Below are 115,343 nucleotides of genomic sequence, written 5' to 3'. Positions count from 1 at the left end.
GGTCATGCCTCCCTGGGCCAGGTCCGTCATGAGCGCAAGGACACCCTTGACGAGTTCCGGGTCCAGCGCGGAGGTAGCTTCGTCAAAGAACATCACCTCAGGCTTCATGGCCAGCGCGCGGGCAATCGCCACACGCTGCTGCTGTCCGCCCGAGAGGTTTGCCGGACGGGAATCCGCCTTATGCTTCAAACCCACCAGGTCCAGCTGGGCCAATGCCTCGTCGCGCGCCTGTTCCTTGGACATGCCACGGAGTTTGCGCAGTGCCAGCGAGATGTTCTCAGCCACCGTCTTGTGCGGAAAAAGGTTGAACTGCTGGAAGACCATGCCGATGCGGCGACGCAGTTCGTCCGGGTTGTCCTTAAGGACCGAACGTCCATCCAGCAGGATGTCGCCCTGATCCGGCTCGATAAGCCGGTTCATTACTCGAAGCAGCGTTGACTTGCCTGAGCCGGACGGGCCGATAACGGAGGCCGTGGTGCCCTTCTCGACGTGCAGGTCGATGCCCCGCAACACATGGTTGCTGCCGAACGACAGGTGGATGTTCTTCGCCGTCAACGTGCCTGATGCGAATTCACTCATGCCTGCGCTCCTTTTCCTACGACGGCGGCTGCCTCGTCCGGTTCCTTCTTCTCCGGGCGTCCAGCGCGCATCCGGGCGTCAATAAAGTTCACGAAGTGCGTGAGCGGGATGGTCAACGCCAGATAGAAGATGGCTGCTGCCACGTAGGGGGACAGGTTGCCGCTGTTGGCAGCTGCATCCTTACCAATCTGGAAGATCTCACGCTCTGTTGCCAGGAGGCCAAGCATGAAGACCAGTGACGATTCCTTGATCAACGCGATGAACTGGTTGACCAACGCAGGAAGAACGCGGCGGATGCCTTGCGGCACTACCACCAGGCGCATGGACGAGCCGTAGCTGAACCCGAGGGCACGGGTCGCCTCCAGCTGGCCCTTGTCCACGCTTTGGATGCCTGAGCGGAAAATCTCGCCGATATACGCGCCGGACATCAAGGACAAGGCAGCGATCGCCATGGGGTATGGGCTGGTGGAGCCGGTTAGTTCACGAATGATCGGGCCAAAGCCGAATCCGATCACCAGGATGGTCAGCACCGGAGGGAGCCCGCGGAGAATGTCCGTGTAAATGCGGGCCACCCACCGTGCTGCGGCATTCCGGGAGATCCCCATCAGGGCGAGCAACATCCCGAGCGCGGTCCCGATGATGCCCGAGACGACAGCCAGGACGATGGTGTTGGGCAGACCGACGGCGAACATTTTGGGGATGACTTCGCCCATCGCCTCCCAGTCAAAGAAGGTGTCGGCTAATTGATTGAGGATATCCATGGAACGCCTTGGTTACTTGGCGGGGAGCTGGACGGCCTTGCTGCCCGGCTTCCAGCCCTGGGGGGTCTGCTCGGCGGCAGTCGGACGGTCCTTGTACCACTCGGCCGTGAGCTTGGCCCAGGTTCCATCAGCGATGACAGCGTCCAGACCGGAGTTCAGGGCATCAATCAGCGGTTGGTTGTCCTTGTTCACGGCATACGCGGTGAAGTTCTGGGTGTTGACAACCTTCTCTGCGATCTTGGTGTTGTCGCCTTCCTTGACCTGGCCTTCGGCCTGCTGGGACGGTGCAACCCAAGCATCGATCTGGCCGTTCTTTACGTTGCCGTAAACGGTGTTGTAATCAGGGAAACGGACCGGCTCGATCTTCAGCGTGTTGGTCATGTAGTCATCCTGGACGGTGCCCTGGACAACGCCGATGCGCAGGCCTTCTTTGACGTCCGCGAAGCCGGTGACCTTGGAGTCACTCTTGGTCACGATTGCCATGTAGCCGAAGTCGTAGCCATTGGTGAAACCAACAGTCTTGCGGCGGGCGTCCGTGGTGGAGATCGAGGAGGATCCGACGTCGAACTGCTTGTTGCCCACCTGGGACAGGAGCGCCGAGAAGTCGGTGGAGGCGAACTCCACCTTGAGGCCCAGCTTGTCACCAATGGCGCGCAGGAGTTCGTTGTCGTAGCCGGTGAACTTGCCGGAAGGATCAATAAAGATGTTCGGCGGGGCGTCGGAAAGGGTGCCCACGCGCAGGGTGCCGTCGGTGATAAGGCCCAGCTTGGACTTGTCGATCTTGTCCAGCGGAGTCACTTCAGCGGTAGTAAACGTGTCCAGCGACTTCTGGTCGCTGCCGGCCAAAGCGTCGGTCGGCGAGCCGCTGGGCTCGGAGGTTCCTCCGCCGCATGCTGCCAGGGAAATCACCAGGGCTGCGGCCACGGGGGCAACAGACAGCCACTTAGGGGCTTTGAATTTCATGAAGAAATCACTTTCATCGAGTCACGGGGACGTTTCGCGGTGGGCGGGGAATGCGGCAGCAATACGAAGGTTGGCTGCTCTAGCAGACTTCAACCCGCCAAACTTAATTATGTCACCAGCCCACTGGCGCGCGGTGAATCGAAGAAATGATTGCCTGCAGTCGATTTGGCCGAACAAAGTTCCCGTCAACAGACCTTCTGGCTCCGGACTATTCCGGCGGCGGAGGCTCGCGTGGAATCCGCGGGCGGACAACCCTGAAAAACGGGTTCCCGAAATTGCTGTGACTTGCGTCGCAAAAGGAGGCGGTCGCCTGCTCTCCGGGGCTAGAAGCCGCCCCGGCTTGCGTCTTCGGGCGGGAGGACCGGCCACTCGCCCTCGATGACTGCAGTGGGCTTACTGCGCCGCAAGTACTGCTGGAAATCAGCGGCCTGGGATGCCGCCCAGTCTACTTGCAGCTGATGCAACGCCGGCGCCGGCATCTGCAACTTGGGGAATTTGCCGGCCATTGCATCCAATACCCGGAGCGTAGCGAGAGCGTCCGCAGCTGAGGTGTGCGCGTTTGTCAGGTCCACACCGTACTCCTCGCACAAAGCGGTAAGCGTGCGCTTTCCCTTGCGGTAACGGTCCACCTGCTTGTTCATCACATAGGGATCCAGCACGGGGAAGCGGCTGAGTTGGGGGACCCCGTAGCGGGCGGACTCGGCCGCCAACACCGTGAAATCGTAGCTGGCGTTGAAAGCAATGACGGGAGTGCCGTCGTCGAACAGCCCTTGGAGTACACCGGCCACCTCGCGCGTGACCTCGGCCGCCGGGCGGCCCTCTGCACGGGCTTTCTCTGTAGTGACACCGTGCACCTCGCTGGCTTCGAGCGGGATTTCGACACCGGGATCTGCCAGCCACTCGTGCTCTGCGATGAGCTCCCCGTGGGCATCCACGACCGTGATGGAAGCTGTGACGATCCGCGCTGACCGTGAGTTTTTCCCGGTGGTCTCGAGGTCGAATGCGGCGCGGGAGAGGGTGTTCCAGGAGCTCATGTCTTCAAGCTACCGGCTGGGTCCGACACTATTCGGGCACGACACTCCTGCCGTTACGCTGAACACATGCGGATGGAGTATGTGACAGCGGTTCTGGCCGTTGTGGACCTTGTTCCGTCGGGTTCGGCGGTTTCCTACGGTGACGTCGCAGAGCTTTTGGGAGCCGGTGGGCCGCGGCAGGTCGGCGCAGTGATGAGCCATTATGGCAGCTCGGTCGCCTGGTGGCGCGTCCTTAGGGCCAGCGGGGAAGCGCCACCAGGTCACGAAGTCGCCGCCCTGCAGCATTACTTGGAGGAAGCCACCCCGCTGCATGGCGCATACGAGGCCTTCCTGAGGACGGGCGAAGGCCGTTGGCGCGTCGACCTGACAGCGGCCCGATGGACGCCTGCCGACTCCGATTTCGACCAACTGGATGTGATCTCGGACCAGTTGGAGCGTCAACTCCATAAATTGTCGGTGCCCGATGATGAAATGACTGTGTGACCGCAACTCCTGCCAAAACCCGCCAAGCACCGGCAGCCCTCCGGCTGCTCCCGCCGCGTGAGACCCACTATGCGGCTCCTGTTTTGTCTCCGGACCAAAGTGCGGTCGTTGCCCTCCCACAGGGGAGCGGCCCTGTCCTCGTGCCCGGGGGGCCGGGAACGGGTAAATCAACTGTGCTGGTGGAAGCCGCAGTCCGCCGCGTCCGCGAGGATGGCCTGGACCCGGAACAGATTCTCGTTCTTGCTCCCGGGCGCCACGCCGCAGCGGCTCTGCGCGATACCTTCACAGGGCGGTTGGACCGCAGCCTCAGTACGACGCCGGCACGAACCTGGGCGTCCTACGCTTTCGACGTTATCCGGCGGGCCAAGGCGGAAGGCATATTGCCGCTGACGCGGCCACCGAAGCTTCTGTCAGGCCCCGAACAGGACCTCATCATCAAGGAGTTGCTGGAAGGCCACTCCCGTCCGGGATTCCAGCTGCCTTGGCCGGAGGATCTGGCAGCGGCACTTCCCACCCGCGGCTTCCGTCACGAGATCCGGCAGTTGTTCGACCGCATCATCGAATCGGGGCGCACCGCAGAGGACCTGGTTGGGCTGGCCTACGAGTGCGGACGGCCTGATTGGATGGCGGCTGCCGAACTTTACAGCGAGTATCGGGATGTCTTGGACCTCCGTATGCCTGAGGCCTTTGACCCTGCTGGAATCATCACCACGGCGCGGCAGATTTTCCAAGACTCGCCGGCCTTCCTGGCTGCCGAGAGGGAAAGACTCCAACTCATCCTCGTGGACGACGCCCAGGAATCGAATCCTGCCGTGTTCGAGCTCCTTGCCGACATCGGCGAAGGCAAAGACGTCGTGGTGACCTACTCACCGGATACCGTCGTGCAAGGATTCCGCGGCGCACGCCCGGACCTGGTGTCAGAGCTGCCAACACTGCTGGGCGGCACACAGCAAAACGTTCTCGAACGCCCGCTGTCGGTTACCCACCGGCATGCGCCTGAGGTAGCTGAGGCGTGGACCCGGGTCGCGAGCCACATCTCGCAGCGCTCGGGTGGCCAGTTGGCCAGGCAAATGGAACAACCGCAACATCCGGAAGGCATGCATACTGCATCTGCGCGGAATGGTCGCGTGGAGGGTCATGTGCTGCCGTCAGCTGTCCACGAGTTGAGATACGTTGCACAGCGCATCCTCGAGGCTCAGCTGCGGGAATCGCGGGAGTTCAGCGACATCGCGGTGATCGTCCGGAACGGTGGGCAGATTTCCCAGTTGCAGCGTTACCTGAGCGGGCAGGGGATCCCGGTTCGTGTTCCAGTGGCAGACTCGGCCGTCCGTGACGAAGTCGCGGTGCGTCCGTTGTTGGAGGCCTTTGCCATTGTCCTGGACCCGGCAAAGCTGACTCCGGAAACTGCGGTTTCCCTCCTTACATCCCGCATCGGCGGAGCTACGGCCATCGAACTGCGCAGGCTCCGACAGTCCCTGCGCCGCGAGGAGCTTCTGGGCGGTGGCGGCCGGTCCAGCGACGCTTTGCTGGTTGAGGCACTGCTTCAGCCCGGTGCCCTGGCGTCGCTGGGTATTGAAGGCAGTTCTGCCCGTCGGCTCGCCCGCATGATCGCAGCCGGTTCCGCCGCCGCCGCGGAACCCGGTGCCAACGCGGAATCCGTGCTGTGGGCGTTGTGGCACGCCACCGGCTTGTCTTCCCGCTGGGCAGAAATGGCACTTGAGGGAGGCAATGCCGGTGCACGTGCCGATAGGGACCTTGACGCCATGATGGCGTTGTTCCATACAGCCGAACGGTTCGTGGACCAACTGCCCGGTTCGGGTCCTGAACAGTTCCTGGACTATTTGCTGAACCAGGAACTTCCCATGGACACCCTTGCCGCGCGGGCACAGCTGGAGGCCTGCGTGGAGATCATGACCCCCGCAAGCGCAGCCGGGCGGGAATGGCCGGTGGTGATCGTTGCGGGTCTCCAGGAAGGCGTATGGCCCAACACCCGTTTGCGTGGAGAGCTGCTGGGCAGCACTGTCTACGCCGATGCAGTGGAGCATGGAGTGGACTACGCCCTTCGGCGCGGGCCCCTGAGCAGGCTCCGGGATATTCGTTACGACGAACTCAGGAGTTTTTCGACCGCCGTTTCCCGAGCTCGAGAAGTATTGATCTGCACCGCGGTGTCTTCCGAGGACGAGCAACCCTCGGCTTTCCTGGACTACGTGGCGCCCCTGGAGGCCGGTGAGTACAAGCGTGATTACACCCCCGTTGACCGTCCCATGACCTTGCGGGCCCTGGTCGCAGAACTGCGGCAGCACGCCCAGTTGGAAGACTCCGGTAGCGGCGAAGCCCATACCTCGCACGAGGCCGCCCGGATATTGGCCAGGCTCGCCAGCACGGAACCACCCGTTCCGGGTGCACATCCGGACACGTGGTGGGGTTTGGCGGCGCTGAGTTCCCAGGAACCCGTGGTGCCACCCGGCGGTACCGTTTCCGTCTCGCCTTCCAAAGTGGAAGCTGTCCATAAGTCGCCGCTGGACTGGTTCGTCCAAGCCGCCGGAGGGGAAGCTGCCACCGACTTCGCACGCAGCCTGGGCACTTTGGTCCACAGCATTGCCCAAGAGCTTCCCGATGCTTCAGGAGCCGAGTACGTGGCTGAGCTCGTACGCCGGTGGCCCGCTTTGGGCATGAAGGACAACTGGGAAGGGAAGCTCGATTTCCAGCGGGCGGAACTGATGGTTCGGAAGTTGGCACAGTACGTGCTCATCATGCGCGGCGACGGAAGAAGCTTGCTGGCCGTGGAGCACGACTTTGAAGTTCAGCTACCTGATGTCACCCTGGACGACGGCGCTGTCGGTGGTTTCCCTGCTCCTGAAGGGGAGGCCACTCGCCACGCAGTACTCCGCGGCCAGGTGGACCGGCTTGAGATCGATCCGGAGGGCAGGCTCGTGATCGTTGACCTCAAGACCGGCAAACGGCAACCAGGCAAAGCGGAGGTTGCCAAGCACCCACAACTGGGTGCCTACCAGGCCGCCGTCCTCAAAGGTGCCTTCCGGGACGCCGGGGAAGGGGACGAAACACCCGGCGCCGGCTCTCTTGCGGCGTCCGCGGACGGCTTAGCCCCCGGCGGCGCCGTGCTGGCCCAACTTGGGACCAAGACCAAGAGCCCGGCGGTACAGCAGCAGGATCCGTTGGATCCCTCGGACAACTGGGCCGAGGGGCTGGTGAATGAGGCGGCTGCGCTGATGGCCGGTGCAACGTTCGAAGCACGGCACGACCCCGGCAAGGGCGGGTATGGCGGCCATGGATGCCGCCTACCGGACGTTTGCCCGTTGTGCGCCAGAGGAAAGCAGGTCACCGAATGACAACCGAACTCCTGGACGGCTTTGCCACCAGCAACCCGGGCGTCGAGGCAGTCCCGGAGCCAAGGTTCTCTCCTTCTGAGCTGGCCAACATCCTTGGCGAAAAGAACCACCCTACGCCTGAGCAGGCGGCCATCATTGCCTCCCCGCTTTCTCCGCGCCTGGTGATTGCCGGGGCAGGTTCGGGGAAGACGGCCACCATGGCGGACCGTGTGGTGTGGCTGGTGGCCAACGGCTGGGTGCGCCCTGAAGAAGTCCTCGGCGTGACATTTACCCGCAAGGCTGCCGGAGAGCTGGCGAGCCGGATACGGTCCAAGCTGGCCACGCTCCAGCGGATAGCGGTGGCGGACGATGGCAGCATAGGCTTCGCGGAGGGACTTCTCGGGGCAGACGACCTCGAACCCAAAGTGTCCACGTACCACTCTTATGCAAGCGGCATCGTGTCTGACTACGGCCTGCGGTTGGGCATCGAGCGGGACGTCGTCTTGCTGGGAGGCGCACAGTCCTGGCAGCTGGCCAGCGAAGTCGTGGAAGCATATGACGGCGACTACGAGCACTTCACTGCCGCCAAATCCACGCTCGTCAATGCAGTCATCCAGCTGGCCGGGGAGTGCGCAGAGCACCTTCAGAATCCGGGGGAAGTGCGGGAATGGGTCCTGGAGCGCGCTCACGCCTTTGAGCAGCTTCCCTACGTGGCCGGGGCCAAGAAGAATCCAACGCAGGCCGCAGGAGAACTTGCGGCCATGCTCAGGACACGCGCCAGCGTTGCCGACATGGTGGTCCGTTACCAGGAAGCGAAGCGCCATCGCGGTGTCCTTGATTTCGGCGACCTCGTGGCGCTCGCAGCCCGAATTGCGAGCGATATTCCGCTCGCCGCCTCCACTGAACGTGCCCGCTACAAAGTAGTGCTCCTGGATGAGTTCCAGGACACCTCCCACGCCCAGCTTGTTCTGTTCTCCCGTCTTTTCGGTCAGGGCCACGCAGTTACTGCGGTGGGCGACCCCAACCAATCGATATACGGCTTCCGAGGCGCTTCCGCCGGCCAGCTCTTCCACTTTGTGCAGGAGTTTCCCGTCCGGCATGGGGACCCCTCCGGCGGCCCTGAATCCTATTCCGTCGCCCCCACTTCGTATCTGACCACCGCTTGGCGGAACGGCAGGAACATCCTCCGGGCCGCCAACACCATCGCAGCGCCCCTCAACAGGTCGGCGGCACTGGATGGTCCGGCGGGGGAGAGGGAAACAGCGAGCAACGTCTCAGTCCCCGCGTTGGTTCCAAGCCCTGCTGCGGTGGATGGAAGCGTGGTGATCGGTCGCTTCGGCACGGATGAGGACGAAGCCGCAGTGATAGCCCGCGATGTCCGTCGGTACCAACGGACTGTCTTCGAAGAAGAGAAGGACGGCACTCCGGTCAAGCCCACCATGGCGGTCCTCTGCCGCCGACGGGCGCAGATGGAGTGCCTCCGCCGCGAGTTCGAACTCCAGGGGATTCCCTATGAGATCGTTGGACTTGGCGGCTTGCTGGACACACCGGAGATCGTGGATCTGGTGGCGACCTTGCGGGTCCTTGCCGATCCAGGACGTTCCGATGCCCTGATGAGGTTGTTGGCCGGGGCACGGTGGAGGATTGGTCCGGCAGACTTGATGGCCTTCAGTGACTGGTCCCGCTTCCTGGCCCGCCGACGGTCGGCTCCGGAAGCACAGCCTGAATCCTTTGACCAGGACGAAGAACCGTCAGGGACCGTGATTGAAAGCGACATCACCGATGCCGCAAGCCTCGTGGAGGCCCTTGACTTCCTTCCCCGTCCAGGCTGGACGTCCGGACATGGGAGGAGCCTGAGCGCTGCTGCCCTGGATCGGCTGACCCGCCTTGCTTCGGAACTGCGCTCCCTGAGGAGCTACATCGGCGACGACCTCACCACACTCCTTGGCGAAGTGGAACGTGCGATGCTCCTGGACATCGAAGTAGCGGCCAAGCCGGGAATCAGCATCCATCAGGCGCGCCGCAACTTGGATGCTTTCCAGGATGCGGCAGCCGGGTTCCTGCAGACGTCGCAACGCATTGACCTGCTGGCGTTCTTGTCGTGGCTGGAAGCTGCAGCCTCCGAGGAAGGCGGCTTGGATGTTGCCCCCGTTGAGGCCAATCGGGAAGCGGTGCAATTGCTGACCGTTCACGCTTCGAAAGGATTGGAATGGGACGTTGTTTTTGTCCCGGGACTCAATGCTGGTTCGTTCCCCAGCAACAGGGATTCGCGGTGGAGCACCGGCGCCGCGGCCTTGCCGTGGCCCTTGCGGGGCGATCGCGCCGACCTTCCCCAGTGGGATCTCGATCAGCCTGACCAAAAGGGATGGTTGGACGCAGAGAAGGACTTCAAATCCGAGGTCCAGCATCACGGTGAAGCCGAAGAGAGAAGACTCGCCTACGTCGCTTACACCCGGGCGAAGTTCGTCCTGTGGGCTTCCAGCGCCGCTTGGAATGGCTCGCGATCAGGAATGGCCGGCATGTCTGCCTTCCTCTCCGAACTGGCGCCTCTTGCCGGTGTTGCTGGAGAGGATAATGACGCCGGCCGGACGCAGTCGGTTGGCGGTTCGCGGCCGGTCGGAGGGGCGGTGGTCCATGCGGAATCGGTGGCCGAAGAGGCCTTGCCTGAGGAAAGCCCCTTGACCGCAGCGCTCGAGGTTGCCCACTTCCCCTATGATCCCTTGGAAGGACCGTCAGACCCACGGACCGGCGCCCGGCTGAGGCTGACTCCGGGCAGGCGGCTTGCGATGGACCGCGCCGCAGCCATGGTCCGGGGATACATCGAGGAACCCCGCACGGCCCCTTCAGATGAATTGACTGGTGCCGCCGGGAAATGGTCCCAGGAGGCCGAACTACTGCTGGATCGCCAACGGCAGCTCAAGACCGTTCAGGATGTCCACCTGCCAAGCCACATCTCTGCCTCACTTTTCGTTGACCTCGGTGCTGACCCCGCCGCCGTCCTGACCCAGCTGCGCAGGCCCGTTCCCCGCGAACCGGGCATCTCGGCTCGCAAAGGCACGGCATTCCATGCATGGGTGGAGGAGTACTTTGGCACAACCGGCATGCTGGACCTTGATGAAGCTCCGGGTTCGGACTCCCACATCGACGAGGCTTACGGCTTGGATGACATGGTGGCGGCGTTCAAACAGTCCGAGTGGTCCCAGCGCGCTCCGGCTTTCGTCGAAGTGCCTGTGGAAACGCGTATCGGCGACGTCGTAGTCCGTGGGCGTATCGACGCCGTGTTCCGCGATGCTGACGGCCGCTGGCAACTCATTGACTGGAAAACCGGGCGACGCCCCGCGGGTCAGCAGCTGGCGACCCGGGCGGTGCAGCTGGCCGTTTACAGGCTGGCTTGGGCACGGCTTAAGGATGTACCCCTCGAGGACGTCAGTGCCGCGTTCTACTATGTGGCTGACGACGCCGTTGTGCGTCCGCACGATCTTGGCAGCGCCGAGGAACTGGAGCTGATCGTGGCGAAGGCACTGAAGACCAGCGCTGATGGGTAGGAACGCCCTGGAACCCGGGAGGGCACTGGGATTCCAGGGTTCTGCCTACTAGGAACGTTCGGCTGCGTGAAGCGGCGTTACGCTGACAACACTGATAGCGGCAGTGGACGTGTCGTCGTGTGATGTCGTGCCGGGGCCGCTGTCTTCGGAGCCCCCTGACTCTTCGGCGTCGGGAATCGCCGCCACACTGACTGCAGGCTTGTGGGCCCGTGAATCCGCTGCTCCCAAGTGATTGGCCTCGTGCTGAGCAGCTTCGTTCTCGGCGGCTTCGTCCTCAGCTGCCTGTGCGGCGTCTTCGTCGCGACGCGCCTGCTCGTCGATGTCATCGGCCAGTGCCTGGAGCATGGACTCTGCTTCTGCCGTCATGCTCTGGTGCCCTGCCGCCATTGCCTTGACCAGATATTGGGCGAGGGCGAACTCGGCCAGCAGGGCGGACCGGCGGAGAAGGTGCGCGTCAGGGATCTCGCGGCGTGCTTGGGTGTAGTGGCTCAAAACGGACTCAACAAACGAGGCTTCGTTGGATGCAACCAGCCAAGCGAAGTCGTCTGCAGGATCACCGATCCGGAGATCGGTCCAACCCGTTAGGGCGGTCACCGCGTCATCCTGCACCATGAGGTTGTCTTCATGAAGGTCGCCGTGGACCACTGAGGGATTGAAACGCCAAAGGGCAACGTCTTCGAGGGCGTGCTCCCAACGACGCAGCAGGGTGGCCGGAATCTTCCCGGTGGTTGCTGCTTGGTCCAGTTCGTTGAGTTTGCGTTGCCGGAACTCATTGGCCGAGTAACTGGGAAGGTCCGCATTGGTGACCAGGGTCAGTGGCAAGTCATGAATGGCTGCCAGTGCTGCGCCGACTTCCTTGGCCAAGGCGGGGCTTCCGGCTGACAGTTCGTCGATGGAGAGCATGGAGCCTTGCAGATGGGCGTACACGAACGTCGTCAAAGCACCTTGCCTTACCGTGCCGGCGATGGTGGGCACATGAAAAGGCAGTTCAGCGCGGATGGCGGGCGCGAAGGCCCGCAGGACCATAAACTCGGTTTCCAGTCGCGTGCTGGCTTCCGGATGGCGCGGTGAACGGACTCGCCAGCGTTTGCCTTCCGCGTCCAACAGCAGCGCGGAGTCGAAGTCGGCGTCGTCGTCGGGGGAATAGGCTGCGGCCGTTGGCGAAAGGCCAGGCACCGCCGCTGTTGCTATGGCGGCCAGTTCGAGCGGTGTTCTTCTCACGTTCTCCACGGTAGATTGAGTGCGGCCTGTGGCCATGATGCAGTGCGGCGAGTCTTCAGATCCGCAGCAAATGCGCAGGAAATGTGGAGCAAAACATTGCTCAAGCGCCCAAGCGGGCAACCGTGCGGAGTGCTGTCCACAACAGTGGACCTTTCCAAATGTTTTTTGTCGGTACGAGTCAGTACGGTAGATACATGAGTCAAACGGAGTCGCCGGCGCTTGCCAATCACCTGATGGAGACTGTTCTTCCCGTCCGTCCTGCCATGGTGGATCGCGGCTCGGGCGTGCGGATGAAGCCGGGCATGGTTGAGGATCTCATCGCCTCCGGCACCGCCAAGGCCATGGTCATTTCACAGCGCAAAGCGTTGGTGACCGCTGACGGCCTGTGGTTCGGAGACGCTGCGCCGCTCTGGAACGCTCTAAATGGGTCCGAAGGCGGCGCTGTTGCTGCCATCTACTTGGGTGCCACCTTGACGTCGTCCTCCTTGCCGGAGGGTACGTCCGTTGTGCTGTTCACAGTTACTGAACCGCCGGCGCCCGGCATCGCCACGGTGCCGTTGGATGCTGAGTGGGCCGGTTTTCGGGATGTCGCGGCGCGTCTTGACGCCAAGGACACCGCTTTGTTCATCGAGGCCAGCGCAATCTCCAACTGGCATGCAACCCACACACATTGCCCGCAGTGCGGCACGCCCACGGACATCGAGGCCGGTGGCTGGGTCAGGCGTTGTCCCAAGGACAACTCAGAGCATTACCCGCGGACGGATCCCGCCATCATTGTCACGGTGATCGGCCCGGATGGCCGTCTCCTGCTCGGCGGCGGGGGGCCCGTCGACGCCAGGAATTACTCCACGCTGGCAGGATTCGTTGAGCCCGGGGAATCGCTGGAGCAGGCTGTCGTCCGGGAAATCGGCGAAGAAGTGGGTGTCCGTGTGACGGCCTGCCAGTATCTCGGTTCGCAGTCCTGGCCGTTCCCCGCTTCCCTCATGTTGGGATTCACCGCTAAAACAGACGACGCCGTTGCCCGGCCCGACGGCGTCGAGGTCACACGGGCGAGGTGGTTCAGCCGTGAGGAGCTGCAGGAAGCGGTGTTGAGCGGTGAAATCACCATCTCAACGCGCCTGTCCATCGCGCGTTCATTGATTGAGCATTGGTACGGCGGCGTCATCGAAGACCTGCAGCCGTGACCGAAGGGATTTTCGACGGCGGTGGCTCACTTGAGGAGCGCATCCTCGGCGGGCTGGACGAAGAACAGCGGGAAGTAGCCAGTACCTTGACAGGTCCCATGTGCGTCCTCGCAGGGGCAGGCACGGGAAAGACACGCGCCATCACTCATCGCATTGCTTACGGTGTTCACTCCGGGGTTTACAGTCCGCAGAGACTGCTGGCCGTGACCTTCACTGCCCGGGCCGCAGCTGAGATGCGCAGCAGGCTCCGCGATCTTGGGGTTGCCAACGTTCAAGCCCGCACATTCCACGCGGCCGCATTGAGGCAATTGCAGTTCTTTTGGCCGCAGGCAATCGGCGGCACTTTGCCCAATCTCCTGGACCACAAAGCCAACATGATCGCTGAGGCCTCCCGCAGGCTTCGACTGAGCACTGACCGTGCATCCATCAGGGACCTGGCAGCCGAGATTGAATGGGCCAAAGTGTCCATGCTGACGCCCGCCAATTACCTGGAGAACGCACAAGGCCGCGGAACTCCCGGAGGCTTCGACCTCACCGCGGTCTCCCGGGTGTTCCAGGCCTATGAGGACATCAAAACGGACCGCAACGTCATCGACTTCGAAGACGTCCTGCTCATAACAGTGGGTATCCTCCAGGAAGACCCGAAAGTAGCGGCAACAGTCCGGGAGCAATACCGCCATTTCGTGGTGGACGAGTACCAGGACGTTTCACCCCTGCAACAGCGGCTTTTGGATTTGTGGCTCGGTGGCCGGAACGAGTTGTGCGTGGTGGGCGATGCCAGCCAAACCATTTACTCCTTCACCGGCGCCTCACCCAAGCATCTCCTCGGGTTCAAAGGGCAGTTCCCCGGAGCGACCGTCGTCAAGCTCATTCGTGATTATAGGTCCACCCCGCAAGTGGTGAAGTTGGCCAACGACCTCCTGGGTTCCCGCCGAAGCGGTGGGCCGGTGGCGGATGCCGCGTGGGCTTCGCCCCTCAAGCTCGTCGCCCAGCGGCCCTCCGGTCCGGAACCGCGGTTCATGGAGTGCCCGGACGACGAAGCCGAGGCAGCTGTGGTGGCAGGCAGAATTCAGGAGCTGCTCAACAGCGGTGTCAAAGCCAGTGAGATAGCCATCCTGTTCCGCACCAACGGCCAGTCTGAAGCGTACGAGCAAGCCCTGGCCTCTGCCGGGATCGGCTACCAGCTCCGGGGAGGCGAGCGGTTCTTCGCGCGCAAGGAAGTCCGCGATGCGATCCTCCAGTTACGCGCGGCAACCCGGGCCGTGGCGGAGGGGCCCCAGGAACCCCTGGGCCAGATCGTGCGGGACATCGTTGCCTCACTTGGTTACACGGAGACCGCCCCCCACAACGGCGGAGCACTGCGTGAGCGTTGGGAATCCCTGGCAGCCCTGGTCGCCTTGGCCGATGAGCTTGCTGTCAGCCGCGGGGAGTCCTTCACCTTGTCTGAGTTCGTCAACGAGCTTCAAGAGCGTTCGGTCGCGCAACACGCACCCACCGTTCAAGGTGTCACTCTTGCTTCCCTCCACGCCGCCAAGGGCTTGGAATGGGATGCGGTGTTCCTGGTGGGCCTCAGCGAGGGCCTAATGCCTATTTCGTTCGCAGATACCCCGGAGGATGTGGACGAAGAACGCAGGCTGCTTTATGTCGGCATCACCCGGGCAAGGGAGCACCTGAATCTCTCATGGTCCACAGCCCGAACACCGGGTGGCCGGGCCAACCGCAAGCCGTCCCGGTTCCTCGACGGACTTCGTCCCAATTCCGTGGCTTCCGCCAACGCGCGCAGCAAAACAGGTCCCACACGGCGGAAAGCTGCCGCCCCGGCGTCGTGCAAGGTATGCGGAAGCATGCTCGCGAGTGGAGCCGAACGGAAGGTGGGACGTTGCAACCAGTGCCCGCCTACCTACGAGGAACAGACCTTCGATGCGTTAAGGCAGTGGCGCAGGGACGAGGCCCAATCGGCCGACGTCCCCGCGTACGTAGTCTTCACGGACGCTACGCTGACGGCCATCGCCGAGGCCAAGCCTTCAACGCTTGAGGAACTTGCCGGCCTGGCGGGGATCGGCCCGTCCAAGCTCGAACGCTACGGCGAGGCTGTCCTGGCAGTGCTCGCCGAGAGCAGTGAACTCTGATGACGGGCAGATCTTCCTCCGATACCGCCATCCCGCATCTCACCGACGACGGCGCTCCCGTTGTGGTGCGTAGATCAGCCAGACGGCGGCGAACCGTTGCCGCTTTCTGGGAAGACGGCAATGCCGTGGTCGCCATCCCTGCCAGCTTCACCAAGTCCCAGGAACAGGAGTGGGTCCGGCGGATGCTGGTCAAGCTGAAGAAGCAAGGGGAGCGCCAAACGGGTGCGGGCAGGCGTCGTCCTGCCACGGACCAAGCCCTCGCCAAGCATGCCGAGCACCTTTCAAAGACGTATCTCGGCGGGCGGGCGGTCCCGACGTCGGTGCGCTGGGTAGCCAACCAGAACGCCCGGTGGGGTTCGGCAACTCCTGTGGACGGCACCATCCGGCTGTCCAACAAGCTTCAGCCCATGCCGCAATGGGTTATTGACTACGTTCTGGTCCACGAGCTCGCGCACTTGCTGGTGGCGAGCCACAATGCCGAATTCTGGAGATTGGTTGAGGCCTACCCTGATACGCAACGGGCAAAGGCCTTTCTGGAGGGCGTTGCCTTCGCTACGTCCCGGGGACTCCCGGCAGAGTCTGGGTCCGGGGATCCCGGCGATTCGGCTGTGGAACTGACTGACTAAAGATCTCAGAGACTTAGCCGCACAGCTTCTCTCAGCAGCACCTGCCCTGCACCATTGCTCAACAGCAAAGCAGCCGCCATGATATGGCGGCCGCTTTGCTGCATTGTTTCTTCCGAGGACTGGCCTACTTGGTCGGCGCCTCGGGGTCGTTGTCGTCCGATGTTGTTTCATTGTCGGACTCGTTCTCCGCGGAATCAACGTTGGAAGCTTCCGTTCCAGCTTCATCGGTCTTGGTGGAGTCGTATCCGCCGCTCAGAAGCTTCTGCAGGGCGTCGTCAACCTCGCTGTCACTTGCCTCGGCAAGGCGTCGACGTTCGGAGAAGCCCTTGGGATCGTCGAGGTCCTCACCGGTGGGCAGTAGATCCGGGTGGTGCCAAATCGCGTCGCGGCCGGCGATGCCCCTTTCTTCCTTCAGGGTTGCCCACAATGTTGCTGCTTCCCGGAGCCTGCGGGGGCGAAGCTCCAGGCCGACGAGGGACGAGAACGCGTGCTCGGCCGGTCCGCCTGTGGCCCGACGACGACGCACGGTCTCGCGCAGCGCCGTCGCCGACGGCAGCACCTTGTCGGTGGCTTCGGCGGTGAGCTCGTCTACCCAGCCCTCCACCAAGGCAAGAGCTGTTTCGAGCTTCTCCAACGCGGCCGTCTGGACCGGCGTGCGTTCCGGTGTGAAGACTCCCTGGGACAGTGCTTCCTGAATACCTTCGGGGTTGCTCGGGTCGAGGTCGCGGGCGAGGTCTTCGATGCGGGACATGTCAATGTGAATGCCGCGGGCATATGCCTCGATGGCTCCGAGGAGGTGGCCACGCAACCATGGGACCTGGACAAACAGGCGCGCGTGAGCGGCTTCACGGACGGCAAGGAAGAGCCGAACGTCGTTCTCGGGGAGGCTGAGGCCTTCCCCGAATTTGGCTACGTTTGCCGGCAGCAGCGCCATTTCCAGGTCTGCCAGGGGGACACCGATATCGGTGGAGCTGACAACCTCGGCCGAGAGTGCGCCGATGGCCTGTCCCAGTTGCATGCCGAAGATCGCTCCGCCCATGTTCTGCAGCATGGACGAGGCACCGCCCATCATGGACTTCATTTCTTCGGGCATTTGCTGGGTGAGAGCGCTGGACAAGGCATTGGCGATGCTGTTGGCCACGGGCTCAGTCAGGCGCTTCCACGTGCCCAGGGTTGCTTCAACCCATTCGGCCCTTGACCATGCCCTACCAATCAAGCCGGTCGCCGAGAGATCAGTAACCGGGTCCAGCCAAAGTTCTGCAAGCCTGAGCGCTTCGTCGATCTCCCTGGCCTGTTGGGAATTGACCGAGGGATCGCTACCGGCAGCGGCGACGCGCCGTGCATTCTCGTGGGCGAGCTGCCAATTCACGGGACCTTCGGAGGTAGAACTCATCATCGCCTGTACCTGAGCGAACATCTGCTGAAGGAGCTGGGGATCGTTGGGCAGGCCTGCGGCCTTGGCCAGCTCAGCGGGATCGATGTTGCCCATGCCCTGGCCGCCCATCAGGTTCTGGAGCATTTCTGCCAGCGGATCCTTAGGGGTTTCGTCGTCGTTGGACGGAGTGTTGGGGTTGGAAGTCATGGTGCCGCCGATCGTCGAACTGGCTGGTGATCTCTTTCACCGTACCGCGCGGCCGGAAGGCTGTCTGCCCGGAGGCGGTGCCGTTCGCTGTAGGCAAAGCAGCCCTGCAACGTCAGACCGCGTAGTGTTGATGTTTGGTATGTGCCGCCGCCGCCTTCGGCGGCAGGAGCCATGGATCCGGTCACGCAAATGCCGGCATAGAGAGGCCTCAATGCTTACTTCGCCCAGCCCCGAGGGCTCATTGGACCCGCGTCAAACGCCCGACGCCGATTCCACCTCCACGCCGTCGGCACCGCCCCGTGACGGTCGCTACATGATCATGGTGATCTCCGGTCTCCTCGCACTCGGCCTCGGCATCGGGGCGGCAGCGTTGCCGGTTCCATATGTCATAGAGTCAGCTGGTCCTACCTTCAATACCCTGGGCAAGGACGGCGACAAGCCTGTCATCAACATTTCCGGGCGTGAGTCATTTCCAGCGAATGGCAACCTTGACCTGACCACCGTGGTCATGACCGGCGGTCCCAAGAGTCCGGCCTCCATCTTCGATGTCTTCCGCGCCTGGTTGGATCCCTCCAAGGCCATTTATCCCGAAGAACTTATCTATCCCAAGGGCACCACCGCCGAGCAGACCGTTCAACAAGGCGAAATAGCCATGGAAACCTCGCAGGAGAACGCGGTGGCCGCAGCCCTGCGTGAGCTCGAGATCCCCTTTGAACAGCGGCTCAATGTCGCAGGTCTATCAGACCCTTCGCCATCCGCCGGGAAGATCCAGGAAGGTGACCGGCTGGTCTCCATCAACGGCAAGGCGATCACGTCCATGAGCGTTGTCCAAGCCGAACTGGCCGCGGGCGCCGGCGCCCCGGTCGTCGTCGGCGTGGACAGGAACGGCACCTCGGTTTCCGAAACAATAACGCCAACCAAGAATCAGTCGGACCGTTACGTTCTGGGTGTGCTGCTGGCCAGCGATTTCACGTTTCCGTTCGACGTCAGCATTTCCTTGGACAATGTTGGCGGACCAAGCGCAGGCATGATGTTTGCCTTGGGGATCGTGGACAACCTCACGCCGGGGGACCTTACTGGCGGCAAACACGTGGCGGGCACCGGCACGATCACCGCCGATGGCGCCGTGGGCCCCATCGGGGGCATTGCCCAAAAGATGATAGGCGCCCGTCACCAGGGTGCCACCATGTTCCTCGCGCCGGCATCGAACTGTGCCGACGTCGTGGGCCACATTCCGGACGGGCTTCAGGTTGTCAAAGTGGAAACTCTGGCTGACGCCACCGCCGCCGTAGAGCGGCTAGGATCCGGCCAGGACACGGGGAGCCTTCCCACCTGCACAAACAACTAGACTGACGGTGGAACTTAGCTTCACCGCCACTCGTGGCATAGATGACGGCCCCTGCCACATCCCAGCGGCAGGGAAAGTCAACACTCGCACACCGACTGTTCACTGACACCAATGAGGTACAGAGTTTGTCCCGTCCCGCCAGCTCCAACCCGCCCGGAAGATCACCGCTGAGACGAGGTGCCCTGACGCCGACGCTCATTGTCGTGGCAGTGGCCGTCGTCGGGTTCATTTTCTTCGCCAATGTGTGGACTGACGTCCTGTGGTACCAGCAGCTTGGCTTCTTCGAAGTTTATATCCGCGAAAACCTCGCAAGGATCATTACGTTCCTCATCGGTTTCGCCATGATGTTTGCCGCTGTTTTCTTCGCCATCAGGATCGCCTACCGCTCCCGGCCCGTCTACGCTCCGGATGCTGAGGCCCGGGACAACCTCAACCGTTACCAGGCACAGCTTGAGCCTGTCCGTCGGGTTGTCATGATCGGCCTCCCCATCCTGTTCGGGCTCTTCGCTGGCAGTGCGGCAGCCAGCCAATGGCAGAAGGCCCTGTTGTTCTTCAACCAGGAGCCGTTCGGACAGACCGACCCGTTGTTCAACATGGATATCAGCTTCTATCTGATGACGCTGCCGTTCCTGGGTTTTGTCACGGGGTTCCTGATCAGCATCGCCGTTGTTGCCGGTATTGCAGGCATCCTGACGCATTACCTCTACGGCAGCATCCGCCTTATGGAACGCGGCATCTTTACAAGCAGGGCAGCGCAAATCCATATCGCCGTCACCGGCGCTCTTTTCCTGGTCCTGTTGGGCATCAACTTCTGGCTGGACAGGTACACAACTGTCCAGAGCAATTCCGGCCGCTGGGCCGGTGCCCTTTACACGGATGTTAATGCCGTTGTACCCACCAAGGCGATCCTTGCCGTAGCCGCGGGCCTTGTTGCCATCCTGTTCATTATTGCCGCGGTCATTGGTCGTTGGCGCCTTCCGGTGATCGGCACGGCAATGCTGGTCATCACGGCCATTCTGGCCGGCGGCGTCTACCCGTGGGTTATTCAGCAGTTCCAGGTTCGTCCGTCGGAGAACACCTTGGAAAAGGAGTTCATTGATCGAAATATCAAGATGACGCGGGCTGCTTACGGTCTGGACAAGATCGACGTATCTGCTTACAACGCCACAACTACGGCGACTACCGGTGCCTTGGCGGCGGACGCGCAGACTACCGCCAATATTCGCCTCCTTGACCCGAACCTCATTTCCTCGGCGTTCGCTCAGCTTGAGCAGTACCGCCCGTACTACCAGTTCCCGCAAACGCTGAATGTTGACCGCTACATGGTTGATGGCAAAGTCCAGGACACCGTTATTGCGGTTCGCGAACTGAACCCGGATGGCCTGAGCGCCAACCAGCAGACGTGGGTTAACAGGCACATCGTTTACACCCACGGTTATGGCGTGGTCGCAGCCAAGGGCAACAAGTTCACGGCGGACGGCAAGCCGGAATTCCTGCAGTCGGGCATTCCGTCCAACGGCGTCCTCGGCAACGACAATTCATACGAACCCCGCATCTACTTCGGCGAGAACTCTCCGGAATACTCCATCGTCGGCGCGCCGGATGGTGCCCCGAACCGCGAGCAGGACCGGCCAGCGGGCCGTGAAGGTGGCGGGGAGACGCAGTACACCTTCAGCGGTAATGGCGGACCAAACGTCGGTAACTGGCTCAACAGAATCCTCTATTCCATCAAGTTCCAGTCTTCGGATCTGTTGCTTTCGGACGGCGTCAATGCGGAGTCCCAGATTCTCTACGAACGCAATCCGCGCGAACGCGTAGAGAAGCTGGCCCCGTACCTGACTGTCGATGGCAATGCATACCCGGCGGTCGTTGACGGCCGGGTCAAGTGGATTGTTGACGGCTACACCACCAGCCAGTATTTCCCTTACTCCCAGCCTCAACAGTTGCAGAATGCCACTGTGGACTCGCAAACCAGTGCCGGACGTACCGTGGCTCTGCCGAACAGCTCGGTGAACTACATCCGCAACTCGGTCAAGGCCACTGTGGATGCTTACGACGGTTCCGTCAATCTCTACGCATGGGACGACCAGGACCCCATCCTAAAGGCATGGCAAAAGGTCTTCCCGACGGTCATCAAGCCCTATTCGGAAATGTCCGGCGACCTCATGAGCCACGTACGTTACCCCGAGGACCTGTTCAAGGTTCAGCGTGAACTGCTCGGGCGTTACCACGTGACCGACCCGGACAGCTTCTACCAGAACAACGATGCGTGGAGCGTTCCGAACGATCCCACCGTTTCGGAAGCCGTCAAACAGCCTCCGTTCTACATGTCACTGCAGATGCCTGACCAGGAGAAGCCGGCGTTCCAGTTGACCTCATCCTTCATTCCTCAAACGGTCAACGGCAGCGCCCGAAACATCCTGTACGGCTTCCTCGCGGCTGACTCCGACGCCGGGAACGTCAAGGGCGTCAAGGGGGAGAGTTACGGAAAGCTGCGGCTCCTGGAGCTCCCCACCGATACCCAGGTCCCTGGTCCCGGACAGGCGCAAAACAAGTTCAACTCTGACCCCACTGTGTCTCAGGCACTGAACCTTCTGCGACAGGGCGCATCAGATGTGCTGAACGGCAACCTGTTGACTCTTCCCGTGGGTGGTGGCCTGCTTTACGTACAGCCTGTCTACCTGAAGTCCACAGGTGAGACGTCGTACCCCACATTGCAGCGTGTGCTTGTGGCATTCGGTGACAAGATCGGCTTCGCGGCCACACTGGATGAAGCTCTTGACCAGTTGTTCGGCGGCGACTCCGGTGCTACTGCCGGTGACTCGGACAACAACGGCCAGACGCCCACCTCGCCTCCTGGCACCACGCCGCCGCCTGCTGGCCCCACTGACGCCAAGGCTGACCTCAAGGCAGCGCTGGATGAGGCCAACAAGGCCATCCAGGATGGCCAGGCGGCACTGGCCAAGGGCGACTTCGCCGGCTACGGTGCGCAGCAGACCAAATTGTCTGAGGCACTCAAGAAGGCGATCGACGCTCAGGCCCGTTTGGACGCCACTCCGGCTCCAACAGCGACGCCGGGAGCTACTCCCAGTGCGACGCCGTCGCCCTCACCAAGCAGCTAGTTCTGTAGGCGGTTGAAGGCCGGTGCCTGCTCCCTTCCGGGGGGCGGGCACCGGCCTTTTCCGTAGGCGAGACACACATCACGTCGCCTCGATTTGGTCTGCCATTCACCGGACGGTAATGTTGTTCTTGCGACGCGGGGTGGAGCAGTTCGGTAGCTCGCTGGGCTCATAACCCAGAGGTCACAGGTTCAAATCCTGTCCCCGCAACTGGAGAAAAGGTCCGGATCAGTAAACACTGATCCGGACCTTTTGTTTTCCCTGAAAGTCCCAAGCCGGCATCTTCCCTGGTCAGACGCCCTCTCACGTCCCTCGGGTTTGAGCCTCACCTTCTCTCACGTCCCTCGGGTTTGAGCCTCACCTTCTCTCACGTCCCTCGGGCTTAAGCCCGGCGCTCTCTCACGCCCCTCGGGTTTGAGCCTCACCTTCTCTCACGTCCCTCGGGTTTGAGCCCGGCGCTCGGAAGGCATTGGCCGGCCGACGGCGAAGCGCCTTTTGGCTGCCGGCCACGGTGACCGCGAAATGTTCAGGCTTGAGGGAGTGATCTGCGGCACCTTGGATGCCATATGGTCAGAAGCACCCTGGACGGTGGGGTAGAGTTGTTCTTGCGACGCGGGGTGGAGCAGTTCGGTAGCTCGCTGGGCTCATAACCCAGAGGTCACAGGTTCAAATCCTGTCCCCGCAACTGGAGAAAAGATCCGGATCAGTGACAACTGGTCCGGATCTTTTGTTTAAGGGGTAACCGGTACACCGGTGCTAGCATCAAACCCGGATTTGCTGAGGCAAGAAATGGATGGGAAGGCCCAATGGTCAACGACGACTACAAGTTTGGCCTAGAGCGTGAAGTCCTCCAGAGGGACAGCCCCGTTGCCGTGTATCAGCAGGTGGCGGACGTGCTCACGGATCAAGTCAGCCGACTGGAGCCGGGGTCGCGGATTCCCACGGAGGAGTCCCTGATGGATGCCTACGGCATTAGCCGGACCACCGTCCGGAAGGCGATCGAAACACTGGTTGTGAAGGGCCTGTTGGTCCGTAGGCAGGGCAAAGGGACATTCGTGATGGCTCAGCGCCCCGTCAAGATGCTGAATCGTCTGGCACCGTTCATGGAGACGTTCACGGCGGCCGGCATGAAGACTGTCAAGGGACTCATCGAATACAAGTGGATGGAGAAGGACAAATCGGTGCCAGCCAAGCTGGTTTCCGATGACAATCTAGTTCTGGTCATCCGCCGCTCCTACTCAAGCGCGGGTTGGCCTTATGCCATAGCCGAGATTTTCATCCCCTCGCACATTGGCCGCCACATCAGCCTCGCCGATGCCGAACGGAACTCCATCTATCAAGTCATCCAAGACAGGACACTGAAGCCCCTCCATCGGGCAGAAATCACTGTGACAATGCATGCACCGCCCGAGCACCTGGCAGACGCTCTGAACGTCCGCGGGTTTGCTATGGTGCCACGCTTGGAGCGGACTACTTTAGGCCCGCATGGAGAGGTTCTGGAGTGCACGGTGACCTACTTTCACCCCAAGGGATTCGAAATCCGCGCTGAAGTGGCAACCGACGTCAGCCCTGGCCAGGATTCGCCAGTTCCTTCGGCAGGTTAGGTGAAAAGCGAAAAATGGGCCGGATCCCTGCGAGAATCCGGCCCATTTCCTGGTACAGCGGTATGTTGTGGGCAGTCCGCCCGATGGACGGTTTAGTTCCTAGAGCTTGTCGAAGTCAGCTTCGTCGACAGTTGCGCCGGTTGCCGCCGGAGCTCCCGCGCCGATGGCAGGCTTGGAACCGCCCGACTTCAGGGCTGCAAGACGGGCTTCGATCTCGGTCTGCTCTCCGAGATCTTCGAGCTGGTTGAACTGCGCATCGAGGCTGGAGCTGGCGAGTTCCTGCTGGCCCAGGACCTTGGCCTCTTCGCGGCGGATCTTCTCTTCGAAGCGGCCCACCTCGCTGGTGGGATCCATGATGTCGATGCTCTTAAGGGCATCATGCACCTGGGACTGCGCGGCAGCGGTCTTGGAGCGTGCCACCAACTCGTTGCGCTTGGCGGTGAGTTGGTTCAGCTTGTTCTTCATCTGGTCAAGCCCGGTCTTGAGCTTGTCCACCACCTCGGTCTGGGACGCGATGCTCGGCTCTGCTCCCTTTGCCTCGGACTCCGCCGTCATCTGGCGCTGGATGGCTACCTTGGCAAGGTTGTCGAATTTTTGGGCATCAACGGAATCACCGGAAGCGCGGTACTCATCGGCTTTCCGGGATGCTGCCAGGGCCTTGTTGCCCCAATCCTGAGCGTTCTTGACGTCCTCGTTGTAGTCCGCCTGCAGCATCCGCAAGTTGCCGATGGTCTGGGCAACGGCTGATTCGGCCTCGGCAATGTTGTTCGTGTAGTCGCGGACCATCTGGTCCAGCATCTTCTGCGGGTCCTCAGCCTGGTCCAGCAAGGCGTTGATGTTTGCCTTGGCGAGCTGCGAGATCCGACCGAAAATGGACTGCTTAACCATGGTGTTGCCTTTCGTCCTGCTCAGTGGTGACACTGAAATCAGTGATCAGTTGTTGTACCGCTTCTATGCGGGGCATGGACCCCGCCTAGTCTGTCTGGCTAGAAGCTGCCGGAGTCTCCACCGCCAAAGTCGCCCCCGCCACCGCCAAAGTCGCCCCCGCCGCCGGAATCGCCGCCGAAGAAGCCACCGCCACCTCCGCCGTCATTGCCGCCGCCCCAGCCGCCTCCTCCACCGTTCAGGATGGAGTTGATGAGGATGCCGCCGAGTATTGCGCCGCCGAGGCCACCGCCTCCGCCACCCCCGCCGAACATTCCGCCGCGGCCGTAGCCTTGGTCGGCGTAACCGAACTGGTCGACGTCAGACTGCGCGAGTTGCGCCGCCTGGGCTGCCAGCGAATGCGCCTGCTGTGCATAAGTAAGAGCGGTCACGGGGTCGTTGCGCGAGATCGAAAGCGCGTAGTCGAGGTTGCGCTGCGCTTCCGCCAACCTTGTCCGGGCTTCTGTGCCCACGCCGCCGCGGCGGGCGGTGATGTAGTCCGATGTTGCGCTGATCTGCGCCTGGGCGGCCATGATTGTTTGCTGCAGGGAGGCCTGTGCCCGGCGGGCCTGTTCCTGCTGGTCGCGGATGCCGGACAACGACTGATCGAGCGCTTGGTGGGCTGACTCTACGCGGCTCAGCGTCGCGATGGGATCGATCTTTCCGCCTTGGATCTCGGTCTTCACCTGTGCCAAGGCGGCTTCCACGCCGGCCACGGGCCCCGCGAGTTCCGGGTGTTCGCCGGACTGGATCATCGCACGGGCCTGGGCAAGGTCTTGGCTGGTCTCCGCCACGGCGCCTTCCAAGGAGGAGCGCGCCTCATCAAGGCTGCCTGCCGTCTTGGAGATGGCATCGATCAGCACGTTTGTTTGGTGCAGGCTTTCTTCTGCTGCACGCACTGCCACAGCAGCCAGGCTGTTCTCACCGGTTGCCAACTTTTCCTGGGCGGCGGTGGCGGCGTTCTGCACGAATGCGAGTCGCTCCTTGGCCTGCAGAATGTTGTCTGAGACCTGGGCCAAGGCGGACTCGGCGTACTTGGCGCGCAATCCCTCGAGGGACTGCTCTGCGCTGGCGATCTTCGCATCGGCCTCCCTGGCTCCCGCGGTTACTGCTGCCAAAGCCTGAGGGGCGTTCTTCTCAAGCTCGCGCAAAGAGTCGAAGTCAGCCTTCTGATCACGCAGTGACGCCAGGGCGGCCTCTGAGCGGCGGATGATTTCGCCAAGCCAGCTCCGCTGCTGCTCTTCGGTATCAGGAATGTGGTCGTCCAGCTGCTGCTGCAGCTTGAACGACTCCGTCATGTGGCCCTTCGCCTCTTCCAAGGCTTTGGTGAAGTTGCCAATCGCGGAATCACCGTACTGCGCCTGCGCAAAACCGAGTTCCTGCTCGCTGGACTTGATGGCGTCGTCCGCCTCGATCAACAGCGAACCGCTCTTCTGGCGCAGTTCCGGAATACTGAGACCCGCAAGAGGGTCAAGTTCCTCACCCTGCGGTCCGTAGCTGGCGCTGACGGCCTTGGTGCTGCCCTTCTTGCGGCGGTTTCGGAGATAGAGGTACGTACCGGCGCCGCCTGCTGCGACCACGCCCACCCCGACAAGGACGCCAACGCCGGCGTTGCCGCTGGGCACTGTTCCGCTGCCTCCACCTGCGGCGTCGCCAATGGCAGCAGCAGTGTCAATGGCTGCCTGGGCGTAGTCCTTCTTGCCACCGGCCAGATTGGCAACGACGGCGTTCTGCGCGATGGCAGATTGTTTGGAATAGATGGAGCTGCCCGAGTCAAGGGTGAAGTTGTACTGGCCGGCCGTAGAGATCGCCAGAACGGCGTCGGCCTTGCCCATGCCCCTATTCTTGGCAACGGCCGCAACCCATGCAGCAGGATCGCTTGGATTCTCGAACTTGTCCACTGTGACCACGTACAGGTTGTACTTGTGGTCCTTGAGCGTCTTTTGGATGGCTTCCTGGACTTCGCCTTTTCGGCTACCTAGGACGTTTGCGTCGTCCACGATGTTTTGACCGGACGGAATGGTCACCGGATCGGCAGCCCAGGCTGCGCCGGCCGGCAGGGCCAACATTCCAGCCAGGCCGATAACGGCGAGTACGCGTTTAACTATTGACCGCATGTGCAACCCTTCAGCACGTCTGCGACTGGAACAAGGCGTACCAATCGTCACAGAATGCTCAGCGCCCCCACGCATGGTGTAAAGCCGCAGGTCGCTGTGGCAATTCCTCTTGATTCTATGGTGCACCCCATGGCCCGTCCACAGGGGTGAATATGCCACCAGCGAAATATAGGAGAGAGCTGGAATGTTGACCCGTTGAGGGTCTTTTTGAAAGGTTCCCCCGGCTGCGGGGACAGAGGCCGGGACCTTTCAGGAAGCTCCCAGCGAACGTCCGCTTTTGTTCCAGTTAATGGGTACATAGTTGTTGGAGACGAGGACGAAAGGAAGACCCATGACGGAGAACCCAGCGCAGGGCACCGCACCAGAGGACCGCGAGCCATCCGAGCCGCGGAGGACGACGGGGGAGCAGGGCGATGCAGCCGACACCCAGCAGCAGCCTGCCTGGACGTCAGGACAAGTGACCGGTGCGGAAGGCACTGCACAGCACACCACTCCGCTGCCTGCCTTCCAGCCTCCGGCAGCCCAGCAGCAGTCCCAGCAACCGCAGCAGCCGCAGTACTACGGCGCTCCGCAGCAGAATGATCCGGCTCACCGCCCCAGCTACCCACAGCACCAGCCGTTCTACGGTGGTTCAAACCCCGGAACAAATGGAAATGCCGGCAGCCAGTTCCACAACGCACAGGGATTCCAGAACGCCCAAGGCCAGAACGCCCAAGGCCAGAATGGCCCCGGAATGCAGCACACCCCAGGCCACTCTTCGGCGGTAGCCAACAAGCGTAAGCCGGCATTCGGTGTCGGCACCCTTGTGGCAAGCATGCTTGCGGCAGGTTTGGTCGGTGGCGGTGTGGTGGCCGGCAGTAACGCGCTGTGGGATAACCCCGCCCCGGCTGCTTCAACAGGCGGGCAGTCCAGCACGGTCATCGTGAACAACAAGGACGACGTCAACGTCATTACCGCTGCGGCGGCCAAGGCATCGCCCAGCGTGGTGACCATCAAAGCGACCAGCGGCAACGAGGGCGGCACGGGTTCCGGCATCATCCTCGACGACCAGGGCCACATCCTCACCAACACCCACGTCGTAACGCTGGACGGTGCTACCGCCAACGCTGCCATCGAGGTCCGGACGAGTGACGGAAGGGTCCTGAAGGCCACAGTGGTTGGCACGGACCCGTTGTCAGACCTCGCCGTGATCAAGGTGAGCGACGCATCGGGCCTTGTCCCGGCGACTCTGGGTGACTCGTCCAAGATCAACGTGGGGGACACCGCCGTCGCCATCGGTTCACCGCTGGGCCTCACCGGTACGGTGACGGACGGCATCGTCTCCACGCTCAACCGCACCATTAGTGTTGCGTCGTCTGCGGTGCCGGAAGGTACGCCGGATGAGAGCCAGGGTGACGACGAAGGCTTCCAGTTTGCGCCGCCGAACGGTGGCCAGAACCAGCGGACTGCCAATGAGGGTTCCATCGCCATTAACGTGATCCAGACTGATGCAGCGATCAATCCCGGCAACTCCGGCGGTGCCCTGGTGAACAGCAAGGGTGAAGTTATCGGCGTCAACGTAGCCATCGCTTCCGCGGGCAGCGGAACCTCCGAATCGTCCACCGGTAACATCGGCGTCGGCTTCAGTGTCCCGATCAACCACGCCAAGCGCGTTGCGCAGGAGATCATCGATACCGGCAAGGCCAGCCATGGTCAGTTTGGTGTGTCCGTTCGTTCGAAGTCCTCTTCGGGCAGCGATTCAGGCTTCTCCGTGGGTGCTGAGGTTGCCTCAGTGACTTCGGGTTCGGCAGCTGCCAAGGCTGGGCTCAAGGTCGGCGACGTCGTAACCAAGTTCGGCGACTACACCGTGAGCGATCCCAACCAGTTGACCGCCGCAGTCCGCGAGCAGCCGGCCGGTGCCAAGGTGAAGGTCACCATTCAGCGTGGTGGCCAGACACAAGAGGTAGAGGTCACCCTCGACGCCGCCCAGCAGTAGGCGGCCCATTAGCAGGCAAGAACAACGTACGACGGCGGACGGCACCTCCCTGGTGTCGCCCGCCGTTTTGCTGTGGCCACGCAGTCAACTGCAACGAAACGCATCGCGCGTAGCTGAAACAGGACTTAACGCAGGGAGTGGTTTTCTGCGGGCAATATGCTTAGCTAGGACGAGCCCACACGATGGGCAATTTACGGCCACGCTGCTGCGTTTGGCCGTCCACAAGCATGGAAGGCTGCTTCGAAGACAGTGGAAGAGACATTGAAGATTGTCGTTCTGGTCAAGCACGTCCCGGACGCCCAGTTCGACCGGCACATCACCGGACCTGGCAACACCACCGACCGTGAAGAGAGCATTTTGTCCGAACTGGACGAATACGCCCTCGAGGCAGCGCTCCAGCTGGCAGAGGAACGCGGCGGCCCGAAGGCCGGAAACGAGGTCATTGCCTTGAGCATGGGCCCGTCCGGTGCGGTCAATGCTGTGAAGAAGTCCCTCCAGATCGGCGCGTATTCCGGCGTCCACCTCAGCGATGACGCTTTGGCTGGTTCGGATGCTGCTGCTACATCTCTGGCACTTTCCGCAGCCATCCGCCACATCTCAGCCGACGGCCGACCCGTGGACCTGGTTCTGACGGGCATGGCCTCCACGGATGGCGAGACTTCGCTCATCCCTGCCCAGCTTGCCGAGCGTTTGTCGTTCCCGCAGGTCACCTTTGCCTCCAGCCTTGAGGTCACAGGCGGCCAGGTCACGGCCCGCCGCGATGCTGGCGCCTTCTCCGAAACGGTTGAAGCGCAACTCCCTGCAGTGGTCTCGGTGACCGATCAGATCAACGAACCGCGCTATCCCAATTTTAAGGGCATCCTGGCTGCCAAGAAGAAGAAGATTGCCTCCTTGTCGCTGGCCGACATCGGCGTGGACGCCTCGCAGGTCGGCTTGGCCGGCTCGTGGACAGTGGTTGAGTCTGCAGAGGCACGCCCACCGCGGACAGCAGGAACCATCATCACAGACGACGGCGACGCCGGCATCAAGCTGGTCGACTTCCTCGCCGCACAGAAGCTGCTCTAAAGGGGACTCCAACCATGGCAAATGCACTTGTTTTCATTGACAACCCGGGAGCAGCGCTCAAGAAGAGCAGCCTGGAGCTCCTGACCATCGCCCGTTCCCTGGGGGAGACCGCCGTCGCGTTCACCGGGCAGCTGCACGACGACGTCGCCGCCACCTTGGGCGCATACGGTGCCACCACGGTCTACCAGCCGTCGGTGGACAACCTCGACAACTACTTGGTGGGACCCAAGGCCGCTTACCTCGCCGCTGCCGTGGCAGCGTCCGGAGCTACGACGGTACTCCTGGACAACTCGCCTGAGGGCAAGGAAATCGCGGGGAGGCTCGGCATCAAGCTCAACGCCGGCGTCATCACCGACGTCGTGGGCGTTGAGGCTGACGGCACCGCGCACAAGTCGGTTTTGGCGGGCTCCTACAACACCACCGCTAAGGCCACCACTCCGGTGACGGTTCTTTCGGTCAAAGCCAACAACGTAGAGCCTGCACCGGCTGGTACTGCGGCAGCCCCGTCAACCTCCACGGTAGACGTTCCGGCAGACGCGATCGCGAACTCCGCACGCATCGCGGCGCGGACCGAGAAGCCCGTCAGCGGCCGGCCCGACCTCAGCGAAGCAAGGATCGTCGTTGCCGGTGGTCGTGGCGTGGACGGCGACTTCGGCCCGCTCGAAGAGCTTGCCGATGCCCTGGGCGCGGCGGTTGGTGCGTCCCGCGCCGCTACCGATGCAGGGTGGATCGGCCACGACGCACAGGTTGGCCAGACCGGCGTCACGGTGTCACCGCAGCTGTACATTTCTGCCGGCATCTCAGGGGCCATTCAGCAAAAGGCCGGGATGCAGACTTCCAAGGTCATTGTGGCCATCAATAAGGACGCAGAATCGCCGGTGTTCGAGATTGCCGACTACGGCATCATCGGTGACCTCTTCAAGGTTCTCCCGCAGGCCACTGCGGAGATCAAGAAGCGGAAAGGCTGATCCCTTTGTCCACTGACGCCACGTCAGCGAAGAGCCCGTTCGACGCCTCTACGGAGCGCGTTGAGCGGGTGCTTTGTTTTACTGCCCATCCTGACGACATCGACTTTGGCGCTGCCGGGACCATTGCGGCCTGGACGGCGGCCGGCGTCGAGGTCAGCTATTGCATCATGACCGACGGCGACGCCGGCGGCTTTGATCCGGTGGATAGGGAACGAATCACCGAACTCCGCGCAGAGGAGCAACAGCGGGCAGCAGCCCTGGTGGGAGTCAGCGACATCCATTACCTGCACGAGCATGACGGCTACCTTGAGCCGACACATGGCGTCATCAAGCAAGTAGTGAAGCTGATTCGCGAGATCCGTCCCGACATCGTGCTCACCATGCACCCGGAAAGGAACTGGGATCGCCTGCAGAAGAGCCACCCTGACCACCTCGCGGCAGGCGAAGCCGTTACCCGGGCGGTCTACCCGGCAGTGGAAAATCCCTTTGCCTACCCCGAGCTGGCCGCGGAAGGACTTACTGCCTACAAGCTGCCGTGGTTGTGGTTTATCTCCAGCCCGGATGCCAGGGAGAACTACTTTGTGGATGTCTCGGACCACGTGGAGGCAAAGCTTGACGCCATCCGCGTCCATGCGAGCCAGCACCCGGATATCGAAGGTATGGAGCGCGTGGTCCGGAGCATGATGTTGGCCAACGGGGAGCGTGCCGGCCTGCCCGCCGGGACCAGCGCGGAGGCTTTCCACGTAGTGTCCGTTAACGGGTCAAGCACCATCGCCGGCTTCTGACGTTGCTGTGGTGTAACCCGTGTCATATGCTTGATCTCGGTTAAATCATATTTATTCGAGGAAGGCAGACTTTGATGGCGAAGACTGCGCAGCAACCTGTACTGGTGATTATGGGAGTCTCCGGTTCGGGCAAATCGACTGTAGCCGGCGTATTGGCAGGGAAGCTTGGATGGGACCTTGCTGAAGGCGATGACCTCCATCCTGAAGCGAACGTGGCAAAGATGCACTCGGGACAGGCCCTCAGCGATGAGGACCGCTGGCCTTGGCTGGGTATCATCTCGGATTGGATCAGGGCGCACGTGGATTCCGGAACCCCGGCGATCATCACCTGCTCGGCACTGAAAAAGAAATACCGCGACGTACTCAGGGGGGAAGGCGTTGTCTTCGTCTTCCTACAGGGGAGCAAGGACAAGATCTCGGATCGCCTTGCCTCCAGACATGGGCATTTCATGCCGCCGTCGCTCCTGGAATCCCAGTTCGACGCACTTGAGGAACCCACGGAAGACGAACACCACATCTCCTTGTGCGTTTCCGCGTCGCCGGCCGAAGAAGCCGACGAAGTGATTGAGCGGCTCGGTCTCCGGCCCCTGGGCGCCGGTACCGAATTGACCGCCTCGTGAGGGTCCTGGAGACAGCGACCCAGGTGCAGGAATGGACAGCGCACGACACCCAACTCCTTGTGGTGGCAGCGCTGGGCATTGCACTGATCGTGGTGCTGATCGCGAAGCTGAAACTGCATCCGTTCCTGGCGCTGGTCCTGGGCTCGGCCTTCGTGGGACTGGCGTCAGGCGTGGAACTGGGCAAGGTGATCACCAACTTCGAGGACGGCGTCGGGGGTGTCCTCAAGGAAGTCGGCCTGCTCATTGCGCTCGGAGCCATGCTGGGGAAGCTGCTGGCTGATTCCGGCGGAGCCAACCGCGTGGTGGACACCCTGTTGGCTAAAGCCAGCGGCAACAAGCTCGTGTGGATGATCACGCTCGTGGCTGTGATCATCGGCTTGCCAATGTTCTTCGAAATCGGACTCGTTCTGCTGCTTCCGGTGATTGTCCTGGTAACCCAGCGGTCCAAGATGAAGCTGATGCGTATCGCTATTCCGGCGTTGGCAGGCCTGTCCGTGCTTCACGGACTGGTGCCACCGCACCCGGGTCCGTTGATTGCGATCAGTGCAGTCAAAGCGGAACTGGGAACAACGCTCGGCTTGGGCATCCTCGTGGCGATCCCCACGGTTATTATCTGTGGCCCGCTCTTCTCGCGGTTGGCTGCCCGTTGGGTACCTGTTGACGCTCCGGCCGTAGCCGGAGGCATCGACACCCAGCACGCAGCCGATCTGAGCGAAGTGAAGCGCCAGCCGTCGTTCCTTGTGACACTGCTGACCATTATCTTCCCCGTGGTCCTCATGTTGCTGAAGGCTTTGGGCGGCATCATCTGGCCAAACCCTGAAACGGCACCGGCAATCAGGATCTTCTTCGACTTCGTGGGCCAGCCTCTGGTGGCCATGACGTTGGCGGTCCTTTTGGCAATCGTGACGTTCGGATACGCCGTAGGCTTCACCGGCAGCAGGATCACAGCCAAATTGGGTGAAAGCCTGGGGCCCATCGCTGCCATCCTCCTCATTGTGGGCGCCGGTGGTGGTTTCAAGCAGACCTTGATCGGTGCCGGCGTAGGCGATGCCGTCAAGAAATGGGCAGAAGGCGCCAACATGTCGGTCCTGGTGCTCGGCTTCATCGTGGCGGTGGCTCTCCGCCTGGCCACGGGCTCGGCGACAGTGGCGACCGTGACTGCAGCGGGCATTGTGGCACCCCTCGCCAGCAGCCTTAGCCCGACGCACGCAGCCTTGCTGGCCTTGGCCATCGGAGCAGGGTCCCTGTTCCTGTCCCACGTCAATGACGCTGGATTCTGGCTGGTCAAGGAATTGTTCGGTCTTACCGTTGGGCAGACGTTCAAAACCTGGTCCGTGATGGAGACGCTGATCTCCGTGGTGGGCTTCGGCTTCGTGATGCTTCTATCGCTCGTGTTGTAGCTGCGAAAACGATCTTGTAGCTGCGAAAGCAGCCGACAAACGCACGACGCCGGCCGTCCCCTTAGGTGGGGCGGCCGGCGTCGTGCGCTGTTTCGTCATGTGTCAGGCGCTGAGCCCCACCACCAGGACCGGGTCCGTGGTGGGGGCGCTGGATCCGCCAGTGGGTTCCACGGTGATGGCTACGGACGAGGCTGAGGACAGGCCCTTTACGACGGCTGGCTTGGAGAGCGTCTCCGCGTCCATGGTTCCCTGCGGTACAGGGGCGGAGCCGTCCTTGGGCAAGGTCCACAACTGGTAGACCTTGCCTTCCGGTGCCGGTGCAACCCCGTCCATCAGAACCACGAAGGAATCTTTGGCCGATGATGCAGAGATGGTGGCCGTACCACCGCCGGGAACAGGCGCGGACTTCTTCTGGACATCCTGTGCCTGCAGAACCTGGTTGACCGGGTCATTCTGCGCAGAAACGTAGGCGCCCACTCCGATGCCGCCCAGTGCAATCACAGCTGCTGCGGCAGCTCCGACGATCCATCTGCGTGCGCCACCGGTGCGAGTGCGTTCTGCGCGCCTGGCCCTGGCAGCCGCAAGGTCGTCGACGGCGGGATTCGCTACAGGCGGGGCCGCCGGCTCAGCAGGGGGTTGGGTGACGGCATCCGTGGTGATGCGTTCCATGATGTTGTCGAAGAGCCCGACCGGGGGTGCCTCTTCCGGCGCGAAGCTGACTGACAGTGCCTCGCGGGCTTCGCGGACCCGATCCAGGAACTCAGGACGTTCAGGAGCGTCCTTGATGTAGTCATCGATCATGGCCCGTTCGTCGTCGTTCACGGCGTCCAGGGCATAGATTTCGGCCAGTTCCAGAACGCGGCCCTCGGCGAGGTCGGTGGCGATGTCGTTGGCAAACATTCTGCGGATAAAGCCTCCACTGGTGTTTTCACTCATATCAACCCACCCCCAGGCAGGTCTTCAGACGTAGTAGTCCATCACGGATGCGGGATTTGATGGTGGGGACAGCGGCACCGAGATGCTCGGCTACTTCCCGGTAGGTCAGTCCGCCATAGTATGCGAGGCGGACGGATTCGCGCTGCGTGTCCGTGAGCGTACCGAGGCAGCGGCTAACAGCTTCGGCCTCCAGGTTCGTGTCGGCTTCCTCCGCCACCAGGTCGCGGTCCGGATCGAGGCTCGCTGCGCCGTACTTGGCTTCGCGGTCGGTTGCCGCTTGCACGGCGCGGACACGGTCAATGGCCCGCCGGTGGGCGATGGTCATCAGCCAGGCCAGTGGAGTCCCGGCGGCACGGTCGAATTTGGCAGCACCCTGCCAAACCTGGATATAGACCTCTTGGGTGGCGTCCTCGCTGAGGTCAGGGTCTATCAGGACGCGCCTGGCCATACCGAACACACGCCGCGAGGTGAGGCTATAGAACTCGGCGAAAGCCTGCTGGTCGCGTGCTGCCACGAGTTCGAGCAAGCCAGCCAGCTGCGAGTTCAGATCAGTCGCAGAGCCGGTAGCTTCGGAGACCGGGGGGCCGGGGTTGTTGGGGATGTCCATCACCGTCCAGCATATGTCGTCCGGTTTGAAACCGGCAGCATAACGGGATTGCGTCGACGGCGCGGCGGTGCAGCGGCTTGCCGTCATCACCCTGGTCTGCAGCGCACTCACGTAGGCTCCCTCAACGAATGTCCAAGGCAGGAGTTGTCCTGCATAAGGTATTCGGTGCTGTGGGGCCGTTGGATGGGCTACACCTTGGCGCCGGCAAATCCGTTCTGCCGCCAAGCTTCAAAGACGGCGATCGAAGCAGCGTTGGCCAGGTTGAGCGAACGGAGCGAAGGCTTCATGGGAAGGCGAACACGCGCTGTAACGTGCGGATCCTGTTTGAGCCAATCCGGCAGGCCCACGGATTCCGGACCAAACATGAGGACGTCGCCCTCGCGGTAACTGATGTCCGTATAGGACGTCTCACCGTCAGAGGTGTAGGCGAAAACCCGTTCCGGCTTGAGCGCGGCCCACGCGGCATCGATGTCCTTGTGGACAGTAACTACGGCGAGATCGTGGTAGTCGAGGCCGGCGCGGCGCAGCTTGGCATCGGAAAAATCGAAGCCGAGGGGCTCCACCAAGTGAAGCTCGGCCCCCGTGATGGCGGCCAAACGGATGGCGTTGCCCGTATTGCCCGGGATTTCTGGAGTGTGGAAGAGGATGCGGAACACGGTCCCATCTTAGTCAGCCGCGTAGAAGTCGGCTGCGCCTAGTGCATCCCGCGAAGCAGACGTGCCAGGACTGGTATCACCACAGTGTTCGGCGCCGGCCCTGAACTGAGAAATTGCTTGAGCCCCCTCACCAGCCCTGCCGCGTTGACTACTTCCACAGCGTTGTGGCTGGACTGGCCCTTGCCGTATTGGTCGATAACTGGTTCGTGGAGGTTGCCGTCAGGACTGTGCAGAACCACCCAGCCGGTGACATTGAGTTCGGGAAAGAGGTCCTGCATATGGCGGACGATGTGCGCGAGCTGCGGTGGAGCTACCGAACGCCCGCCGTGCCGCAGCGAGTGGCCATCCCAGGCATAGGCACCTTTGGGCAGGAGCATGGAACCGATCAGCGCCAGCCGGTAGCCGGAAAGGACGGCGTGATCGATGTGATTGTTGTCCGATGGCGAGCGCAACCCGTTGATCAGCCTGGCGGCGGGTATGGCAGTCAGGACCTGCCGGCTGATGAGCTGCACAGTGCGCATCTCGCGTTGAATGCGGGCCTCGGCTCCAAATATGCCGCGTTTGCGGGGGAGCCCGTGGACCTGCTGGGCCGCTTCGGCCGCTGAAATGAGCGGAACCTCGGTGGGATCGTCAAACGCAGGGACATAGACCGGGGGGTCGCCCGCCGTATTGCGGTGGGCCTGGGGTCGCTTGACGTTTGTGGTGGCGGAGGGGCCCGGCGTGGCAGTGCCGGTGTAGTCCCCGGGCCGGGGCTGGCTGACGCTTGAGGCTCCACGGGCGTACCTTCGGTCGTATTCGGCCCGTCGTTTGGGATCAATCAGGGTTTCGTAAGCGAGGGTGACACGCCGGAACATTTCGGCTTCTCCACCGTGGTCAGGGTGTGCCTTCCTGGCAGCCTTTCGGTACGCCACTTTGATCTCCTTGTCCGTAGCTGTGACGGAAACGCGGAGAACCTGATAGTGCGAGCTGTTGCCCTCGGCCAAGCACGGGCCCTTCTCTGTGATGGTGGTGCGCTTCCGGGGAAGCGCGGTACTGGCAAGTTTATCCAGCCACTATGTGAACGTCGGTAACGGGCCCCGTGGTTCCCGCTGGCATAATTCACGCTGTGAACCCTTCGGCAACCGATAACACCTGAGCATGCCGAAGAAAATCGCTGTCGCCATCAATCCTGCTGCCTCATTCGGCCGCGGGCGCAATGCCGGGCACCAAGCCGTAGGTTTCCTCCGCGCCGCCGGCCTGGACGTCGTCGTACTTGAAGCGGACGACTACGACGCCCTGCGGAGGGCGGTGGATGTGACCTTGGCAGCTGGTGTGGAGGCGTTGGTAGTGGTGGGTGGCGACGGCATGGTCCATCTGGGTGTCAATGCGGTTGCCGGGATGGACATTCCCCTCGGCATTGTTCCTGCCGGAACAGGCAACGACGTCGCGCGGCTGTTGGCTTTGCCGCTGAACGACACTGGGGCCGCTTGCCGCAGGCTGCTGGCTGCCTTGGAAACGGGCGGGCGCAGGATCGACGTCGGACGGGTCGCCGCAGGCGGTGAGACCAGCTACTTCGCGGGCGTCCTGTCCGCCGGCTTTGATGCGGCCGTCAACGAGCGGGCCAATTCCTGGCGGTGGCCCCGCGGGAAGAGCCGGTACAACCTTGCGATGCTCAGGGAACTGGTTTCCTTCCGGCGAATCACCTACACCGTGACCGCCGATGACGTGGCCTGGCGTCAGCCTGCCTTGCTCATTTCAGTGGCCAATGGTCAGTTCATAGGCGGGGGCATGCAGATTACACCTGACGCGGTTCCCGATGACGGGTGGCTGGACATGTTTGTGGTGAAGCCCTTGTCGCGGCTCCGCTTCCTTGCCGTGTTTCCCAAGGTTTTCGCCGGAAAACACACCAGCCATCCTGCCGTGGAGATCAAGCGCGTCCGGAAAGTGCAGTTGGACGCCGAAAGCGTGGTGGCCTACGCCGACGGGGAGCGCATCGCCGAGTTGCCGGTCGTCGTCGACCTTGTTCCCGCAGGCCTATGGGTGCTTGCCTAGTGCGTGCGCGGTGCTGGCGGAGCCTCGTTGCAGCAGGCGGCTAGACTCGATCGCGGCGACAAGCCGCGGTTGCCGGATATCAGGCGGCATGGCCCGGACGGCAGGGCTCAGGGAGCAGACAGGGAGAAATAGTGGCGAACAACGTTCGACGACGACTGGCCGGCTTGGTTGCCGGCGGAGCCGCAGGCGTCCTGCTGGCTGGCTGCACCGTCAACGTTCCGGACCCGGCAGCCCCGAAGCCTTCGCCATCGGTATCCACGCTGGCTACTCCGACTATCACTCCTGGACACGATGCGGCCGCGGTGGCCGCCAAGGATTTGCCGCTGGCAGCAGGAGGAACCTTGGCACCGGGGGAGCCGGTGACTGTCTCCACGCGGTTGGAGGAAGTGCCAGGCTGGTCCGTGGTTCACTCCGCTCTGCAGGGTGAGACCAGATACAAGAAAACGGATGGATGCATTCTCGCGGTCCGGGTCAGCGTGAACCAGGGGCCGTTGGTGGTGGCTGGCGACGACATCGCGTCAACCAAGGCATTGTTCGATTATTTGAATGCCGGCGCTGCGGTGGACAGCTTGAAGCCGGCGTCGTTGCGTTGGGGGGAAGACTCTGACAAACCCCAACACAGCGTTGAGTTCCTCAGTTTGGAATCCTCTTCAGCATCCGGCGGCCAGTCAGCTGTTGTCCTGGCCAGGTTGTTCAGCGCCCCCGCGTCCTCGGTGTATGTCTCCCTGGCATGCCCGGATGACAAGACCTTGGCCCCGGCGCGTGCTGAGATCATGGCCCAGCTCGTCGTGGTACCGCCGTCTTGATCCGGGCAGCGCATAAAGCAGCAATTCTTGTTTTTAGAGTTAACGTAATGCATGGGCACTTTCGACCTCCCGTGGATCCGCAAAATCGCAGCTATCGCTGTGTTGGGCGATGAGAACCGCCGCAAGTTGTATGAATACGTTCTGAATGCCGGCAGCGCGGTGGGGCGGGATGAGGCGGCCTTGACTCTGGGCTTGCCCCGCAGTTCGGTGTCTTTCCATTTGGACCGCCTGGTTCGCGAAGGACTTTTTCAAGTCGAGTTCAGGAAGTCGCCCGACAGGACGGGTCCAGGCTCGGGGCGGCCATCCAAGCTCTACAGGCCAATGGTGGATGAGATTGGCGTCTCCATCCCGGAGCGGCACTATGACCTCGCCGGCCACCTCATGGCTGCAGCCATCCAGCGGGCTGAGTCCGATGGCGCTCCCGTTGAGGCTGCCCTGCGTGAGGTCGCTTCAGCCAGGGGAAGCGAGTTGGGAAGGCCTGGCGATTTCCTGGGTGCGATCTCGGATCTTGGGTACCATCCCACCCCCGATGCCTCCGGGGGATACCGCCTGCTGAACTGTCCCTTCCATCGCCTGTCGCTGGACCACAAGGAGGTAGTGTGCGCCATGAACGGCGCCTTCCTCAGCGGTGCTGCGACGGCCTCCGGACTCGGCGCCGACGTCGTCGTGCCGGATCCGGACCATGGACCGGGACACTGCTGTGCGCGCATCACCACCCTTGAGGGCGATTCCTGAGCAGGCGGCTCCTGAAGGCTCGTCGTCGGTAGAATTGCAGGGTGCCTGTTTACCTTGACCATGCTGCAACCACGCCCCTGTCGGCCCAAGCGCTGGCCGTCATGACGCGCGAACTCGCGCGGACGGGGAACCCTTCGTCTCTGCACGGCGCAGGGCGCCGCGCGAGGCGGGCGGTAGAGGACGCACGGGAGACGCTCGCCGCGGCTGCCGGGGCACATCCATCTGAGGTTATTTTCACCTCAGGCGGGACGGAAGCGGACAACCTGGCAGTCAAGGGGCTGTATTGGGCCAGGCGGGACGAGAACCCGCGCCGCACGCGCATCCTCTGCTCCGCCGTCGAGCATCATGCGGTCATGGATACCGTGGAGTGGCTTGAAAAGCATGAAGGCGCGCATGTTGTATGGCTTCCCGTGGACGCTGACGGGAAGGTCCGGATGGACGTCATCACGCACGAAATCGAACGGGAGCCCGAATCGGTAGCCTTGATCACCGTCATGTGGGCCAACAATGAAGTAGGCACCATCCAGCCGGTTACGGAGATCGTGGAACTGGCGAAGCCGCATGGCATTCCGGTCCACTCCGACGCTGTCCAGGCGTTCGGTTCCGTTCCTGTGGATTTTCGTGGTTCCGGGCTCTCCGCAATGTCCGTCTCAGGGCACAAGCTTGGTGGTCCCGTAGGGGTTGGCGCCCTTTTCCTGGGGAGGGCTGTGAAGTTGACGCCGGTGCAGCACGGGGGTGGCCAAGAGCGCGATGTACGGTCCGGGACGTTGGACACTCCCGCAATTGCTGCCTTTGCCGCAGCCGCCGAGGCTGTGGCGGCAAACCTGGAGCGTGAACGTGAACGCCTCAGCTCGTTGCGGGACCGCCTCATCCGCGGGGTACTCGAATTGATTCCCGACGCGGTGCTGAGGGGTGCTCCCGGGGACGGTCGGCTGCCGGGAAACGCCCACTTCACCTTCCCTGGTTGTGAAGGCGACTCACTGCTCTTTCTCCTGGACCTTGCAGGTGTTGAATCTTCTACGGGTTCGGCGTGCACCGCTGGTGTGCCCAGGCCATCACACGTCCTCCTGGCCATGGGCTTGGACGAGGATACTGCCCGCGGCGCCCAGCGATTTACCCTGGGCCACAGTTCCACCGAGGCGGATGTGGACGAGCTCCTGAAGGCACTTCCCGAGGCATGCCTCAGGGCCAGGCAAGCAGGAATGGCTGGTCATGAATCCAGCATTCAGACAGCGGCGACGGTAGCCCGGCAAGCCTCGGCAGAAACTTTGTAGAGACTCCTGCTAGCCAGGCACCAGTTCGTCCAGCGGTACTCCGGGATCCGTCAGTTTCGCTACATCTACCGGGACGCGGTTCGAAATCAAGGCCTTGATGGGTTTCTGGACGCGGCTCTGGTTGACGCTCATTCCGGCCACTACATTGCCCTCCCTCAACCAGAAAGCAATGAAGCTGCCCTCATCCAACGAGCCGCGAATCACCGGTGGGATTCCGAATGTCAATGAGGGAAAGCCCGAATACTCCATGCTCAGGCTGAACTGGTCCGTATAGAAGTAGGGCACCACATCCAATCTGGCGTCCTGGCCCATCATGGACTTTGCCGCGACTTTGCCGCCGTTGAGTGCGTTGGCCCAATGCTCGCTGCGATGGTGCTCGCCGGTAAAGGGATGCAGTGCGTTGGCGACATCTCCGGCGGCCAGCACATCCGGAGCGCTGGACCACAGTCCGGCATCCACCAGTATTCCATTGCGTATTTCAAGCCCGGCGGCTTCGGCAAGTGCTGTGTCCGGTACGACGCCGACGGCAACGATGACGACGTCGGCAGGCAGCATTTCGCCGGTATTGGTGCGAACCGCCGTCGCCTTGCCGTCCTGTCCATCAATCCCGACGGCGCTTGCCGGGAGACGGAAACTGACGCCTTGGTCTTCATGGAGACGTTGGAAGTATAGGCCGAGTTCAGGGCCGATAGCGGCACTCAAAGGTATGTCTTCGAGCCCCAGCAGCGTGACGTCGTTGCCGTACGTGCGGGCTGCAGCGGCCAGTTCCATGCCGATCCATCCGGACCCGATCATGACCACCCTCCGTCCTCCGCCTTTCAAGAGGGACCGAAGTCGCAGGCTGTCATCCAGTGTCCGGAACATCATGACTCCGTCAAGGTCTACGCCGGGAAGCGGGATAGTACGAGGCCGGGCACCCGTAGCCAGAAGCAGTTTGGAGTAGCCGAGGCGTCGGCCGTCGGCCAGAGTTACCAGATGTCCATCAGGGTCGATCCGGCTGACGGGGCTGCCAAGAAGAAGTTCGACGTCGTTCTCCCCGTACCAGTCCCCGGGTACTACGAGGGCAGAATCTGCGTCAGCCTTACCCAGGAGGAATTCCTTGGACAGGGGTGGGCGTATGTAGGGTGTCCGGTGCTCGGCGCCCACCACAGTGACGTCCCCTCCGTAGCCCTCGGCCCGGAGGGTTTTGGCCGCAGTAGCCCCGGCGAGCCCGCCGCCCGCAATAACGATGTGTTCGTTTGCCATGTCAGCTCGATTCTAAAACCACTAGTTTTGACTTTAGAAGCAGGGGTGTGGCCAGTCAAGGGGTTTTAGGGCGGGCGTGGCACTACGGGCTAGAATGGATGGGCACGCCGACTCTTCCCAGCCGGATCAGTTGCTCCAAATCCCACAGACACAGAAAGCCAGCATGCGAGTACTTGCAGCAATGAGCGGCGGAGTAGACTCCGCCGTGGCCGCAGCCCGGGCCGTGGAGGCCGGACACGACGTCGTCGGAGTCCACCTTGCGTTGTCGCGCATGCCCGGCACCCTGCGCACAGGAAGCAGGGGCTGCTGCACCATCGAAGACTCGCGCGATGCTTGGCGTGCCTGCGACGTCCTGGGCATTCCCTACTACGTGTGGGACTTCTCGGAGCGTTTCAAGGAAGATGTGGTCCAGGACTTCATTGATGAGTACGCTGCGGGCAGGACGCCCAACCCTTGTATGCGGTGTAACGAGCGGATCAAGTTCGCCGCCCTTCTGGAAAAGGCCATTGCCCTGGGCTTCGACGCCGTGTGCACCGGTCACTATGCCAAAGTCATCGAAGACGCCGACGGCAACCGTGAACTTCACCGCGCCGCCGATTGGGCCAAGGACCAGAGCTACGTTCTCGGTGTGCTGACCCACGAGCAACTCAAGCACTCCATGTTCCCGCTGGCCGACACCCCTTCCAAGGCTGAGGTGCGTGCCGAGGCCGAGCGTCGCGGGTTGTCCGTGGCCAACAAGCCGGACAGCCACGACATTTGCTTTATTTCTGACGGTGACACCCGCGGATGGTTGGCCGAGAAGATTGACATGACAACCGGCGACATCGTTGACGAAACCGGTGTCAAGGTTGGCGAACATCCTGGTGCCAACGCGTTCACGGTGGGGCAGCGGCGCGGCCTGAAGCTGGGCACCCCCGCGGCAGACGGTAAGCCCCGGTTCGTCCTGGAGATCCGCCCCAAGGAAAACAAGGTGGTCGTGGGACCGGAAGCCCTGCTGGCGATCGACGAGATTCGCGGTATCAAGGTTTCCTGGGCCGGCGTGCCCATTTCCGAAGTCGCCACCGGCGCTGAGTTCGACTGCCACGCCCAGGTCCGGGCGCACGGCGATCCTGTTCCGGCAATCGCCCGTGTGGAATCCGTTGCTGACGAATCCGGAGTGGAGCGTGCCCAGATTGTTGTCACGCTGACGGATCCCTTGAGAGGCGTGGCCCCGGGCCAGACCGTTGTTCTCTACCAAGGCAGCCGCGTACTGGGGCAGGCAACCATTGACGCCGCCCGCTCACTCCAGCGGGAAGTCCTCTAGGAGCCGGCACCTTCCCGGCAAAACCTACTGGAAAGTAAATTTTGTGTCTCGAATCACAAAATGAAGGGTTCGCGGCCTTCGAAGTCTGATTGAATCGTGGAATCAAGAGTGCGCGCCGTCACAAATATCCCACGGCGGCGCGCCGAATCCATCGAACAGAAGGTTCACCAGATGGCACTGAACAAGAAGGCCCTGCACGGCGTTATCGCGCTGGCGGGCATTTCCGCGCTCGCCCTGACGGCATGCACGGGTCCCTCCGGCGGCGGTTCATCATCCGCCCCGGCCGCCGCAGGCCCCATCGCCTACGGCACTACTGACAAAGTCACGTCGCTGGATCCCGCCGGGTCCTATGACAACGGTTCGTTTATGGTGATGAACCAGGTCTACTCATTTCTCCTGAATTCGAAGCCCGGCGGTGCGGAGCCCGTTCCCGACCTCGCCGAATCGTCGTCGTTCACGGCGCCGTCGGAATACACCGTCAAGCTCAAGTCGGGGCTCAAGTGGGCCAACGGGCACACTCTGGATTCCAAGGACGTCAAACACTCCTTCGATCGGCAGGTGGCAATCAACGATCCCGCCGGACCTGCCTCGCTGCTGACCAACATCGAAAGCGTAAGTACGCCCGATGCCACCACCGTGGTATTCAAGTTGAAGAACGCCAACGACCAAACGTTCAGCCAGATCCTCAGCAGCCCTGCCGCGCCGATCGTGGACGATGAAGTCTTCCCGGCCGACAAGATTCTTTCGGACGACGAGATCATCAAAGCGAACGCGTTCTACGGCCAGTACACGATTGACAGCTACAAGAAGAACGAGCTGGTCAGCTTTAAGGCCCTCGCTGACTACCAAGGCGTTCTTGGCAAGCCCGCCAATGATGCTGCCACCATTAAGTATTACGCCAGCCCCACCAACCTGAAGCTGGAAATCCAGCAAGGTGCCATTGACGTTGCCTTCCGCAGCCTGAGCGCCACGGATATCGACGACCTGCGCAAGGACTCCAAGGTCAAGGTCCTCACCGGACCGGGTGGCGAGATCCGCTACATCACCTTCAACTTCGACACCATGCCGTACGGAACCAAGGCAGCCGGCGCAGACCCTGCGAAGGCACTCGCAGTTCGCCAGGCCGTGGCCAACCTCATTGACCGCCAGGCTATCGCTGACCAGGTATACAAGGGCACCTACCTGCCCCTGTACTCCAACGTTCCGAGCGGATTCCTCGGCGCCAACGAGTCGTTCAAGGACGCCTATGGCGATGCCGGAAAGCCAAGCCTGGACAAGGCAAAGAAGGTCCTGACGGATGCCGGCATCACGGAACCCGTCGCACTGAACCTGCAGTACAACCCGGATCACTACGGCGGATCCTCCGGCGATGAATACGCCATGGTCAAGGAGCAGCTGGAGAAGTCCGGTCTCTTCACCGTGAACCTGCAGTCCACAGAATGGGTCACTTACAGCAAGGCCAGCCGTGCCGACGAGTACCCGTTGTTCCAGTTTGGCTGGTTCCCGGACTTCAGCGATTCCGATAACTACCTGACGCCGTTCTTCCCGGAAGGCGGCTTCCTGAAGAACCATTACAACAATCCCGAGGTCAATGGGCTGATCGCCAAGCAGCTGACGGATGCGGACAAGACCAGCCGCGAGGCTGCCATCAAGGATGTCCAGAACGCCTTGGCCAAGGACATTTCCACCCTGCCCCTGCTCCAGGGCGCCCAGGTGGCGGTTGTCGGAAGCGGCGTGAATGGCGTCGAGAAGACACTGGACCCATCGTTCAAGTTCCGCCTCGGAGTAATTTCCAAGTAACCGCACCTTTGTGAGGAAAGGGAGGCGGGACACTGATCCGGTGTCCCGCCTCCTTTGCTGACCACCCAGGTGGCCGGCTCGCATGAGACAACCCCGCGCAATCCACGGGCATGAAATGCAGGTAACAATGACAACACTTATTGAGGTTCCCGAGGCTGAGCCCGGCATCGTTGCTCCCAAGAGCAAGTCCAAAGCCGGGGGAGGTCTGGGCAGATACATCGTGGTCAGGTTTTTCCTGATCATCCCCACCGTCTTCATATTGGTGACTCTCGTCTTCTTCCTGATGCGGGTCATTGGAGACCCCATCACGGCGTCGCAAGGCGGACGCCTGCCCCCGGACGTCCTGGCCCAGCGAATACAAGAGGCCGGCTACGATCGGCCCGTACTGGTCCAGTACTTCGAATACCTGGGCCAACTCATCACCGGCAATTTTGGCAGCACCATCACCGACCGGCGGCCAGTGGTGGAAGTACTCACCACTTTCGGTGCAGCCACACTCGAGCTGTCGATCAACGCACTGATCGTCGCGCTGGCAGTCGGCATCCCCTTCGGTCTCATTGCCGCACAGCACCGGGACAAGACTCCTGATGCGTTTCTGAGGTTCTTCGCCATCCTCTGCTACGCCACACCTGTTTTCTTCTCCGGGCTCCTCCTCAAACTGACGTTTTCCGTGTGGCTTGGATGGTTCCCCGTAGCTGGTCGAGCCTCTACGCGAACGGAACTGACCATGAGCGGCCTGGCTGCACCGTCAGGCATTTACTGGCTGGACGCATTGCGCAGCGGCAACTTCGCAGCCCTGGGGGACATCGTGGCCCACGCGGTGCTCCCCGCAGTAGCCCTCGGATTGTTGACCGCCGGCGTCTTCCTGCGACTGGTGCGCACCAACGTCATCGGCACGCTGGGAAAGGACTACGTTGAGGCCGGGCGTTCCCGCGGTGTCAGTGAGTTCCGCCTGGTGACCAAGCATGCCTACAAACCGGCACTGATTCCCATCATTACTGTCATGGGCCTGCAAATTGCCCTGATGCTGGGCGGCGCCATTCTGACCGAAACCACCTTTGAGTGGAAGGGCCTGGGCTATCAACTGGTGCAGTACCTGAACGCGCGCGACTTTGTGGCCGTCCAGGGAATCGTTGTATTGCTGGCCATCATTGTGGCCGTCACCAACTTCGTGGTGGATATTATTGCCGCACTCATCGACCCTCGAGTGAGGTACTGACCATGAGCACTTCCCCATTGACCCGACCCAAGCAGCCCTTGTTCTCAAGGCTTCCCGTGGTAAGCCACTTGAAGAAAAGCGTCGGACTTCAGCGAGGCATGCTCATTGTGGGCGTTGTCCTCAGTGGACTCTTCATCCTTACGAGCATCTTTGCACCTCTCCTTGCTCCCTATGGCTACTCCCAACTCAGCGACGCATCCGGTTCGTTTCCCACCCAGGAAGCTCCGAACTCCAAGCACCTGCTGGGAACAACTGTTGGCGGCTACGACGTCTTGTCACGGGTGGTTTGGGGTTCCCAAACAGCGGTGACAGTCATCGTTGTGTCAGTGGCGATGTCCTTGTTCCTCGGTGTCGCCCTTGGTCTGCTCAGTGGATATTTCGGAGGGTGGCTGGACAGGATTCTGGTGGTAGTGGCGGATGCCATCTATGCGTTTCCTACCCTGCTCCTGGCAATCGTAATTTCCATCGTGATCAGCCGGGGACAATCCAGTTTCTGGGGCGGCATCTTCTCTTGTGCTTTCTCCATCACGGTGGTCTTTGTCCCGCAGTACTTCCGGGTCATCCGGGCAGAGACCATTCGTCTTAAGGCCGAGCCGTTCGTCGAGTCGGCCAAAGTGCTCGGGGCTTCCAGCGTGCGCATCATTGGGAGGCACATTTTCAAGAACGCCACCCGGACCCTGCCGCTCATGTTCACCCTGAACGCTTCCGAGGCGATCCTGACGCTCGCCGGCCTGGGCTTCCTTGGCTTCGGCATCGAGCCCACATCAGCCGCTGAATGGGGGTTTGACCTCAACAAGGCACTGGCGGACACTTCGTCCAGTATTTGGTGGACGGGCGTCTTCCCCGGGATCGCGATCGTACTCACGGTCTTGGGGCTGACCCTCGTGGGCGAGAGCATCAACGACCTCAATGACCCCCGGATCCGTGGACGCAAACGCGCGGGCAGGACGCCAAACCCAACAACGGCAGGAACGCCTTCAAACCCGACAGAGGCAGGCAAGCCATGACCACCAACTTGGGAAATGAGTCAGATCACGTCAGCACCGAGCCGCCTGTACTAACCATCGATCGGCTCCAAGTCACCTTCGCCACTGATGGCGGGGACGTTCACGCTGTAAAGGACGTCAGCCTGGAAGTTGGAGCCGGTGAAGTAGTGGCCATCGTAGGGGAATCGGGTTCCGGCAAAACCGTCACAGCCAAAACCATCCTGGGCTTGCTTCCGGAAACTGCCATCAGCTCCGGTGCCGTGGTCATCAACGGCAACAACGTCATCAGCGTCAGCAAATCGACGCTTCGCAAAATCCGTGGCCGGGATGTTGCAATGGTGTTCCAAGAGCCTTCCACGGCCCTGAACCCGGTCTTCACCGTGGGCTGGCAGATTGCCGAAGGTATCCGGGCACACGCCACGGACGGCCGTCGCATCTCCGCCAAGGAAGCCAAGCACCGGGCAACCGAGGCGCTCCGCAAGGTGGGCATCCCGGATCCTGAGACGCGGGTCAACTACTACCCGCACCAGTTCTCAGGTGGTCAGAAGCAACGCGTGGTAATCGCTGCGGCCTTGGCCCTCAACCCGGGGCTGATCGTGGCGGATGAGCCCACCACCGCGCTGGATGTTACAGTCCAGGCTGAAATCCTGCAGCTCCTCCGCGACCTGAGGGACAACTATGGCACCTCAATCGTGCTCATCACGCACAACATGGGTGTAGTGGCAGATTTGGCCGACCGCGTTGTGGTCATGTACCAGGGCGACGTTGTGGAGGAGGCTCCTTCACGGGTCCTGTTTGCCGAACCCCGGCAGGAGTACACCAGGAAACTGCTGGCCGCAGTACCGCACCTCGGACGAAACTCGGCCTCCGAGGGTGCCCGTGGCCGGCTCCACCAGGGAGGCAAAATCCTGGTGGAAGCAAAGAACCTCACCATCGAATACCCCGGCCGTTTCGGCAGGCACGGGTTCAAGGCCGTGGACGACGTCAGCTTTACGGTCTCGGAGAATGAGGTTTTCGGACTGGTCGGTGAATCCGGTTCCGGAAAATCCACCATTGGACGGGCCATAGCAGGCCTGACCCGAACCACCGGAGGCAGCCTGAAGGTTCTTGGGTACGAGATGCTGGACTTCAAAGAGCGTACCTTCCGTCCGCTCCGCAAGGAGATCGGCTTCGTTTTCCAGGATCCGGCGGCGTCCTTCAACCCGCACCTCACCATCGGCGAGTGCGTCGCAGAACCGCTGCTTATCCACACCAAGCCCGGTGCCGCTGAGGCGAGGAAAAAGGTAGGTGAGCTGCTCGAATCAGTCCAGCTGCCGGCGTCGTACGCGGAGCGCTACCCGCACGAGCTGTCCGGTGGGCAGCGGCAGCGCGCATCCTTGGCGAGGTCGCTGGCACTCAACCCGCGCCTCCTGATCGCCGACGAACCCACCTCCGCCTTGGATGTCTCGGTGCAGGCCAAAGTGTTGGACCTGTTCAAGGACATACAGGAGCAGTACGGTTTCGCGGCTCTGTTCATCAGCCACGACCTCGCAGTAGTGGACATGTTGTCCCACTGGGTTGGCGTGCTGTACAAAGGCCAGTTGGTGGAGCAGGGGATCGGAAACCATGTGATGGGGTCACCGCAGCATGAGTACACCAAGAGGCTCATCGCCTCGCTGCCGGTGCCGGACCCCGACGAACAAGCACGACGGCGGGAAGCGCACCGCACTCTGCTGGGCGGCTAGATTGTTGCTTGGCGACTAGACCGTCCCTGGAGAATCCACCCAATGTAGAGAAGGTACGCCCCCCACTGTGGCGGGCGTACCTTCTCCGCGTTAAGGGATACGCCAATAGCTGAGGCCATGGTTGCTGTAATGTGCCTCCTGGCCCGCAGGTAACACCCGCGGCTGGACCGCCCCACACCATAGACTGGGGTGCATGACCGAGCAGAACAACGCCCTTCCTGATGACGCCGATTCCTTCAACCCGGCAGCGAGCTCCCTGGCCGGCCAAGTGGACCGTGCAGTCATGGACGAGCTGTTGTCCATCCGGTCCAGCATCGACAACATTGACGCAACACTTGTCTTCCTGCTCGCGGAACGCTTCAAGGCCACCCAAAAGGTAGGAATCCTAAAGGCCACCCACAAGCTTCCCGCCGGAGATCCGGGCCGCGAATCGGCCCAGATCGCCCGCTTGCGACGGCTGGCCGAGGATGCGCACCTTGATCCAGCCTTCGCAGAGAAATTCCTCAACTTCATCATCAGCGAAGTGATCCGCCATCACGAGGCAATCGCCGAGGATCACCAGATTTCCAGCCAGCAGGCCTGAGCCGTGGCGGAATTGGCTAATTTGCGCGCCAGCGCCACCGCACTGGGCCCGTGGCCCGGAAGCGACCCCGCGGAAGCAAACCGGATCATTCGGGGCGAATTGGGGGACCCCCACCTTCCTTTCCTGCCCGAGTTGCCTGATCGAGGGGTGGGCTCGGATGCTGTCGGAAGGACCGGCTCACTGTTGGTCGACCTGGCAATCGATGTCCAACCGCACGGCTGGCGCCTGGTGGACAAGCCCGGGAAGGATGCCCGGCGCGCCCGCTCTGCGCTCTCGACCGACCTCAACATATTGGCCGACATAGCTGGTGCCGAGGACGTCGCTGCAACGGAGTTCAAAATCCAGCTGTTGGGCCCCATGAGTCTTGCTGCCAATCTTTACCTGCACAACGGCGAACGGGCACTTCTGGATTATGGCGCCCGCAGGGATATTGCGGAATCTTTGGCCGCCGGCATCACAGAGCACCTCAGCCGCATCGCCTCGGCTGTCCCGGGTGCCCGGTTGGTGGTTCAAATTGACGAGCCGGACATCGCCTCCGTCACGGCCGGCACGATCCCGACGGCGAGTGGCTACCGAACATTGCGGTCCATATCCGGCGAGGAAGTGACAGGCGCGTGGCGAGTGGTGATCGACGCGCTCAAGAGTGCGGGAGTCGTCGAGGCCGTGGTCTCAGTACCGGAAATCGAAGCGCCCATCGAGCGAATCCTGGCAGCGGGAGCCGACGGCGTCGCGGTGCCCCTGAAAGCCCTGACGACACGCCAATGGGAGCAGCTGGCTGTAGCAGTGGAGGACGGAAAACGCCTGTGGGCGGGCGCACTGTCAACAGGCGAGCCACAGGCGCAACTGCCACGCACCGCCGAGGTTGTCGAAAGCATCGCGAAGCCGTGGCGGCAGCTCGGGCTTCCTGCCTCGGGCTTGGCGGGACTCCGGGTTACTCCCTCTACGGGGCTGGCAGACTTCAAGCCTTCAAGGGCCAAGGCTGTGCTATCTAAACTGACCCAAGTGGCAGACGGACTGGACCAGCTGGCTCAGGGCTAACTGCGAAGGCGTCAGATTCTCTCTTCCCAGCGGTCTGGTTCCGCATAGCGGGGGAGAGAGGTACCGGGGGCAGCTCCTGGCAGATATGGTGCCAAGCGGTAGTCGAAGCGTCCTGCGTATACAAGGACCAAGCCGATCTGGGGCTGGATGACTTTGACTTGGATGCGGTGCTTGCGCTCTGCGCTGTCCCACCACTGCTCCGCGTAGGCACGCGCATCAAGTGCGTTCGGTAATGGTACTCGCAAGGGGCCAAGGAATAGTCTGCTTGCTTTGGACACGCCACGAAGGCGGCCCTCAGCGGTAACGCTGACATCCAGGTCCGTGACAAGACGGCGATAACGCCCCACATGGTCCACCAAATGGGCATTTCGATGGTCGGAGCCAGTCAGGACCGCGCTCGTCGTATCGTGGAACAGCCGTGTACCCGAAGGGAAATAGATCTCCCGACGGGCCGTCAAGGCCGGTCGTCCGAAAGGATCCAGATGGGCGTGGTTTTCGATCCGGAACGGAATGCCCTCACCGTAATCAGGAAAGAAAGCCTCCTCGCTCCCCGTCAGGGCGAGCAGTGGCCGCAACCACTTTTGACGGCACCCGACAACGTCAAAGACTCCCTCTCCGATTCCATACAATCCGGAGCCGGCAGCCAACGAAAAATACTCCTGGAGCTCCGGGGTTAGCCGGCTGAACTCGTCGCCGAGTGCCAGCTGGTAGATGGGGGTATTCATTGCGGTCCTTCCTTGTACGTGGAACTCAATCTTGGAACTAGAGCCTCCCGGCTGCTTTGAGCCGTATGTAGGTGTCAGCGAGTAAGGGAGGAACATCGTGGGGCTCGGCGTCAACCACTTCGGCTCCGAGTTGCCGGAGTTGCGCCGTCACCGCGGAACGCTCCAACAATGCGCGCTCGGCGGCGGCTGCACGGAAAACCTGGCTGGCCGTCGTTCTTTCTTCTTTCATGGCAGACAGCAGGGGATCCCGGACCGAGGCCACCACCACAACGTGTTGGCGCGACAATTGCGCCACAGTGGGGAGGAGCCCCTCTTCGGGGGCGCCGCCGTCGAGCGCTGTCAAGAGGACCACCATGGATCGGTGCGCCGAAACTGCCCGTACCTGAGCCGGAACCTGCTGCCAATCGAGTTCGATCAGTTCAGCTTCCAAGGGGGCCATGGCTTGGACGAGTTGACCCAGCAGATTGCCTTTTGAGGCCGATTCAACGCGTGCGCGAATTCGCCGATCGTAAGCGAGGAAGTCCACGCGGTCGCCTCCGCGCTCGGCCAGCACCGCAAGCAGCAGCGCCGCCTCAATTCCGGTGTCGAGCCGGGGTTCATCCTCGATTCGGGCGGCTGCCGTGCGCGAAGTGTCAAGCACGATGACCACGCGCCGGTCGCGCTCCGGGCGCCACGTCCGTACCACCACTGAAGTCCGCCGCGCGGTGGCCCGCCAGTCGATGGACCGGACATCGTCACCGCGGACGTAGTCCCGCAGTGAGTCGAATTCGGTGCCGGCCCCACGGATCTGTACGGCGGCCCTGCCATCCAACTCCCTAAGCTTCCGGAGTTTGGAAGGGAGATGACGTTTTGAATGGAACGGGGGGAGGACCCGCAGTTGGCCAGGCAGGGTGCGGGTCCGCTGCCTTGCGGCCAAACCCATGGGGCCGAACGATCGGATGGTCACGTGGGGGCTTTTGAGGTCGCCGCGACGACGAGGAACCAGGGTCACGGTCATGCGGCGACGCTCTCCGGACGGGACTACCAAGGACTGTGCAGCGTTTACTGCGCCGGCGGAGGGCTGCCACGTGTCTCTTACCTCGGCACGCAGCTTGCGCCGCGTGCCATTGGTGACAGTGACAACGGAGTCCGTCTCGCCCTCAAGCGTCACGTTTCCAGGTTGCCTGCGTTCCAAGGCAAGCCTCGCGGGCGAGGCGGCCACGACAAGATCCGCAACCAGTAAGAGCAGCAGCCCCACGGCCACGAACAGGACGGTGCTCCACGCGGGAAAAACCACCAAGGGCACCAAACCCAGAAGGGCCAGCAACACGAAACGACCCGTAATGGCCACTCAAACCCCCTTGGCCAATGCCGGTCGGAAGATCACCGCGGCACCGGGACGGACGCCAGGATACTGCCCAGGACGTCGTCCACTTGGATGCCGTCCATTTGAGCCTCCGGACGCAGACCCACCCTGTGCCTCAGGCACGGCAACGACAAAGCCTTGACATCGTCCGGAGTCACGAAAGTCCTGCCGGACAACCATGCCCATGCCTTTGAAGTGTTGAGAAGGGCGGTGGCTCCCCGAGGAGAAACGCCGAGTTGGAAAGAAGGAGCAGACCGCGTTGCGCGCACCACGTCAACTATGTACGCGAGGATTTCCGGAGCCACGGCCACTTGCGCGACAGCCGCTTGGGCACTGGAAAGCTCGACGGCGCCCGCCACGGACCGTACGCCGGCTGCAGACAGGTTCCGGGGATCAAAGCCGTTGGCGTGGCGACGGATGACCTCGATCTCCTCTGCCCGTCCAGGCAGTGGCATGGTCAGCTTGAGGAGGAACCGATCCAGTTGTGCTTCCGGCAAGGGGTAGGTGCCTTCGTATTCCACCGGGTTCTGGGTTGCCGCCACAATGAACGGGCTTGGAAGCGGACGCGACACACCATCCACCGAAACCTGGCGTTCCTCCATTGCTTCCAGGAGCGAGGCCTGGGTCTTGGGCGGGGTCCGGTTGATCTCATCGGCCAGCATGATGTTGGTGAAAACCGGGCCCTCGCGGAAAGTGAACTCAGAGGTGTGCGAGTCATATACCAGTGAACCCGTGACGTCGCCGGGCATGAGGTCCGGAGTGAACTGGACGCGCTTTGTGTCCAGGCTCAGCGCGGTGGACAACGCCCTGACCAACAGGGTCTTGGCTACACCGGGTACACCTTCGAGGAGAACATGTCCGCCACAGAGCAGGGCGATCAGCATACCCGTTACGGTGGGGTCCTGACCGACCACGGCCTTGCCCACCTCTGCCCTGACATTCAGCAGTGACTGCCGGGCCGGATCCTCACCGGGGCGGCGCTGTCCGTTTTCTGCGGGTCCGGTTCCCCGAGGCGCACCCTGCCGGGTAGCACCCTGCGGGCTGGCGTCTTGCTGGGGTGCATCGGGCTGCAGAACATCCGGGTGAGGCGTCGCACCTCCCTCGGAGTGGCTGTTGCTGTCCGTATAGCTGTTTGGCTGGCTGCTCATCGAGCGGTCGCCTCCTGTTCGATTCGTTCGATTTGTTGTGCCCACTGCACCAGTTGTCCTTCGCTTTCCGGCATGAAGTCGATCAGGACAAATCGGACTTCCTGGATTGATTGCTCCGCATGGCGGGCTGTTGCGTCGACTATTGCTTCGGCGGTGGTGTCAGCGCCGAGGTTGAAGTGCCGGGCCAACCGTGAGAGGGTTCCTGCCCTCAAGTTGTTGGCTGCCCGCCCCACAGCCCGTGAATCCTGGTAAAGGCGTGCCCGGCCTTCTGCTGTTTCGACGGCCTTGACCACCACGGGCAGCGGCTCGAATACGAGAGGGCCCATGCGCCGGCCCCGCCAAGCGATGGCCAACAGGGCTACCAAGCCCAACCACGGTCCGGCGAAGGCCAGCCATCGCGGTGCCAGCTCGTTCAGTGTGGGGTTTGAATTGGAGGCGGAGATATCGCCGACGCCCGGGATGTACCACACGAGGTCCGCGTTGTTCCCCAAGGTACGCAGGGCAAGGGCAGCATTACCCTCCAAGGCGAGGTGTTGATTGTCCATGAGTTCCCTACTGCCCAGGACGATGACCCGCCCATCGGCTGATGCCGCATACAAGCCTGGTCCGTCCTCGCGGGTGGGATAACAAACCAAGGGCCCGGACAGGATAGATCCTTGTGCGGACACCCGGCCCGCCGCCCTGGCATCTTCCTGTTCACATCCGGGTTCGATCACCTGTGTTGCTTCTGGAACCACACCGCCGGGCCGGATCCCCTGGTTCAGGCCGTTGAGTGTCCTCAACCGTGGAGCAACTACCACAACGCGGTCTGCTGCGGCAGTGATCTCCTCCAGTTGGGACCGGTCAAGAAAGCCCTGCGCGTCAAAGAGGAGAACCGTGGCTTCGTCCTTGGCTGACAACGCATCCATAGTGTCTTCAAACGTGTCTGTCGGAGTGACGGAAACTCCGTGGCGTGCGAGGATTTCGGCTGCAGCCATGGCGCCGTCCGGCGCTGGATTCCGTGCGGAGAGCCGCCGGGAATCAGTTGCGCCGGAGACGCTGTTGATGGCCAGGAAAGTGACCAAGCCTGCAAGCAGGGTGCCGAGGGCAATCCATACCAGGTGTTTCCGGAACCAGGCCATGAAACGTTGACCCGCGGGAAGTCCTTCGGCAGCGGCATTGTCGGTACCCGGGGTGCTATCTTCCAAGATGGTGGTCATCGTGGTACCGCGAATCCGGCGTGGGCTTGTCCTGTGAAGTCGGGCTTCAGCTCAAGAAGATCAGCGTCCAGCTGGCGGACGGACTCATAGTCCGCCCGTGTTGCGGCTTGTTCGCCGTACCGCACGGCGTCGAAAACACCCGCAGCGGCGAGCAGCCTGACTTGGGCCGAACCAAAAACCTGGCCCAGTTGACCGGCTGCTTCGTCTGCCGTCCTGCCCGCTCGAGCATCAATGATGTCCCGTTCTTCGGCAGATCGGACAAGAGCGCGAAATTGATCGACGACGGCGGCCGGCCAGTTGCCACTGTCGGCTGCAGTCGCCGCCCTGCTTCGGTAGCCCCCGGCGTCGACGCTCTGGTCTTCTCCATAGAGATCTCCGGGTTCTTTCCGTCGTCGGGCGTTGAGTCTTGGCCGAACGACGACGACGGCAGCGATGATGAGTGCCAGCGCCAAAACCACAATCAACGGGACAGCAAGGTTGGGTCCGGTGCCAGGTCCATCACCTTCCAACGATGCCAGCCAGTCCAGGAAATCCCGCCACAACTGGTCCAGCCAGCCGGGCCTTGCATCCGGATATCGGGGATTCGATAGCTCCTCAGCAGCCCAACGCCGGGCTTCGTCACGGTCCGGTTCCACCGGTGGTTCCATCAATGCCAACGGTGCAATGTCAATGGCGGCGACCTTCATGCGGGAGGCCGCTGCCCGGGGGGAGCGGAAGGAAACTGCCCGCCATCAGGTGGCCAGGTGGTGTTTCGTGTCAACGTGGATGGCCCACCGGGAATACCGTCAGGATCGGAACCAGTTTCCATGAGCCGCATCAATTCAACATCCAGGCCATCGCGACGCATCCGAAGATCCATGTAGATCAAGCCCGACACGGACGCTTGAAAGGCGAATGTCACGGACCCCACCAACGCCCCAATCGCAGTGGAGATGACAGTGGTCAGAACCAACGTTGAGGTCATCGAGTCGGGATCAGGGTGGGGTGCAACTACTCCACCAATGGCTGCGGAGGCCAAGGACACAGGAATTTGGACGATCTGCGCGATGATTCCCACCATGATGGCTACCACCAGGGTGATGCCGAAGATCCGCCACCAATTGTTCTTCGTCAATCGCCAGGATCGGAGCAATCCTTGGAAAACGCCGGTCTTCTCCACCACGATGGCGGCGGGAGCCAGCATCAACTTCAGGCCGATCCAAACGAAGGCCACAAAGGAACCCAGGCCCAAGGGCAGGACGATAAGCAGGGCCGCGGGTCCCATCGCAGTGAATAACAAGATCGCTACCCCGATCACTGCGGCAGCTACGAGCAGGCCGCCCAGCGTCAGCAGCGCGGCAACGCCGAGGAGCGGCAGGATTCCCGGGCCCGCAAGCTTCCACATTTGCTTGAAGCCAGTCCGGCGGTTGAGAACCGAGCGGGAGACCGGGACAACCAGAACTCCTTGGAGGACAGAACCCAGGAAACCGATCAGCACGGAAACGCCCAGGGTGCCGGCCATGAAAGCGAGGAACGGGCCCATCGCATCGGCCAACTCTGCTTCTGAACTGACAGATTCAAGGGAAGTCGACAGCTGGAACATCCCAACGGTGACGATGCCGATGAAGACTGCTCCAATGGCTTGGACGATCAGGGCGGAACCAAACATCGAGGCAGCATTGCGGCGGATTGTTTGGAAGGAGCCATCCAGAATCTCGCCGAACTGCAGCGGACGCAGGGGAATGACTCCTGGCTTTGGGGGCGCGACGTAGAGGGGCTGCCCATACGGAGGCCCTGGGGGCCATCCCGGAGTAGCTTGGCTTGGATGGTTCTGCCCGCTGCTCTGCGGTGGCGCCCAGCCCGGAGGGCCTCCCCATTGTGGTTGGTTTCCCCACTGCGGTTGATTTCCCCATTGCGGCTGGTTTCCCCATGCGGGCTGACCGCCCGGCGGATTCTGGCCGTGCTCTGGTTGTGACACGATTCCCTCCCCATAAGATCCGGCCCGCCGACTCCCGACGTCCCCCACACGGACCTTCGCACCCAGCCTATAGTCCCGCCGTCGTCCCTCATAGCCTGTAGCCCATGCTGCCACCGGGGCGCACAACGGCAGGGTGCAGTACGGTGGAAATGCCTTAGGGGCGCCATGCCGTGCGCCGCGCCCAACGGGACAAAGACTTGGTGATAAGGGAATATATAACTATGAAGGCACGCATTCTGGTAGTTGACGACGACGAAGCACTCGCAGAGATGATTGGAATCGTTCTGCGCAACGATGGCTTCGAGCCGGTGTTCTGCGCGGACGGCGGCCAGGCTTTGGAGGTCTTCCGCTCCTCAAAGCCGGATCTGGTGCTGCTGGACCTGATGTTGCCGGGCTCGGATGGCATTGAGGTTTGCCGGCAGATCCGTGGCGAGTCGGATGTACCCATCGTCATGCTCACCGCCAAGTCCGATACTTCAGACGTTGTTCGCGGGCTTGAATCCGGCGCCGATGATTACGTGCCCAAGCCGTTCAAGCCTGCTGAACTTGTAGCACGCGTCCGGGCCCGGTTGCGGCCGGGTGACCAGAAGGCCCCCGAGACCTTGCGTATCGCAGACGTGACCATCGACGTCGCCGGTCATTTGGTGACCCGTGGCGGCGAGCGGATCTCCTTGACGCCCCTGGAGTTTGATCTCTTGGTAGCGCTGGCACGCAAGCCGTGGCAAGTATTCACCCGCGAATTGCTTCTCGAGCAGGTGTGGGGATACCGCCATGCGGCTGACACCCGGCTGGTCAATGTTCACGTCCAGCGTCTGCGCTCAAAGATTGAACGTGATCCGGAAGCGCCCGAGGTCGTTTTGACGGTGCGTGGTGTCGGATATAAAGCAGGTTCCTGAGTCCCCGGTCGGCAAGACCGGCGAGGCAGGCGGGGGCCCGGGCCCCAAAACTCCCGATCCGGCCGGTGTCCAGCAGGTGACCCCGGCTGAGTCTGAGACCCCGGAAACGTCCCCTGAGCAACCCGATACCTCCCCTGATCAGTCCGCTCGCGAGGCCAGGGACCTTTCCTGGGTCCTGTCCCGGGCGCGGATCTGGACACGGCGGGGATTGATCCTGGTCCTTCGGGTTTCGCGACTCGTCGCCATTGGCGTGCGGCAAATAAGACCAGGGCTGCGCTTCGTTTGGCGCTCCTTGTTGAGGCGATGGCGGCGGTCGTTGGAGTTCCGCACGGTCCTGACCACATTGCTGCTCGCTGTAACGTCGTTCGCCATTGTTGGCGCGTACTTGTCCAACCAAATCGCCAACAACCTCTTCCAGGAGAGGCTGGCACAGGCGGAATCCGAGTCGCGCTTCAACGTCAAGCAAGTCCAGGACACGTTCGACGGCGCCCAAGTTACCGACCAGTCAAGCGTCATCACCTTGGTTTATGACACCTTGACAGCCGTGGAAGGCCGGGGCTCGGTCATCCAGCGTAGGTATGTCTTCGAAGCTGCTCCGGAACAAACCAAACCACGTAACCGTTGGGTTGAATCGCGCGCTTCGGACCAGCTGACGGTTCGGGTCATTCCCCCCGAGCTGCGTAAGGCTGTTCAAAGCGGTGGCAAGCAGCAATTCTGGGCCTCCACGCAGTTCCCGGTGGGGAACGAGGACAGGCCCGGTATCGCCGTCGGAAACATGGTCACCTTCAACGGAACGGCTTACGAGCTATACCTGATCTACGACCTCAATACTGCCCAGCAAACACTGGACGAGATTCAGAACGTACTGTGGGCAGGCGGTGCGGCTCTCGTCCTCATGATCGGTGCCATTGCCTGGTACGTGACCCGTAACGTAGTCAGTCCGGTCAGCCATGCTGCCGTCGTATCGGAAAAGCTTGCTGCCGGCCAACTACAAGAACGAATGGTGGTTAAGGGAGAAGACGAAGTCGCGAGATTGGGCGCTTCCTTCAACCACATGGCCGCTAGCCTCCAGGAACAGATCACCCAGTTGGCCACGTTGTCGCAGATGCAACAGCGCTTTGTCTCTGATGTTTCCCACGAACTGCGTACCCCGCTCACCACGGTACGAATGGCGGCCGAAGTCCTGTTTGATGCGCGTGACGATTTCGATCCCATGAACAAGAGATCGGCGGAGTTGCTGTACCACCAGGTTGAGCGCTTTCAATCGTTGCTTTCGGACCTGCTGGAGATTTCACGATTCGACGCTGGCGCTGCCGTGCTGGATGCAGAACCGCAGGACATTTTCCAAGTCATCTCGCACGTTATGGAAGGTGCCGCACCGGTGGCCGCGGAGTACGGCTCGGAAGTCCGGCTGAACGCCCGGCAGAAGAGCATCATCGTGGAGATGGACTCCCGCAGGATCGACCGTATTCTCCGCAATTTGCTGCTCAATGCCCTCGAACACGGTGAAGGCAAGCCTGTCCATATATCTGTCGCTGCCAATCATGAAGCTGTAGCGGTGTCAGTAAGGGACCACGGCATCGGAATGACCCAGGCTGAGGCTGCCAGGGTCTTCGACCGCTTCTGGCGGGCAGATCCTGCCCGCGCCAGGACCACCGGAGGAAGTGGCTTGGGCCTTTCCATCGCAGCCGAGGACACCAAGCTTCATAACGGTTGGCTTCAGGCCTGGGGCCGAAAGGGTTCCGGTTCCAACTTCCGACTGACGCTTCCACTGCGGCAGGGAGGCACCATTGTGAAGTCTCCGCTTCAGCTGGAACCTGCGGACATAGGATTCCCCGGGGCGGCAAGCGAACGGCAAATGCTGGTACTGGGCCAGGATTCCGGCGAGACTCCGCAGCCGACTCCATCAGTCGGCGGGATTCCGGCGCCTGACGACGATGGAACGGGGGAGAAGTCGTGAGAACGTTGCGTCCCGGGCGTACCAGGGCAATCGTTGCGCTGTTGGTCGTGCTGATGGTCATGCTGGCTTCCTGCGCGCAGATTCCACGCTCCGGCCCTGTCGGAAAGAGCAAAGACGAAGGCGCCGGTAACCCCAACGCACCGGTATTTTTCCCTGCTGCACCGCGCGCCGGTTCCAGCCCGGAGACTGTGATCGAGGATTTCTACATGGCTGGCAGCGGCTACGAGGATGACTATCCCGTGGCTCGTCAGTACCTGACGCAAGCGCAGTCTGTAACGTGGAAACCGGACAAACGTGCGATCGTTTTCCGCGAGGCACAGGTAGTCAAAGCAGCGGGTGAAAACGAATACCTCTACGAACTCGATCTCGCATATTCGGTGGATGCAGACGGCGTGGCGACCCAGTTCCCGCCGGGTACCAAAGAGACCATTCCACTAACGCTTGAGCAGGTGGAAGGCGAATGGCGGATCTCTAAGGTTCCTGATGGTACGGCCATTCCGGAGGAGACATTCAAGGTTATCTACGGGGCAAACCCCATCTACTTCTATGACCCGACGTTCACTTACGCAGTGCCGGACTACCGTTGGTTCATTAAAAAGAACACAGTGAAGTCCATGACCAGTGCCCTGCTTGCCGGCCCCGCCCCCTACCTGCGCGGGGCAGTGGTCAGTGCCTTCCCATCGGGAATGAAGCTCGCCCGCGAATCTGTTCCGGTTGTCTCCGGTGCAGCCCAGGTGGACCTCTCTGCCAAGGAGCTATTCGACGCCTCGGCGGAGGACCGTCAGAGGATGCAAAACCAATTAGCGCTGACCTTCCGTAGCCAGCCCGATGTCATCAACGTTCAACTTCGCGCCGATCAGGATCTGGTACGCGTGGAAGACAACGGCACTGTTTTGCCGCCAGTGCTGGACAAGAGCGTTCCTGCCCGCCAGATCGCAGTAAACAACGGCGATCTTGTGCGGTACGAGAACAACAGGATTACTCCGTTGCCGGACATTCAATCGGTGGCCGGTCTGGGGCCGCACTCGCCCGCTGAGTCGCCGGTGTCCCAGACAGCCGCTTTCCTCAACGGCGATAAAACCACGCTTTACTCCATCGAACCGGGGCAACCTGCGCGGCAACTAACTACCAGAAGTACCCTCACTGGTCCTTCCTTCAGCCCAAACGATTGGGTGTGGACAGCGGGCCCTGGTGCCAACGGGGCAGCCGAAGTTGTGGCTTACAAGCCCACAGGCACAGCCCCGGGTACCGGCGTTCCCAGCGTCACCATGACGCCGGCCTGGCTCACGGGACGAACAGTCAAGGACTTCCGGGTCTCCAGGGAGGGGACCAGGGCGCTGGTCATTTCCGAGGCAAACGGTAAGTCCGCTGTGCAGATTACGGGCATAGTCCGGAACCCCGACGGCGTTCCGAAGGACCTCACGCTCCCCATCACACTGCTGAGCAATTCAGCCGCCGACCAAGGCGCCTGGGTCAATGGCTCTACGGTGGCCGTGATGTCCGGTTCGGCCTCTTCGACGGTGGTTCCGGAGTTGCTGTCGCTGGCATCGGGTGAACCGCAGCAGTTGGCACCGTGGGACGGCTTGACCAGCCTCAGCGTCGGAAACGGAGCTGAGCAAATCTACGGACAGTCGGCTGCCGGCATCTTCCAACGCGTCGGAAACGGCTGGGAGCTTCAGCTAAAAGGCCCAACAGAACCGGCGTTTCCAGGCTGACTTCTGTATCAGGGGCTCCGCTCCATGGAATCCGATTATTTATGCACATAGCGTGCTGTGTGCCTTCTGCGGGAAAGACCAGACGGTAAAGCTGAAGAGTGACCTTTACCGTCCGTAGCTCATGGTTCCGTGCACGGCAGACCCGGCAATATGTCGACCCTGACCTTGATCCGCCCGAACCTGGCGGTTCGCGTCGTCGTGGCCCGGACCAACGAAGAACGGGTAGGGCCCTTGCCGCTCTGCAGGGGGCACTGGTTGACCTTCTGGCTGTGCTGGTTCCCGTCGGCTGTGTCTGCTGTGAGATGGAAGACGCGGTACTTTGTGGCAGCTGTGCAAGGAAGGTCCGTCACCTATGCAAGCAGCCGTTCAGGGCTGAGCAGCAGTCGCCGGCATTGGTTGACGTCGACGGCACGGCAAAGATCGAAGTGGTAGCAGCGGGGGCATACCGGGATGAGCTGGCGAAGTGCCTCCTCTCTTTCAAGCATCACGGTCAATGGCGGCTGGCGGCTGTTCTGGGTCCTTGCCTTGGCAAAGCCGTGGTGACTGCCATCGGTGGCCGGTCCGGTTATTGCCTCATCCCTGTCCCCAGTAGCGGAAAGGCCTACCGCAGGCGCGGATTCAGCCCTCTGCATCTTCTGCTCTTTTTCATACGCATGCGCCGGATGCTGCCCTTTTGCCCAGTCATTGACGTGTTGGAGCGGCGGGGGGATCCGTCAGTGATTAAGGCTGCGCCACAAGCCGTCCGGGAAGCGGCAGCCCGGCTTTTTGGGGAAGTGTCGGGACGTATCCCCGTGGAACGTGGAAGCGGTGGTCAAAAGGGGCTGGGAAGAGGCGAACGGGCTCGCCGGGTCCGGGGATCCATGAGGGTACGCAGGGGAAGAGGCAAAGAATTGAGGGGCAGGAGATGCATCCTCGTTGACGATGTCCTCACCACCGGGGCAACGCTGGCTGAGGCAGCGCGGGCGGTTACCCTTGCCGGCGGGGTAGTCTCCGGCGCTGTTGTGCTCGCGGCCACGAGGCCACCAGCCTACGCCTCGGTCGCTGCAGAGGACCACCTGATGCAGGCATTAAGACTCAATCAAAAATTAAGTGGCTAAAGGATGAATAACGGGTGCCGATGAACTAACGTCGGTTGTGGGTACCAAGAACAGATGTACCTGTCGATAGCGGCTCGGAAAGGGGCTCGACTGTCCGTCAGACAAGCCCCCAACAGCGTCGTTGTCGTGTCACCTGAGTTATTGGAGGGCACCATGGAGTTCATGATCAGCGGACGAAATCTCACAGTTTCTGACCGCTTTCGCGAATATGCCGGCGAAAAAATCTCAAAGATTGAATCGCTGGGGGATAAGGTCCAGCGGGTTGACGCCAAGGTTTCCAAGGAAACCAATCCCAGGCAGACGCCTGGCGAACTCACCGTTGAAGTGACTGTCCTGGGCAGAGGCCCCGTTATCCGTGCCGAGGCCACAGCCGCTGACAAGTTTGCTGCATTCGATCTCGCGTACAACAAGCTGCTTGAGAGGCTTCGTCGTGCGAAGGACCGCAAGAAGGTGCACCACGGCCGCCATACGCCTAAGGCTGTGCGGGAAGCCACGGCAACACTTGAGCCAGCCAGTGCGAGTGAGCCGCTTTATGTAGAGGCAAGCAACCACCAGGAGTCCGCGCCGCAGGCAGACGAGCGCTCACCCTATGACATCGAGAACGACATTCCGGCCGGTGACTCTCCCGTCTTGATCCGCCGGAAAGTCTTCCCTGCAGCATCGCTGACCCTTGATGACGCTGTGGACAACATGGAGCTCGTCGGACACAACTTCTACCTGTTCCTGGACAAGGAAACCAACGCACCGTCGGTTGTTTATCGGCGTAGTGGCTGGACCTACGGTGTCATCACCCTCGACTCCACGTGCGAGCCCGGCGAGGAAGCAGTGGAAGAGAAGATCCACGCCTACCGATCCGATGATCAGGCCGCCACAGCCAAGTAAAGCCTCACCTTAAGCACGAAGGGACTTCAATGACCGCTTCGCTGAGCCTGTCACAGGCACGGCGGATCGCATTGGCAGCTCAAGGATTGGCAAAGGTCCGGCCCGCCGGCTCCGTGACTTCACGGGCGGTGGGCCGCACCTTTGCCCAACTACAGCTTGTCCAGATCGATTCTGTTAATGTCGTGGCACGTAGCCACTACCTTCCGTTCTTTTCCCGACTGGGTAATTACGATCCCCTCATCCTCCAATCGATGGCAAGCCGCAATCCACGCAAAATGATGGAGTACTGGGCACACGAGGCAAGCTTTATCCGACCGGAGCACTTTCAGGACTTGCTCGTATGGCAAAAGCGGGCCTGGGTGGGTGCCCATGGCCTGGATCCGGCCGTACGTCAGGATATGGAGGATCGAATCCTCGACGCCCTCAATGTAGGACGCCCGATGACAGCATCCGAACTGACTTTAAAGCTCGGACACGATGAAGACCCGGAACGTGACAACTGGGGCTGGAACTGGAACATCGTCAAGCGTGTGCTGGAGCACCTGTTCGAAGAAGGGCGGATTTCCGCTGCTTCGCGAACATCGCAATTTGAACGCAAGTATGCCCTGACCTCACGGGTCATTCCACACGTCACTCCGTCCGCAGTCGACGCCGAAGCGTCCCTGGATCGTCTGATGGAAGCAGCCGCCCAAGCCCACGGCATAGGCACGGTGAGGTGCTTCTCAGACTACTTCCGGACACCCCTGAAAGCAGGTGCAGGCTCTGTACAACGCTTGGTCCGGGCCGGCCGCCTTGAGCCTGTTGTGGTTCGGGGATGGGACCGGGAAACCTACAAGCATGTTGATGCCAAGCTGCCACGACAGGCCGCGGGCCGGGCGCTACTGAGTCCTTTCGATTCCTTGGTCTTCGAAAGACGGCGACTCGAGGAACTGTTCGGATTCCATTACCGGATTGAGATTTACACCCCTGCCGCCAAACGTCGGTTTGGCTACTATGTTCTGCCGTTCCTGCTCAGGGACGCCATCGTAGCCAGAGTGGACCTTAAGGCGGACCGGGCATCCGGTCAGCTCCTGGTGCGCTCCGCTTTTGGTGAGATGAACGCGCCGGTGGACACCGCCGTCGAACTAGCCCAGGAACTTAGGCTCATGGCTACATGGCTCGGCCTTCAGGAAGTGGTGGTGTGGCCGGTCGGGGACCTTGCCGGAGCGCTTTCCGAGGCGGTGGCAAAAGGTCATGCTGCGCCGGAAGAATGCGTCCAACCGGGCAGTCCGCTCAGAGGGGAACCCGGCAACGTGGCGCTGGTCTCTCCCGTAGACTGAAACAGCCAGAATTCGGCAGCATGAGACTGGGAGCAATTTCACGTGGCATCACTAATCGAAAAACTTCTCCGCACGGGTGACAAAAAGACACTCAAGACACTGCGGAACTATGCCGATTCCATCAATGCCCTGGAAGACACCTTCAAGTCCTTCTCGGACGCTGAAATCCGCGAGGAAACGGACCGGCTCAGGTCCCGTCACCAAGACGGCGAATCCCTGGAATCCCTCCTTCCGGAAGCCTTCGCCGCTGTGCGCGAAGCCTCGTCCAGGACCTTGGGGATGCGGCACTTCGACGTGCAGCTGATGGGTGGCGCCGCCCTGCACCTGGGCAACATCGCGGAAATGAAAACAGGTGAGGGCAAGACCCTCGTTGCTACAGCGCCTGCCTACCTTAACGCTCTTTCGGGCAAGGGTGTCCACGTTGTCACGGTGAACGACTACCTTGCCGAGTACCAGTCCGAACTCATGGGCCGCGTCTACAGGTTCCTTGGTCTCTCCAGTGGTTGCATCCTGTCCAACCAGGATCCCACCGTCCGCCGCGAACAGTACGCCGCTGACATCACGTACGGCACCAACAACGAATTCGGCTTCGATTACCTGCGCGACAACATGGCTTGGGACTCGAGTGAGCTCGTCCAGCGCGGCCATAACTTCGCGATCGTGGATGAGGTCGACTCCATCCTGATCGACGAAGCGCGTACTCCGCTGATCATTTCCGGTCCCGCGCAAGGGGACACCAACCGGTGGTACAGCGAATTTGCCAAAGTCGTGCTCCGTTTGCAGCCTGACGTCGACTATGAGGTCGATGAGAAGAAGCGAACCGTGGGCGTGCTGGAAGCCGGTATTGAAAAGGTTGAGGACTACCTGGGAATACAAAACCTCTACGAATCTGCCAACACCCCGCTGATTGGCTTCCTCAACAATGCCATCAAGGCCAAAGAACTGTTCAAACGGGACAAGGACTACGTCATCCTCGACGGCGAGGTCCTGATCGTTGACGAGCACACCGGCCGCATCCTTGCCGGGCGGCGCTACAACGAAGGCATGCACCAGGCTATTGAAGCCAAGGAAAACGTCGAGATCAAGGCGGAGAACCAGACTCTCGCCACGGTGACGCTGCAGAACTACTTCCGCATGTATTCGAAGCTGGCCGGCATGACGGGTACGGCTGAGACCGAAGCCGCTGAGTTCATGAGCACCTACAAGCTTGGTGTCGTTCCCATTCCCACTAACCGCGACATGCAGCGTATCGACCAGCCGGACCTCGTCTACAAGAACGAGGTGGTTAAGTTCGATGCTGTTGTTCAAGACATCGCCGAACGTCACGAGCACGGCCAGCCTGTGCTGGTAGGTACTACTAGCGTCGAAAAGAGTGAGTACCTCTCCAAACTCTTGGCGAAAGAAGGCATCCGGCACGAAGTACTGAACGCCAAGAACCACGCAAGGGAGGCGTCCATCGTGGCGCAGGCCGGGCGAAAGGGCGCGGTGACAGTAGCAACCAACATGGCTGGCCGCGGTACTGACATCATGCTCGGCGGCAATGCTGAATTTACTGCCATTGCCGAACTTGCCAAGCGCGGCCTTGATCCAGAGGAAAATTCCGAAGAGTACGAGGCCGCGTGGCCGGCGGCACTTGCCGCAGCCAAACAGGCAGTCAAGGACGAGCATGAAGAAGTTCTGGACCTTGGCGGACTTTACGTGCTTGGAACCGAGCGCCACGAATCCCGCCGGATCGACAACCAGTTGCGTGGACGTTCCGGACGGCAAGGTGACCCCGGCGAATCCCGGTTCTACCTCTCGCTGACAGATGACCTCATGAGGTTGTTCAACTCAGGTGCGGCCGAACGTCTGATGAACAGTTCGGTGCCTGACGATGTTGCCCTTGAGTCGAAGCTGGTTTCCCGTGCAATCGCATCCGCGCAAGGCCAGGTGGAGGGCCGCAACGCCGAGCAGCGTAAGAACGTCCTCAAGTACGATGACGTCCTCAATCGTCAGCGTGAAGCCATTTATGGCGACAGGCGTCGGATCCTTGAGGGCGATGACTTGCACGAGAAAGTCCAGTACTTCCTGGAAGACACCATCAACGCACTCATTGACGCCGCTACTGCTGAAGGATCGGGCGACGACTGGGACTACAACCAGCTGTGGGCGAACCTCAAGACGTTGTACCCGGCAACAGTGACTGCACAGGAAATCATTGACGAAGCCGGCGGCAAGTCCAGGGTCACTGCGGAATTCCTCAAGGAGGAAATCCTCTCTGATGCCCGGCTCGTGTACCAGGCACGTGAAGAGGCAATCGGTTCTGAGAGCATGCGTGAGCTCGAGCGCCGGGTTGTGCTTTCGGTCCTCGGACGCAAGTGGCAGGAACACCTCTACGAGATGGACTATCTCAAGGAGGGCATCGGTCTTCGTGCAATGGCCCAGCGTGATCCCCTGGTGGAATACCAGCGCGAGGGGTTTGTGATGTTCCAAAGCATGATGGAAGCCATCCGTGAGGAGAGCATCGGTTTTCTCTACAACCTCGAAGTTGAGGTAACACCTGCCGAAGATGTGGTGGTGGCGGACGCCGCTGGCACGCACACCGAGCACCACGACCCGCAAATCCGTGCGGCAGGCCTCCAAGCGCCGGAAAAGCCGGCGCAGCTGCAGTACACCGCGCCAGGTGAAGACGGAGCAACCCAGACGCGCATTGAGGGGCGGGCTTCAGGCCGCTCCGGCAATCCTGCGAAAGCGGCAAGCCAGGACCAGCGCAAGCAGGCCAAGAAGAAGCGCCGCTGAACCGGTCTCGCAAAGCAGTAATGAAAAGGGTGAACCTTGGCTAATGGTCCAGGGTTCACCCTTTTGTCTGCCTCGGCGCAATATTGCCGTTGAAGTTATCCAATTTCCAGTACGGTAACCTGCCAAACTCCGTCCAACCGCTCCAGCCTCATGGCTACGGCACGGCAACGTTGCTCTTCCGCCACTACGATGCTCGCCTCGCAAATGGCTTCGGATATTGAACAGACCCGAACAGAGCGGACCATGGGGCTCAGGTGCGGCTGCGGATTGCCCCTGGTCCTGGCTGCGTGCTTTCGTGTGAGGGCTGCCCGATGCTGGAGGGACAGGTAGCACTCCGAATCCAGTAAGCGGGAGAGTTGTTGCAGCGGACGGGTGCCGGCCAGCACCTCCAAAGCTGCCTGCGCGATGCTCCTGGCCAAAAGCCGGACATCGATGTCCGGGCCCCCCGGGCCGTAAGCCGGGGTTGTTCGTTTTGTGCTCCGACGGCTTGATGGTCGGTTCGCTGTTGCAACGGTCATGGTCATACCTCAGGCATTCACTACATGAGCTTCAGCGTGGGGACGCTTTGCTCGGTGGCTTCTGCTGGGATGACTCTAGGAATCGGTGTTGATAGGTGGAGGCTGCCCCTGAGCGGGCGCGTCTGTGGAAATGGCGGGCACGAGCCCTTTACTGCTAGCCCGGCGAGGGCGGCTGCAGAACCTGCCCGGCAAGCAGCACTGCTGGGTCACTTCCGATGGTTTCACGGTTGGCGGCGTACCACTTGGGCCAGGCCAGTGCGACGTCCACGTCAGTTGCGAAGGGTCCCATCCTGGACGCCGCAATGGACCACAGTGAGTCACCACCCTTGACGACAACGCTGGCATCGCCGGCTGGTGCCGATGAACGGGAGGACTGGCGGCTCAGAAGTCCTGGATCAACCACAGGAGGTTGAGGCTGCCACCGCGGATCAGTGGCGGGACTGCCGGCCTTATCGTTTTCGTCTACAGATGCCGGGGTGGAGAATGCGCGGTCCACGGAAGAGGGCTTCCACGCCGGCTGCGCGTGGGCCGTCTTGCCGGAGGAAGCATGATGCCAACCTGGTTCAGGCGGGCTGGTATCCGCTTGAGCGACCCCTGCGCCCAGAAGGTTCAGGCTCATGAGCGCCACGGCGATTCGCAGCATGAAGCCAGGGCTGAACTTTGAAAGCGAGTCGGCACGCTTCCTGTGCCCTGCATGGTGCAGTAGCGACGCCATGAAGGCGATGAAGAGGGAGAGCGCCCACCAAACTACTATCGCAATCCCGGCAGCGCAGGCAACAAAACCGAGAAGATGTTCAAACGTGGATCTGCGATTAAGTCGCTCAGCAGCTTGCCATTGTGCAAGGAGCAGGTTTCCTACAAGAACCAGGAGCAGTCCCAGACCAAGCACAGATGCTGCGAGGGTGGAGTCTCTGCGCAATGTTCGTGCCATTCAAAAGCCCCCAAGCTCTAGTTGACGCAATTTGATGCAGTTTGACCTGCTGAACCTATTTTGAACATAATTGCGCCCTCTTGTCCAATCGCGATGTTTCCCGAACCGACAGGTTGCCCTTGCTTCTTCCTGCAGCCTAGTCTGACTACATGAGATGGGACTCTCTTTTTGGTGATCTGGAAGCACAATTCTCTGCAGGGCGTGCCCTGGAGAAGGAATCTGAGATAACAGATCGGGCCAGGGTTGAGCTCGCGGGAATCGATCTGGCCGATCGCCTCCGCGGGGCCGGTGGTGCCGAAATCAAGATCGTTCTGGTTGACGGCAACGTTATCCGAGGGGTGCTAGGTCATGCGGGCAGCGAGTGGCTGGTCCTGACCGAGGGTGCGCGACAGTGGCTGGTGCCTTACGCGTCTGTGCTCTCCTACCAGGGATTGGGGCGGCTGGCACTGAAGCCCTCGTCACGGATACAGCAGTCATTGGGGATTGCCTCAGCACTGAGGGCACTGTCAAAGGACCGCTCTGAACTGGTAGTTCATCTGAAGGTGCGGACGGGCGACGGGTACAAGTTGCATGGAGTCATAGACAGGGTGGGGCGTGACCATTTCGACCTCACAGTTGTTCCGCACGGTGAAGTACGCCGGGCCGGCAATATAGCCGCTGTCCTGACCATCCCTTTCAGTTCATTGGCAGCGCTTTGCTCTGGGGCGAACCAAGACTTCAGGGGGTAGCGGCAACTAAGGCTGATGAACCTTGTTCTTCGCCTCTTCGATCATGCGGCCGGCCTCTGTGTAGCGATCCTCGATGTACTGCTCAAGCATCTTTTCCTCGATGCGCCATTGTCCCCGCCCTCCCACCTGTATGGCCTTCAGTTCGCCGCTTCTAACCAGGGCATAGGCCTGAGGCGAATTGATTTGGAGTTGTTCTGCGACATCCGCAAGAGTCAGGAATCGGGGCATGGCTTCATTTTGCCACCCTTGTTTGCTTTTGGGATAGTTATCCACAGTTTCGGCCCGTTTGCGGCCAATGGCTTTGGCGCTGGGGAAGACGCCGGTAAGAATGAGGAGGCAGGTGCCATCGGCCGTGCCATAACTCAAAGTGGGGGAGCAGGAAAATGGGTCAGAGTGCGGGCGTTGCAGCTCCAAGGCTACAGAAGCCATCGTGGAAGGATCCCCGGCTGCTCATCGGCGTATTGCTGGTTTTGGGGTCTGTGGCCGGAGTCATTGCGTTGCTTGGTTCGGCTGACAGGACTACGCAGGTCTACTCGGCCCGGGAAGACATAGCCGTAGGTCAGGTGGTCACGGAAGCGGACTTATCCATTGTCAAGGTCCGTTTGGATGAAGTCGAGCCCAGCTATGTCACAGTGGAACACGGCTTCGCTGAGGGCAAGGTTGCGCTGCAGCGGGTAGCAAAGAATCAGCTGGTCCCGCAGGCAAGCCTGGGGTCTGCCGATGCCGTCGACCGTAAGCCAGTAGCCATTGCCATGGACGAAGAGCTGCCCGCTCAGGCCGTTCCAGGCACCAGGGTTGATGTCTGGGTTGCCATGCCGGGTTCGAATCAAGCGTTTGAGGAACCGCGGCTACTTCTGCCCAGTGCGGAGATTGCCGGAATGACCAGCGGCTCTTCTGCGTTGGGTGCTGCGAAAACAACCGTGGTGATGGTGCTGGTAACTGATGAGCAAATGCCAAAATTGCTGGGTGCCCAAGCAAACAAGGCCAAGGTATCGGTTGTTTGGAATCCTGCGGGCGTGGTTCGGTGAGCATTCCTGTCGTTACCGTTGGTTCCGCACAGGAAGCTGTAGTCGGCGGGTTGGAACGCCTGCACGGACCGGTGACGGTGGTGCGCCGGTGTTCAGAGCTAGCTGAACTGATTGCTGCTTGCCAAAGCGGCCTCGCAGTGGCGGCTGTGGTAGCGGAAGGTTGCGAGGAACTCACCACCACACTGGTTGATCGCCTCGGAGCAGTCGGCGTCTCCATCGTTGCCTTGACCGATGATCCCGCTGAGGCGAACCGCCTGCACTCCATAGGCGCCGTGACAGCTTCGACCGGCATCGATGCCGCGGACCTGGCGGCCAAAATATCGGAGGCCGTGGACCGCGAAGGTCCACGTAGCCAGCCTTTGGCTGGTCGGGACGCAGGATTCGCAGACCCTGGGGCGGGTGTGCTTTTGGAGGCTGCGGCGGAATCCGTCGACGACACACCAAGGGGGTCAGGCCAGATAACTGCCGTGTGGGGACCGGTCGGCGCACCTGGCAGGACTCTTCTGGCGGTCAACATCGCGGCGGAGCTGGCCGCAGCCGGCGAGTCCGTCATCCTCGTGGATGCTGACAGCTATGGGGCAAGTGTGTCAGCGGTGCTTGGGCTGCTGGACGAGTCCGCGGGTCTTGCCCAGGCCTGCAGGCTGGCGGACCAGGGTTTGCTCGATATCGAGGCACTCAAGTCGGCGGCCATGCCTGTTTACACGAAGGCCGGTACCTTTCGTGTACTCACGGGAACTACCAGGGCGGACCGGTGGACGGAGTTAAGGGCGGGGGCTGTCTCGATGGTCCTCGAAAGGGCCAGGCAAGTTGCGGATCATGTGGTGGTGGATTCAGGTTTTTGCCTTGAAGCCGATGAAGAGCTCAGCTTTGACACCATGGCTCCGCGGCGGAACGCCGCGACGCTTCGCAGTTTGGAAATGGCTGATGTTGTGTTCGCCGTAGGAGCGGCGGATGCCATTGGAGTGCCGCGATTGGTTAGAGGGCTGGCGGAGCTTGAGTCCGCGGTTCCGGAAGTATCTCCCCGTGTCGTGCTGAACAAAGTGAAGCGTTCGGCAGTGGGTCATTCGCCCAGGCAGCAACTGGGTGACGCCTGGGACCGCTATGGTCCGGGAGCGGGGGTGGACGCCTACCTTCCGGCGGACTCTGTGGCGTGTGATGCAGCTTTGCTTGCAGGTGCAGTCCTTCTGGAAGTGGCGCCTGACTCGCCTCTTAGGATGGCGATAGCCAGCCTGGTCTGTGCACCCGTCCAGCAAAATCGCAATTCGTTTGGTCGAACTATCAGAGCTTTGCGCCTCTTTAAGCGCTAGGCTCGCCATGTGGGCTGCAGAGTCGCAGCAATGAACATGTGATGGAGGCGTTTGTAGATGTCGTCAGGATCCAGCGTGGAGGATCGGTCCGATGCAACAGTTGTCCGTGAAGGGTTCTTCGGTGACTACTATGAACACCTGGCAGAGGAAGACTCGCGTGCGTATTCACCTGAACTTCTGATTGCGCGGGCCACAAAGCACAAGGACGTTGCCCAGTCCCGACGGCCCGGAAATGCCGTCGTCCAGATCGCCGCCGAACCCGAGCGAAACGTTGTATATATCGTCACGGACGATATGCCGTTCCTCGTCGACTCTGTCAATGCAGAACTTGTTCGCCAGAACTGCGCGATCCGTTTGGTGATGCACCCGTTGTTCGTGGTCACACGCGACCGTGTGTCCGGTGAGCTGAGCGGTATTTCCAGGGTCCCGTCCAACGTTGGCATCTCCAGCGGCGACACCGCCGCACTCCCCAGCGTGGCCCACCTCTTGGGCGATGGCGATAACGCGTCGCATATGGAGTCATGGATCGCTGTTGAAATTGACCGTGTAAGTGACGATGCGCGGGAAGAGTTGATCGCCGGGCTGCAACGTGTCCTTGGCGACGTCAGGGCGGCGGTGGAGGACTGGCCAAAGATGCGCAGCAAAGCTCTCGAGCTAGCCGAGGCGTTGGCCGGCATCACGCACCCAGAGCAAGTCGCTGAACTCCGGCAGGCACAAGACCTTTTGCGATGGCTGGACAACGGAAACTTCACTTTCCTGGGTTACCGCGAATACGACCTCGTGGACGAGAACGGCGAGGACGTTCTTCAACTCCGTGAAGACAGCGGCCTCGGCCTCCTGCGTGCCGGCGACACCACGCGTCAAGTCCAGCACCTCACGGATGCCGGCCGGAAACGTGCGCGGGAGAAGCGTGCCTTGGTGATTACCAAGGCGAACTCGCGTTCCACTGTGCACCGGCCCGCCTACCTTGATTACATCGGCGTCAAGAGCTTCGATGCGTTGGGCAACGTTAACGGTGAACGGCGGTTCATCGGCCTTTTTGCCACTAGTGCCTACACTGGATCGGTACGCAACATCCCGATCGTTCGGGACAAGGTGGATGCTGTCCTGCGCAACGCAGGGTTCCCCATTGACTCCCACTCGGGCAAGGATCTTTTGGGAATCCTTGAAACGTATCCCCGCGACGAACTGTTCCAGATCGAGATACCGGATCTTGCCGCCACTGCCACCGGCATCCAGCGACTCCAGGAGCGACGACGGACCAAGCTGTTCCTGCGCCCGGACATTTACGGCCGGTTCATGTCCGCCGTGGTCTACCTGCCCCGTGACCGATACACCACCAGCGTCAGACTCCGGATCGAGCAGGAACTCCGCGAGACGTTCCACGCCGAAAGCATTGACTACGAGGCCCGGATCACTGAATCCGCATTGGCTCGTGTCTTCTTCAGGATCAGGTTGCCCCGCACGGCTGAACTGGCGGAAGTTGACGTAAAAGAACTGGAACAACGGCTGATGCGTGCGTCCCGGTCTTGGAGCGAAGGTATCGCAGAGGTGCTCCGTGAGCACCGGTCTGCCGAGGACGCTGATGTTCTGTCTGCGCTGTGGGCTGAGGCGTTTCCCGCGGGGTACCGCGTGGACTACGAAGTGGAAGACGCTCTTGAGGACATTGAACGCTTCGAGAAATACGGTGCGGAGGCGGAGCGGGCAGGACGGGTCACCAAGCAAATCAAGCCCGGTGTCCATGTGTATCTTCCCGAAGGTGCCGGTGAGGCCTTGGAGGAGGATGCCCGAGTCAAGCTCTACCTGATGGAGCCCAAGAGCCTTAGCCAAATCCTTCCCTACTTCCACAACCTCGGCCTTGAAGTCTTGGATGAGCGGCCGTTCGAGATCGAAACCTCGGATCATCGCGATTTCTTCCTTTACGACCTAGGACTCAAGTACCCCGCGGGCGTCGACCCCCTGGCTACGGGAGACCTGCTGGGCGCCTCCTTCGGTGCAGCCATCACGGGTGCTGTCGAATCAGACAACTTTGACCGGCTGGTTCTCCGTGAAGGCATACATTGGCGTCAAGTGGTGGTACTTCGTGCCTACGCCAAGTACATGCGGCAAATGGGCAACACCAATTCCTTCGGATTCATTGCAGATACCTTGCTGGGCAACCCCGATGTTGCACGTGGACTCAATGAGCTCTTCTCTGCACGCTTCGACCCCGCCGTTCCGGAAGGACAGCGGCCCGAACGCCAAGCCGCAGCGCGGGCAGCGCTCGCTGAGTCGATCGAGCAGGTGGCCACGTTGGATGCCGATCGCGTTCTGCGTACTTTCGTGAACCTTATTGAGTCGACTCTCCGGACTAATTACTACCAGAACAAGGAATACGTCAGCTTCAAGCTGGATCCCACGTCCATTGAGGGTCTTCCTTTCCCACGCCCGATGTTCGAGATCTGGGTTTACTCTCCGAGAGTTGAAGGCGTGCACTTGCGCTTCGGGAAGGTAGCCCGCGGTGGCCTTCGCTGGTCTGACCGCCGGGAGGACTTCCGGACGGAGATTCTGGGCCTCGTAAAGGCGCAGACCGTCAAGAACGCGGTCATTGTCCCAACGGGCGCCAAGGGAGGTTTCTTTGCCAAGAAGCTCCCCAACCCGGCAGTAGACAGGGCTGCTTGGATGGCCGAAGGAATTGAGAGCTACAAGACTTTCATTCGAGGCCTTCTGGACATCACAGACAACCTCGTAACGTCAGCAGACGGCGAGAGGCTGGTGCCGCCGCCGGACGTTGTTCGGCACGACGATGACGACTCGTACCTTGTAGTTGCAGCGGACAAAGGCACCGCAACGTTCTCCGACACCGCCAACGGGCTTGCGGCCGAATACGGATTCTGGCTCGGTGACGCGTTTGCCTCGGGTGGGTCAGTCGGTTATGACCACAAAGCCATGGGCATCACCGCCCGCGGAGCCTGGGAATCAGTCAAGAGGCACTTCAGTGAGCTCGACCTGGACACCCAGACTGAGGAATTCACGGTGGTTGGCGTTGGCGACATGTCTGGTGACGTCTTCGGCAACGGCATGCTGCTTTCCCGGCATATCCGGCTGCTGGCCGCCTTCGACCACCGCCACATCTTCCTTGATCCCTCGCCTGATGCTGCTGCATCGTTTGCCGAGCGGCAAAGGCTCTTCGAACTGCCCCGATCCTCGTGGGACGACTATGACCGCACCCTTATCAGCGAAGGTGGCGGCGTTTATCCACGTCAAGCCAAGACCATCCCGGTCTCGGAGCAAGTACGCAAGGCATTGGGCCTGCCGGATGGAACGACGCAGCTAAGCCCGCCGGAGCTTCTTCGCGCGATTTTGCTGGCACCGGCAGATCTTCTCTATAACGGCGGTATTGGCACGTATGTCAAGGCTAGTACTGAAACCCATGCCGCCGTGGGCGACAAAGCCAACGACGCTATCCGCGTGGACGGCCGGGATCTGCGGGTCAAGGTCGTGGGCGAAGGAGGAAACCTGGGATTGACGCAGCGGGGACGTATCGAGGCCGCTTTGCAAGGCGTCATTCTGAATACGGACGCGATCGATAACTCCGCCGGTGTTGACTGCTCCGACCATGAGGTCAACATCAAGATCTTTGTGGATCGGATGGTCGCGGCCGGCAAACTTGACTCCGCCGAACGAGCCAGCTTCCTCGCTGACATGACAGATGAAGTGGGACGGCTTGTCCTGCAGGACAACATCGACCAGAACATCCTGCTGCTCAACGACCGGACCCGAGTCGCGGACTGGAGCCCAAGTTACGAGCGCCTCATGGACTGGCTGGAGAAGTCTGCCGACCTCAAGCGTGATCTTGAAGCACTCCCCACCACGGAAACCCTGCGGTCGAGGTTGGAACAGGGCCAGGGACTTACGTCTCCCGAGTTGGCGGTCCTGGCCGCATACGCAAAGATCGAGCTGGCTGGCGCGTTGCGGGACAGCAACCTCGCCGACGATCCGTGGTTTGCGGACACAATCCGTGAGTACTTCCCGAAGCAACTGCGGGAAAAGTTCGACGCTGATTTGGACACTCACCCGCTGCGGCGCGAGATCATCGCCACTGTGGTTGCCAATGACATCATCAATCTTGGGGGCATCACCTTCGCCTTCCGGGCCATTGAAGAAACGTCGGCCAATGAGGTGGCCGTTGCCAAGGCTTTCGTGGCTCTGCGTGAAATCTATGATCTCGATCCCATGGTTGCCGAGCTGAATGCACTTCCGGCATCCTTCCCCACCGAACACTGGAGTGAAGTCCATCTGGACATCCGGCGGTTGCTCGACCGGGCAGTACGCTGGGTGCTGGGCCAGGGGATGGGGTCACAGCCTATTTCCGATGTCGTTGAATCCTTCAAACCCATGTTGGCCCCACTGAGGGCCAAGCTTCTGGACTACCTCCGGGGTGAGGACAAGATCCGAATTTCCGGCTGGTTGGACAAAGCCAGAACCTGGGGACTGCCGGAGCATCTTGCGCACAGGTGGGCTGAGCTGTTTGAGAGCTACGCACTCTTGGACATCGCGCGGATTGCCCAGACCGGAAGCGAGGGCGTCGAGGACGTTGCACACGTCTACTACACAGTATTCAACCGCTTCCATGTGGATTCGCTGCTGGAACGAATCAGTTCCTTGCCTCGCGATGACCGCTGGCAGGCATTGGCGCGTGCAGCTCTCCGTGATGACTTGTACTCCACGGTGGCGGATATGACGACGTCGGTCCTTGAGTCCACAGAGGCCGGCGCCTCGGCTGAGGATCGCCTGAAGGCGTGGGAAGGGCAGAATGCCGAACAGCTGGGACGTGCCAAGACGATGTTTGATGAGGTCAACGCGCTCGAAGCCGACGACATGGCTTCACTGTCGGTAGCATTAAGGCTCTTGAGGTCAATCGTTCGACGCTAGGGTCCGTCCCGGCGTCGCAAATGGAGGTGCAGTGGCAATCTTTACAGACCCCATCAGGGAACACGCTGATTTCGGGCCTGGAGATGCCGAATGGCTGCACCTCCTCGTCGGTGACTGGCAGATGGTCGCTGACTTGGCTTTCGCGGACCTCGCTTTGTGGTTCCCGCATCCGGAGTTCGGCTATATTGCCCTCGCCCACGTCCGTCCGTCGACATCGCATACGGTGTTCCATGCGGACTTCGTGGGGGAGGGCATCCGCTCGGATCTCCGCCCGATTGTGGATAAGGCGTGGAACAGTCGCTCTATCGAGCGATCAAGTGAAACAAGCTGGAGCAGCGAGATGGCACTCCGTGTTGAGGCTGTCCCCATGGTGCGCAACGGCAGAACACTCGCTGTTGTGACATCGCATATGGACTTGTCCAGTTCGCGCATGCCATCCAGGCTGGAACTCACGTATCGTCAATGCGCCTATGATCTCTTGCGGATGGGAACCCTGGGCCTGTGGCCCGACTTCGCATCTCCGACAGGCTCCCGACGTGGCGCCCCCCGAGTGGGCGACGGGCTCATCAGACTAGACGCGGAAGGCATTGTGCAGTATGCCAGCCCCAATGGCGTGTCTGCCTTCCGTCGACTGGGGGAAGTGGAATCCCTGGAGGGGCGTTCGCTGGCAGAGGTGACTGCCGGCCTTCTGAAGGACCGGCGGATGGTGGACGAGACGCTGCCTTTGGTTGTGACAGGGCGGATGCCTTGGCGCAGCGAGATTGAGTCCAGGGGTGTCAGTCTGTCACTTCGGGCCATTCCACTGCGCGATGAGCAGCAGCGTTTCGGAGCACTTGTCCTTTGCCGTGACGTTTCGGAACTGCGTCGCAGGGAAATGGAACTTGTTACCAAGGACGCCACCATCCGGGAGATCCACCACCGGGTAAAGAACAATCTTCAAACCGTTGCAGCTCTCCTGCGTATGCAATCGCGGCGAATGGTCAGCGACGAAGCCAAGCAGGGTCTGGAACAGGCGATGCGGCGGGTGGCCACCATCGCGCTCGTACACGAGACCCTTTCCCAAGGCCTGACTCAGAGTGTCGACTTTGACGAACTGATTGGGCGGCAATTCAGGCTGTCAGCCGAAGTAGCTTCACCGTCCCAGCAAGTGCGAACAGAACGCTCAGGTTTGTTCGGCGAGTTGCCCAGCGATTTTGCCACCCCACTGGCCTTGGTCATCAACGAACTTGTCACCAACGCCGTTGAGCATGGACTCGAGGGACGCACAGGAACGGTGTGGTTGCTGGCCGATCGGGCAGATGGCGACGGCAACGACGAATTCCTGACGGTGACCATAGCCGACGATGGCGTGGGCCTGCCGGATGGCCAATACACCGAAGGATTGGGCCTGCAAATTGTTCGTACACTCGTGACCAGCGAGCTCGGCGGGTCCATTCAGTGGAGCCCGCGCGAAGGCGGGGGGACCGCTGTCGAGATCGTCCTCAACCTCGCTCGGGCGTAGCTCCCAAAGCCAGGTTTCGCGAATCTCACGAGCAGCACTTAACGAAGAAGGCCGCGGACCAAGGGTCCGCGGCCTTCACTGTCCTTGGGCTAGGAAGCGCGGCGTGCGCGTGCAGCGCGACGCTTAAGTGCCCGTCGTTCGTCTTCACTCATGCCGCCCCAAACACCGGCGTCTTGTCCGGACTCCAACGCCCACTGAAGGCAGGTGTCTACAACGGGGCAGCGGCGGCAGACGCTTTTGGCTTCCTCGATTTGCAGAAGTGCTGGTCCCGTGTTGCCTACTGGGAAGAAGAGCTCCGGGTCCTTTTCGAGGCAGGCTGCGCGATTACGCCAATCCATGCTGATCAGTCACTCCATTCGTGAGAACTAGAAGGGCCTTTTGTGAAAACATTCACGAGAGGCTCCAAAGGAAAGGGGCCCGCATGGGCCCCCTTGGTCGTCTGAGTCAAGCGTTTCATGTTAACGCCTTGTAAACAAGGGGTGTTAGTGGTCGAAATGCCCGGAATCCGTGAGCGATGCATCACATCAGCCGCCAGTGCCCTCACTGCTAGATGACTATGTCCGGTAGTGTGCCAGTGTGTCAAGACCTCCCGTAAACCCTGCCCAACCCGCGTCCGGCCCGGACGGAAGCGATAATCCTGATGGGTCGTCGAGCCTCGCAGCCAACAGACTTGGTGCTGGTCGCCGTCCCCTGGGAATCGTCATCATCTCAGTGGTTGTAGCGCTTGAAGCCCTCGCCCTCCTCGGGGCAGCTGCTTGGTACGCATTCGAACTGTTGACGGGTGCTCCAGTGCTGACCTTTTGGGGGGCAATCTTCACTCTTGGGCTGCTGCTGGCCTTCTCTGCGTGGCTATTCGCCGTAGGACACTTCTTGTTCCGCGGCTATAGGTGGACGCGTGCCGCAGCCTTGGTGGCCCAATTGTTTGTTCTCACCATTGGTTTCCCCACCATAACCGGGGGACTGGTGATGCAGGGAGCGGCGATGCTGATTCCGGCGTTCGCTGCGATTGTTTTCCTTTTTCAGAAGGACGTCGTGGCTTTTGCCTCACGTACTGGGGGAGCTACCGGGGCGCTCTAGCCATCGGGCTGCTCCAGACACACGGCAGCATGGACCGAGCCTGGCACTCGTTCAGTGCCCTTGGCTTGCGATGGAAAGCTTGTGGCGAGTACGCCTTGAAAGGGCTTTACTTCCGCTCCGCTGATGAGAAAGCCGCGGCCCGGGCGTCCGCCCCGATCGGACTCCAGCCTCACGCCGAGCAGTTCGCCATCGTGGGGTGTTCCGGGGGCTAAAACCAACCCCATACCGGACGCCTGTGCTTCCTTTGCCAGCGGCAGATGATGTAGCAAGGCCGGTCTCGTTGTTGCTGCCAGGACGATGCCACGCACTTTACCGACCAAGCCCGCCAAGGCTTGGCGTCCTTGGGGATCAAGCAAATCGGCGTCGTCCACCAGCAGGATGCTGTTGGAGGCAAGGGTCTTCGCCGCGGCCTGGGATGCCACCACGGCCCAGAATGGGCTGGCAGAAGCTGTATCCGGCGGGTAAACCCATGGGACCAAAGGATTCAGCGCGTGCAGCGATGCCAGGAGCGAGCTCTTTCCGGAGCGAGGACTACCCAGGATGACGCTGACCCCATGTTCCCGCAGCGGCATGGCTACCGGGAGGGCTTCGTCTCCTCCGACGCCGATCCACAGTGGACCCAACGCGCTGCTTTCCGCGGTGCAGGCTCGCGCTACGTTGCCAGGGGCCGGGCCTGAACCTGATCCCGACGGCAGTCCTTGTCCCTGGAATTCCGCCACAAGGTCGCGGAATTCCTCTCCTCCCAGAAGCTCTGGGAGTGGTCGTACCCGGAACGGCGGTTCAGATGGAGCTAGATCACCGAACGGCCAGCGTCCATTGTCCGGAGCCACACGAAACTGAGCGACGGTTGCGTGTTGGCTGGCAAGATTTCCCATGACGACGGCGCGCCCAGGGAGGGATTCCATATCCGGGAGGCGTGGCCAGTGGAACCGCGACTCTTCAGTAGATCCCGAAGGAAAGTAAGCGCGATTCTGTATCGAGGCAAAAAACCGTGAGCTGACGAGTTCCCGCTCGCCGGAGATCAACACAGTGACGCCGACGGAACAACCGTCCCTCACGATGTCCTGCAGAATTGCTTCTGCATAACCAAACGGCCCACTCCGGAGCGCTGTGGCCCACGAGCACCACCCGGCCACTATGAGGACCAGGGGCGCATTGGCCGTCCCGGCCTCGCCGGCACTTCGTCGACACTCCATCTCCGCAGCGAGGCGCTTTAAGACCCGCACTGCCAGGTGCAGTTGGTGCAGGCCCACGCTGGCACCGATTCGGCCGCCCTCGATGACATGTCCAAGGATGCCCCTTGCATCCAGGATATAGAGGTCTGGTTGGGGCTTCTGGGTCGCGAGCATCGCGGACGCAGCCCTGAAGCAGTCCCGTATGCCACTCGTGTCGCTGCCGATCATTGCCAGATGGCCGTCTTTGGAAGGTGACCATAGCAGCGGTTCCACTACTTGATGCGCCGGCCTGTCGAGCATCGCCAGTGGTCCCACCGCCCACTGCCCTTCCGTCGTGGACACGGGGCCGTCCGCTCCAGGTAGCTCATCACCCCAAAGGATCGTTGAGGGCAGTGGTGGGGCTACTGGAAGTCTGGGAATGGGTTTGCAGAGGCGCTGCCATGCCTCGTGGACTGCTGAAACCACCCATTCGGCGCCAGCATCCTGGAGGGAGTCCTGTTTGGCGGACGTATTGGCTGCGGTAGAAAGGGGCTCCAACGCCTGCAAAGCTGACTGCACGGTTGGCACGGAACTGTTATGCCTGACGCCAGCCATAGTCATGGTCGGGGAAACCGATAGGGACGCTGTCTGGAATTCTTCGGGGCTGCATGAAGCCGTTGCAAGGTAGGCCCGTCCCGGCGCTCTCACGCTTATGGAGGCAGCAGCCTTCGTATTGATGATGTCCATGGACTCCGCCGCAGACTGCACGCGCAGGGCAATGCTTGATGTCACGTTCGCCCGGATGTCGGCTGACAAGGCCCCTTGGGGCCGCTGGGTAGCCATCACCAAATGAATACCCAGGGAGCGCCCGATGGTAGCGACACGCATGAGCTCGCGGAGAGAGCCCGGGGCTTCGTCAACCAGCATGCGAAACTCATCAATTACCAAGATCAGATACGGGATCTTCGGATCGCTTGCCAACGCTAATCGCCGATATCCGGCGAGATCTGACACGCCGGCCGCCGCGAATAGCTCTTCTCGGCGCCGTATCTCCCCACGGAGGGAAACAAGAGCCCGGTCCAAATGGTGTTTGCTCAAGTCCGTCAGCATTCCGACGCAGTGAGGTAGGCCCGCTAGTGGCCGCAAGCCTGATCCGCCCTTGAAATCAAAAAACAAGAATGTCGTGCGATCGGGTGAGTCACGCAGTGCAAGCGAAGCTACCAGTGTCCGAAGAAGTTCGGACTTACCGGAACCAGTGGTTCCGGCTACCAACAGATGCGGGCCGTCGAGCTTAAAGTCGAAGGTCAACTGCCCGCGGTGGCCTTTGCCCAAGACTGCGCTGAGGCCGTCTTGCTTGGATGACTCTGCCCACCGCCGGAGCACCCTGCGCTGGCCGTAAGGAAGCAAATCAGCGAGCGAACATTCCTCCGGAATCGCGTTGCTGACTCCAAGTCCTTCACCGAAAGCTGCACCCCGCGCCCTACGGCAGAACCTATCGAAAACTTCGGCTGGCACGAGATCCGGGATGAAGTGCCGGCGCTCGCCGTCCGTCTCCAGATAGCCTGTTGTTCCGGATGGCGATATTTCGATGACGCCCCCGGAAAGCTCGAACTGTATGGAGCACCTGATAACCCGCCACGCGGCGGTTTGAGCAGTCTTCAAGACCTCGGACACGGATTCTTGATCTTGCGGTGGATCATCGAGCATGATGAGCATCCCCTGCAGCTTGCCGTTCGCACGCTGCAGGGCAGCAAGGACGGTGGCCAGGGTGCTTGTGAGCGTGACCCGAGGTAGGAACCTGGCGCTCAAGGGCAACCTTCCTGTCCTGCCAAAAATAATGACGGGCGTCTCCGCAGAGCCCGAAAAGCTGGCTAGTTGCATCAACACGAATCGAAGCATCGCCTCCGTGTGATCCGGATGGCCGCAGAGTGTCACCACGGAATGTTTGGGATCCAAAGTCATTGCCGCGCTGCCTATGGACGGCGGCCGGAACTGGGGATCGTCGGGAACAAGGCGCATGTTTGCTGCCGCCTGCGTGGTGCCGAGCCTGAGCCACACATCGTAGCCCTGACTGCTGATCCCGGACGGCCCGTTGGTCCCTGCCGGCGACACCGCTGCAGCAGCGACAACGGCCTGGTCCGTGGTGGGCTCCGTTGTCATCTGTCCCACCTTGGAAGCGCGGTGAGCTGCCACAATCAGCTCTGCAGCTGAAGGCGAGCACTGCCGGCGTCGTTCAATGTCTTGCTGCACCGCGCGCGCAACGGCCAGCCTTCGTTCCCGGCGGCCCTTTTGCCCAGCGATCAGCGGGACGAGAAGGCTGATCGCTGAGATGGCTGTAAATCCCAAGTACATCCAGATTCCTGTGGCAACTGCCAGGCCGATACCGGCAATTAATGGCACCCCGGCAGCCAAGGCCATTGCCGGACGGTTTCCGGCGCGACTGACATGAGGTACTTCGAGTGGTACGTCAACCGAACGACCTGCATCGACTGAAATCTCCGTAAGGGGACCACTGCCCGTGACGACGGTGAAGGTGGAGTTCCCACACTGCACCAATGACGATGACGTGATGAATTTTCGATGAACGGGCTGACCATCCACGAGAACCGGGTTCGCGCCCCCGACCGCCCTCAACATCAGCGCCGTGCTGGAAACCTCTAAGAGAGCCTGTTCCCTGGACATCCCCGGATCCGGCAATGAAATATCGAACGGACCCCTGCCAATGCAGTACTTGCCCCGTTGAATGCGGAAGGCGGAGCCTGCGCCGGGGCCTGAATGGGTAAGCAACATTAGGGGCATGGACATGTTCTCCGTGTCTCGATGCGGCGGAGGACCATCCACAATGACGGCGCCAGAAACAAGCGGGGATATTCCCACCGTGAGAGTAGCCAGGAACTGTCCACCCACCGAGAGCACGCCAGTTCCACGCGTTTCGCTGAGAAGTTGCTGTATGCGGGCGCCGGACGTGCCTTCCGGGACGGTGATGCTGAGTTCCTCCGGGCCCTTTGTTCCAGCGGCTCCGGGGGCGCAGACCAATGTGCACTCCAAGGCCATGGGCTCTTCCTCCGCATTTCGTAGGGCATTGAACATCGGATTGACAAGAATCACGCTACGGCCGTCCGAATTTAGGCGCTGCGGCCGTAATGCCTTATGTGGAAAACTCTCGTCAAGGCTCATGCAGACGCCGCCTTGACACCGGGGCATGGTGTCTCAGCTAAGATGAATCACGTTGTCGCGTGTGCTCAATGAGGAAGGACCTTCACCGGTGATAGTGGTTGCGGAGAGCGCCGATGTTTCAGACAAGGCGATTATTGGTGATGGATCAAAGATTTGGCATCTGGCCCAAGTCCGCGAGCAGGCCGAGTTGGGTGTTAATTGCATCGTAGGACGCGGGGCCTATATTGGCACCGGAGTCAAGATGGGGGACAACTGCAAAGTTCAGAATTATGCTCTTGTCTACGAGCCTGCAGTGCTGGAGGCTGGAGTGTTCATCGGCCCGGCCGTAGTACTCACGAACGATACTTACCCCCGGGCGGTCAGCCCGGATGGCGGTCTAAAGAGCGCTCACGACTGGGAGCCGGTTGGCGTCACCATTCGTGAAGGTGCATCAATTGGTGCCCGCGCCGTCTGCGTGGCCCCAGTGACCATCGGACGATGGGCCACAGTAGCTGCAGGAGCTGTTGTGGCTAAAGACGTCCCTGATTTTGCCCTAATGGTCGGAGTGCCGGCCAAACGCCATGGTTGGGTCGGTAAAGCTGGTTTCCCGCTGCAGCGCAGCGGCGAGAACTGGGTATGCCCGGAGACCGGCGCCACATATGTTGAACAGAACGAGACCCTTCGAGAGGTAGAGGCATGAGCCCCGAATTCATTCCCCCCGCCAAGCCCATCATCGGTGATGACGAGCGCAAGGCAGTAGAGGCCGTCCTGGCCTCCGGCCAACTCGCACAGGGTTCGGAGGTTGCGTCCTTTGAGCAGGAGTTCTCTCAGGTGCTCCTCGACGGCCGGGCTGCTGTAGCGGTCAACTCCGGTACTTCCGGCCTGCACCTTGGCCTGTTGGCTGCGGGGATTGGCCCTGGTGACGAGGTCATCGTTCCGTCGTTCACGTTCGCCGCCACGGCCAACTCCGTAGCTCTGACGGGAGCGACGCCCATCTTCGCTGACGTGGACCTGGACCACTACACGCTTGACCCGGCCTCCGTCGAATCAAAAATCACGGACCGTACGGCCGCCATCATGCCGGTGCACCTTTATGGCCACCCGTTCGACGTGGACGGCATCGGCGCAGTCGCATCCAAGCACGGCGTGAAGGTCTTCGAAGATGCAGCCCAAGCGCACGGTGCCGCCGTCAACGGTCGGAAGGTGGGCACGTTCGGTGACTTCGCAATGTTTAGCTTGTACCCCACCAAGAACATGACGTCCGGCGAAGGCGGCATGGTCAGCACCGGTTTGGCAGACGTCGAGCGTCGGCTCCGGTTGCTTCGTAACCAGGGCATGGAGCGCCAGTACGAGAATGAGCTTGTCGGCTTCAATGCCCGAATGACGAACATCCATGCTGCCATTGGCCGCGTGCAGCTGACCAAAATCAACGCTTGGACGAAGACCCGGCAGGAGAACGCGGCCTTCTTCGATGCAAACATCGAAGGCGTTGTCACTCCCAAGGTTTCTGAAGGCTACGAGCACGTATACCACCAATACACCATTCGCATCGCTGAGGACCGCGACGGCTTCGCCAAGGCGCTGCGTGAGGAATACAACGTGGGCTGTGGCGTGTATTACCCCATCCCGAACCACCGTTTGGCTCCTTTCCAGACTTCTGATGACCTTCCCGTCACGGAGGAAGCTGCGGCCAGCGTATTGTCGCTGCCTGTACACCCGTCGCTGACCCAGGACGACCTTGATCGCATCGTAGCTGCGGTCAACGCCATTGCGAAGGCAGGAAGCTAGTGGCAAATCTGCGTGCAGGCCTCATCGGACTGGGGATGATGGGTCGCCACCACGCCCGCGTTATTCGCGAGCTGGAGGGCGTGGACCTCGTTGCCGTCGCTGACTCCTTCGGTGACCCTCACAACGTAGCCAGCGGCCTCGAGGTGTGCAGTTCGGTTGAACAGCTCATCGAACAGGGCATTGACATGGCCGTGGCCGCTGTGCCCACCGTGCTTCATGAGGAAGTGGCACTGCGATTGGCCGAAGCCGGCGTGCACTGCCTGGTGGAAAAGCCCATTGCCAACGATTCCGTTTCGGGCCGCAGGATCGCCGAAGCGTTCGATTCGCGGGGATTGATCGGGGCGGTAGGCCACATCGAGCGCTTCAACCCGTCATTGCAAAGCCTCCGCGAACGGCTCGGCAATGGCGACCTCGGAGAGGTCTACCAGATCTCGACCCGCCGCCAGGGGCCATTCCCTTCCCGTATTGCTGACGTTGGCGTGGTCAAGGACCTGGCAACTCACGACATCGACCTGACTGCATGGCTTGCACAAAGCAATTTCGTGAATGTAGTTGCGCACACCACCTCCCGAAGCGGGCGCGAGCACGAGGACATGGTCACCGCAATTGGCCACCTCAAGAGCGGCGTAGTCACCAACCACATCGTCAACTGGCTGTCCCCCATGAAGGAGCGCACCACGGTTGTTCTCGGTGAGCGCGGTGCATACATCGCGGACACTATCTCGGCGGATCTGACGTTTATTGAAAACGGCACTTTCCAGACAGACTGGGATTCCATAGCCGCATTCCGTGGCGTGTCCGAGGGGTCATCCACACGTTTTGCCCTGGCAAAGCGCGAACCGCTGAAGATGGAACACGAGGCCTTCCGTGATGCTGTACTCGGAAAGTCCATGAACATTGTCACAATGGCGGAGGGGCTTGAGACCCTTCGCGTTGCCGAAGCAGTGCTCGAGTCCGCAGGGACAGGCTCCGTGGTCTCGCTCTAGGCATTGTTCTTTTTGCAGTATTGAACGGGAGGCTGGCTATGGGCCACGCCTCCCGTTCGTTTTTCCGGAACAAATGCTGCCTTGCTGCCAGGCGCCGCCGAATCGGGGAACGATCGCAACGTCGGGTAGCCTTGACCAGTAGACGTGGGCATTTCTGTGCCCGCACGCCAATACACAGGAGAGTTTGTGAACGCTGATCTCGTCGTCGTCGGCTCGGGTTTCTTTGGCCTGACCATTGCAGAACGCGCCGCTACCGAGTTGGGGCTGAAGGTTGCGGTGCTTGATCGCCGCCACCATATTGGTGGAAACGCCTACAGCGAGAATGAGGCGCAGACCGGAATTGAGGTGCACCGCTACGGTGCCCACCTCTTCCACACCTCGAATGAGCGAGTGTGGGACTACGTGAACAGGTTTACCAAGTTCACGAGCTACCAGCACAAGGTTTACACCAGCCATAAGGGCGAGGTGTACCCAATGCCCATCAACCTGGGTACCATCAACCAGTTCTTCCGTTCGGCTATGAGCCCCACCGAAGCAAAGGCACTCATTGCCGAGCAGGCTGGCGAACTGGCGGGAACAGACCCCCAGAACCTCAACGACAAAGGCATCCAGCTCATCGGCCGTCCTCTTTACGAGGCCTTCATCAAGCACTACACGGGCAAACAGTGGCAGACGGACCCGAAGGACCTGCCGGCTGAAATCATCTCGCGGCTTCCCGTGCGCTACAACTATGACAACCGTTACTTCAACGACACCTACGAAGGTCTCCCGGTAGACGGTTACACGGCTTGGATTGAACGCATGGCGGATCACCCGAACATTGAGGTCGTCTTGAACTCGGACTTCTTCGACGACGGTGAGTACGGCCGGTCTTCTGTCCTCGGACAGGTACCCGTCATCTACACGGGTCCGGTTGACCGCTACTTCGATTACGCAGAAGGCGATCTGTCCTGGCGCACGATCGATCTCGAAGAAGAAGTCCTGCCCATTGAGGACTTCCAGGGCTGTTCGGTTATGAACTACCCGGATGCAGATGCAGCTTTCACGCGCATCCATGAGTTCCGTCACTTCCACCCCGAACGGGACTACACCAAGGACGCCACCGTCATCATGCGCGAGTTCTCGCGTTTTGCTGAGAAGGGCGACGAGCCTTACTACCCCGTCAACACCTCTGATGACCGTCAGAAACTGCTGGCCTACCGCGACCTTGCCAAGGGCGAGAAATCTGTCCTGTTTGGTGGCCGCCTTGGAACCTACAAGTACCTCGACATGCACATGGCAATTGGTTCCGCCTTGTCCATGTTCGACAACAAGATCAAGCCGCACTTCACCGGTGGCGCCAAGCTTGAAAGTGGGGGAGTAGACGCATGACCGCTACAACAAACGAAAGCCAGGAGATCGCCATGACGGCCACAACTGCCGCTGAAATCCCCGCTTCGACGGAACAGAGCCTGCGGATTGTCCAACGCGTGGTTTTCCCGGCCAACCGTGACCTCGACACGCTGCCCCTGTATGTGGATCCTGACACCAACAAGGTCCACAGGAGCGACAGCAGCGCCGATGTTCAGGCGATTGGCATGGCGAGGAAACTCCACCCGGAGGACATCTTGAACCGCGGCTCCGTTCAGGTGCGCCGGGGTGAGCGTCTTTCATTCGGTTCCTACTTCAACGCCTTCCCTGCAAGTTACTGGCGCAAGTGGACCATTGCCACCAAAACCGTTCTTCACATTGAAACCGAGGGTGAGGGGACGGTCATCGTTTACCGCTCCAACGCTCGTGGCGCATCTCAGCGCGTCGACTCGATCCTGGTTGAGGGCACTTCCGTCAATGATTTCGAACTGACCTTGGCGCCGTTTGGCGACGGCGGCTGGTACTGGTTCGACCTCATCGCGGGCGGCGATGGCATGACGCTGAAAAGCGCTCACTGGGCTGTCCCCGATGAAGGCCGGCCCCAAGGCCGCGTGACGCTGGGCGTAACAACGTTCAATCGCGCCGACTACTGCCTCGAGACCATCAAGTCCATTGATGGTGACGCTGGTCTGCGGGAAATCCTGGCTGAACTCATCATCGTGGACCAAGGCAACAAGAAAGTTGCCGACGAAGCCGGCTTCGATGCAGTTGCGGAGTCCATGGGCGATCAACTTCGGATCATCAACCAGGGCAACTTGGGCGGTTCGGGCGGTTTTGCCCGGAACATGTACGAGATGGTCGTTTCTGACAAGAGCGATTACGTCATGCTTTTGGACGACGACATCGAGCTGGAAACAGAGGGCGTCATGCGCGCAGTGGCGTTTGCCGACCTCTGCCGGAAGCCGACCATTGTTGGCGGCCACATGTTCGATATGTACAACAAGTCCGTCCTGCACGCCTACTCAGAGGTAGTCAACTTCTACCGCTTCCTCTGGGGTCCTGTGGAGGGACTCGGTAACCACGACTTCTCCACCGCAGGTTTGCGCTCCACTCCGCAACTCCACCGTCGCTGGGACGCAGACTACAACGGCTGGTGGATGTGCCTCATTCCCAAAACCGTTGTGGAAACCATCGGCCTGTCCCTTCCTGTGTTCATCAAGTGGGACGACGCTGAGTACTCCCTTCGCGGCCGCGCAGCGGGCTTCCCCACCGTGACCCTTCCCGGGGCAGCAGTCTGGCACGTCTCCTGGGCCGACAAGGACGATTCGGTGGACTGGCAAGCCTACTATCACGAGCGAAACCGACTTATCGCGACCCTCTTGCACTCTCCGTTCCCCAAGGGCGGACGCATCCTGCGGGAAAGCTTGAACACGGACGTAAAGCACCTGGTGTCAATGCAGTACTACCCGGAGCAGGCCCGTGTCATGGCTCTCCGCGACGTTCTCGCCGGACCAGGCAATCTGCACGAGCAACTGCCGACCATGATGCCGAAACTCCGTGCCATGCGTGAGGAGTTCCCGGACTCGCAGGTCAAGACCGACCCTGCAGCTTTCCCGGAGGTCTTCCTCAAGCGTCCCCCCAAGAAGCCCCAGTCTTACAAGCAGCCAGGTGCTTTGGGCCTGCTTCCCTGGGCGGTTAAGACTGTCCTCAAGCAGACGCTGGCCCCTGTCCGCGATACCGCGAAAGCCAACCCTGAGGCTCATGTGGCCCACCAGGACGGCAAATGGTGGAGCTTGGCGCACTTGGATAGCGCAGTGGTGTCCAATGCCGACGGCACAGGTGCTTCATGGCACTTGCGTAACCCCAGGATGGCCCGTCAATTGGTGGTCGAATCGGCCAAACTCCATGCCCAGCTCTTCTCCAACTGGGAGACCCTCCGGGCTCAGTACCGTGAGGCTCTTCCCCAGATCACGTCCATGGAGTCGTGGCGGGAAACATTCGAAGCTTCGGAGCCCAGCAAGTAGCAATGACGACTTCCACAGATACTTATGCTGTTCCCGGGGTAGGGGCCGGGCTGCTGGACGTTTACCGGCGCCGGTACCTCCTCAAACTGATAGTCCGTAAGGAGCTCCGAGTAAGGTACCGGGGCTCGGTCCTGGGACTTGCCTGGTCCTACGTCAAGCCGTTGGTTCAGTACGTTGTGCTGTTCTTCGCTTTGGGAATTGTCCTGCGCGTCGGGGATCAGATTCCCAACTACGCGTTGTACATGTTCTCCGGCGTCATTGTCATCAACTTTTTCTCCGAAGCGTTTTCGAATGCCACGAGATCCATCGTGTCGAATGCTGCTTTGGTCAAAAAGATCTATCTGCCGAGGGAGCTGTTCCCCGTTGCGTCAGTGTGGGTGGCAGCAGTTCACTTCCTCCCACAACTGGTGGTCTTGTTGGCAGCTGCGCTGCTGAACGGGTGGAAACCAGACATCATGCAGCTTATTGGAGCTGCTTTGGGCTTCGTCATTGTGGCCATTACGGCAACGGGTTTGGGCCTGTTGGCTGGCGCCATCAATGTGTTCTTCCGCGACGCTGAAAACATCGTGGATATGTTGATGATGATCGTTACGTGGACGTCGCCGGTGCTCTATGACTGGACAATGATCCGTCGGCTGGCACCCCCTTGGGTGTTGGTCATCTATCAGCTCAACCCGATCACAGTCGCTGTCGAATTGTTCCACTGGGCCTTCTGGTTTCCCACTGTTGACCGCCCAGTCGAACTGCCTCCCCACCTCATGTGGACGGGATTGATTGGTCTCGGTATGGCAGCCCTGTTCCTTATCATCGGCCAACTCGTCTTCCGACGACTTGAGGGCCACTTTGCGCAGGAGGTCTAGATGGGCGCCGCAATTATCGTCAAGGGCCTTAAGAAGACGTTCAATCTCCGCCATTCGCACTCCCTCAAGGAGACTCTCGTTTGGTTGGTCAAGGGTCGGAAAGGCGACCTCAGCAGGAAGTTCGATGCTCTCCACGATGTGAGCTTTGAGATTCAGCCGGGGGAGACCGTGGCACTGTTGGGGTTCAACGGCTCGGGAAAGTCCACACTGCTCAAACTGATATCGGGCGTTATCCTGCCCGATAAGGGAACGGTCCGCACAAAGGGTCGCGTAGCTGGGCTCATCGAGGTTGGCGCAGGATTCCACCCGGACTTGTCCGGGCGTGAAAACGTCTTCCTCAATGCCGCCATTCTGGGAATGAGCGAGCAGGAAATCAACGAGAAGTTCGACGAGATCGTTGCTTTCTCTGAGATAGAACAGTTCATCGACACTGAAGTGAAGTTCTATTCCTCCGGCATGTTTCTGCGGCTGGCTTTCGCCGTAGCGGTCCACACGCAACCGGACATATTCCTGGTGGATGAGATCCTGGCTGTGGGCGATGAACCATTCCAGAAAAAGTGTTTGGCCAAGATCAAGCAACTTTCGGCGGAAGGCCGGACTCTGGTGGTTGTCAGCCACGACCTCGACATGATCTCGCGCATATGCGACAGGGGAGTTGTCCTTGCCTCCGGCACGGTGCAATTCGAAGGCCCCGCCAAGGAAGCTGTAGCTTGGCTGCGGGATAGCAACTAGCCGATACTCCTTATGTGACCACCCTATAGGGTGGATTGAAGGCCACCTCCCATCTTCTCAAAAGATGGGAGGTGGCCTTTTGCCTTACCCCGGAGCAGCAATCAGAAGGTCGGAGCGGCAATCAGAAGGCCGGAGCAGCACACTCGTAGGTGCATCGGATACGGATAGGCTCTGACGTGCCTGAGTCACCCATTCCATCAGCGCACCCCCGTCTTCCGTGATGGTTCCAGCGGGCCTTGGACGGCCCCAAAAAAGAAGAGCGTCCTTCCCTGTGAGGGAAGGACGCTCTTCTGAGTCGCAGGTGCCTCTGGGCCCATGCCCAGCGGCTAGACAGAAACCTTTTCAGCCGGCGTCTGGATGACATGCTCTTCCGACTTAGTCCGGCGATGCCGACGAACGTAATGGAAGACAGTGAACACCAATATCCCGAACCACGCGGCTGCTTGAGCAGCAAGGCCCATGGTGAGACCCGGCGTCGTGAAGGCAACGTCCACAGAGCTTGCGCCGGCCGGAACGTCCACGAGTATTACGCCCGCCGGGCCCTGTGTGAGCTTCTGTGGTTCACCGTCGACCGTGACGGTGTAACCGGGCCATGCGAGACGGGCGAGGGTCAGCTTTCCAGCGCTGCCGTCGCCGGAGAGCGTGATGTGTTCATCGTTGCCGTTCTTGACAGCATCCTGCACGGAGATACCGTCGGAAGCCCAGGAGACGGTGCCAGGATAGGGTAGCGGGTTCTCCCGCTGGAGGATTGTCCTGGTCTCATCCGAGGCCACGATGCTCCAGCCCGGGGCTACGTTCAGTTGGTCCGGGGCGATCAACGTTTTTTGGACGGCTACAGTCTCCACTTGGAGGACGTCTGCCAAAGTAACGTCAATTTCACTTGATGCCCGCTTGAACAACTCAGTGTAGGCCAGTGGGCAAGTCTCCCCGCGGTAGTTCATGCACAAGGCGTTCACATAGGTGGTGAAGCTGATCCCGCTGTACCGCCCCATGCTGTTGTTGACGTCGGCATTGAGGATCTGATTGCCGTAGAGAAGTCGGCCCTCAGTGAATTCCTCTCCTGTGATCTTCATGGTGTTGAAGATCTGAATGGTGTTACCCCTGTAACTACTGGTTGAGTCACGGAGCGTGTCTGCATCCACGGGGGAACCGATCCCGGCAACAGCGTTGTTGGGAACGAACTGCCTGGACTGCATTCCAAGCGTAGCGATTGTTCCGACCACCATTACGGCTGCGAGACCGCGGTAGCCGAATCGCTTCCAACCAAGGACGGCCAGCCCCACCAGACCCAAAGTCACGGCCAGGGTGAAGACCTGCCATTTGCCGCCCTCGGGCACCATGGACCATGCCCGATAGGTTCCAAAACCAAGGATGGCCACGGTAATGAATAACCGCTTTTTCCATGACGTGGTCTTCAGGCCCGCTGAGGCCACGACTGCGACGAGGACGATGACTCCGAGGTATACGTACTCGATGAGCCGAATGGGCCAGCGGAAGACGAGCACCTGGGAGGGAGCGAAGGTCAGCAGGAAGTAGATTCCCGTAATGATGTAGATACTGAATATTTGACGCGAGCGGTTCCTGAAGCTGCGGAAATCAAGCCACGGAAGCAACGGTAGGACAAACCACGCCAAGTAGCTGGAGGGGACGTTGTCTATGGGGGCCCAGAAGTTGTTGATCCTGGGCCTCATGGACGAGGTGCTCATGGTCAGCAGCGAGGACATATCCGGGGAAAGGAAGAGGTCATTAAGGATTTCGCTCTGCTGCCTTACGGTGACAGCCGAGCTGAGGGGCAAGGGGAAGTAGACCAGGACGGCGGTCAAACCCACCAGCGCACCCACGATGACGATGGGAATCAGCCGACGCCAGTGCCTCATGAGCATCAGCTCGACAGCGACTGCCGCGAGAACCAGGATGACGCCAATGGCACCGTAGGGGTTTCCTGCTGTCATCGTGAGGAAACCCAAGAAGAACGGCAGGAACGGTGAGGTGTTGCGACGCGCGTAGCGGCGAACAGACCACCAGAAAACGGTAATCCAGGCGAAGGCCATCAGGCCGCCTGGCCAGCGGGCGGCCTCGTAGAAGAGCGTGAATCCGCTGAAGGGAATGGCTACACCGGCAGCCAGGGCGAGCGGCCTGTTGGAGCCGTAGTCGCGGGCGAGCATGAACGTCCCGAACGCCAGCAACGCGATGAATTGCACGATGATGAAATAGCTGGCCAGAGACAAGTTCTCGAAGTTCGAGACGATAACTGAGTTGACGATGTTGACCGGGTTGAAAATGCCGTAGCCCACCTCGGCCACGATGTTGCCGCCGACCCAGCCGCCTGGTTCCATCAATGGGAATCGACCGGACCGTATCTCCTCGCCCATATGCCGCCACAAGGGGAGGAACGACTGCATCATGTCATCCCAGTAGTAGAACGTGGGATTGAACAGTCGCGGAATAATGGAGGCAACGGCCGCTATAGCGGCAGTAACAATTCCCCAATGCCAGTCGTGCTGCATGAAGTAGCGCCGCCGAGTGACCGGGGGGCGCTGGGCAGTAGCCCCGGAGGTTCCTGCTGTCATGGTCTTAGCTTGCTCCTTAGCACGCGGCATAAGTTTGGATATGGGCCAGAAAGACTGCCGTGGTAACGGAAAGCCGGAGGGTGTCCGTTACCACCTGCTACTTGGCCTCGGAGGCGGAGTCTACGGAGGTCTTGGAAGCGGATTGTTGCCGCCACCGGAAGTGAACGAAGGCGATACCGACGCACAGGAGATCGGCGATCGTGAACATAATTCGCGAAAGTGCAGCGATTGCCGTCGCGGCACCGGCGCTCATCATTCCGGCCAGGGCAAGGATCAAGATGGCTTCGCGGGCACCTACGCCGGCGGGAAGCAGGAACGCCAGCACTCCGAGCGTCATTCCAAGAGCCAATGCACCAGTCAGTACCAGGAACGTTGCGAGGTCGAGGGTGGCCTCATGACCAACCAGGATCCACAGGTGCAGGCCGAAGCACAGGTACATCAGAACGCCAAGAATGAAGGCCTTCACCATGGTGTTGGCCTGAATTCGTTCGGGGAGCGGTGGCCGGCGGAACACTCGCAGAACGATGTTGACCAGGAATGTCACGACGTTCGGGTTCATCGCCAGGATCACCACCGGGAGTATGACGTACAGCCACTGCAGATTGGGCTGCCGCTGCACCAGGATTGGAAGAGCTGAAGCTCCAACCACCAAGGCTGCGCCAATGGTGATTCCGGTGCTCACCAGGGATGCTACGAAAACCTGTGCGCGCGCAATGCCGTTTTTACGGCCAAGCTCCATCTGAAGCACGAATGCCCACACAGAGCCGGGTAGGTACTTGCCGATCTGGCCGACCAGGTAGATCTGGTTGAGCACCAAACCTTGGGGTTCAATGTCTACTGACCTGAGCAGACTCGCCATGACAACCCGCCACATGTACATCCCGAGGAGGACACCAGGGATGAGCGCCAACAGGGACAGCAGGACCTGCCACCATTGCAGGGCGAAGACAGTGGCTTGGACTTGTGGCCATTGGACTGCAATGAAATACACCGCGGCGGCGAACACGATCACTACCAAGGCTCGCCGGGCGAAGTCGACCAGCTTTGCCTTGGTGCTCTTTGCAGCGGGCTGTTCCGGATTCAGATCGTTGTCATTTGAAGGTGTTTCCGCGATTGAACCCGTCATGAGGCATGCGTTCCCGCGCTTGGCGCCACGGCAAACTCACTCCGACGGCGGCGCATGGCTACCAGCCCTTTGAACATCTTTACGACGTCGGCAGTCCGGATGGTGGTTTCGCCTGGTTCGTCGTCGGGAGCCAGCGTGACGGGGACTTCAACAATCCTGAAACCTTGCTTCTCAGCGGCGTAGACAACCTGGGTGCTGAAAAGAAACCCGGGGTCATCGAAGCGGTCAACCATGCTTCGAAGCCAGTCGCCGTCGACGATCAACGTTCCTTGGGAGTCACCAATTTTTGACCCGAGTATTACCTGTCGCAGCGTCTTGAAACCGAAGGTGGTAATACCGCGAATGACACTGCGCTCGGTGATCGAGTCCTTATGGGCTTTCGAACCGATGACAATGTGTGGTTTGGTTTCCAGCTTCTTGTCTTCGTCGAGATCATCTGTGCCGAACGGCAGATCGTCGGCGGTGAGAAGCACTCTACGGCCGGAGCTGGCTTCGATGCCCCGGCGATATGCATTGCCCATGCCCTTTTGGCTCTGGAGAACCTGGAACGTCACGTTGGGAGTGTCCACCGCATGCTTGAGGGCGACCTCGAGTGTGTTGTCGGAAGAACCGTTCTCCACGATGATGATCTCGGAGGTGCCACTGGTTAAGTAGCCGGAAAGACGGGCCATTGTTGCCGCCAAAATCCGTTCTCCGTTATAGACCGGGATCACAACGGAGAGATCCGGTTGGCCTGCCTGGTCGAAAGTCAAGACTCTCCTCGGTAGTTCGTGCCGACGAATTCTTGAACGCCAGCCGCAGCCCGCAACGCTGTTGTCACGAGTTCCTTGCAAACCCTCAGTCTAGTTCATTGTTGGATACCTTCTGTGGAAGGGAACCGGCTTCACCGCTGGCAGCAGACGAAAGGGGTGCACCGGATATTCTCCGATGCACCCCTCAAAACGGCAAGCTATGTCCGGTCCCTATCAGGGGAGCGACGTGAATCCTTGCCATCCGTTGCCTACCTGGCCCCAAGCCAGCCAGCCCCCGGAACCGTTGCCTGGGTAGAGCCACAAGTTGCCGTTGGCGTCCCGGGCAAGTACATCAGCTTTGCCATTCCCGTTGAAGTCTCCCGGGCCGAGCAGCGCTGTCATGCCGTTCCATCCGCTTCCGATTTGGGAGCGGCTGCCCCAGCCACTGCTGCCATTGCCAGGGTAGAGCCACAGGGCGCCTGCAGTATCCCGGGCCAGCACATCAGTCTTCGCGTCGCCGTTGAAATCGCCCGTGCTGAAGATGGCATTCATGACGTTCCACCCTGCTCCTACTTGAGTGCGGCCAGCGCTGAACTTACCCAGGCCGTCGCCCTTGTAGAGCCACAGGACTCCAGAGGAGTCCCTCGCCAGGACATCGGATTTGCCGTCCCCGCTGAAATCCCCGGGGGCGATCACGGACGTCATACCGCTCCAGCCTGCGCCCGCTGCCTCAGGGGGTTGCCAGCCGCCCACGCCGTTTCCTTTGAAGAGCCACATCTGCCCGGACGCGTCCCTGGCCAGGACATCACTTCGTCCGTCCCCGCTGAAGTCCCGCGTAGGGACAATCAGGTTGTAGTTGTTCCACGAAGTACCCGTGTTGACCTTGCCCAGCCATCCGCCTGTGCCGTTGCCCGGGTAGAGCCACAAAGTACCGGCGGCGTCCCTGGCCAAGACGTCGTTCTTGGCGTCGGAGTTGTAGTCTTTCCAGGTGTTGGTTGGCGCCGCAGGCAACGTGTACGTCTGCGAGGCTACTGCGGATTGGTTTCCTGCAGCATCAACGGCGAAGTACTTGACCGTAGTGGTTGCCGTTGGGGTCACCGTTACTGTTGTGGTCCCGCTAGGGCTGGAAACCGTCGGAGTGGAGTTGTTCGTGGTGTAGTAGATCTTCGCGCCGGTCTCTGTGGTCAGTGTGACCTTTTGCCCGAGGGTGAGGTTGCCACCTTGTGGGCTGGCGGTCACGGTAGGCGCTACATTGTCCAACACGTATACCTGGGTTTGGGGTGCGGAGGCGTTGTTGGATGCGTCGACGGCCATGTACTTGATGGTCTTGCTTCCCATCGTGATGGGACCGGTGTAGAGCGTACTGGCCGTGGTAGGAGTCGTGCCATTTTCCGTGTAGTAGATTTTGGCGTCGGCTTCATTCGCGGTCAGCGTGACCTTGGTTGCAGGACCGTACGTTCCGCCCAGAGGACTGGCTGTCACTGTAGGTGGTGTCGTGTCCGCCACGAAGACAGTGAAGTTGACGCCTGCGACGGTGGTGTTGCCGGCAACATCCCGGGCCTCTACCTCGAACCTGTTAGGTCCGTTGGCGATGTCTGCATAGACCTTGGGTGAGGTGCATGCGGTGAAGGCATCGGTTCCCAAGCGGCAGCGGAATCCCGCCACATCCGGAGAAGTGGAGGCGAACTGGAACTGGTACCCGGCTCCCACTGTGGCCCCGCTGGCCGGAGCCGTGATGGCTACCTGGGGGGCCGTCAGATCAGCCGTCACGGTCTGTGCAGCAGCAAGGCTGACATTCCCGGCTGAGTCTGTGCTGCGGATCCTCAATGTATGGGTGCCCGCAGTTGTGAGCGTGAAAGTGTCGCCAGGTACACAGGTCTGGAAAGCGGCATCGGCAGTGGAGTCAACAGAACAGGAGAGTGTTGTTCCTGGCTCGAAAGTGGCACCGAGGACCGGTTTGCCATTGACCACTTGACCGCTGTTGGGGGCAGTGAAGACCGGCGCAGCCGGGGCGACGGTGTCCACTGTGAAGGTCCGTGAAACCGGAACCCCGCCGGGGGCCGGCCTGACGGAGAACGTCTGCGGTCCGTTGTTCAGTGCAGTTGACGTGTACGTTCCGCCAGTGCAGGCCACCCAAGCACCGCCCATGGAGCACTCCAAAGCGCTGCCTGCTGGTTCCGCTGCCACACCGAACGTTGGAGTGGTGTCGTTGGTGAATTCGGGGTTGGGAGCTTGTGCACCACTCGCCAGCGTGGGACCGGAAGTAATTTTGGCCACAGCGCCGCCGAGGATGCTGATGCTGCCCCTGCCGGTTCCCGGAGGGGAGCCCAACTGTCCGGGATCGTCCAGGACCAGCAGTTGGCCACCGCGCATACCCAGGCCGCTGATCTTGCTGAAGCCCAGAGCCCATTGGTTATCTACTGCACCGGTGGCGAGGTTGAGGCGTGACACTTTGTCGGTGCCTGCGGTCGTGCCGCTGCTCGTCCCCGTGTAGATAACGTGGGCGTCGTAGTCGTAGAAGATCGATGCCGCGACGCCAACGTTGTAGGAAGCCAGGGGTACGTAATCTGTCATCTCCCCGTTGCCCGGGGCAGAGAACGCCCGTAGGCCAGTAGTTTCCAGGACATACACACTGACATATCCATTGCTGTCATAACCTGCCGCCACAAGGCCCAGTGCCCGGGTGCTGACCGACGCAACGGATTCGATGCTTGGGTGCATGATGGTCGGATCAACGATCTTGATGATTGATCGGGCGTTGGCGAACGACAGATAGATGTTGCCGTCCGGGCCATCCGATACTGCGTTCGGGCGGACGTCGCCGTCGAGGACCGTCAGCGTACTGCTGTATTCAAAGAGGTCCAGCGGCGGATTCCATACAGCCCGTACAAGATGCGAACTCCCAACGGCTGAGTCCGGGATGAAGGCTGTTTCGTCGCCGTTGCCGATGGAGCCAGGCGTCGGGTCGAGCACGATGGAAACCCCGGGCACTTTGGGGCCCGGTCCGGCTCCAGGCAGACTTCCGCCCAAGCATGTGTCTTCCTCAATGGTTCCGGCGTTGCCATTAACTGGTTCGGACATCCGGCAGAATCCGGCCACGCTGTCTGAAACCCACATCCTGCCGATGGGGTCCAGAACCGTTCCAGCCGGCTTGGTGAGCCCGATTCCTATGATTTGTTTCTGTTGGTCGGCGTGTGCGGGGGTACTGGAGACCACCGCTGTCATACCGGCAACCGTCAGAAGAACCGCAGCCAATGCTGTGGTGAGCTTGTGGCCGCGAAGCCGCCAACCGCCGTCGTGCCTTACCTGCTGTTCCATCACGCCACTTCCTTCAGCCACTTGGTCAGGACTGCGGCCTGTGGTGCCATGGGCGCCAGGGTGAGCGCTCCCTTGACGATGGGAACACCGCCAAGCCCGTAGAGTGCCGTACTTATGGTTGGTGGATTGTTTCTGGTGCAGGCTTTGATAATCAAAAGGCAAATGTCATTGCGGGCGCCAACGGCCCCCGCTTCAAGAGCGACATTTACCGCGGCATTTTCTTCGGCCACCAAAACCTGGGGCTGAGGGCCCACATATGTCACCACGACATCTGCGAATTTCTTGTATTGAGTGTTGGCCCAAACCTCTTCAAGGCTCGACAAGATGATGAGCGGATTTCCATTTATTCCGCGGCACTCAAATTGATAGCGCTTTACTGGTTCGGGTCTTTCGACGCGTGGTTTGTCGGCATCGCCGGCATTCGTCACGCCCAGCCTGAATGGCTCAACATTTTCAACGACCTTGACCGAGCAGCCTGTAAGAACGAGACCGGCTAGGCCAAGCTGGACGATAGCGCGTCTTGGCATGTCCACCGAGGGATCCCCACTTCATTCGGATGCTCCCCAGCTCCGCATGCAGTTGGATTTTCGCCCCAGCCGTTGCCGGCTGCATTACTCTATCTTCTCCCAAATTCCGCATTTGTCACTAGTTAGTACGTCTTTTTCTTTCAGGAGTATTCCTGATTGGCCTTCAGCTGCGCCGCCGCTGGCCTTCGTGCTGCCGTCAGAGGCCGTCACCGACCACGTGCAGCCCTCCGGCGGGGTCTTCCGGAGATGGAACTTTCCGGGAACCAGGCCGTCGTTCGTCACCGCATACTCGCCGTCCGCGGCTCTTTCGCCGGACGCCCAAAAACCAATGACTCTTCCTTGTGGCGCTCTGGGGCATAGCTCGCTGGCTGCCTGCAGCATCTGCCGGCTGCTGCGTCCGAAGAGCTCGGAAGCTGCTTCGTCGCTGACGCGGCTACAAAGCGACAATGCAGTTAGGTAGGCTTCGAGTCCTTCGGATGGCGGCACGCCGGGCTCAGCTATGGAGATGATCCTCGCTTCATCTTCGGTGGGTTCGAATGGGACAGGCCCCTCGTAGTTTGCCGTGCAGGAAGCCAGCCGGACATATTCCGAGGAAGCCCAAACCTCGGCGAGGCTTGTGTACGCAACGTCTGGAACAGCCTCGTTCAGGCTTGAACATAAGTACGAGAACCGGCCCGAATCATCAGGCGCGCCGGCACCCTGCCCGCTGCCTTCGCCTGGTTCCGTTGGTTCGGGACTCGAGGTGGCTGATGATGAGGGTGTTGTGGTGGGAGGTGCCGATGCAGAAGAACCGGACGATGCCCCGGTCGAAGGCGTCGTCGTGGGTGTCGTAGCGCCTGAGCAACCAGCCACAAGCAGTAGCAGCGCCGCAGCGGCCGGGTACAGGGTTCGCATGGTGACCTCCACCTCCATGGTTGCCATAACCCGAACGCCGGTCAATGAATTTGGCTGCGAATCGGGTATCGATACCGCTACGAAAATTGGCGGTGCGCGTACATCGAAGGCCTTGCTCCGGGGACCAAGGCCTTCGACGTTCGCGGTGCTTAGGCGAACATCGAGTTCAGTGTGTTGATGACAGTTGCTTCTACGCCCGTTGTTCCGCCACGGAAGTGGCCGATGTGTCCGTACACAGTCATGGAGCCACCAGCGATCCCGGGATGGTCCGGGTCCCAGCCGCCCTCGTAGCTGCCGCCGGAGGAGTAGGGTGGCAGGAACTGTGCACTGGGCACGTAATAGCACGATTCGTTTCCGTAGCCCCCGACGATCACTCCGTTTGCACCGCCGAACCTTGCCCGGAAGTATGCGGCATAGCCGCTCACCAGCTCGCCACCGACGATCCCGATCCTGAGTTGGGGGCTGCCTCCGAACTTCCACACCTGGAAGGGACAAACGACTGAGGTTTCGTAACTGCCGCTGTCAATTCGACCGATCATGACCTGGGCGTGACGTCCATACCAGGCGGGATTGCCATCGAGGTTGGGAAGCCGGGACGCATAAGCGGCCCGGACAGCTGCCATGTTCCCGGCCGTGGGTGTGATGTCCAGCGGGATCTCCACTTCCCGGTAGCTGGTCTGGAGGGGGCTGCCAATGATCCTTCCCGGCGTCTGCATGGCCACATCAACAGCAGCGCCGAGCCTGGTGGCGTACTCGTCCCTCAACTCCCAACTGGGTACTCCCATGGGGTTCTGATCTCCAGCAGCTCCCTGCAGGAACAAGGCGAAACACTCGGGGTTGGTGTTTTCGATGTAGTTACACGCCCCGGCGGGGAAATCGCCGTCGAAGAGTGTGCGCATGCCTGCCGCGACCGGATGGCACGCGTAATTGAAGATCACCGCCGCGGCGTTGCCGTTTGGCTTGCGTGCCACGATGACGGGGACTGTGTTCTCAAGGTAGGGAAGGCCCACCCTGTTGTACGCGATGCTGGCCGTTGTGACCTTGTAATCCAAAGTGACGGCGGTTTGCGAGGCGTTGAGCGCTTCACTGGCAGCGTCCACAAGGTCGTTCTCCAAGTGCTGGCTGTAGGTCTCCACCATTGACAAATCTGACAGCCCGTAGCACATGAACGGGTGGAGGGTGTCAACTACGGCCGGCCCGTTATGGGTGTGGGTGGACTGAATCAGGATGTCGCCGTTGGACCAGCTTGCCAACTCCAGGATCCGTTGCCGGGCACGCTGATGGAGGGACCTGGGCAGGGCAAGAATATCCACGCTCATGATCAGGTTGGGGGAGCCGTTTTCCCAAAGCACGATCGCCCGAACCCACAGTGATTCGTAGGGGGCGCTGCTGGTGGCCTCCCTGCCGCCGTCGAGGGTCCCGTACCCCGCCATGTAGGGATTGACGTCAAGCGGCGGCGAAATGCTGACCTTGGCCGTTGAAACGGTAAACGCCATGAAAGATCACTCCTTGATTGTGCGCATTGGTGACCTTCGCTTGCCCCCAAACAAAGCCCGTTTCCCGAATGCGCTGAACAGCCAATACGTGAGACCACCTTCATTAGATCACGCAATCCCGGGATTTAGACCTGTCCGTTGGCCTAAACATTATTTGTTTCCTTTACGTAGATTTTGCCAAATGCGAAAGGGCCTGCGCACTCCTTTTCGGAGTGTGCAGGCCCTTGCCAAATTTCGGACTCGTAGCGCGCCGGCGTCTAACTTCAGGCGGGTGCGAGGATTCTCAGCCCGCCCCAACCAGTGCCAACTTTGGTGGGTGAGCCCCAGCTGCGATTCTGTCCTACAGGGTAGTAGCGCAGATCGCCGCCGGTGGTCCGCGCCAGGATTCCCGTGGAACCGACTCCTGCGAAACCACGGATGGCTCCGTAGCTGTTGACCACGTTCCAACCGGTTCCCACTATGCCGGGCGCTTCCTGGACCAGGGCTCCACTGCCGTTTGACCGGTATAGAAACAGGTCACCGGCGGAATTCTTGGCCAGGAGGTCCATGTTGGAGTCCTTGTCGAAGTCCATCTGGGCGATGTCCAATCCGGCCCAACCTGTACCAATCTGAACCCGGGCGCCCAATGAGGTGCCGGATGGATTGCTGATATGGAACAAGCGACCAGCGGGATCGTAGCCAACGATGCTCGGTCGTGCATCAGACTTCCGCCACGAACCAACTGTAAGAGTCCAGTCCTTCCAACCGGTCCCGAGGCTGATCGGCGCCCCGTAGCCCCGGCCCGCGAATCCTGGGTAGACACTAAGCCGCCCATCGGTCCACTGCGCAACGATGTCCAAAGCGTCGTCGTTGTTCCAGTCTGCGAGGAAACCCGCCTTGAGGCCGGTCCACTGCGTGCCGATAAGCTCGGCTGGCATCAAGGAAGTAGAGCCGGACCCGGCGTAACGGTACAGGTTGCCGTCTTGACGTGCGGCCACGACGTCTTGCGCGTCGACGCCGAGAGTCGTCTCAACGTTGACCGGTGCGCCGCTGATCACGTTCGCGTCATTCCATCCCACTCCGATGAGGAAGCGGTTGCCCCAGGACCCGGAGACTGCCGGATAGTAGTACAGGTCACCATTGGCAGTCCGGGCGTGGAGGCCCTGCGAACCGGAGCCGTTGAAACCCGCCGCGGAGCTCACCGATGTCATGCCGGTCCAGCCGTTGCCAATCACCCGGCTCGTCTCGGAGAGGAACGATCCCACACCGTTTGAGCGGTATAGGCGCATGATGCCGTCGGCCGTCCGGGAGACGATGTCCTGGTTGCCGTCACCGTCGAAGTCCAGTTGATTGAATTGGTGCCCGCCGAAGCCGGTCCCGATAAGCACGCCTCCGTTGAGGGCGCCTCCTGCCGCATTCGTATAGCGGTAAAGGTTTCCTTTGCCATCCTGGCCGATGACACCCGGATAACCGTCCCTCGAGTTCCACCACCCAACCGTGAGTGACATCTCCTGCCACCCTGTTCCCACCAGCAAAGGTGAAAGGAATCCACCGCCGGAGGCGCCGCGGAACACCTGGAGCGAGCCGTCCCGCCACTGGGCGAGGATGTCTTGGACTCCGTCCTGGTTCCAGTCAACGACGTAGACCGACTGCGCTGTGCCCCAACCGGACCCAATGGTTACCGGGCCCGTGATTCGGCCTTGCCCGTCTGCGGGGAAATTGTCCAGGCGTCCGGAGGGCATGGCAGCGAGCACGTCAGCCCCGGACCGGATGGAGGGGCTGGATGGGCGGGGGACTCCGCGCGCAAATGTCCGGAGCTGGTCATAGGTGCCGTTGAAAATATTTGAATCACCCTCAAAGGGGCCGGTGCTGCTGTACTGCCACATGGTGTAGTTGCCCCAACTGACTGGCAGGTTACCCGGGGAGTTGGTTGGGTTGTTCCAGTAGGACGCGATCCACAGTGGGTAGCTTCCGAAGGTGGAATTTCCCACGCAGGTGTTCCACCAGTCGGTGGTGCTGTAGATCACCGGGAAACGGCCGGTCAGGGCCTTGACTGTGTTACCAAAGTCGGCCGCCCACTGTCCAAGCTGCGCCTTGGACATGTCATAGCACGTGTTGCCGAAGTAAAACCCGTTGATGGTCCGTCCGGCATAGGGGTTGTACTCAATGTCCAGGACGGGAGGCAACGTATAACCGTCGGCTGTCCAGCCGCCACCGTTTGCGACGAAATACCGGGCCTGGTCAGCACCTGATGACCAGTTGGGTATGGCGAAGTGGTAGGCGCCCCGGACCATGCCTACGCTGCGGGAGCCGTTGTACTGCTGTGTGTAGTTCTCATTGAGGTAGTAGTTGCCCTCAGAAGCCTTGACGTATGCCCATCGGGAACCTTGATTCCATTGGTTCTGCCAGTTGACGTTGCCCTGGTGGGCACTGACGTCCTGTCCGGCAATGCCGATGGAGGGGCGCCAGTGTCCCGGGTCAGCCGCCATGGGGAACGCTGAGTCCACGGCTCCGCCGATTGCTTTCGCTCCAGAAGGCTGCGAAGCCGCCTTCTGCTGGTTGGCCAGTACTCTCGGCGAGCGCTGCCCCATTTCTGCACCACCGGCTGGAATGGCGGCTCGCATGGCCGTTTTCATGGCTTCGGCGTCCGGGGCGTTGCCGGGCATGGATTTGGGTGTTGCGGCAGGTGCTTCGGGCTGACCGGAGTTGGTTGGGCTTGTCACCACGGGTGAGGGTTCGACGGCGGCAGGCCGCTCTTGCTGCTCGGGCACCTGCGCATCCGTTGGCAATTCGCTGTCCGGCGCGGACCCGGAGCCGTCACCGGCCGGCCGGGGGCCCTGCGGCGGCGGGCTTTCCTGAGTGTTGGAATGCGGGGCTGGTTGAGGTCCGGAAGGCTGCGCCCAGGCGGGAACTCCAAGGCTGCAAGCCGCCAGCAATGCGACAGATAGCGCCAGGCCGGCACGTGCCAGAGGGATGCGGTGGACCGTGTCCATCGAATTAGTTTTCATTTTCACATCCGGCCCTGTACCGCGGCTTAGCGGCGCATGGTGTGGCTTGCGGACAAGCTCCAGGGCGGGCGCCTGCGCATGAGACCAAAGGCCAGCTCCTAACGGGCTTTACCCTAACATTCCGCAACTGGAGTGACTAGTGGGATACAGGATGCTTGTGCGACAGATGATGGCACTTATCCACAGGTGTTTTCTCAGTGACTTGGGCGCAGGGATTCGCTCGCCTAGCGTGAGTGACTCGAGATGCGCCTCTCATTTACGGTTCGTGATCATGGGGAGAGATGTGGATGCTGTAAAAATCGTCGAAGGAGAAGTCCGGGAACTCATACGACGCCGCGGGCTGGATCCGCTGGAACAAACAAAGGACGTTCGGCTCCTCGTGGATGAGGCCGTCAACGATTACGACGAGCGGGCACTCCTGGGTCCCCTGCCTTCACTCGGACACCTCGAGGCCGCCCGACAACACATCTTCGATGCCGTAGCAGGGTTTGGGCCGCTGCAGCCGCTCTTGGACGATGCCGGAATCGAAGAGGTATGGATCAATGCGCCGCACGAGATCTATGTGGCCCGCAATGGGGAATCCGAGCTGACGACCGTAACACTCACCGAGCAGCAGGTGCGGGATCTCGTGGAAAGGATGCTCAAGAGCTCGGGGCGCCGTTTGGATCTCTCGTCGCCTTTCGTGGATGCGGCACTTCCCGACGGATCCAGGTTGCACGTAGCGATCCCGGACATCACCCGTAAGTACTGGGCTGTGAACATCCGGAAATTTATCGCGCGGGCAAACCGACTCGAACACCTCGTTGAGCTTGGAAGTCTGACACCCCAAGCTGCCAGGTTCCTTGGCGCGGCTGTAGCCAGCGGGCTCAACATCCTGGTGTCGGGAGCCACCCAGGCGGGGAAGACAACCATGCTGAACTGCCTTGCCGCAAGCATCGGTTCCCGTGAACGTGTCATCACGGTCGAGGAGATCTTTGAATTGCAGCTCCCGCTGCGCGACGTAGTCGGGCTGCAATGCCGCCAGTCGAATCTCGAAGGGGGAGGGGAAATTCCGTTGCGGCGGCTGGTTAAGGAAGCGCTTCGGATGCGTCCGGATCGCTTGGTGGTGGGAGAGGTCCGCGAAGCCGAAAGCCTCGATATGCTCATCGCCCTGAATTCCGGGTTGCCTGGGATGTGCACTGTGCATGCCAATTCTGCACATGATGCCGTCACTAAGATCTGCACGCTACCACTCCTGGCAGGAGCGAATATCTCCAGCGCTTTCGTAGTGCCCACAGTGGCATCCTGCATCGACCTCGTGGTGCACTGCGGCCGACATTCAACCGGGCGTAGGCAGGTAACCGAAATTCTCTCCCTGGGGCGCAGGGTGGAAAACGGGATCATCGAATCCACTGGTGTCTTTGGCTTGGTTGCAGGTCAGTTGCAGCCCAGGGCAAACTCCATGCCGGCAGCGGAAAAGTTTGCCAGGGCAGGCTTTGACGTGGCTGCCCTCTTGGAGTTGAACTGATGGCCCCGTTGCTTGGGATCGTGGGTGGTTTGGGAGTGTTCCTCGTTTGGTGGTCCGCATGGGTCGAGCCACCGGTTGAATCCAGAAGAAGCAGGCCCCGTGGCTTGGACCTCCTACTGATGTCAGCAGGGATCGAAAAAGTAACGGGCGGCGGACTCCTTGCCACCTGCGCCGGCTTCGGCTTGTTTGCCCTGCTGGCGTTCTACGTTCTGACAGGGTCGCCGCCGGTTGCCTCGTGTTTTGCGATATTCGGTTCCTGGATTCCGTTTGCGGCTGTACGTTGGCGGGCCCGGAAGCGCAGGACTGCGCTCCGGCAACTGTGGCCGGATGTGGTGGACCACTTGCGGTCGGCGATTCGTGCGGGTCTTGCACTGCCGGAGGCGTTGATCCAGCTGGGACACAATGGACCGGAAGAGCTAAGGGAATTGTTCCTGGACTTTGGAGCCGACTATAGAGCTGCCGGGAATTTTGAGGCGGCGGTGAACAGACTCAAAGGTCGGCTGGCAGACCCTGTGGCCGACCGCATCATAGAGGCCCTGCGAATGACCCGCGAAGTGGGCGGTTCAGACCTTGGGCGCATGCTGGGTACCCTTTCGGTGTTCCTGCGTGACAGCGCCCGGACCCGCAGTGAGCTTGAGGCCCGGCAGTCCTGGACCATCAATGCTGCCCGGCTTGCTGTAGCTGCTCCCTGGATAGTTTTGGTGGTCATGGCAAGCCGGCCAGAAGCCATGATGGCTTTCAACTCCGGCATGGGCGCGGTGGTGTTACTGGGAGGGCTGCTGATCTCAGTTTTTTGCTACTCCGTGATGCTTCGCGTTGGTGCCTTGCCAGAGGATGAGCGGGTTTTTCAATGAACACCTCGGTTGCTATCGCCATGTTGTGCGGCCTGATCCTCGGAGCCGGATGCTGGCTAATGCTGGTGCGGCTCCCGTTCATGCGGCCACCGAGATTCTCTGACCGCATTGAACCGCAGTTGAAGTCGCAGAACCTCGATTCGCGCCTTCTCCGCGCGCCAACACAGAATCTCACGCCTTTCGGCCCGTTGGAACGGATTCTCCGCCCAGTCATTCGCGATGCAATCATCGCTATGTCCCGCTTCAATCCCGGTTTCACAGCCCTGGGCAAGAGGCTTGCCCGTGCCGGATCGACAAAATCCACCTTGGATTTCCGGGCTGAGCAGCTTCTGTGGGCCAGCGCCGCTTTCGTGCTCGCTGTCCTCGTGGTTATCGGGGGCGCGACCTCCGGGCGATTCAGTCCGGCCGGCTCTTGTATCGCAGTCCTGGGAAGCGCGCTAGGAGGTTACCTGCTTCGCGATTTTGTGTTGGGACTGAGGATCAAACGGAGGGAATCAAGGATGTTGTCCGAGTTTCCCAGTCTCGCGGAGCTCATGGCGCTCGCTGTTGCCGCGGGAGAGAGCGCGATGGGCGCAATGGACAGGGTGAGCCGCAGCTCGAATGGTGAACTTTCCGGGGAATTTGCCACAATCCTGGCGGATGCACGGTCGGGGAAACCGTTGACGGAAGCACTTCAGGCCTTTTCATCAAGGGCGGAATTGCCGCCCCTCGTCAGGTTCATCGACGGTCTGGTGGTTGCTGTTGAACGCGGAACGCCCTTGGCGGACGTCCTACGGGCGCAAGCGGCAGACGTCCGCGACGCCGCACAACGGGAACTCATGGAGTCTGCAGGCCGAAAAGAGATTGCCATGATGGTGCCGCTTGTCTTCGGCGTGCTTCCTCTGACCGTAGTCTTCGCTGCTTTCCCGGCCATTGCGGCTCTGGAAATGAGCCTCTAACGCACAGCCATCAATATGTCCTATCCGTACATTCAACCAGCGGCGCTACGTCAATGCCTGCTGGAAACACATTGGGGAAACCATGAAACGAGTTACAAACAAACTGTCCGCTGTCTCTCTCCCTCTGCTTTGCCCCTCATGGGTGTTCGTGGCCATTGCTTTGAGGGCACTGCCCCACAGGGAAAGTCGCGAGCGCGGGGATGTCCCTGGTTGGGTGATGATCACCCTGATGTCAGCGATCCTCGTGGCCGGACTACTTGCCATCGCCACACCGGCGTTGGGCGATCTCTTCAATCAAGCAATGAGCAAGGTGGGCAAGTAGGGCGCGGGATGGACAACAAGGGCCCCGTGGGTGATTGTTTCAAGCCGGCAAGTGTCGGACAGGTGAATGAGCGCGGATCAGCGGTTGTTGACTTCGTGTTGGTCGGCGCATTGCTGACCCTGTTTTTCCTGGCGATTGTTCAACTAATGCTGGTGCTGCACGTTCGGAACACGCTTATTGATGCTGCCGCTTCCGGAGCGCGGTACGGGGCGTTGTCGGATCGAACGTCCGCGGACGCCCGTTCCCGGACTGCCGAGTTGATTGGTGCCGCGTTGAGCGGTGATTTTGCCCGCGATGTCACGTCGACTGAAATCACGATGGATGGCATCCGAACCTTGGAAGTGACAGTGAGGGCACCCCTGCCGGTGGTTGGCCTGATCGGCCCCGCCCAAACCTTGGAGGTCAAGGGTCATGCAGACCTCCCGGGGTGACACGCAAAGGTCACTACTCGTCGCTTTCCGGCTTAGGTTGCGGGCGGCCCTGTGCTTACGGGCGGAGCCGCTTGGGACAGCAACGACTTACTCTCCCCATCAGGAACAGGAAGCCCAAGGGGGCAACGCCACGGTGGAATTCACCTTCCTGGCGTTGTTGCTCATGGTCCCCGTGATCTATTTCGTGGTGACCGTAGGCCAGATTCAGGGCGGATCGTTTGCTGTGGTGGGTGCTGCTGACCAGGCAGCTAAAGTCTTCGTGACGCAAGGGGATCCCGCCAGCGCAAGGATCGCAGCGGAGCGCAGTGTTCTTCTGGCCCTCAAGGACCACGGCCATGGACCCGAGAAGGCCAGCATCACCATCGATTGTGATCGTGGGAGTTGTTTGGCGGCCGGTACGACCGTAACCGTGACAGTGCGCCTGGAGGTGTCTTTGCCCTTGATGCCGTTCGGGGACGTGCTGCAATTGCACGCGAGTCGACTCAGTGCCTCGGCATCGCAGGTTGTAGGGCGTTACCAATGACAGTGGTGTCATCGAGTGGACACCCTCGGGAGGATGGCCAGGTAACGGTTCTCATCCTGGGGTTCGTGCTGTTGTCGCTTCTCCTGGCCTCGGTGGTCATAGGAGCTTCAGCTATCTATCTGGAGCGCAAGAAGCTCTTGTCCCTGGCCGACGGAGCGGCTCTCGCGGCCGCGGATTCCTACACGGCGGGCGATATTGGGGGAAGCGGTACTCCTTCCACCTCGCTGGTGGATGGAAGAGTGCTGGCCGCAACCGGCTCCTACCTCGACGCCAGCAACGCTTTTTCCCGCTATGACCAGCTGGCTGTGGCAGCGGGGACGGGTAGCGAGCCGGGGGGTACCGCGGTGGTAGTCCTCACTGCCGTGGCGCATCCGCCGATGGTCAGCTTTCTACTCCCCGAAGGGATTCTCATTGAGGCGAGGTCAACGGCCCGTTCCCGGCTGACCCAGTAAGTGCATCTTCCACGGGCAGGGCGAGGACGCCATGAGGGAGGCCGACGGATAGCGTACGCTGGGAAGATCATGGCTGAAATTGATTTTCCCGCGGAAATCCGCGCACTTCGAGCAACGTACAGCTCAATTGAGAACGTCACCGATATTGATGCCCTCAAGGCTGAGATCGCTGAGCTGAGCGAGCAGGCAGGGGCTCCGGACCTTTGGGATGATCCCGCTTCTGCCCAGGTGATCACCTCCCGGTTGTCGCACCGGCAGTCCGAAGTTGAGCGCCTGTCCAGACTCGCATCCCGGATTGACGACCTCGAAGTCCTGGTGGAACTGGGCCAGGACGAGGGCGATGAGGATTCGATGGCGGAAGCGGCCAAAGAACTTTCCTCCATCCGCAAGGCGCTGGCGGAACTCGAGATTACAACCCTTTTGTCGGGCGAGTATGACGAACGCGAAGCTGTAGTGACCATCAGGGCAGGAGCCGGCGGCGTTGATGCTGCCGACTTCGCAGAGATGCTCATGAGGATGTACCTGCGTTGGGCAGAACGCCATGGCTACCCGACCACTGTGATGGACACGTCCTATGCCGAAGAAGCCGGCCTGAAATCCGCCACCTTCGAAGTCAAGGCACCATACGCCTTTGGCACGTTAAGTGTTGAAGCCGGAACCCACCGGTTGGTCCGCATCAGTCCTTTTGATAATCAAGGGCGCCGTCAGACATCCTTCGCAGCGGTAGAAGTCATCCCGTTGATCGAGCAAACAGACTCCATTGAGATCCCGGACAACGAAATCCGCGTGGACGTCTTCCGGTCCTCGGGCCCGGGCGGCCAGTCGGTCAATACTACTGACTCCGCAGTGAGGCTGACTCACATCCCCACGGGCATTGTGGTCTCCATGCAGAATGAGAAATCGCAGCTACAGAACCGGGCGGCCGCCATGCGGGTGCTCCAGTCCCGATTGCTGCTGGTTAAGAAGGAACAGCAGGACGCTGAAAAGAAAGCATTAGCCGGAGACGTCAAAGCGTCCTGGGGCGACCAGATGCGTTCCTACGTCCTCAATCCCTACCAGATGGTCAAGGACCTGCGGACGGAACACGAGGTGGGCAACACCTCGGCGGTGCTTGATGGAGATATAGATGATTTCATCGACGCCGGCATCCGCTGGCGTACCGGCAACCGAAATGCAGCGGCCAACTAGGAACCGGATAAGGCGGCCCGGGTCACCCAAGGCTTTGGATTCCGCGACACGCCCTTGAAAGCCGCGGAATAGCGGCTGAACCGTGCGTATAGTCGAGTGGCCGGTGCTCTCACTTCCCCCATCGAAAGCCCGCGCTCCGGCTGTTGGACTGGGCGACTATGTCATGTCCGGCGGGGTTCTAAAGGGCCATGATCAGATTTGAGAATGTCACCAAGGTCTACGAGCAGAATGCCCGACCGGCGCTCGATTCTGTGAGCCTTGAGATCAACCGCGGCGAATTCACCTTCTTGGTGGGAGCTTCTGGATCAGGCAAGTCCACGTTCCTGCGGTTGATCCTGAAAGAGGACAAAGCCTCGTCCGGATCCGTTTATGTCGCTGGCCAGAATGTTGCCAACATTTCGAGTTGGCGCGTCCCGAAGCTCCGGCGCGGAATCGGCGTTGTCTTCCAGGACTTCCGGCTGCTCCCTCAGAAGAACGTCTTCGCCAACGTAGCATTCGCGATGCAGGTGATCGGCAAAAGCCGCTCGATTATCAGGGAGACAGTACCTGAGGTCCTGAAGACGGTTGGTCTTGAGGGCAAGGAACGTCGCATGCCTCATGAACTTTCCGGTGGTGAGCAGCAGCGCGTGGCGATCGCCCGCGCCGTCGTAAACCGCCCCGGCATTTTGCTGGCGGACGAACCGACCGGAAACCTTGACCCCATCACGTCGATGGGAATCATGGGAGTCCTGGACAAAATCAATCAGAACGGCACCACGGTAGTGATGGCAACCCACGACGACGACATCGTTAATGAAATGCGCCGCCGCGTGGTGGAACTCAAGAACGGCAAGGTCATTCGCGACGAAGCCAAGGCGCTGTACACCTCGATGATTCCCGTGGTTGGGGAATCGCGCCGGCTGCGGGACGCCAGCGGGGAAGAGCTCAACCGTGCGCAGGGGGCACAGCTGTGAGGCTTTTGTTTATCCTCGGGGAAATCGGTGGTGGCCTGCGTCGGAACCTCTCCATGGTGATTTCCGTGGTCTTGGTGACTTTTGTTTCCCTGACGTTCGTGGGCGCGGCGGGAATGCTGCAGATGCAGATCAACCAGATGAAGGGCTACTGGTACGACAAAGTCCAAGTAGCTGTCTTCCTCTGTAATGATGGTTCGACGGCGGTCGGTTGCGCTTCGGGGTCGGCCACAAAGGAACAGCAGGACAACCTCCAGGCAATGCTCGAATCCCCGGCAATCAAGCCGTACATCAACGACTTCCAGTTCGAGTCCCAAGCCGAGGCGTACACGCACTTCAAGGAACAGTTCTCCAACTCGCCGATAGTGGATTCCGTATCCGAGGACCAGTTGCCGGCCTCGTTCCGGATCAACATGAAGAACCCCGAAAAATACGAAATCATCAGTGAGACGTTTTCCTCGCAACCGGGTGTTGAAACGGTCAGTGACCAACGGCAGGTGCTCGAGCGCATTTTTTCCTGGATGAACGGGGCATCGGTTGCGGCCATTGGCGTGGCAGCCGTAATGATTTTCTGTGCGGTCCTCCTGATCACCACCACCATCCGGCTGTCGGCATTCAGTCGACGCCGGGAGACAGGAATCATGCGGCTGGTGGGTGCGTCAAAGACGGTGATTCAACTGCCGTTCATCCTGGAAGGTGTCATAGCTGCCGTTGTGGGAGCGCTGCTGGCCTCCGTCACGCTCTGGCTTATGGCCCACTTCTGGCTCAACGGCGACTTGTCGAGGCAGTTCCTCAACACCCCGTTCATCTCGTCCACTCAGGTCCTGGTGATCGCGCCGGTGCTGATTGCCTTGGGCGCTGGTCTTGCCGGCATCTCTTCCCTCCTGACTCTCCGGCGTTACCTGAAGGTCTAACCGTGAACGCCCTGACTGAAACAACCGCCATGCTGACAAGCGAAAAGGAATCCTGATGACCACGTTGGACCCGAACCCCCTGCGCCGGCGCCTTGCGTCGGGCCATGCTCGGTTTCTGGGGGCGGTTCTTGCTGTTGGCCTGGCTGTCAGTCTCCTTTCAGGCGCTCCATCAGCCCAGGCAGACAGCCTTGAGGACCAGCAGGCTGCGCTGGAAGCAGAAGCGGCCCGGGTCCAGGCTTCGCTCGAGTTTGTTGACTCAAACATCGCAAAGGCTGCCGGTGACCTGGTGATCTACCAGGGGCGGCTTCCTGGCGCACAGCAGGCTCTGCTTGAAGCGCAGGGCCGGGTGGCGAGTGCGGTCAAGGAAGTCGAGGCACTTGCTGCCAGGGTTGAGCTCGCCCAGCAGAACAAGGCCAAAATTACGGAGCAGCTGGAGAGCGATAAGCAGAAGATCACGGACACCAAGAAGCTGATCGGACAGATCGCCTCGCAGGCCTACAAGTCCGGTGGAGTGCCCACTAACATTGCACTTTTGTTCGGCTCCAGTGAATCCGGAAGCTTGACCGAGTCCATGGATTTGGCTGACCAGGCCATGCGCAGCCAAAACGCGGCGATGACCAAACTCACCCAGCAGAACGCCACCAACGTGAACTCCCAAGCGAGGCTTGTTGCTGTCGAGGAAGAAATCCAGGACCTGAAGGCCAAGGCGGACGCCGCACTTGACCGGGAAAAGTCGGCGAGGGACGAGGCGGCGAGCAAGAAAGCCGAAGTCGACAAGCTCATTGAAGACACGACCCGCCTCAACGGACAACTGCAGGCTGCCAAGCCGGGCATCGAAGCGAATCTTGCCCGGGTGAAGGCCGAACAAAATACGGTGGCCGCCGAGATCGTGGAGCGTGACCGGAAGCTGAGGGAAGCATGGGAAGCGGAACAGCGCCGGATTGCCGAAGAGGCTGCGGCCGCGGCTGCTGCTGCTGCAGCAGCGCAAGGTAGGCCTGCACCTCCGGAACCGCCGTATTCTCCTCCGCCGGCTGGTTCGCCGTCGGCGTTCGGCCTTCGGCACCCCTTCGCAAGCGCTGTCCCCATCACCTCCGGATTTGGCTGGCGTGCAACGCCACCAGGCACCATTGATTTCTATGGCACCGGTGGTTACATGCACACCGGCATCGACTTCGGTGCGGCTTGTGGCACGCCCGTTTACGCAGCAGCGGCGGGCGAGGTCTTCAACTCGGGCTGGAACTCGGCCGACGGCGGCGGATGGCGGGTAAAACTGTCCCATGGTGTGGTGCAAGGCAACTCGCTGACCACCATCTATTACCACAACAGCAGCATTGTCGTAGCAAACGGCCAGCAAGTATCGGCGGGGCAACTCATCGCATACTCGGGCAGCACGGGTAACTCGACAGGTTGCCACGCGCACTTCGAAACCTGGCTTAACAGTGCCGCAGTGGACCCCATGACTCTTCTCTAGCGTGCCGATAGCGCGCAGAGGCTATGCCGCGCTGGCGTACACTAGTTGAAATCCGCATCTAAACAAGGAGTTCTACCGTGCCCAAGGAAAGTGGCCGTAAGGTAGTGGCCACCAATCGGAAGGCCCGGCATAACTACCATGTCCTGGACACCTATGAGGCAGGCATTGCCCTCATGGGAACAGAGGTGAAGTCCCTCCGTGAAGGTCATGCCTCCATGGTTGATGGCTTCTGCACCTTCTACAACGACGAACTGTGGATGGAGGGCATCCACATCCCTGAGTATCACCAGGGGAGCTGGACAAACCATGCTGCACGCCGCCGTCGTAAGCTCCTGCTGCACCGCGATGAACTGGACAAGATTTCGCAGAAAATTCGCGAGTCCGGCTTCACCGTTGTGCCGCTTCAGCTCTACTTCCTGGACGGCCGGGCCAAGGTGGAAATTGCTATCGCCCGAGGCAAGAAGGATTACGACAAGCGCCAGACGCTCCGTGAGCAGCAGGACAAGCGTGAATCGCTGCGTGAGTTGCGGGAACGCAACCGACGCTAGGTAGCGTGTCTCCGGGGAATGATCCGCCGGATGGATGCGTTATGATAGGTAGTCCGACGGGAGTTCAAAGACTCTTGCCGGGTTTGGTAACAAAATACGGGGATGATCGGTTTCGACGATGTTAGTCGCGACAGGTGAAGCGGGCCGAGGATGCAGAATTATCTCGTAAACGCTGTCTGCAAACCAATAAGTGCCGAATCTAAGCGCACTGACTTCG

Annotated in this window: 90 protein-coding genes, 2 tRNA genes and 1 other RNA gene (2 of these 93 running past the window's edge); 60 read left to right on the top strand and 33 right to left on the bottom strand. The window is 60.9% G+C overall.

Annotated features, from left to right (window positions below; all coding sequences use genetic code 11):
• The 4 genes from KCX59_RS14810 to KCX59_RS14795 form a co-directional block, all read right to left on the bottom strand.
• On the bottom strand, nt 1-579 hold the 5' portion of the coding sequence (locus tag KCX59_RS14810; protein ID WP_017198579.1) for an amino acid ABC transporter ATP-binding protein. The gene continues 159 nt to the left of window position 1, outside the view; the window shows 579 of its 738 coding nt (coding positions 1-579); it begins with the start codon at nt 577-579; its stop codon lies beyond the left edge, outside the window.
• Nucleotides 576-1,340 (bottom strand): amino acid ABC transporter permease, encoded by a 765-nt coding sequence (locus KCX59_RS14805; RefSeq protein ID WP_091468678.1) that lies wholly within the window; start codon nt 1,338-1,340, stop codon nt 576-578. The genes KCX59_RS14810 and KCX59_RS14805 overlap by 4 nt, the downstream gene beginning before the upstream one ends.
• 12 nt (nt 1,341-1,352) lie before the next feature.
• Nucleotides 1,353-2,303, bottom strand: coding sequence for an ABC transporter substrate-binding protein (locus KCX59_RS14800; protein ID WP_091468676.1), 951 nt, complete (start codon nt 2,301-2,303; stop codon nt 1,353-1,355).
• A gap of 323 nt (nt 2,304-2,626) precedes the next feature.
• Nucleotides 2,627-3,337 carry a 3'-5' exonuclease gene (locus KCX59_RS14795; protein WP_172325483.1) on the bottom strand — a complete coding sequence of 237 codons (711 nt, stop codon included), beginning with the start codon at nt 3,335-3,337 and terminating at the stop codon, nt 2,627-2,629.
• A 66-nt stretch (nt 3,338-3,403) separates the two neighbouring features.
• Here KCX59_RS14795 and KCX59_RS14790 point away from each other — a divergent pair, with 66 nt between their 5' ends.
• The 3 genes from KCX59_RS14790 to KCX59_RS14780 are packed head-to-tail and all read left to right on the top strand — an operon-like array spanning nt 3,404 to nt 10,694.
• Complete coding sequence (locus tag KCX59_RS14790) at nt 3,404-3,820, top strand: MGMT family protein (protein ID WP_091468671.1); 417 nt, start codon at nt 3,404-3,406, stop codon at nt 3,818-3,820.
• Complete coding sequence (locus KCX59_RS14785; protein WP_179017119.1) at nt 3,817-7,170, top strand: ATP-dependent helicase; 3,354 nt, start codon at nt 3,817-3,819, stop codon at nt 7,168-7,170. The genes KCX59_RS14790 and KCX59_RS14785 overlap by 4 nt, the downstream gene beginning before the upstream one ends.
• Nucleotides 7,167-10,694, top strand: coding sequence for an ATP-dependent helicase (locus KCX59_RS14780; RefSeq protein WP_179017120.1), 3,528 nt, complete (start codon nt 7,167-7,169; stop codon nt 10,692-10,694). Before KCX59_RS14785 ends, KCX59_RS14780 begins: the two co-directional genes overlap by 4 nt.
• Nucleotides 10,695-10,742: 48 nt before the next feature.
• Here the strand turns inward: KCX59_RS14780 and KCX59_RS14775 are convergent, their stop codons facing one another.
• Nucleotides 10,743-11,915 (bottom strand): macrolide 2'-phosphotransferase, encoded by a 1,173-nt coding sequence (locus tag KCX59_RS14775; protein ID WP_370629174.1) that lies wholly within the window; start codon nt 11,913-11,915, stop codon nt 10,743-10,745.
• 194 nt (nt 11,916-12,109) lie between these two features.
• On the opposite strand from KCX59_RS14775, the gene nudC reads away from it, so the two are divergent.
• Genes nudC through KCX59_RS14760 form a run of 3 tightly spaced genes read left to right on the top strand, consistent with a single transcriptional unit; the run spans nt 12,110 to nt 15,854 of the window.
• Nucleotides 12,110-13,099: an NAD(+) diphosphatase gene (nudC, locus tag KCX59_RS14770; RefSeq protein WP_178996979.1), complete on the top strand. Its 990-nt coding sequence runs from the start codon at nt 12,110-12,112 to the stop codon at nt 13,097-13,099.
• Nucleotides 13,096-15,228: an ATP-dependent DNA helicase UvrD2 gene (locus KCX59_RS14765; RefSeq protein WP_179017122.1), complete on the top strand. Its 2,133-nt coding sequence runs from the start codon at nt 13,096-13,098 to the stop codon at nt 15,226-15,228. Before nudC ends, KCX59_RS14765 begins: the two co-directional genes overlap by 4 nt.
• Nucleotides 15,228-15,854: a M48 metallopeptidase family protein gene (locus KCX59_RS14760; protein WP_178996977.1), complete on the top strand. Its 627-nt coding sequence runs from the start codon at nt 15,228-15,230 to the stop codon at nt 15,852-15,854. The genes KCX59_RS14765 and KCX59_RS14760 overlap by 1 nt, the downstream gene beginning before the upstream one ends.
• A gap of 124 nt (nt 15,855-15,978) precedes the next feature.
• Here KCX59_RS14760 and KCX59_RS14755 read toward each other — a convergent pair whose 3' ends face one another.
• Nucleotides 15,979-17,436: a zinc-dependent metalloprotease gene (locus tag KCX59_RS14755; RefSeq protein ID WP_179017123.1), complete on the bottom strand. Its 1,458-nt coding sequence runs from the start codon at nt 17,434-17,436 to the stop codon at nt 15,979-15,981.
• Between the two features lie 211 nt (nt 17,437-17,647).
• Between KCX59_RS14755 and KCX59_RS14750 the strand changes: the two genes are divergently transcribed.
• From KCX59_RS14750 to KCX59_RS14730, 5 genes are all read left to right on the top strand, one after another.
• Nucleotides 17,648-18,784, top strand: a complete 1,137-nt coding sequence (locus KCX59_RS14750) for a YlbL family protein (RefSeq protein WP_179017124.1) — start codon at nt 17,648-17,650, stop codon at nt 18,782-18,784.
• Nucleotides 18,785-18,825: 41 nt separating this feature from the next.
• Complete coding sequence (locus tag KCX59_RS14745; protein WP_256870815.1) at nt 18,826-21,906, top strand: UPF0182 family membrane protein; 3,081 nt, start codon at nt 18,826-18,828, stop codon at nt 21,904-21,906.
• A gap of 133 nt (nt 21,907-22,039) precedes the next feature.
• Nucleotides 22,040-22,113 (top strand) — tRNA-Met (locus KCX59_RS14740).
• A 401-nt stretch (nt 22,114-22,514) separates the two neighbouring features.
• Nucleotides 22,515-22,588 (top strand) — tRNA-Met (locus KCX59_RS14735).
• 121 nt (nt 22,589-22,709) lie between these two features.
• Nucleotides 22,710-23,507: a GntR family transcriptional regulator gene (locus tag KCX59_RS14730; protein ID WP_178996974.1), complete on the top strand. Its 798-nt coding sequence runs from the start codon at nt 22,710-22,712 to the stop codon at nt 23,505-23,507.
• A gap of 99 nt (nt 23,508-23,606) precedes the next feature.
• Here the strand turns inward: KCX59_RS14730 and KCX59_RS14725 are convergent, their stop codons facing one another.
• Entirely contained in the window at nt 23,607-24,395 is a 789-nt protein-coding gene (locus KCX59_RS14725; protein WP_179017125.1) for a PspA/IM30 family protein, read from the bottom strand.
• A gap of 98 nt (nt 24,396-24,493) precedes the next feature.
• The gene (locus KCX59_RS14720; protein WP_179017126.1) at nt 24,494-26,548 is read right to left on the bottom strand and encodes a TPM domain-containing protein; all 2,055 of its coding nucleotides are present in this window, start codon (nt 26,546-26,548) and stop codon (nt 24,494-24,496) included.
• 331 nt (nt 26,549-26,879) lie between these two features.
• On the opposite strand from KCX59_RS14720, the gene KCX59_RS14715 reads away from it, so the two are divergent.
• From KCX59_RS14715 to KCX59_RS14690, 6 genes are all read left to right on the top strand, one after another.
• On the top strand, nt 26,880-28,523 hold the full coding sequence (locus KCX59_RS14715) for a S1C family serine protease (protein ID WP_179017127.1): 1,644 nt from the start codon (nt 26,880-26,882) through the stop codon (nt 28,521-28,523).
• Between the two features lie 261 nt (nt 28,524-28,784).
• Nucleotides 28,785-29,588, top strand: coding sequence for an electron transfer flavoprotein subunit beta/FixA family protein (locus KCX59_RS14710; RefSeq protein ID WP_054809334.1), 804 nt, complete (start codon nt 28,785-28,787; stop codon nt 29,586-29,588).
• 14 nt (nt 29,589-29,602) lie between these two features.
• Nucleotides 29,603-30,556, top strand: a complete 954-nt coding sequence (locus KCX59_RS14705; RefSeq protein WP_091468639.1) for an electron transfer flavoprotein subunit alpha/FixB family protein — start codon at nt 29,603-29,605, stop codon at nt 30,554-30,556.
• A gap of 5 nt (nt 30,557-30,561) precedes the next feature.
• A complete protein-coding gene (locus tag KCX59_RS14700; protein WP_179017128.1) occupies nt 30,562-31,341 on the top strand; it encodes a PIG-L deacetylase family protein in 780 nt (259 codons plus the stop codon).
• Nucleotides 31,342-31,415: 74 nt separating this feature from the next.
• On the top strand, nt 31,416-31,961 hold the full coding sequence (locus KCX59_RS14695) for a gluconokinase (protein WP_179017129.1): 546 nt from the start codon (nt 31,416-31,418) through the stop codon (nt 31,959-31,961).
• Nucleotides 31,958-33,361, top strand: coding sequence for a gluconate:H+ symporter (locus tag KCX59_RS14690; RefSeq protein ID WP_091468631.1), 1,404 nt, complete (start codon nt 31,958-31,960; stop codon nt 33,359-33,361). The genes KCX59_RS14695 and KCX59_RS14690 overlap by 4 nt, the downstream gene beginning before the upstream one ends.
• A 102-nt stretch (nt 33,362-33,463) precedes the next feature.
• Here the strand turns inward: KCX59_RS14690 and KCX59_RS14685 are convergent, their stop codons facing one another.
• The 4 genes from KCX59_RS14685 to KCX59_RS14670 form a co-directional block, all read right to left on the bottom strand.
• On the bottom strand, nt 33,464-34,297 hold the full coding sequence (locus KCX59_RS14685) for an anti-sigma factor domain-containing protein (RefSeq protein ID WP_178996969.1): 834 nt from the start codon (nt 34,295-34,297) through the stop codon (nt 33,464-33,466).
• 1 nt (nt 34,298) lies between these two features.
• Nucleotides 34,299-34,904, bottom strand: coding sequence for an ECF RNA polymerase sigma factor SigK (gene sigK / locus KCX59_RS14680; protein ID WP_166660316.1), 606 nt, complete (start codon nt 34,902-34,904; stop codon nt 34,299-34,301).
• Nucleotides 34,905-35,092: 188 nt separating this feature from the next.
• Complete coding sequence (locus tag KCX59_RS14675; protein ID WP_178996968.1) at nt 35,093-35,560, bottom strand: tRNA (cytidine(34)-2'-O)-methyltransferase; 468 nt, start codon at nt 35,558-35,560, stop codon at nt 35,093-35,095.
• Nucleotides 35,561-35,598: 38 nt separating this feature from the next.
• Nucleotides 35,599-36,543: a J domain-containing protein gene (locus KCX59_RS14670; protein ID WP_179017130.1), complete on the bottom strand. Its 945-nt coding sequence runs from the start codon at nt 36,541-36,543 to the stop codon at nt 35,599-35,601.
• A gap of 154 nt (nt 36,544-36,697) precedes the next feature.
• On the opposite strand from KCX59_RS14670, the gene KCX59_RS14665 reads away from it, so the two are divergent.
• From KCX59_RS14665 to KCX59_RS14650, 4 genes are all read left to right on the top strand, one after another.
• Nucleotides 36,698-37,591 (top strand): diacylglycerol/lipid kinase family protein, encoded by an 894-nt coding sequence (locus KCX59_RS14665; protein ID WP_179017131.1) that lies wholly within the window; start codon nt 36,698-36,700, stop codon nt 37,589-37,591.
• A gap of 131 nt (nt 37,592-37,722) precedes the next feature.
• Nucleotides 37,723-38,397 carry a hypothetical protein gene (locus tag KCX59_RS14660; protein WP_179017132.1) on the top strand — a complete coding sequence of 225 codons (675 nt, stop codon included), beginning with the start codon at nt 37,723-37,725 and terminating at the stop codon, nt 38,395-38,397.
• A 51-nt stretch (nt 38,398-38,448) separates the two neighbouring features.
• Nucleotides 38,449-39,132: a helix-turn-helix transcriptional regulator gene (locus KCX59_RS14655; RefSeq protein ID WP_178996964.1), complete on the top strand. Its 684-nt coding sequence runs from the start codon at nt 38,449-38,451 to the stop codon at nt 39,130-39,132.
• A 41-nt stretch (nt 39,133-39,173) separates the two neighbouring features.
• Nucleotides 39,174-40,406, top strand: coding sequence for a cysteine desulfurase family protein (locus KCX59_RS14650; protein WP_179017133.1), 1,233 nt, complete (start codon nt 39,174-39,176; stop codon nt 40,404-40,406).
• Nucleotides 40,407-40,415: 9 nt separating this feature from the next.
• Here KCX59_RS14650 and KCX59_RS14645 read toward each other — a convergent pair whose 3' ends face one another.
• Complete coding sequence (locus KCX59_RS14645; protein ID WP_179017134.1) at nt 40,416-41,651, bottom strand: NAD(P)/FAD-dependent oxidoreductase; 1,236 nt, start codon at nt 41,649-41,651, stop codon at nt 40,416-40,418.
• A 181-nt stretch (nt 41,652-41,832) separates the two neighbouring features.
• On the opposite strand from KCX59_RS14645, the gene mnmA reads away from it, so the two are divergent.
• The 7 genes from mnmA (at nt 41,833) to KCX59_RS14610 (ending at nt 50,304) form a co-directional block, all read left to right on the top strand.
• Nucleotides 41,833-42,954 (top strand): tRNA 2-thiouridine(34) synthase MnmA, encoded by a 1,122-nt coding sequence (gene mnmA / locus KCX59_RS14640; RefSeq protein WP_243836845.1) that lies wholly within the window; start codon nt 41,833-41,835, stop codon nt 42,952-42,954.
• Nucleotides 42,955-43,125: 171 nt separating this feature from the next.
• Entirely contained in the window at nt 43,126-44,754 is a 1,629-nt protein-coding gene (locus KCX59_RS14635) for an ABC transporter substrate-binding protein (protein ID WP_179017256.1), read from the top strand.
• 127 nt (nt 44,755-44,881) lie between these two features.
• On the top strand, nt 44,882-45,973 hold the full coding sequence (locus KCX59_RS14630) for an ABC transporter permease (protein WP_091468608.1): 1,092 nt from the start codon (nt 44,882-44,884) through the stop codon (nt 45,971-45,973).
• A 2-nt stretch (nt 45,974-45,975) separates the two neighbouring features.
• Nucleotides 45,976-46,980, top strand: coding sequence for an ABC transporter permease (locus tag KCX59_RS14625; RefSeq protein ID WP_179017135.1), 1,005 nt, complete (start codon nt 45,976-45,978; stop codon nt 46,978-46,980).
• On the top strand, nt 46,977-48,683 hold the full coding sequence (locus tag KCX59_RS14620) for a dipeptide ABC transporter ATP-binding protein (protein ID WP_178996960.1): 1,707 nt from the start codon (nt 46,977-46,979) through the stop codon (nt 48,681-48,683). Before KCX59_RS14625 ends, KCX59_RS14620 begins: the two co-directional genes overlap by 4 nt.
• A gap of 193 nt (nt 48,684-48,876) precedes the next feature.
• The gene (locus KCX59_RS14615; protein ID WP_054808477.1) at nt 48,877-49,266 is read left to right on the top strand and encodes a chorismate mutase; all 390 of its coding nucleotides are present in this window, start codon (nt 48,877-48,879) and stop codon (nt 49,264-49,266) included.
• 3 nt (nt 49,267-49,269) lie between these two features.
• Nucleotides 49,270-50,304: a hypothetical protein gene (locus KCX59_RS14610; protein WP_179017136.1), complete on the top strand. Its 1,035-nt coding sequence runs from the start codon at nt 49,270-49,272 to the stop codon at nt 50,302-50,304.
• An 11-nt stretch (nt 50,305-50,315) separates the two neighbouring features.
• Here the strand turns inward: KCX59_RS14610 and KCX59_RS14605 are convergent, their stop codons facing one another.
• The 6 genes from KCX59_RS14605 to KCX59_RS14580 are packed head-to-tail and all read right to left on the bottom strand — an operon-like array spanning nt 50,316 to nt 56,678.
• Nucleotides 50,316-51,029 carry a DUF4166 domain-containing protein gene (locus tag KCX59_RS14605; RefSeq protein ID WP_179017137.1) on the bottom strand — a complete coding sequence of 238 codons (714 nt, stop codon included), beginning with the start codon at nt 51,027-51,029 and terminating at the stop codon, nt 50,316-50,318.
• A gap of 37 nt (nt 51,030-51,066) precedes the next feature.
• The gene (locus KCX59_RS14600) at nt 51,067-52,359 is read right to left on the bottom strand and encodes a DUF58 domain-containing protein (RefSeq protein WP_178996957.1); all 1,293 of its coding nucleotides are present in this window, start codon (nt 52,357-52,359) and stop codon (nt 51,067-51,069) included.
• Nucleotides 52,360-52,391: 32 nt separating this feature from the next.
• Complete coding sequence (locus KCX59_RS14595) at nt 52,392-53,522, bottom strand: AAA family ATPase (protein ID WP_179017138.1); 1,131 nt, start codon at nt 53,520-53,522, stop codon at nt 52,392-52,394.
• Nucleotides 53,519-54,721, bottom strand: coding sequence for a DUF4350 domain-containing protein (locus tag KCX59_RS14590; RefSeq protein ID WP_179017139.1), 1,203 nt, complete (start codon nt 54,719-54,721; stop codon nt 53,519-53,521). Before KCX59_RS14590 ends, KCX59_RS14595 begins: the two co-directional genes overlap by 4 nt.
• Nucleotides 54,718-55,407: a DUF4129 domain-containing protein gene (locus KCX59_RS14585; RefSeq protein ID WP_178996954.1), complete on the bottom strand. Its 690-nt coding sequence runs from the start codon at nt 55,405-55,407 to the stop codon at nt 54,718-54,720. The genes KCX59_RS14590 and KCX59_RS14585 overlap by 4 nt, the downstream gene beginning before the upstream one ends.
• Entirely contained in the window at nt 55,404-56,678 is a 1,275-nt protein-coding gene (locus tag KCX59_RS14580; RefSeq protein WP_370629175.1) for a hypothetical protein, read from the bottom strand. Before KCX59_RS14580 ends, KCX59_RS14585 begins: the two co-directional genes overlap by 4 nt.
• Nucleotides 56,679-56,899: 221 nt before the next feature.
• Between KCX59_RS14580 and mtrA the strand changes: the two genes are divergently transcribed.
• Genes mtrA through KCX59_RS14565 form a run of 3 tightly spaced genes read left to right on the top strand, consistent with a single transcriptional unit; the run spans nt 56,900 to nt 61,249 of the window.
• Nucleotides 56,900-57,574, top strand: a complete 675-nt coding sequence (gene mtrA / locus KCX59_RS14575) for an MtrAB system response regulator MtrA (protein WP_014922244.1) — start codon at nt 56,900-56,902, stop codon at nt 57,572-57,574.
• Nucleotides 57,546-59,534 carry an MtrAB system histidine kinase MtrB gene (gene mtrB, locus KCX59_RS14570; RefSeq protein ID WP_178996952.1) on the top strand — a complete coding sequence of 663 codons (1,989 nt, stop codon included), beginning with the start codon at nt 57,546-57,548 and terminating at the stop codon, nt 59,532-59,534. The genes mtrA and mtrB overlap by 29 nt, the downstream gene beginning before the upstream one ends.
• A 53-nt stretch (nt 59,535-59,587) precedes the next feature.
• Nucleotides 59,588-61,249, top strand: a complete 1,662-nt coding sequence (locus tag KCX59_RS14565; RefSeq protein WP_179017258.1) for an LpqB family beta-propeller domain-containing protein — start codon at nt 59,588-59,590, stop codon at nt 61,247-61,249.
• A 350-nt stretch (nt 61,250-61,599) separates the two neighbouring features.
• Here the strand turns inward: KCX59_RS14565 and KCX59_RS14560 are convergent, their stop codons facing one another.
• Complete coding sequence (locus KCX59_RS14560; protein ID WP_256870813.1) at nt 61,600-61,881, bottom strand: hypothetical protein; 282 nt, start codon at nt 61,879-61,881, stop codon at nt 61,600-61,602.
• A 618-nt stretch (nt 61,882-62,499) separates the two neighbouring features.
• Here KCX59_RS14560 and hpf point away from each other — a divergent pair.
• The 3 genes from hpf to secA are packed head-to-tail and all read left to right on the top strand — an operon-like array spanning nt 62,500 to nt 67,325.
• Nucleotides 62,500-63,228, top strand: coding sequence for a ribosome hibernation-promoting factor, HPF/YfiA family (hpf, locus tag KCX59_RS14555; protein WP_026005453.1), 729 nt, complete (start codon nt 62,500-62,502; stop codon nt 63,226-63,228).
• Between the two features lie 29 nt (nt 63,229-63,257).
• Nucleotides 63,258-64,547, top strand: a complete 1,290-nt coding sequence (locus tag KCX59_RS14550) for a winged helix-turn-helix domain-containing protein (RefSeq protein ID WP_179017141.1) — start codon at nt 63,258-63,260, stop codon at nt 64,545-64,547.
• A 42-nt stretch (nt 64,548-64,589) separates the two neighbouring features.
• On the top strand, nt 64,590-67,325 hold the full coding sequence (gene secA / locus KCX59_RS14545; protein WP_091468578.1) for a preprotein translocase subunit SecA: 2,736 nt from the start codon (nt 64,590-64,592) through the stop codon (nt 67,323-67,325).
• A 95-nt stretch (nt 67,326-67,420) separates the two neighbouring features.
• Here secA and KCX59_RS14540 read toward each other — a convergent pair whose 3' ends face one another.
• Both KCX59_RS14540 and KCX59_RS14535 read right to left on the bottom strand, forming a co-directional pair.
• A complete protein-coding gene (locus KCX59_RS14540) occupies nt 67,421-67,843 on the bottom strand; it encodes an Rv3235 family protein (RefSeq protein ID WP_256871372.1) in 423 nt (140 codons plus the stop codon).
• Between the two features lie 154 nt (nt 67,844-67,997).
• On the bottom strand, nt 67,998-68,774 hold the full coding sequence (locus tag KCX59_RS14535) for a LysM peptidoglycan-binding domain-containing protein (RefSeq protein ID WP_179017143.1): 777 nt from the start codon (nt 68,772-68,774) through the stop codon (nt 67,998-68,000).
• Nucleotides 68,775-68,923: 149 nt separating this feature from the next.
• On the opposite strand from KCX59_RS14535, the gene KCX59_RS14530 reads away from it, so the two are divergent.
• Entirely contained in the window at nt 68,924-69,502 is a 579-nt protein-coding gene (locus KCX59_RS14530; protein WP_178996946.1) for a hypothetical protein, read from the top strand.
• 6 nt (nt 69,503-69,508) lie between these two features.
• Here KCX59_RS14530 and KCX59_RS14525 read toward each other — a convergent pair whose 3' ends face one another.
• A complete protein-coding gene (locus KCX59_RS14525; protein ID WP_178996945.1) occupies nt 69,509-69,730 on the bottom strand; it encodes a helix-turn-helix domain-containing protein in 222 nt (73 codons plus the stop codon).
• 155 nt (nt 69,731-69,885) lie between these two features.
• Between KCX59_RS14525 and KCX59_RS14520 the strand changes: the two genes are divergently transcribed.
• Genes KCX59_RS14520 through KCX59_RS14505 form a run of 4 tightly spaced genes read left to right on the top strand, consistent with a single transcriptional unit; the run spans nt 69,886 to nt 78,252 of the window.
• Nucleotides 69,886-70,530, top strand: a complete 645-nt coding sequence (locus KCX59_RS14520; protein ID WP_179017144.1) for an SAF domain-containing protein — start codon at nt 69,886-69,888, stop codon at nt 70,528-70,530.
• Nucleotides 70,527-71,837, top strand: coding sequence for an AAA family ATPase (locus KCX59_RS14515; RefSeq protein WP_179017145.1), 1,311 nt, complete (start codon nt 70,527-70,529; stop codon nt 71,835-71,837). The genes KCX59_RS14520 and KCX59_RS14515 overlap by 4 nt, the downstream gene beginning before the upstream one ends.
• 57 nt (nt 71,838-71,894) lie before the next feature.
• Entirely contained in the window at nt 71,895-76,751 is a 4,857-nt protein-coding gene (locus KCX59_RS14510; protein WP_179017146.1) for an NAD-glutamate dehydrogenase, read from the top strand.
• Nucleotides 76,752-76,782: 31 nt separating this feature from the next.
• Nucleotides 76,783-78,252: a sensor histidine kinase gene (locus KCX59_RS14505; RefSeq protein WP_091468558.1), complete on the top strand. Its 1,470-nt coding sequence runs from the start codon at nt 76,783-76,785 to the stop codon at nt 78,250-78,252.
• A gap of 89 nt (nt 78,253-78,341) precedes the next feature.
• Here the strand turns inward: KCX59_RS14505 and KCX59_RS14500 are convergent, their stop codons facing one another.
• Complete coding sequence (locus KCX59_RS14500) at nt 78,342-78,590, bottom strand: WhiB family transcriptional regulator (protein WP_015937605.1); 249 nt, start codon at nt 78,588-78,590, stop codon at nt 78,342-78,344.
• A 352-nt stretch (nt 78,591-78,942) separates the two neighbouring features.
• Here KCX59_RS14500 and KCX59_RS14495 point away from each other — a divergent pair, with 352 nt between their 5' ends.
• Nucleotides 78,943-79,329, top strand: a complete 387-nt coding sequence (locus KCX59_RS14495; protein ID WP_218649018.1) for a hypothetical protein — start codon at nt 78,943-78,945, stop codon at nt 79,327-79,329.
• Here the strand turns inward: KCX59_RS14495 and KCX59_RS14490 are convergent.
• A complete protein-coding gene (locus tag KCX59_RS14490) occupies nt 79,326-83,591 on the bottom strand; it encodes an FtsK/SpoIIIE domain-containing protein (RefSeq protein ID WP_370629176.1) in 4,266 nt (1,421 codons plus the stop codon). The genes KCX59_RS14495 and KCX59_RS14490 overlap by 4 nt on opposite strands.
• 130 nt (nt 83,592-83,721) lie before the next feature.
• Here KCX59_RS14490 and KCX59_RS14485 point away from each other — a divergent pair, with 130 nt between their 5' ends.
• The 7 genes from KCX59_RS14485 to KCX59_RS14455 all read left to right on the top strand — a co-directional run bounded on the left by KCX59_RS14485 (nt 83,722) and on the right by KCX59_RS14455 (nt 91,379).
• Nucleotides 83,722-84,339 (top strand): acyltransferase, encoded by a 618-nt coding sequence (locus KCX59_RS14485; protein ID WP_091468551.1) that lies wholly within the window; start codon nt 83,722-83,724, stop codon nt 84,337-84,339.
• The gene (locus KCX59_RS14480) at nt 84,336-85,427 is read left to right on the top strand and encodes a DegT/DnrJ/EryC1/StrS family aminotransferase (RefSeq protein ID WP_179017147.1); all 1,092 of its coding nucleotides are present in this window, start codon (nt 84,336-84,338) and stop codon (nt 85,425-85,427) included. The genes KCX59_RS14485 and KCX59_RS14480 overlap by 4 nt, the downstream gene beginning before the upstream one ends.
• Nucleotides 85,427-86,413, top strand: a complete 987-nt coding sequence (locus KCX59_RS14475) for a Gfo/Idh/MocA family protein (RefSeq protein ID WP_091468545.1) — start codon at nt 85,427-85,429, stop codon at nt 86,411-86,413. The genes KCX59_RS14480 and KCX59_RS14475 overlap by 1 nt, the downstream gene beginning before the upstream one ends.
• Nucleotides 86,414-86,599: 186 nt before the next feature.
• Nucleotides 86,600-87,784, top strand: coding sequence for a UDP-galactopyranose mutase (gene glf / locus KCX59_RS14470; protein ID WP_091468543.1), 1,185 nt, complete (start codon nt 86,600-86,602; stop codon nt 87,782-87,784).
• Nucleotides 87,781-89,787, top strand: a complete 2,007-nt coding sequence (locus KCX59_RS14465; RefSeq protein ID WP_179017148.1) for a glycosyltransferase — start codon at nt 87,781-87,783, stop codon at nt 89,785-89,787. Before glf ends, KCX59_RS14465 begins: the two co-directional genes overlap by 4 nt.
• Nucleotides 89,788-89,789: 2 nt before the next feature.
• Nucleotides 89,790-90,647 (top strand): ABC transporter permease, encoded by an 858-nt coding sequence (locus KCX59_RS14460; RefSeq protein ID WP_166660296.1) that lies wholly within the window; start codon nt 89,790-89,792, stop codon nt 90,645-90,647.
• Nucleotides 90,648-91,379 (top strand): ABC transporter ATP-binding protein, encoded by a 732-nt coding sequence (locus KCX59_RS14455; protein ID WP_091468535.1) that lies wholly within the window; start codon nt 90,648-90,650, stop codon nt 91,377-91,379.
• A 326-nt stretch (nt 91,380-91,705) separates the two neighbouring features.
• On the opposite strand, the gene KCX59_RS14450 is transcribed toward KCX59_RS14455, so the two are convergent.
• The 8 genes from KCX59_RS14450 to KCX59_RS14415 all read right to left on the bottom strand — a co-directional run bounded on the left by KCX59_RS14450 (nt 91,706) and on the right by KCX59_RS14415 (nt 105,013).
• Nucleotides 91,706-93,949, bottom strand: a complete 2,244-nt coding sequence (locus KCX59_RS14450) for a hypothetical protein (protein WP_178996938.1) — start codon at nt 93,947-93,949, stop codon at nt 91,706-91,708.
• A gap of 97 nt (nt 93,950-94,046) precedes the next feature.
• Nucleotides 94,047-95,075: a lysylphosphatidylglycerol synthase domain-containing protein gene (locus tag KCX59_RS14445; RefSeq protein WP_091468530.1), complete on the bottom strand. Its 1,029-nt coding sequence runs from the start codon at nt 95,073-95,075 to the stop codon at nt 94,047-94,049.
• A complete protein-coding gene (locus KCX59_RS14440) occupies nt 95,072-95,827 on the bottom strand; it encodes a glycosyltransferase (protein WP_243836811.1) in 756 nt (251 codons plus the stop codon). Before KCX59_RS14440 ends, KCX59_RS14445 begins: the two co-directional genes overlap by 4 nt.
• 213 nt (nt 95,828-96,040) lie before the next feature.
• The gene (locus KCX59_RS14435; protein ID WP_179017149.1) at nt 96,041-99,124 is read right to left on the bottom strand and encodes a chitobiase/beta-hexosaminidase C-terminal domain-containing protein; all 3,084 of its coding nucleotides are present in this window, start codon (nt 99,122-99,124) and stop codon (nt 96,041-96,043) included.
• On the bottom strand, nt 99,124-99,651 hold the full coding sequence (locus tag KCX59_RS14430; protein ID WP_091468523.1) for a hypothetical protein: 528 nt from the start codon (nt 99,649-99,651) through the stop codon (nt 99,124-99,126). The genes KCX59_RS14435 and KCX59_RS14430 overlap by 1 nt, the downstream gene beginning before the upstream one ends.
• 84 nt (nt 99,652-99,735) lie before the next feature.
• Complete coding sequence (locus KCX59_RS14425) at nt 99,736-100,572, bottom strand: hypothetical protein (protein WP_256870810.1); 837 nt, start codon at nt 100,570-100,572, stop codon at nt 99,736-99,738.
• A 122-nt stretch (nt 100,573-100,694) separates the two neighbouring features.
• Nucleotides 100,695-102,041 (bottom strand): hypothetical protein, encoded by a 1,347-nt coding sequence (locus tag KCX59_RS14420; protein ID WP_178996936.1) that lies wholly within the window; start codon nt 102,039-102,041, stop codon nt 100,695-100,697.
• Between the two features lie 263 nt (nt 102,042-102,304).
• Complete coding sequence (locus KCX59_RS14415; protein ID WP_256871373.1) at nt 102,305-105,013, bottom strand: GH25 family lysozyme; 2,709 nt, start codon at nt 105,011-105,013, stop codon at nt 102,305-102,307.
• A gap of 298 nt (nt 105,014-105,311) precedes the next feature.
• Here KCX59_RS14415 and KCX59_RS14410 point away from each other — a divergent pair, with 298 nt between their 5' ends.
• The 13 genes from KCX59_RS14410 to ssrA all read left to right on the top strand — a co-directional run.
• Complete coding sequence (locus KCX59_RS14410; protein ID WP_179017151.1) at nt 105,312-106,535, top strand: CpaF family protein; 1,224 nt, start codon at nt 105,312-105,314, stop codon at nt 106,533-106,535.
• Entirely contained in the window at nt 106,535-107,389 is an 855-nt protein-coding gene (locus tag KCX59_RS14405; RefSeq protein WP_179017152.1) for a type II secretion system F family protein, read from the top strand. The genes KCX59_RS14410 and KCX59_RS14405 overlap by 1 nt, the downstream gene beginning before the upstream one ends.
• Entirely contained in the window at nt 107,386-108,327 is a 942-nt protein-coding gene (locus tag KCX59_RS14400) for a type II secretion system F family protein (RefSeq protein ID WP_179017153.1), read from the top strand. The genes KCX59_RS14405 and KCX59_RS14400 overlap by 4 nt, the downstream gene beginning before the upstream one ends.
• Before the next feature lie 82 nt (nt 108,328-108,409).
• Nucleotides 108,410-108,649 carry a hypothetical protein gene (locus KCX59_RS14395; RefSeq protein WP_179017154.1) on the top strand — a complete coding sequence of 80 codons (240 nt, stop codon included), beginning with the start codon at nt 108,410-108,412 and terminating at the stop codon, nt 108,647-108,649.
• An 8-nt stretch (nt 108,650-108,657) separates the two neighbouring features.
• Nucleotides 108,658-109,080: a TadE family protein gene (locus KCX59_RS14390; RefSeq protein WP_179017155.1), complete on the top strand. Its 423-nt coding sequence runs from the start codon at nt 108,658-108,660 to the stop codon at nt 109,078-109,080.
• Nucleotides 109,081-109,213: 133 nt separating this feature from the next.
• Complete coding sequence (locus KCX59_RS14385) at nt 109,214-109,603, top strand: hypothetical protein (protein ID WP_370629177.1); 390 nt, start codon at nt 109,214-109,216, stop codon at nt 109,601-109,603.
• Nucleotides 109,600-110,055 carry a pilus assembly protein TadG-related protein gene (locus KCX59_RS14380; protein WP_179017157.1) on the top strand — a complete coding sequence of 152 codons (456 nt, stop codon included), beginning with the start codon at nt 109,600-109,602 and terminating at the stop codon, nt 110,053-110,055. The genes KCX59_RS14385 and KCX59_RS14380 overlap by 4 nt, the downstream gene beginning before the upstream one ends.
• 69 nt (nt 110,056-110,124) lie before the next feature.
• Nucleotides 110,125-111,243, top strand: a complete 1,119-nt coding sequence (prfB, locus tag KCX59_RS14375; RefSeq protein ID WP_091468500.1) for a peptide chain release factor 2 — start codon at nt 110,125-110,127, stop codon at nt 111,241-111,243.
• Nucleotides 111,244-111,431: 188 nt separating this feature from the next.
• Nucleotides 111,432-112,196, top strand: a complete 765-nt coding sequence (gene ftsE / locus KCX59_RS14370; RefSeq protein ID WP_017198501.1) for a cell division ATP-binding protein FtsE — start codon at nt 111,432-111,434, stop codon at nt 112,194-112,196.
• Nucleotides 112,193-113,107 (top strand): permease-like cell division protein FtsX, encoded by a 915-nt coding sequence (ftsX, locus tag KCX59_RS14365; RefSeq protein WP_017198500.1) that lies wholly within the window; start codon nt 112,193-112,195, stop codon nt 113,105-113,107. The genes ftsE and ftsX overlap by 4 nt, the downstream gene beginning before the upstream one ends.
• Before the next feature lie 55 nt (nt 113,108-113,162).
• Entirely contained in the window at nt 113,163-114,578 is a 1,416-nt protein-coding gene (locus KCX59_RS14360; protein WP_091468498.1) for a M23 family metallopeptidase, read from the top strand.
• A gap of 77 nt (nt 114,579-114,655) precedes the next feature.
• Nucleotides 114,656-115,126 (top strand): SsrA-binding protein SmpB, encoded by a 471-nt coding sequence (gene smpB, locus KCX59_RS14355; protein ID WP_017198498.1) that lies wholly within the window; start codon nt 114,656-114,658, stop codon nt 115,124-115,126.
• A gap of 98 nt (nt 115,127-115,224) precedes the next feature.
• Nucleotides 115,225-115,343: a transfer-messenger RNA gene (gene ssrA / locus KCX59_RS14350) on the top strand; it runs 250 nt beyond the window's last position.

Origin of the sequence: Paenarthrobacter nitroguajacolicus, from assembly GCF_051027655.1 — a bacterium.
Taxonomy (GTDB): Bacteria; Actinomycetota; Actinomycetes; order Actinomycetales; family Micrococcaceae; genus Arthrobacter; species Arthrobacter nitroguajacolicus.
Note: the sequence above shows the minus strand (reverse complement) of the source record. Positions and strands in the feature narration are given on the sequence as shown.

Coding starts and splice junctions, on each gene's coding strand:
- KCX59_RS14730 (WP_178996974.1), top strand. CDS start 22,710: ATGGTCAACGACGACTACAAGTTTGGCCTAGAGCGTGAAGTCCTCCAG.
- KCX59_RS14415 (WP_256871373.1), bottom strand. CDS start 105,013: ATGGACACGGTCCACCGCATCCCTCTGGCACGTGCCGGCCTGGCGCTA.
- sigK (WP_166660316.1), bottom strand. CDS start 34,904: ATGGACATCCCCAACAACCCCGGCCCCCCGGTCTCCGAAGCTACCGGC.
- KCX59_RS14380 (WP_179017157.1), top strand. CDS start 109,600: ATGACAGTGGTGTCATCGAGTGGACACCCTCGGGAGGATGGCCAGGTA.
- KCX59_RS14565 (WP_179017258.1), top strand. CDS start 59,588: ATGGTCATGCTGGCTTCCTGCGCGCAGATTCCACGCTCCGGCCCTGTC.
- KCX59_RS14750 (WP_179017124.1), top strand. CDS start 17,648: ATGCTTACTTCGCCCAGCCCCGAGGGCTCATTGGACCCGCGTCAAACG.
- KCX59_RS14525 (WP_178996945.1), bottom strand. CDS start 69,730: ATGCCCCGATTCCTGACTCTTGCGGATGTCGCAGAACAACTCCAAATC.
- KCX59_RS14630 (WP_091468608.1), top strand. CDS start 44,882: ATGACAACACTTATTGAGGTTCCCGAGGCTGAGCCCGGCATCGTTGCT.
- KCX59_RS14595 (WP_179017138.1), bottom strand. CDS start 53,522: ATGAGCAGCCAGCCAAACAGCTATACGGACAGCAACAGCCACTCCGAG.
- KCX59_RS14780 (WP_179017120.1), top strand. CDS start 7,167: ATGACAACCGAACTCCTGGACGGCTTTGCCACCAGCAACCCGGGCGTC.
- KCX59_RS14755 (WP_179017123.1), bottom strand. CDS start 17,436: ATGACTTCCAACCCCAACACTCCGTCCAACGACGACGAAACCCCTAAG.
- KCX59_RS14665 (WP_179017131.1), top strand. CDS start 36,698: ATGCCGAAGAAAATCGCTGTCGCCATCAATCCTGCTGCCTCATTCGGC.
- mtrA (WP_014922244.1), top strand. CDS start 56,900: ATGAAGGCACGCATTCTGGTAGTTGACGACGACGAAGCACTCGCAGAG.
- hpf (WP_026005453.1), top strand. CDS start 62,500: ATGGAGTTCATGATCAGCGGACGAAATCTCACAGTTTCTGACCGCTTT.
- KCX59_RS14615 (WP_054808477.1), top strand. CDS start 48,877: ATGACCGAGCAGAACAACGCCCTTCCTGATGACGCCGATTCCTTCAAC.
- KCX59_RS14645 (WP_179017134.1), bottom strand. CDS start 41,651: ATGGCAAACGAACACATCGTTATTGCGGGCGGCGGGCTCGCCGGGGCT.
- KCX59_RS14705 (WP_091468639.1), top strand. CDS start 29,603: ATGGCAAATGCACTTGTTTTCATTGACAACCCGGGAGCAGCGCTCAAG.
- KCX59_RS14530 (WP_178996946.1), top strand. CDS start 68,924: ATGAGATGGGACTCTCTTTTTGGTGATCTGGAAGCACAATTCTCTGCA.
- KCX59_RS14465 (WP_179017148.1), top strand. CDS start 87,781: ATGACCGCTACAACAAACGAAAGCCAGGAGATCGCCATGACGGCCACA.
- KCX59_RS14655 (WP_178996964.1), top strand. CDS start 38,449: ATGGGCACTTTCGACCTCCCGTGGATCCGCAAAATCGCAGCTATCGCT.
- KCX59_RS14480 (WP_179017147.1), top strand. CDS start 84,336: ATGAGCCCCGAATTCATTCCCCCCGCCAAGCCCATCATCGGTGATGAC.
- KCX59_RS14760 (WP_178996977.1), top strand. CDS start 15,228: ATGACGGGCAGATCTTCCTCCGATACCGCCATCCCGCATCTCACCGAC.
- KCX59_RS14400 (WP_179017153.1), top strand. CDS start 107,386: ATGAACACCTCGGTTGCTATCGCCATGTTGTGCGGCCTGATCCTCGGA.
- KCX59_RS14390 (WP_179017155.1), top strand. CDS start 108,658: ATGGACAACAAGGGCCCCGTGGGTGATTGTTTCAAGCCGGCAAGTGTC.
- KCX59_RS14695 (WP_179017129.1), top strand. CDS start 31,416: ATGGCGAAGACTGCGCAGCAACCTGTACTGGTGATTATGGGAGTCTCC.
- KCX59_RS14460 (WP_166660296.1), top strand. CDS start 89,790: ATGACGACTTCCACAGATACTTATGCTGTTCCCGGGGTAGGGGCCGGG.
- KCX59_RS14790 (WP_091468671.1), top strand. CDS start 3,404: ATGCGGATGGAGTATGTGACAGCGGTTCTGGCCGTTGTGGACCTTGTT.
- KCX59_RS14605 (WP_179017137.1), bottom strand. CDS start 51,029: ATGAATACCCCCATCTACCAGCTGGCACTCGGCGACGAGTTCAGCCGG.
- KCX59_RS14420 (WP_178996936.1), bottom strand. CDS start 102,041: ATGGCGTTTACCGTTTCAACGGCCAAGGTCAGCATTTCGCCGCCGCTT.
- mnmA (WP_243836845.1), top strand. CDS start 41,833: ATGAGCGGCGGAGTAGACTCCGCCGTGGCCGCAGCCCGGGCCGTGGAG.
- KCX59_RS14560 (WP_256870813.1), bottom strand. CDS start 61,881: ATGCAGAGGGCTGAATCCGCGCCTGCGGTAGGCCTTTCCGCTACTGGG.
- KCX59_RS14435 (WP_179017149.1), bottom strand. CDS start 99,124: ATGGAACAGCAGGTAAGGCACGACGGCGGTTGGCGGCTTCGCGGCCAC.
- KCX59_RS14395 (WP_179017154.1), top strand. CDS start 108,410: ATGAAACGAGTTACAAACAAACTGTCCGCTGTCTCTCTCCCTCTGCTT.
- KCX59_RS14620 (WP_178996960.1), top strand. CDS start 46,977: ATGACCACCAACTTGGGAAATGAGTCAGATCACGTCAGCACCGAGCCG.
- KCX59_RS14625 (WP_179017135.1), top strand. CDS start 45,976: ATGAGCACTTCCCCATTGACCCGACCCAAGCAGCCCTTGTTCTCAAGG.
- KCX59_RS14540 (WP_256871372.1), bottom strand. CDS start 67,843: ATGACCGTTGCAACAGCGAACCGACCATCAAGCCGTCGGAGCACAAAA.
- KCX59_RS14405 (WP_179017152.1), top strand. CDS start 106,535: ATGGCCCCGTTGCTTGGGATCGTGGGTGGTTTGGGAGTGTTCCTCGTT.
- KCX59_RS14450 (WP_178996938.1), bottom strand. CDS start 93,949: ATGACAGCAGGAACCTCCGGGGCTACTGCCCAGCGCCCCCCGGTCACT.
- KCX59_RS14550 (WP_179017141.1), top strand. CDS start 63,258: ATGACCGCTTCGCTGAGCCTGTCACAGGCACGGCGGATCGCATTGGCA.
- KCX59_RS14500 (WP_015937605.1), bottom strand. CDS start 78,590: ATGGATTGGCGTAATCGCGCAGCCTGCCTCGAAAAGGACCCGGAGCTC.
- ftsE (WP_017198501.1), top strand. CDS start 111,432: ATGATCAGATTTGAGAATGTCACCAAGGTCTACGAGCAGAATGCCCGA.
- KCX59_RS14510 (WP_179017146.1), top strand. CDS start 71,895: ATGTCGTCAGGATCCAGCGTGGAGGATCGGTCCGATGCAACAGTTGTC.
- KCX59_RS14520 (WP_179017144.1), top strand. CDS start 69,886: ATGGGTCAGAGTGCGGGCGTTGCAGCTCCAAGGCTACAGAAGCCATCG.
- KCX59_RS14725 (WP_179017125.1), bottom strand. CDS start 24,395: ATGGTTAAGCAGTCCATTTTCGGTCGGATCTCGCAGCTCGCCAAGGCA.
- KCX59_RS14425 (WP_256870810.1), bottom strand. CDS start 100,572: ATGGCAACCATGGAGGTGGAGGTCACCATGCGAACCCTGTACCCGGCC.
- KCX59_RS14800 (WP_091468676.1), bottom strand. CDS start 2,303: ATGAAATTCAAAGCCCCTAAGTGGCTGTCTGTTGCCCCCGTGGCCGCA.
- KCX59_RS14745 (WP_256870815.1), top strand. CDS start 18,826: ATGACGGCCCCTGCCACATCCCAGCGGCAGGGAAAGTCAACACTCGCA.
- KCX59_RS14805 (WP_091468678.1), bottom strand. CDS start 1,340: ATGGATATCCTCAATCAATTAGCCGACACCTTCTTTGACTGGGAGGCG.
- KCX59_RS14455 (WP_091468535.1), top strand. CDS start 90,648: ATGGGCGCCGCAATTATCGTCAAGGGCCTTAAGAAGACGTTCAATCTC.
- KCX59_RS14445 (WP_091468530.1), bottom strand. CDS start 95,075: ATGACGGGTTCAATCGCGGAAACACCTTCAAATGACAACGATCTGAAT.
- KCX59_RS14585 (WP_178996954.1), bottom strand. CDS start 55,407: ATGAAGGTCGCCGCCATTGACATTGCACCGTTGGCATTGATGGAACCA.
- nudC (WP_178996979.1), top strand. CDS start 12,110: ATGAGTCAAACGGAGTCGCCGGCGCTTGCCAATCACCTGATGGAGACT.
- prfB (WP_091468500.1), top strand. CDS start 110,125: ATGGCTGAAATTGATTTTCCCGCGGAAATCCGCGCACTTCGAGCAACG.
- KCX59_RS14795 (WP_172325483.1), bottom strand. CDS start 3,337: ATGAGCTCCTGGAACACCCTCTCCCGCGCCGCATTCGACCTCGAGACC.
- KCX59_RS14430 (WP_091468523.1), bottom strand. CDS start 99,651: ATGCCAAGACGCGCTATCGTCCAGCTTGGCCTAGCCGGTCTCGTTCTT.
- KCX59_RS14590 (WP_179017139.1), bottom strand. CDS start 54,721: ATGACCACCATCTTGGAAGATAGCACCCCGGGTACCGACAATGCCGCT.
- KCX59_RS14715 (WP_179017127.1), top strand. CDS start 26,880: ATGACGGAGAACCCAGCGCAGGGCACCGCACCAGAGGACCGCGAGCCA.
- KCX59_RS14360 (WP_091468498.1), top strand. CDS start 113,163: ATGACCACGTTGGACCCGAACCCCCTGCGCCGGCGCCTTGCGTCGGGC.
- KCX59_RS14535 (WP_179017143.1), bottom strand. CDS start 68,774: ATGGCACGAACATTGCGCAGAGACTCCACCCTCGCAGCATCTGTGCTT.
- KCX59_RS14635 (WP_179017256.1), top strand. CDS start 43,126: ATGGCACTGAACAAGAAGGCCCTGCACGGCGTTATCGCGCTGGCGGGC.
- KCX59_RS14720 (WP_179017126.1), bottom strand. CDS start 26,548: ATGCGGTCAATAGTTAAACGCGTACTCGCCGTTATCGGCCTGGCTGGA.
- KCX59_RS14685 (WP_178996969.1), bottom strand. CDS start 34,297: ATGAGTGAAAACACCAGTGGAGGCTTTATCCGCAGAATGTTTGCCAAC.